103 protein-coding genes and 2 tRNA genes (2 of these 105 cut by a window edge) are annotated in these 115,343 nt (G+C 34.5%); 33 read left to right on the forward strand and 72 right to left on the reverse strand.

Features of this window, described 5'->3' with window-relative positions:
- Both hflX and BUB89_RS04450 read right to left on the reverse strand, forming a co-directional pair.
- Positions 1 to 1,139 carry the 5' portion of a GTPase HflX gene (hflX, locus tag BUB89_RS04445; RefSeq protein ID WP_073242371.1) on the reverse strand. 94 nt of this gene lie to the left of the window's left edge, so the window shows 1,139 of its 1,233 coding nt (coding positions 1-1,139); its start codon is at positions 1,137 to 1,139; its stop codon lies off the left edge, out of view.
- A gap of 94 nt (positions 1,140 to 1,233) precedes the next feature.
- Positions 1,234 to 1,710 carry an FKBP-type peptidyl-prolyl cis-trans isomerase gene (locus BUB89_RS04450; RefSeq protein WP_073242373.1) on the reverse strand — a complete coding sequence of 159 codons (477 nt, stop codon included), beginning with the start codon at positions 1,708 to 1,710 and terminating at the stop codon, positions 1,234 to 1,236.
- Positions 1,711 to 1,931: 221 nt separating this feature from the next.
- Here BUB89_RS04450 and BUB89_RS18070 point away from each other — a divergent pair, with 221 nt between their 5' ends.
- Complete coding sequence (locus BUB89_RS18070; RefSeq protein ID WP_073242375.1) at positions 1,932 to 6,782, forward strand: rhamnogalacturonan lyase family protein; 4,851 nt, start codon at positions 1,932 to 1,934, stop codon at positions 6,780 to 6,782.
- A gap of 59 nt (positions 6,783 to 6,841) precedes the next feature.
- Here the strand turns inward: BUB89_RS18070 and BUB89_RS04460 are convergent, their stop codons facing one another.
- From BUB89_RS04460 to BUB89_RS04480, 5 genes are all read right to left on the reverse strand, one after another.
- Positions 6,842 to 8,191, reverse strand: a complete 1,350-nt coding sequence (locus tag BUB89_RS04460; protein ID WP_073242378.1) for a DUF5689 domain-containing protein — start codon at positions 8,189 to 8,191, stop codon at positions 6,842 to 6,844.
- 17 nt (positions 8,192 to 8,208) lie between these two features.
- Positions 8,209 to 11,046, reverse strand: coding sequence for a TonB-dependent receptor (locus BUB89_RS04465; RefSeq protein ID WP_073242380.1), 2,838 nt, complete (start codon positions 11,044 to 11,046; stop codon positions 8,209 to 8,211).
- Positions 11,047 to 11,371: 325 nt separating this feature from the next.
- Positions 11,372 to 12,586, reverse strand: a complete 1,215-nt coding sequence (locus BUB89_RS04470) for an MFS transporter (RefSeq protein ID WP_073242382.1) — start codon at positions 12,584 to 12,586, stop codon at positions 11,372 to 11,374.
- Between the two features lie 320 nt (positions 12,587 to 12,906).
- On the reverse strand, positions 12,907 to 13,950 hold the full coding sequence (locus BUB89_RS04475; RefSeq protein ID WP_073242384.1) for a Gfo/Idh/MocA family protein: 1,044 nt from the start codon (positions 13,948 to 13,950) through the stop codon (positions 12,907 to 12,909).
- 209 nt (positions 13,951 to 14,159) lie between these two features.
- Positions 14,160 to 15,227 carry an NADH:flavin oxidoreductase/NADH oxidase gene (locus BUB89_RS04480; RefSeq protein WP_073242386.1) on the reverse strand — a complete coding sequence of 356 codons (1,068 nt, stop codon included), beginning with the start codon at positions 15,225 to 15,227 and terminating at the stop codon, positions 14,160 to 14,162.
- Positions 15,228 to 15,380: 153 nt separating this feature from the next.
- Here BUB89_RS04480 and rseP point away from each other — a divergent pair, with 153 nt between their 5' ends.
- Both rseP and BUB89_RS04490 read left to right on the forward strand, forming a co-directional pair.
- Entirely contained in the window at positions 15,381 to 16,724 is a 1,344-nt protein-coding gene (gene rseP, locus BUB89_RS04485) for an RIP metalloprotease RseP (protein WP_073242388.1), read from the forward strand.
- A 135-nt stretch (positions 16,725 to 16,859) separates the two neighbouring features.
- Positions 16,860 to 16,933 (forward strand) — tRNA-Asn (locus tag BUB89_RS04490).
- 172 nt (positions 16,934 to 17,105) lie between these two features.
- Here the strand turns inward: BUB89_RS04490 and BUB89_RS04495 are convergent.
- The 18 genes from BUB89_RS04495 to BUB89_RS04585 all read right to left on the reverse strand — a co-directional run bounded on the left by BUB89_RS04495 (position 17,106) and on the right by BUB89_RS04585 (position 44,301).
- The gene (locus BUB89_RS04495; protein ID WP_073242996.1) at positions 17,106 to 17,933 is read right to left on the reverse strand and encodes an SMP-30/gluconolactonase/LRE family protein; all 828 of its coding nucleotides are present in this window, start codon (positions 17,931 to 17,933) and stop codon (positions 17,106 to 17,108) included.
- A gap of 275 nt (positions 17,934 to 18,208) precedes the next feature.
- Entirely contained in the window at positions 18,209 to 19,810 is a 1,602-nt protein-coding gene (locus BUB89_RS04505) for a RagB/SusD family nutrient uptake outer membrane protein (protein ID WP_073242392.1), read from the reverse strand.
- A gap of 16 nt (positions 19,811 to 19,826) precedes the next feature.
- The gene (locus BUB89_RS04510) at positions 19,827 to 23,108 is read right to left on the reverse strand and encodes a SusC/RagA family TonB-linked outer membrane protein (protein WP_234982517.1); all 3,282 of its coding nucleotides are present in this window, start codon (positions 23,106 to 23,108) and stop codon (positions 19,827 to 19,829) included.
- Positions 23,109 to 23,293: 185 nt separating this feature from the next.
- Positions 23,294 to 24,466, reverse strand: coding sequence for a FecR family protein (locus BUB89_RS04515; protein WP_073242395.1), 1,173 nt, complete (start codon positions 24,464 to 24,466; stop codon positions 23,294 to 23,296).
- Positions 24,467 to 24,553: 87 nt separating this feature from the next.
- The gene (locus BUB89_RS04520) at positions 24,554 to 25,153 is read right to left on the reverse strand and encodes an RNA polymerase sigma factor (protein WP_073242397.1); all 600 of its coding nucleotides are present in this window, start codon (positions 25,151 to 25,153) and stop codon (positions 24,554 to 24,556) included.
- Between the two features lie 182 nt (positions 25,154 to 25,335).
- Complete coding sequence (locus BUB89_RS04525) at positions 25,336 to 27,231, reverse strand: glycoside hydrolase family 97 protein (protein WP_234982518.1); 1,896 nt, start codon at positions 27,229 to 27,231, stop codon at positions 25,336 to 25,338.
- Positions 27,232 to 27,684: 453 nt separating this feature from the next.
- A complete protein-coding gene (pelA, locus tag BUB89_RS04530) occupies positions 27,685 to 28,872 on the reverse strand; it encodes a pectate lyase (protein WP_073243000.1) in 1,188 nt (395 codons plus the stop codon).
- A gap of 31 nt (positions 28,873 to 28,903) precedes the next feature.
- Complete coding sequence (locus BUB89_RS04535) at positions 28,904 to 29,575, reverse strand: LamG-like jellyroll fold domain-containing protein (RefSeq protein WP_073242401.1); 672 nt, start codon at positions 29,573 to 29,575, stop codon at positions 28,904 to 28,906.
- A gap of 112 nt (positions 29,576 to 29,687) precedes the next feature.
- Positions 29,688 to 31,355: a glycoside hydrolase family 28 protein gene (locus tag BUB89_RS04540; protein ID WP_073242404.1), complete on the reverse strand. Its 1,668-nt coding sequence runs from the start codon at positions 31,353 to 31,355 to the stop codon at positions 29,688 to 29,690.
- A gap of 219 nt (positions 31,356 to 31,574) precedes the next feature.
- On the reverse strand, positions 31,575 to 34,001 hold the full coding sequence (locus BUB89_RS04545) for a DUF4982 domain-containing protein (protein ID WP_073242406.1): 2,427 nt from the start codon (positions 33,999 to 34,001) through the stop codon (positions 31,575 to 31,577).
- A 391-nt stretch (positions 34,002 to 34,392) separates the two neighbouring features.
- Positions 34,393 to 35,688, reverse strand: coding sequence for an L-fucose:H+ symporter permease (gene fucP, locus BUB89_RS04550; RefSeq protein WP_083552485.1), 1,296 nt, complete (start codon positions 35,686 to 35,688; stop codon positions 34,393 to 34,395).
- Positions 35,689 to 35,706: 18 nt separating this feature from the next.
- The gene (locus tag BUB89_RS04555) at positions 35,707 to 36,150 is read right to left on the reverse strand and encodes a MaoC/PaaZ C-terminal domain-containing protein (protein ID WP_073242409.1); all 444 of its coding nucleotides are present in this window, start codon (positions 36,148 to 36,150) and stop codon (positions 35,707 to 35,709) included.
- Positions 36,151 to 36,353: 203 nt separating this feature from the next.
- On the reverse strand, positions 36,354 to 37,424 hold the full coding sequence (locus BUB89_RS04560; protein WP_073242411.1) for a Gfo/Idh/MocA family protein: 1,071 nt from the start codon (positions 37,422 to 37,424) through the stop codon (positions 36,354 to 36,356).
- On the reverse strand, positions 37,424 to 38,653 hold the full coding sequence (locus BUB89_RS04565; RefSeq protein WP_073242413.1) for an extracellular solute-binding protein: 1,230 nt from the start codon (positions 38,651 to 38,653) through the stop codon (positions 37,424 to 37,426). Before BUB89_RS04565 ends, BUB89_RS04560 begins: the two co-directional genes overlap by 1 nt.
- Positions 38,654 to 39,793, reverse strand: a complete 1,140-nt coding sequence (locus BUB89_RS04570; protein ID WP_073242415.1) for a CaiB/BaiF CoA transferase family protein — start codon at positions 39,791 to 39,793, stop codon at positions 38,654 to 38,656.
- A 3-nt stretch (positions 39,794 to 39,796) separates the two neighbouring features.
- On the reverse strand, positions 39,797 to 40,933 hold the full coding sequence (locus BUB89_RS04575; protein ID WP_073242417.1) for a CaiB/BaiF CoA transferase family protein: 1,137 nt from the start codon (positions 40,931 to 40,933) through the stop codon (positions 39,797 to 39,799).
- Positions 40,930 to 42,078 carry an ABC transporter substrate-binding protein gene (locus BUB89_RS04580; RefSeq protein WP_073243004.1) on the reverse strand — a complete coding sequence of 383 codons (1,149 nt, stop codon included), beginning with the start codon at positions 42,076 to 42,078 and terminating at the stop codon, positions 40,930 to 40,932. Before BUB89_RS04580 ends, BUB89_RS04575 begins: the two co-directional genes overlap by 4 nt.
- 624 nt (positions 42,079 to 42,702) lie before the next feature.
- A complete protein-coding gene (locus BUB89_RS04585; protein ID WP_073242419.1) occupies positions 42,703 to 44,301 on the reverse strand; it encodes a fucose isomerase in 1,599 nt (532 codons plus the stop codon).
- Between the two features lie 262 nt (positions 44,302 to 44,563).
- Here BUB89_RS04585 and BUB89_RS04590 point away from each other — a divergent pair, with 262 nt between their 5' ends.
- Complete coding sequence (locus BUB89_RS04590) at positions 44,564 to 45,433, forward strand: AraC family transcriptional regulator (RefSeq protein WP_073242421.1); 870 nt, start codon at positions 44,564 to 44,566, stop codon at positions 45,431 to 45,433.
- 607 nt (positions 45,434 to 46,040) lie between these two features.
- On the opposite strand, the gene BUB89_RS04595 is transcribed toward BUB89_RS04590, so the two are convergent.
- Positions 46,041 to 46,961, reverse strand: coding sequence for a dihydrodipicolinate synthase family protein (locus BUB89_RS04595; RefSeq protein ID WP_073242423.1), 921 nt, complete (start codon positions 46,959 to 46,961; stop codon positions 46,041 to 46,043).
- A 234-nt stretch (positions 46,962 to 47,195) separates the two neighbouring features.
- On the reverse strand, positions 47,196 to 48,764 hold the full coding sequence (locus BUB89_RS04600) for a sodium:solute symporter family protein (protein WP_073242425.1): 1,569 nt from the start codon (positions 48,762 to 48,764) through the stop codon (positions 47,196 to 47,198).
- Between the two features lie 562 nt (positions 48,765 to 49,326).
- On the opposite strand from BUB89_RS04600, the gene BUB89_RS04605 reads away from it, so the two are divergent.
- On the forward strand, positions 49,327 to 49,563 hold the full coding sequence (locus BUB89_RS04605) for a hypothetical protein (protein ID WP_073242427.1): 237 nt from the start codon (positions 49,327 to 49,329) through the stop codon (positions 49,561 to 49,563).
- A gap of 8 nt (positions 49,564 to 49,571) precedes the next feature.
- On the opposite strand, the gene BUB89_RS04610 is transcribed toward BUB89_RS04605, so the two are convergent.
- From BUB89_RS04610 to BUB89_RS04620, 3 genes are all read right to left on the reverse strand, one after another.
- Entirely contained in the window at positions 49,572 to 50,936 is a 1,365-nt protein-coding gene (locus tag BUB89_RS04610) for an McrC family protein (protein WP_073242429.1), read from the reverse strand.
- The gene (locus BUB89_RS04615) at positions 50,933 to 52,321 is read right to left on the reverse strand and encodes an McrB family protein (protein WP_073243006.1); all 1,389 of its coding nucleotides are present in this window, start codon (positions 52,319 to 52,321) and stop codon (positions 50,933 to 50,935) included. The genes BUB89_RS04610 and BUB89_RS04615 overlap by 4 nt, the downstream gene beginning before the upstream one ends.
- Before the next feature lie 63 nt (positions 52,322 to 52,384).
- Positions 52,385 to 52,591 carry a helix-turn-helix domain-containing protein gene (locus BUB89_RS04620; RefSeq protein ID WP_073242431.1) on the reverse strand — a complete coding sequence of 69 codons (207 nt, stop codon included), beginning with the start codon at positions 52,589 to 52,591 and terminating at the stop codon, positions 52,385 to 52,387.
- A 216-nt stretch (positions 52,592 to 52,807) separates the two neighbouring features.
- On the opposite strand from BUB89_RS04620, the gene BUB89_RS04625 reads away from it, so the two are divergent.
- From BUB89_RS04625 to BUB89_RS04660, 8 genes are all read left to right on the forward strand, one after another.
- Positions 52,808 to 53,275, forward strand: coding sequence for a hypothetical protein (locus BUB89_RS04625; RefSeq protein ID WP_073242433.1), 468 nt, complete (start codon positions 52,808 to 52,810; stop codon positions 53,273 to 53,275).
- Positions 53,276 to 53,417: 142 nt separating this feature from the next.
- Complete coding sequence (locus tag BUB89_RS04630) at positions 53,418 to 54,536, forward strand: PQQ-dependent sugar dehydrogenase (RefSeq protein WP_073243008.1); 1,119 nt, start codon at positions 53,418 to 53,420, stop codon at positions 54,534 to 54,536.
- A 79-nt stretch (positions 54,537 to 54,615) separates the two neighbouring features.
- Complete coding sequence (locus tag BUB89_RS04635; RefSeq protein WP_073242435.1) at positions 54,616 to 55,074, forward strand: c-type cytochrome; 459 nt, start codon at positions 54,616 to 54,618, stop codon at positions 55,072 to 55,074.
- Between the two features lie 85 nt (positions 55,075 to 55,159).
- Positions 55,160 to 56,185, forward strand: coding sequence for a hypothetical protein (locus BUB89_RS04640; protein ID WP_073242437.1), 1,026 nt, complete (start codon positions 55,160 to 55,162; stop codon positions 56,183 to 56,185).
- A 9-nt stretch (positions 56,186 to 56,194) separates the two neighbouring features.
- A complete protein-coding gene (locus BUB89_RS04645; RefSeq protein ID WP_073242439.1) occupies positions 56,195 to 57,046 on the forward strand; it encodes a polysaccharide deacetylase family protein in 852 nt (283 codons plus the stop codon).
- Positions 57,047 to 57,263: 217 nt separating this feature from the next.
- On the forward strand, positions 57,264 to 58,700 hold the full coding sequence (locus tag BUB89_RS04650) for a circularly permuted type 2 ATP-grasp protein (RefSeq protein WP_073242441.1): 1,437 nt from the start codon (positions 57,264 to 57,266) through the stop codon (positions 58,698 to 58,700).
- A 39-nt stretch (positions 58,701 to 58,739) separates the two neighbouring features.
- Entirely contained in the window at positions 58,740 to 59,693 is a 954-nt protein-coding gene (locus tag BUB89_RS04655; RefSeq protein WP_083552492.1) for an alpha-E domain-containing protein, read from the forward strand.
- 6 nt (positions 59,694 to 59,699) lie between these two features.
- Complete coding sequence (locus tag BUB89_RS04660) at positions 59,700 to 60,632, forward strand: transglutaminase family protein (RefSeq protein WP_073242443.1); 933 nt, start codon at positions 59,700 to 59,702, stop codon at positions 60,630 to 60,632.
- Between the two features lie 106 nt (positions 60,633 to 60,738).
- Here the strand turns inward: BUB89_RS04660 and BUB89_RS04665 are convergent, their stop codons facing one another.
- From BUB89_RS04665 to BUB89_RS04750, 19 genes are all read right to left on the reverse strand, one after another.
- A complete protein-coding gene (locus BUB89_RS04665; protein WP_073242445.1) occupies positions 60,739 to 62,019 on the reverse strand; it encodes a murein hydrolase activator EnvC family protein in 1,281 nt (426 codons plus the stop codon).
- 24 nt (positions 62,020 to 62,043) lie between these two features.
- A complete protein-coding gene (locus BUB89_RS04670) occupies positions 62,044 to 62,820 on the reverse strand; it encodes a lipoprotein insertase outer membrane protein LolB1 (RefSeq protein ID WP_073242447.1) in 777 nt (258 codons plus the stop codon).
- 1 nt (position 62,821) lies between these two features.
- Complete coding sequence (locus BUB89_RS18190) at positions 62,822 to 63,067, reverse strand: tetratricopeptide repeat protein (protein WP_234982519.1); 246 nt, start codon at positions 63,065 to 63,067, stop codon at positions 62,822 to 62,824.
- 12 nt (positions 63,068 to 63,079) lie between these two features.
- The gene (locus BUB89_RS04675) at positions 63,080 to 64,171 is read right to left on the reverse strand and encodes a tetratricopeptide repeat protein (protein ID WP_234982521.1); all 1,092 of its coding nucleotides are present in this window, start codon (positions 64,169 to 64,171) and stop codon (positions 63,080 to 63,082) included.
- 105 nt (positions 64,172 to 64,276) lie between these two features.
- A complete protein-coding gene (locus BUB89_RS04680; protein ID WP_073242449.1) occupies positions 64,277 to 65,287 on the reverse strand; it encodes a sugar phosphate nucleotidyltransferase in 1,011 nt (336 codons plus the stop codon).
- A gap of 160 nt (positions 65,288 to 65,447) precedes the next feature.
- Positions 65,448 to 65,882, reverse strand: coding sequence for a dUTP diphosphatase (gene dut, locus BUB89_RS04685; RefSeq protein ID WP_073242451.1), 435 nt, complete (start codon positions 65,880 to 65,882; stop codon positions 65,448 to 65,450).
- A gap of 38 nt (positions 65,883 to 65,920) precedes the next feature.
- Positions 65,921 to 67,390 (reverse strand): lipopolysaccharide biosynthesis protein, encoded by a 1,470-nt coding sequence (locus tag BUB89_RS04690; protein ID WP_073242453.1) that lies wholly within the window; start codon positions 67,388 to 67,390, stop codon positions 65,921 to 65,923.
- 291 nt (positions 67,391 to 67,681) lie between these two features.
- Complete coding sequence (gene atpG / locus BUB89_RS04695) at positions 67,682 to 68,542, reverse strand: ATP synthase F1 subunit gamma (protein ID WP_073242455.1); 861 nt, start codon at positions 68,540 to 68,542, stop codon at positions 67,682 to 67,684.
- Positions 68,543 to 68,623: 81 nt separating this feature from the next.
- Positions 68,624 to 70,201: a F0F1 ATP synthase subunit alpha gene (atpA, locus tag BUB89_RS04700; protein ID WP_073242457.1), complete on the reverse strand. Its 1,578-nt coding sequence runs from the start codon at positions 70,199 to 70,201 to the stop codon at positions 68,624 to 68,626.
- A gap of 37 nt (positions 70,202 to 70,238) precedes the next feature.
- Positions 70,239 to 70,772, reverse strand: a complete 534-nt coding sequence (gene atpH, locus BUB89_RS04705) for an ATP synthase F1 subunit delta (protein ID WP_073242459.1) — start codon at positions 70,770 to 70,772, stop codon at positions 70,239 to 70,241.
- 4 nt (positions 70,773 to 70,776) lie between these two features.
- On the reverse strand, positions 70,777 to 71,277 hold the full coding sequence (locus tag BUB89_RS04710; protein WP_073242461.1) for a F0F1 ATP synthase subunit B: 501 nt from the start codon (positions 71,275 to 71,277) through the stop codon (positions 70,777 to 70,779).
- Between the two features lie 122 nt (positions 71,278 to 71,399).
- The gene (gene atpE / locus BUB89_RS04715) at positions 71,400 to 71,591 is read right to left on the reverse strand and encodes an ATP synthase F0 subunit C (protein WP_026712861.1); all 192 of its coding nucleotides are present in this window, start codon (positions 71,589 to 71,591) and stop codon (positions 71,400 to 71,402) included.
- A 104-nt stretch (positions 71,592 to 71,695) separates the two neighbouring features.
- Positions 71,696 to 72,856, reverse strand: coding sequence for a F0F1 ATP synthase subunit A (atpB, locus tag BUB89_RS04720; RefSeq protein ID WP_073242463.1), 1,161 nt, complete (start codon positions 72,854 to 72,856; stop codon positions 71,696 to 71,698).
- 117 nt (positions 72,857 to 72,973) lie between these two features.
- On the reverse strand, positions 72,974 to 73,366 hold the full coding sequence (locus tag BUB89_RS04725) for a hypothetical protein (RefSeq protein WP_073242465.1): 393 nt from the start codon (positions 73,364 to 73,366) through the stop codon (positions 72,974 to 72,976).
- A gap of 5 nt (positions 73,367 to 73,371) precedes the next feature.
- Entirely contained in the window at positions 73,372 to 73,602 is a 231-nt protein-coding gene (locus tag BUB89_RS04730) for an AtpZ/AtpI family protein (protein ID WP_073242468.1), read from the reverse strand.
- Positions 73,592 to 73,972, reverse strand: a complete 381-nt coding sequence (locus BUB89_RS04735) for a bactofilin family protein (RefSeq protein ID WP_073243011.1) — start codon at positions 73,970 to 73,972, stop codon at positions 73,592 to 73,594. Before BUB89_RS04735 ends, BUB89_RS04730 begins: the two co-directional genes overlap by 11 nt.
- Positions 73,973 to 73,974: 2 nt before the next feature.
- The gene (gene porW / locus BUB89_RS04740; RefSeq protein ID WP_073242470.1) at positions 73,975 to 76,593 is read right to left on the reverse strand and encodes a type IX secretion system periplasmic lipoprotein PorW/SprE; all 2,619 of its coding nucleotides are present in this window, start codon (positions 76,591 to 76,593) and stop codon (positions 73,975 to 73,977) included.
- Between the two features lie 160 nt (positions 76,594 to 76,753).
- Positions 76,754 to 77,425 (reverse strand): hypothetical protein, encoded by a 672-nt coding sequence (locus BUB89_RS04745; RefSeq protein ID WP_073242472.1) that lies wholly within the window; start codon positions 77,423 to 77,425, stop codon positions 76,754 to 76,756.
- An 11-nt stretch (positions 77,426 to 77,436) separates the two neighbouring features.
- Entirely contained in the window at positions 77,437 to 77,772 is a 336-nt protein-coding gene (locus BUB89_RS04750; protein ID WP_073242474.1) for a PadR family transcriptional regulator, read from the reverse strand.
- A gap of 127 nt (positions 77,773 to 77,899) precedes the next feature.
- Between BUB89_RS04750 and BUB89_RS04755 the strand changes: the two genes are divergently transcribed.
- The 6 genes from BUB89_RS04755 (at position 77,900) to BUB89_RS04780 (ending at position 80,822) form a co-directional block, all read left to right on the forward strand.
- A complete protein-coding gene (locus tag BUB89_RS04755; RefSeq protein WP_073242476.1) occupies positions 77,900 to 78,949 on the forward strand; it encodes a ferredoxin--NADP reductase in 1,050 nt (349 codons plus the stop codon).
- 121 nt (positions 78,950 to 79,070) lie between these two features.
- Complete coding sequence (locus BUB89_RS04760) at positions 79,071 to 79,463, forward strand: type II toxin-antitoxin system RelE/ParE family toxin (RefSeq protein ID WP_307723308.1); 393 nt, start codon at positions 79,071 to 79,073, stop codon at positions 79,461 to 79,463.
- Entirely contained in the window at positions 79,447 to 79,746 is a 300-nt protein-coding gene (locus tag BUB89_RS04765) for a helix-turn-helix domain-containing protein (protein ID WP_073242479.1), read from the forward strand. The genes BUB89_RS04760 and BUB89_RS04765 overlap by 17 nt, the downstream gene beginning before the upstream one ends.
- A gap of 199 nt (positions 79,747 to 79,945) precedes the next feature.
- Positions 79,946 to 80,167: a hypothetical protein gene (locus tag BUB89_RS04770; protein ID WP_073242481.1), complete on the forward strand. Its 222-nt coding sequence runs from the start codon at positions 79,946 to 79,948 to the stop codon at positions 80,165 to 80,167.
- A complete protein-coding gene (locus tag BUB89_RS04775) occupies positions 80,167 to 80,484 on the forward strand; it encodes a type II toxin-antitoxin system RelE/ParE family toxin (protein WP_073242484.1) in 318 nt (105 codons plus the stop codon). The genes BUB89_RS04770 and BUB89_RS04775 overlap by 1 nt, the downstream gene beginning before the upstream one ends.
- Before the next feature lie 29 nt (positions 80,485 to 80,513).
- Complete coding sequence (locus BUB89_RS04780) at positions 80,514 to 80,822, forward strand: hypothetical protein (protein WP_073242486.1); 309 nt, start codon at positions 80,514 to 80,516, stop codon at positions 80,820 to 80,822.
- A 92-nt stretch (positions 80,823 to 80,914) separates the two neighbouring features.
- On the opposite strand, the gene BUB89_RS04785 is transcribed toward BUB89_RS04780, so the two are convergent.
- The 4 genes from BUB89_RS04785 to BUB89_RS04800 form a co-directional block, all read right to left on the reverse strand.
- Positions 80,915 to 81,676: a GLPGLI family protein gene (locus BUB89_RS04785; protein WP_073242488.1), complete on the reverse strand. Its 762-nt coding sequence runs from the start codon at positions 81,674 to 81,676 to the stop codon at positions 80,915 to 80,917.
- 41 nt (positions 81,677 to 81,717) lie between these two features.
- Complete coding sequence (locus tag BUB89_RS04790; RefSeq protein ID WP_073242490.1) at positions 81,718 to 84,501, reverse strand: outer membrane beta-barrel protein; 2,784 nt, start codon at positions 84,499 to 84,501, stop codon at positions 81,718 to 81,720.
- A gap of 229 nt (positions 84,502 to 84,730) precedes the next feature.
- Positions 84,731 to 85,750 (reverse strand): glycosyltransferase family 9 protein, encoded by a 1,020-nt coding sequence (locus BUB89_RS04795; protein WP_073243013.1) that lies wholly within the window; start codon positions 85,748 to 85,750, stop codon positions 84,731 to 84,733.
- A gap of 42 nt (positions 85,751 to 85,792) precedes the next feature.
- Positions 85,793 to 86,398, reverse strand: a complete 606-nt coding sequence (locus BUB89_RS04800; protein ID WP_073242492.1) for a DUF4254 domain-containing protein — start codon at positions 86,396 to 86,398, stop codon at positions 85,793 to 85,795.
- Positions 86,399 to 86,497: 99 nt separating this feature from the next.
- On the opposite strand from BUB89_RS04800, the gene upp reads away from it, so the two are divergent.
- Complete coding sequence (gene upp, locus BUB89_RS04805) at positions 86,498 to 87,151, forward strand: uracil phosphoribosyltransferase (RefSeq protein ID WP_073242494.1); 654 nt, start codon at positions 86,498 to 86,500, stop codon at positions 87,149 to 87,151.
- On the opposite strand, the gene BUB89_RS04810 is transcribed toward upp, so the two are convergent.
- Positions 87,146 to 88,075 carry a DUF6427 family protein gene (locus BUB89_RS04810; RefSeq protein WP_073242496.1) on the reverse strand — a complete coding sequence of 310 codons (930 nt, stop codon included), beginning with the start codon at positions 88,073 to 88,075 and terminating at the stop codon, positions 87,146 to 87,148. The genes upp and BUB89_RS04810 overlap by 6 nt on opposite strands.
- Before the next feature lie 144 nt (positions 88,076 to 88,219).
- On the opposite strand from BUB89_RS04810, the gene BUB89_RS04815 reads away from it, so the two are divergent.
- Positions 88,220 to 88,450, forward strand: a complete 231-nt coding sequence (locus tag BUB89_RS04815; RefSeq protein WP_073242497.1) for a DUF6341 family protein — start codon at positions 88,220 to 88,222, stop codon at positions 88,448 to 88,450.
- Positions 88,451 to 88,532: 82 nt separating this feature from the next.
- On the opposite strand, the gene purD is transcribed toward BUB89_RS04815, so the two are convergent.
- The gene (gene purD, locus BUB89_RS04820; protein WP_073242498.1) at positions 88,533 to 89,807 is read right to left on the reverse strand and encodes a phosphoribosylamine--glycine ligase; all 1,275 of its coding nucleotides are present in this window, start codon (positions 89,805 to 89,807) and stop codon (positions 88,533 to 88,535) included.
- Between the two features lie 152 nt (positions 89,808 to 89,959).
- On the opposite strand from purD, the gene BUB89_RS04825 reads away from it, so the two are divergent.
- Both BUB89_RS04825 and BUB89_RS04830 read left to right on the forward strand, forming a co-directional pair.
- On the forward strand, positions 89,960 to 91,282 hold the full coding sequence (locus BUB89_RS04825; RefSeq protein WP_073242501.1) for a phenylacetate--CoA ligase family protein: 1,323 nt from the start codon (positions 89,960 to 89,962) through the stop codon (positions 91,280 to 91,282).
- Between the two features lie 41 nt (positions 91,283 to 91,323).
- A complete protein-coding gene (locus BUB89_RS04830; RefSeq protein WP_073242503.1) occupies positions 91,324 to 91,848 on the forward strand; it encodes an ORF6N domain-containing protein in 525 nt (174 codons plus the stop codon).
- Here the strand turns inward: BUB89_RS04830 and BUB89_RS04835 are convergent.
- The 5 genes from BUB89_RS04835 to BUB89_RS04855 form a co-directional block, all read right to left on the reverse strand.
- Positions 91,845 to 92,615, reverse strand: a complete 771-nt coding sequence (locus BUB89_RS04835) for a glycosyltransferase family 2 protein (protein ID WP_073242505.1) — start codon at positions 92,613 to 92,615, stop codon at positions 91,845 to 91,847. The genes BUB89_RS04830 and BUB89_RS04835 overlap by 4 nt on opposite strands.
- A gap of 114 nt (positions 92,616 to 92,729) precedes the next feature.
- Positions 92,730 to 93,713: a UDP-glucuronic acid decarboxylase family protein gene (locus BUB89_RS04840; protein ID WP_073242507.1), complete on the reverse strand. Its 984-nt coding sequence runs from the start codon at positions 93,711 to 93,713 to the stop codon at positions 92,730 to 92,732.
- Positions 93,714 to 93,719: 6 nt separating this feature from the next.
- Positions 93,720 to 95,417, reverse strand: a complete 1,698-nt coding sequence (locus BUB89_RS04845) for a DUF6909 family protein (protein WP_073242509.1) — start codon at positions 95,415 to 95,417, stop codon at positions 93,720 to 93,722.
- The gene (locus tag BUB89_RS04850) at positions 95,414 to 96,940 is read right to left on the reverse strand and encodes a GH3 auxin-responsive promoter family protein (protein ID WP_073242511.1); all 1,527 of its coding nucleotides are present in this window, start codon (positions 96,938 to 96,940) and stop codon (positions 95,414 to 95,416) included. Before BUB89_RS04850 ends, BUB89_RS04845 begins: the two co-directional genes overlap by 4 nt.
- 40 nt (positions 96,941 to 96,980) lie before the next feature.
- The gene (locus BUB89_RS04855) at positions 96,981 to 97,364 is read right to left on the reverse strand and encodes a peptidase (protein ID WP_373862907.1); all 384 of its coding nucleotides are present in this window, start codon (positions 97,362 to 97,364) and stop codon (positions 96,981 to 96,983) included.
- 331 nt (positions 97,365 to 97,695) lie between these two features.
- Here BUB89_RS04855 and BUB89_RS04860 point away from each other — a divergent pair, with 331 nt between their 5' ends.
- Positions 97,696 to 97,872 (forward strand): twin-arginine translocase TatA/TatE family subunit, encoded by a 177-nt coding sequence (locus BUB89_RS04860; protein WP_073242515.1) that lies wholly within the window; start codon positions 97,696 to 97,698, stop codon positions 97,870 to 97,872.
- Positions 97,873 to 98,016: 144 nt separating this feature from the next.
- Positions 98,017 to 98,622 (forward strand): porin family protein, encoded by a 606-nt coding sequence (locus BUB89_RS04865; protein WP_073242517.1) that lies wholly within the window; start codon positions 98,017 to 98,019, stop codon positions 98,620 to 98,622.
- A gap of 66 nt (positions 98,623 to 98,688) precedes the next feature.
- On the opposite strand, the gene BUB89_RS04870 is transcribed toward BUB89_RS04865, so the two are convergent.
- The 4 genes from BUB89_RS04870 to BUB89_RS04885 form a co-directional block, all read right to left on the reverse strand.
- Entirely contained in the window at positions 98,689 to 99,030 is a 342-nt protein-coding gene (locus BUB89_RS04870) for a DUF5615 family PIN-like protein (RefSeq protein ID WP_073242519.1), read from the reverse strand.
- On the reverse strand, positions 99,027 to 99,257 hold the full coding sequence (locus BUB89_RS04875; protein ID WP_073242521.1) for a DUF433 domain-containing protein: 231 nt from the start codon (positions 99,255 to 99,257) through the stop codon (positions 99,027 to 99,029). The genes BUB89_RS04870 and BUB89_RS04875 overlap by 4 nt, the downstream gene beginning before the upstream one ends.
- Positions 99,258 to 99,348: 91 nt before the next feature.
- Entirely contained in the window at positions 99,349 to 101,472 is a 2,124-nt protein-coding gene (locus tag BUB89_RS04880; protein ID WP_073242523.1) for a Tex family protein, read from the reverse strand.
- Between the two features lie 7 nt (positions 101,473 to 101,479).
- Positions 101,480 to 102,604 carry a Fic family protein gene (locus BUB89_RS04885; protein ID WP_073242525.1) on the reverse strand — a complete coding sequence of 375 codons (1,125 nt, stop codon included), beginning with the start codon at positions 102,602 to 102,604 and terminating at the stop codon, positions 101,480 to 101,482.
- 324 nt (positions 102,605 to 102,928) lie between these two features.
- Here BUB89_RS04885 and BUB89_RS04890 point away from each other — a divergent pair, with 324 nt between their 5' ends.
- Entirely contained in the window at positions 102,929 to 103,213 is a 285-nt protein-coding gene (locus tag BUB89_RS04890; protein WP_073242527.1) for a DUF1294 domain-containing protein, read from the forward strand.
- On the opposite strand, the gene BUB89_RS04895 is transcribed toward BUB89_RS04890, so the two are convergent.
- The 3 genes from BUB89_RS04895 to BUB89_RS04905 form a co-directional block, all read right to left on the reverse strand.
- Positions 103,196 to 104,335 carry an ATP-binding protein gene (locus BUB89_RS04895; protein ID WP_073242530.1) on the reverse strand — a complete coding sequence of 380 codons (1,140 nt, stop codon included), beginning with the start codon at positions 104,333 to 104,335 and terminating at the stop codon, positions 103,196 to 103,198. The two genes, BUB89_RS04890 and BUB89_RS04895, sit on opposite strands and share 18 nt — an antisense overlap.
- A gap of 193 nt (positions 104,336 to 104,528) precedes the next feature.
- A complete protein-coding gene (rpiB, locus tag BUB89_RS04900) occupies positions 104,529 to 104,960 on the reverse strand; it encodes a ribose 5-phosphate isomerase B (RefSeq protein ID WP_073242532.1) in 432 nt (143 codons plus the stop codon).
- A gap of 666 nt (positions 104,961 to 105,626) precedes the next feature.
- The gene (locus tag BUB89_RS04905; RefSeq protein ID WP_073242534.1) at positions 105,627 to 105,866 is read right to left on the reverse strand and encodes a DUF2007 domain-containing protein; all 240 of its coding nucleotides are present in this window, start codon (positions 105,864 to 105,866) and stop codon (positions 105,627 to 105,629) included.
- Between the two features lie 117 nt (positions 105,867 to 105,983).
- Between BUB89_RS04905 and rnr the strand changes: the two genes are divergently transcribed.
- Genes rnr through BUB89_RS04920 form a run of 3 tightly spaced genes read left to right on the forward strand, consistent with a single transcriptional unit; the run spans position 105,984 to position 109,572 of the window.
- Positions 105,984 to 108,164: a ribonuclease R gene (gene rnr / locus BUB89_RS04910; protein WP_073242536.1), complete on the forward strand. Its 2,181-nt coding sequence runs from the start codon at positions 105,984 to 105,986 to the stop codon at positions 108,162 to 108,164.
- An 18-nt stretch (positions 108,165 to 108,182) separates the two neighbouring features.
- Positions 108,183 to 108,851, forward strand: coding sequence for a head GIN domain-containing protein (locus BUB89_RS04915; protein ID WP_073243015.1), 669 nt, complete (start codon positions 108,183 to 108,185; stop codon positions 108,849 to 108,851).
- 37 nt (positions 108,852 to 108,888) lie between these two features.
- Complete coding sequence (locus BUB89_RS04920; protein WP_073242538.1) at positions 108,889 to 109,572, forward strand: LysE family translocator; 684 nt, start codon at positions 108,889 to 108,891, stop codon at positions 109,570 to 109,572.
- A gap of 555 nt (positions 109,573 to 110,127) precedes the next feature.
- Here the strand turns inward: BUB89_RS04920 and BUB89_RS18075 are convergent.
- The 4 genes from BUB89_RS18075 to BUB89_RS04935 form a co-directional block, all read right to left on the reverse strand.
- Positions 110,128 to 110,198 (reverse strand) — tRNA-Cys (locus tag BUB89_RS18075).
- A 116-nt stretch (positions 110,199 to 110,314) separates the two neighbouring features.
- The gene (gene folB / locus BUB89_RS04925; protein WP_073242540.1) at positions 110,315 to 110,674 is read right to left on the reverse strand and encodes a dihydroneopterin aldolase; all 360 of its coding nucleotides are present in this window, start codon (positions 110,672 to 110,674) and stop codon (positions 110,315 to 110,317) included.
- 80 nt (positions 110,675 to 110,754) lie between these two features.
- A complete protein-coding gene (locus tag BUB89_RS04930; protein WP_073242543.1) occupies positions 110,755 to 110,991 on the reverse strand; it encodes a hypothetical protein in 237 nt (78 codons plus the stop codon).
- The gene (locus tag BUB89_RS04935; RefSeq protein ID WP_073242545.1) at positions 110,972 to 111,187 is read right to left on the reverse strand and encodes a hypothetical protein; all 216 of its coding nucleotides are present in this window, start codon (positions 111,185 to 111,187) and stop codon (positions 110,972 to 110,974) included. Before BUB89_RS04935 ends, BUB89_RS04930 begins: the two co-directional genes overlap by 20 nt.
- A 111-nt stretch (positions 111,188 to 111,298) precedes the next feature.
- On the opposite strand from BUB89_RS04935, the gene BUB89_RS04940 reads away from it, so the two are divergent.
- The 4 genes from BUB89_RS04940 (at position 111,299) to BUB89_RS04955 (ending at position 114,657) form a co-directional block, all read left to right on the forward strand.
- On the forward strand, positions 111,299 to 113,422 hold the full coding sequence (locus BUB89_RS04940) for a glutamine--tRNA ligase/YqeY domain fusion protein (RefSeq protein ID WP_073242547.1): 2,124 nt from the start codon (positions 111,299 to 111,301) through the stop codon (positions 113,420 to 113,422).
- A gap of 296 nt (positions 113,423 to 113,718) precedes the next feature.
- The gene (locus tag BUB89_RS04945) at positions 113,719 to 114,018 is read left to right on the forward strand and encodes a YtxH domain-containing protein (RefSeq protein WP_073242549.1); all 300 of its coding nucleotides are present in this window, start codon (positions 113,719 to 113,721) and stop codon (positions 114,016 to 114,018) included.
- 28 nt (positions 114,019 to 114,046) lie between these two features.
- Complete coding sequence (locus tag BUB89_RS04950) at positions 114,047 to 114,397, forward strand: competence protein (protein WP_073242551.1); 351 nt, start codon at positions 114,047 to 114,049, stop codon at positions 114,395 to 114,397.
- A 2-nt stretch (positions 114,398 to 114,399) separates the two neighbouring features.
- A complete protein-coding gene (locus BUB89_RS04955) occupies positions 114,400 to 114,657 on the forward strand; it encodes a DUF6327 family protein (RefSeq protein ID WP_073242553.1) in 258 nt (85 codons plus the stop codon).
- A gap of 23 nt (positions 114,658 to 114,680) precedes the next feature.
- Here BUB89_RS04955 and BUB89_RS04960 read toward each other — a convergent pair whose 3' ends face one another.
- A protein-coding gene (locus BUB89_RS04960) for an SPFH domain-containing protein (protein WP_073242555.1) crosses the window boundary here: on the reverse strand, positions 114,681 to 115,343 show its 3' portion. It continues 327 nt past the right edge of the window; only the last 663 of its 990 coding nucleotides appear in the window; its start codon lies beyond the right edge, outside the window; its stop codon occupies positions 114,681 to 114,683.

The raw sequence follows: 115,343 nt of genomic DNA on the forward strand, positions 1-115,343 counted from the left end.
TCGTAAACTCTTTCTCTGAATTCTTCGAAATTTTCTTTGTTGGTTGCCGAGATAAACAATGCCTTTTCTTCCCCTACACGACTCATCCAGGTGGATTTCCACTCTTCCAGCGTATAGTGTTTAGTCGTTTTTTCGGTCATTAAATCGTCTTCGTCAATAGTCAAATGTCTATACGAATCTATTTTATTGAAAACCATAATTACTGGTTTGTCAGCTGCTTTGATGTCTAATAAAATTTGATTTACCGAAGCGATATGGTCTTCAAAATCAGGATGTGAAATATCAACCACATGCAATAATAAATCGGCTTCACGAACCTCATCAAGCGTACTCTTGAAGGAATCTACCAACTGTGTGGGTAATTTTCGAATAAAACCTACCGTATCCGAAAGCAGAAAAGGTAAATTCTTAATCACCACTTTCCGAACAGTAGTATCCAGTGTGGCAAACAATTTATTTTCGACAAAAACATCGCTTTTGCCTATGGCGTTCATCAAAGTCGATTTTCCCACATTGGTATAACCCACTAAAGCCACACGAACCATAGCGCCGCGATTGCTTCGTTGAGTACCCATTTGCTTGTCGATAGCCTTGATTTTTTCTTTCAATAACGAAATTCGGTCACGTACAATACGACGGTCGGTTTCAATTTCCGTTTCTCCCGGACCACGCATTCCGATTCCCCCTTTTTGACGCTCTAAGTGGGTCCACAATCCCGAAAGTCGCGGTAACAAATAGATACATTGTGCCAGTTCTACCTGGGTTCTTGCATAGGAAGTCTCCGCTCTTTGTGCAAAAATATCCAGAATCAGATTGGTTCTGTCCAAAATTTTACAATCGATAATTTTGGAGATATTTTTTTGCTGCGAAGGCGTTAATTCGTCATCAAAAATAATGGTGGAGATTCCGTTCTCTTTTACATAATGATGAATCTCGTCTATTTTTCCGGTTCCAAGAAAAGTCTTTGGATTGGGTTTGTCTACTTTTTGGAAAAAACGTTTTACCACTTGTCCGCCTGCAGTATAAGTCAAAAACTCTAATTCATCCAGATACTCATTGAGTTTCTCTTCACTCTGATTTTGAGTTACAATACCAACAATGGCCGTTTTTTCGAAATTTATTACTTCTTTTTCTAACATATCATATAATAAGCTGCAAATTTAATGATTTGCAGCTTAGGAATTGAATTTATAATTTCTTAAAAATATTCCTTTTGTCTGAAAAAAAGAAATTTTAATTCACTGAAATTAATTTAACTTCAAAAATAAGTACTGATGCACCCGGAATGCTTCCATAATCATTTCCGCCATATCCTAGTTTTGCAGGAATAACAAGCAATGCACTTCCGCCTTCTTTTAGGTATGAAATTCCTTCTGTCCAGCCTTTTACCACCTGATTCAGTCCAAAAGAAATTCCTTTTTCATCACTTTGATCAAATACTTTCCCATCCATAAAATAGCCTTTGTAAGCCACGGTTACATTAGACTCAGGAGTTGCCTGCTTACCGGTTCCTGGATCTTTGATTACATAATACAACCCGGATTCGCTTTTAGTTCCTTTTAATCCTTTTTCAGCAACATATTTTTCAATTTCCTTTTCATTTTTGGCTACATAAGGAATTTCACTTGGTGCTTCGCTGGTATTGTTACTTTCTTTTTTACAGGAAATAAAAAGAGTCAAAATCAATACTGCTGATAATAAATGTTTCATAGTAAAATATTTTTTTTAAAGGCCAAATATAGTAAAATTCGAACTATGACCTTTAAAAATTAAGCCCCCTCAATTTCGATCGGTCTTATAAAAAAGTGAGCTTTATTTATTTGGGAATAACTACCCTGTATGAATTTCAGGACACCACAAGATACCACAGGATACGAATTGATTTACAGCTAATTATATTTACTCACTATTAACCATTAACCAACTTATTTATGACTAGAAAAACTACTTTTTCTTACCGTCTGTTATGCCTTAAAATCAGCCTGACGGTATGTTTTTTGTTTAGTTGCTTTTCTTCCTTTGCACAACAATGGAATATATTAGGCAACGAACAAGCAATTTCTTCAGTTGCTTCAGCATACACCAGCATTGCTGTTGTAAAAAACGGAAGCATTTTTACACCTTACGTAGTATTTACAGAAAGTGGAGTGCCAAGAGTAAAAAGACGTTTAGCCGACGGAACTTGGGAGCAAGTTGGCGCAAACCTTAGTAATAATGCTTCTTACACCCGTATTTATGCTAATGCTATTGGTGATTTATATGCAACTTACATTGATCTTTCAGCCGGTTCTAAACTAGCCGTAAAGAAGTTTGACACTGCCACTGAAACCTGGAATCCATTAAATCCGGAAGACAGTAATTCGCTGTATGTTTCTACAGGAAATGCAAATGGCATGAGTGCGGTAGGTCAATACGGATCCACTCAACGCTGTTCTATGGCATTCGATTCATTTAATAGCCCTTACATTGCTTTTAGTGAAGCAGGTATGATTCCTTATGTTAAAAAATTCAACGAAACAGCATGGGAAACCGTAGGTACGGGAGCTGTTTCTGGAGATTTTGCTGCTGCTGTGGGTTTAGCAATTGATGCTAATGACAAACCTTGGTTAGTTTATTCCAAACTAACTGCAACTAATTCCAGTACAGGTAATATGACTTTGTATGGTTTTAATGGTGGTACATGGTCTTTAGTAACGAACAATCCCATTCCAACTGTTGGAGTACGACATACTAACATTGCTGTCAGAGACAATAACAGCATTTGTATTGCTTATTTTAATACTGGTTCTTCTAACAGAGCAACAGCAATTTTATATAACAAAACAACAAATACCTGGGGATCAGCCACAACACTTGCTTCAAGAGACTCCCCTAATATTAGTTTAATAAATGACAAATCCGGAAATCTCTATTGTTCGTTTATAGATTATACTTCTTCGACAAACGTGTTTCCAACCCGTGTTCGCTTTCTGGCAGCAGAAAGTACAACATGGACTGAATTGAAAGATCCTGCAGTAATAAGAGGTATTGATGAACCCACTGGATGGCCTTCTATTGCCATAGGAAATGCTACCTATCCTTATGTGGTTTACACCAAAGCGAATTCAAACAACATAACTACTCCTATTGTCAGAACGTATGTTCCACCTCCTCCGCCAGCGGAACTTACAACTAATGACATTACTAATATTACTACCACCACAGCAGTATCCGGAGGAAATATTACCTCTGATGGCGGACAAGCCATAACCGAAAGAGGCGTGGTTTACAGTAATTCGAATCCTAATCCGACTACAGCTAATGCTAAAGTAGCAGATGTTAGCGGAGGCATAGGCAATTTTTCAGTAACCCTTACCGGACTTACACCCGGAACGTTTTATTATACCAGAGCCTATGCTATCAATGGCGGTGCAGCTTCTTATGGAAACACTGTCAGATTAAACACCTTACAAGTTCCTGATGCCGTGGTTTCAACTCCTAAACAGGTAGAGTTTTTAACAAGAGGTCTTATAGCAGTTCAAAAAACGACTAACTCGGTATTTTTAAGCTGGAGATTACTGGGTAATGACCCTGCTACTATTGCATTTAATGTATATCGAAACGGAGTAAAAGTAAATGCTTCTCCTATAACCAATGCAACTAATTATACCGATGCGACTGATACTAATACTAACAGTTACAGTATCAAAGCTGTAATTGATGGTGTAGAAGGAACTGAAACCGCTGCTGTAACTGTATGGGCAAAAAATCAATTGAAAGTTCCTCTTCAAATACCTCCGGGAGGTACATTACCTGACGGACGCACTTATGGTTACACAGCAAATGATACTTCTGTAGGTGATGTTGATGGTGACGGTGTATATGAAATTATTTTAAAATGGGATCCTACTATTGTAAATGACAATGCAGGCGGTTATAGCGGGAAACAAATTTTTGACTGCTATAAATTAGACGGTACCCGATTATGGCGTATTGATTTAGGAATAAATGTAAATGCAGGTCCACATTATAATCCGTTTATGGTTTATGATTTTGACGGAGATGGCAAAGCCGAAATTATTTTAAAAACAGCCGATGGTACAATTGACGGTGCAGGTACTGTAATAGGTAATGCTACTGTTGATTATCGTAATACTGGAGGATGGGTTCAACAAGGACCTGAATTCCTAACTGTTTTTAACGGATTAACAGGTGCTGCAATGGCTACCACTACTTATCAGCCTGCCAGAGCAAATACTTCTGACTGGGGTGATAATTATGGAAATCGTCAGGATCGTTTTGTATCGGCTGTTGCTTATCTTGACGGAGCCCGCCCAAGTATTATTGTAGGACGCGGCTATTATAATAAACTAATGCGTGCAGCCTATGACTGGCGTAACGGACAATTAACATTACGCTGGATTTTTGACAGTAAAGATCCAACCCATCCGGAATATGATTCTTATTCAGGTCAAGGAAATCACCAAATGACAATAGGTGATGTAGATGGAGACGGAAAAGATGAAATCATCAATGGCTCCAGTGCTATTAATGATGACGGAAAACCGCTTTGGACTTATGGAATGGGTCACGGAGATGCCTTGCACATGACAGACATGGATTTAGACCGTCCGGGACAGGAAATCTGGATTTGTCTGGAATCGCCAGGAAATTATGACGGAATGGGACTGAGACAATATGATGCTAAAACAGGTCAAACTAATTGGGGAATCCCAACTACGGGTGATGTTGGTCGTGCCATGGCAGCCGATTTAGACCCCAACTACAAAGGTTATGAAATGTGGGGTTCTGCAGGCGGAAAGGTATATGATGCTAAAGGAAATGCGATAAGCAGCAGTGTTCCTTCTTATAATTCAGGAATTTGGTGGGATGGCGATCTTGGCCGTGAATTATTTGACAGAGGTTATATTGACAAATGGAATCCTGCTACTAAAAGTGCGGGTCGTTTATTTACAATCTATAATCAAACAGCTACAGGAGTATCCACCAATAATAGCACTAAAAGCAATCCTTGTTTACAAGCAGATCTTTTAGGGGATTGGAGAGAAGAAATTATTTTACGTGAATCTGATAATTCAGCTCTTGTAATTTTTACAACTAATATTGCCAGTGATTACCGTATTCCCACTTTGATGCATGATCCACAATATCGTACCGCAATTGCCTGGCAAAATTCAGGTTACAACCAGCCACCCTATACCAGTTATTACATAGGGTATGACATGGATGTAAACAATATTCAAACGGCAAAAATTGCGGTTGTAGATGCTATAGCTCCAACAGTTACAGCAATTAACAGACTTATACCTGACGCTGAAAAAAACAATGCGACAAGTGTTAGCTATCGCGTTACTTTTTCTGAAAATGTGAGTGGAGTTGACACCGCTGATTTTGCACTTTATACCACCGGAAATGTATCTGGAACTATTGCTGCTGTTACTTCTGTTACGGGTGCTTCATTTGATGTAACAATAAATAACATTACAGGTGACGGAACGCTTCGTTTAGACATCAACAACGCAAATACCGGAATAATTGATGAAGCTAATAATAGTTTTACAGAAGGTTTCATGAATGGTGAAATTTATACTTTCGACCATACAAGCCCGGTTATCACTACTCCGGCTGATCTTAACATTAACGCAGATAGCGGAAGTTGTGAAGCTACAAATGTAGTTTTAGGTACAGCATCAGCAAGCGATACAAATACAGTTGAACTAACAAATGACGCACCAGAGATTTTCCCTGTTGGAATCACAACTGTCACCTGGACAGCAATAGATGCCGTAGGCAACAGTCAGACAGCTACTCAAAAAGTAACTGTAACAGATGCGCAAAAACCGGAGATTACTGTAATTCCGCAAGCTGTAACACTGTGTTACAATGAAGGTGATTACACCATTCCTACTATAGCTGCTACAGATAATTGTGGTATTGATTCGATTAGCTACATCATAAACGGGGCTACTTCAAGAAGTGGTAATGGCAATGATGCCAGTGGTAACTTTAATGTAGGAATTTCTACAATCACATGGACTGTTACGGATATCCATACTAATGAGACAACAATTACCAGTACAATTACTGTTAATCCGGCTGTTAGTGTAACAATTAATGATGTTTATGCAATAAATCAGGCTACAGATAACAAAAACACCTTGTATATTGGTTATGGTCCTTCCTCATTTACAATTACAGCTACACCAAATGGTGGTACAGCTCCTTACACTTATAACTGGAGTAATGGGCAAACAACAGCATCTGTCAATGTTAATACAGCTGGAACTTATAATGTAACTATTACTGATGCTGAAGGATGTACGGCAACTACCTCAATAGTAATCAATGTAATAGACGTTCGCTGTGGCAACAACAACGATAAGGTAATGATGTGTCACAACGGAAACTCTGTTTGTGTAGCTTCATCAGCTGTTCAACAACATCTGGATCATGGGGATAACATTGGATCTTGTGGAACTAACAGAATGGTCGATAAATCTTTCGTTTCTGATGAAACCGGTACAACTGAATCTGGAATAAAAATCTATCCAAATCATACTTCGGGTGCATTCTCAATAGAAGTTAACAGTGTGAAAGCTATTAAATCGACCATCACTATTGCTACTGTAAACGGACAAATTGTCGAGCAACGCGATGTTTTGCTATCAGAAGGCACTCAATCTTTTTCATTTAATATTTCCGGTAAGGCATCAGGAATATATCTGATAAAAGTGAGTGGTATTGATGGTGTGAATACACAAAATTTAATACTGAAAAATTAATTATAAATTGTTTAATCTGGCGGCTCGTAATTTAAATTACGAGCCGTTTTTTTATATCTCTAATCTCCATAAATCTGAACATCATCCACTAAAAAAGCACCATCCAAAGCTAAATTCCTGCCGGAACCAATGTATTTAAAAGCAATATTGATTTTCCCTGTATAAGCTGACAAATCAATCGCCCCCGACCCAATAAATTCATTCCAGGTCGAAGCCTGAGTTGGAATCTTTGCCGAAATAGGAATCCATGTTGCTGTTTTAACATTTGCCCCATCATAGTTAGTTGAAACATATACTTCAAGTGTATTTAGAGGAGAATCTACATCTAAATGATGTTGTGCCGTTCTAAAAGAAAGCGTTTCATTAGTATGCACATCCATATCTATTTTAGGAGAAATTAACCAAACTATATTAGACACTACTTTAGTCCCTGAAATAACAAATTCAGCATAGCCGTTTGTAGCATTTATACCGCCTTTCCAGACTATTGCACCCGCCTGAATAATATTACTCCATCCCGGCAAACTCAAATTAGTTCCATGAGTAACAGTTTGAAAATCTTCAACAAAAAAAGGAATATTTCTGGTTCCTGCTATCTGAACATCAGCCTCTTTTCTGGCTACCAATTGATAATCAGTGGCGTATTTGGTCAAAACACCCCGAACTTTACCACTTCCCCCGGGAACAATACTCTTAGAAAAATCGGCATAACTGCTTGTTCTGAAAATTAGCTGATTGCCATTTTTGTCCACCAGATTCCAGTTAGTCGCTCCGCCCACATCATTTGTTTCTTCATAATAATGTCGTCCAATAGCTGGCTCTGTAAATTGTACCTCTGACAATTCGATAAGCGTGTTCAGCTGACTGTCATTAATTTCGCCTAAATCAATCAATCGAACCAATTGCTCTTCTTTTACATTAGTACAGGAAGCATGCAATACGTTTTTATAATCATTTTGCGAAAGCCTGCCCACCCCGCCCTGATTAAACGGGCTGACATACAAACTCCCAATACGTAAACCTCCGTAATACAAATCAGTATATTGATTTTTCAGTTTTACATATACCTTATTCCCAACCCGAAAATCAACATACAGATTAGTCGCATCTACGGGAACACTAAACCCCATAGCACGAGTTGTGGCTGTAGCCAAAGTTTGAAACGAAATGGTCTTAAAAAAATTACCATTTTCATCGCTGGAAACCACATAGCCTTCTATCACGTCATCATAAGTATATTGCGCTACTATTTCAGCCGAATTTCCCTTAATATCAGCAACTGTTTTATTGACTTCAAAATCAGGCTGATTGCAATTTAACTCCGGAATTTTCACATCATCATTAGCACAGGATGCTACAACAGTCAACAATAATAGCATTAACAAAAATTGAAAAGTATGATTTTTCATAATAGCTGAATTTTAAATTAGAAACTGAAATTGATATTCACAAAATACGTTCGGCCGTAGCCATAGAAATATTTATTGCCAAAAGATGGCGTCCCACTGGAAACATCCTGATTGAGTTGCCTGAAATTAGCATTCCGGGCTTGTTCATAACCGCCCGTTTTGTATTTGCTGTCCAGCACATTATTAACACTCGCAAACAACCCCAGATATTTTGTTTTAATTTTCCATGATTTCCCACCAATTAAATTCAGTAAAACCACAGCATCAAATTGTTCTTGTTTTAGCAATTGTGCTGCTCTTTCCTGAGTTGCTTCCGGAAAAGGAAAACTACTGGCTGGATTGGTATAAAACCGATTGGTTCTGGAAATTGGCGAAACATCAATGTAATTTTCAGTCAGATAATTAACATTCGTACCTATCCACCAATATTTAGGATCCCTATATTCTAATCCCACACTATAGGCCTGTTGCGGCATTCCCGGTTGTTTATAATTTTTTAAAAATGCTGTACCAAAATCAAAAGACGGATTAGTATTTTCTACCGTAGCTACCGCATCATTGTTGATACTCACATTCGGATTACTATCAAATGTGAATTTTCCGTAAGCTGCCGAAAAAGTTGCTTTTAAAGTCGCACTCATCTGATACTCCAAACTCAGTTCAGCGCCAATGTTTTTTTTGTCCAAATGTGTCAGCGTCTGACTCACAAAAGCATTCGTATTGGTGTAACCTGCTTCGTTATCAAATATTCCTTCGGCATAAAAAAAACTAATTTTAGTTGCATTTTTTATTGTCGAATAATACGCAGTAAGTCTCGTTTTTAGTTTCGGAGTTCTAAAAACATACGTCGCATCCACACTATTAATTGTTTCACTTTCTAAGCCATCCACAAGGGTATTATTCAGTCGCGCATTTGCAAAACTATTTCTCAAATTAGGCGCTTTGGTTAAATGAGCCGCATTAAGTTGCAACGATTGCTTACCGGAAATTTTAAACAGCATTCCGCCTTTGAAACCGAAATTTTCAAAGTCTTTTTTTGGGCTCTTGCCAAAGGAAATTGTCTCATAAATTCCGTTTTTGTACAAACCTTCCCGTTGGTAAGTAGTTTTAGAAAAAGATTGAGCCAGATAAAAATCAATGATGCTGTACGAAAATTTAAACTGACTAAAAGCCTCCAGAACAGTTGCCGAAAAGTTGTAATTATATCCATAAGTATCACCCACTTTTACCTGCCTGTTTGGTTTATTTAAATCAGACTGTGCCTGGGTTCCGCTGTAAAAACCGTCAATATCTTCAAAAAAAGCTCCTCCTAATAAGTCCAATACTTTTTGGTAATTATGCGATTTAAAATCCCGAAACGAAATTCCCGCATTGACAATCAGATTTTCGCTAAGCTGAGAATTAAAATTAGAATTTACTGCAATGGTTTTGTCATCATTCCGGTCTTCGTACAACACATAATGACTTTGTGCGGGTTCATAACCAATTATATTTGAATTAGCATCTGTCACCGGATTTTGGTTGGCCCGATACATCGCTTCCCAATCTATTTGCCTATTAGTTAAAAACGCCAGTCTGTTTTTCTCCGCATTATCATTATCCGGAATAAAATCTCCTGAGAATTCTCCGTTATCAGCTGCATAAAGAGCCGTATAATAGCTGGGCATTTTTCTAAAATAAGCAGGATCGGGACTATTGGCATTTTGATAATCAATATTGCTATTACCTACTTTCCCAATTTGATACATCACTGCCGAATTGAGATTTGTATGATCATTAATTTTAAAATAATGATTGAGCATCACAACAGGTTCTTCAATGGTTTTTACTCTGGCATTTCTGATTTTTCCGTTTTGATATCCCCAGTAGGAATTGTAATTTTCAGAAGTTAAACTATTAACTTCAGCTGTGTTTGGTGAATTTTTTCCGCGTTCATTGGGGGTGTAAAATCCTGTGATATTGAGTGAATGCTGCTCGTTTAATTTTTTTTCGATACTTAAAAATAAAGAATTGGCATCATACGTAGTTCCTTCAAAATGACCTTCCCGAGCATAGCGTTTTCCTGCCGAAATCACGTAAGCCCAACCTGAATTACTCATTCCCGAAGCATAAGTTCCGATAATTCTCCAACTGTAATTAGTATTAGTAGCCGACGCTGTAATCCTGCTTCCTGCCCGGTAAATGGAAGCCCGGGTATTGATTTCCTGAGTTCCCAGAATTCCTCCAAAAGTATAATCGGATGGAGTAGTTCCTATTGAAAACTCCTGATTTCGGGTAGCGTCATTGAGACCGCCCCAATTGTTCCACTGCGGTCTTCCATCATACATTTTGTTCATGGTTAGCCCGTTGATCATCGTAGTAGCATTTTCACTATCGAGACCACGAATTCTAAACCGTGCCTGTCCCCAGTTGAAAGCGGCAGCCTGCTGAAAAGCATCTCTGGAAGATTGCAATAATCCTGAAGTATTTTCGGAACTGCTGTTGTCATCGGTTAAATCATCTTCGAAAAGCTGAATAACGGCGGCTTGCTGATCAGTAACCTGATCTAATTCTAATAAAATGGTTCCTAAATCCAGTGCTAAGTTATTTTGTACTACAACCGGAAACAAGGCTTCTTTATAACCCTGACTGCGAAAAAGCACTAAATACTCACCTGCAGGAACGGCATCAAAGACAACAGTGCCTTCCTGATTAGTAAGCAACGTAAAATTAGTATTCTGAATAGCCACCACAACCGCCACTAGTGGTGTTTGTGTTTTTGCATCTAAAACTTTAACTGAAATTTGAGTTCCATTTTGTGCCAATGCACTACTAACACATCCAATGCCGAACAGTAAAACAAGAAAATATTTCATAACCCCAATAGAATTAGTTGTAAAAATCCTTCTGTTTGGCAAAAAGGTTTCACACAATCATACAACTTTGAAAAAGCTAACTCAGTAGCATAAAAAATATCCCAAAAAGGAATATTTCAACATCAATAGGGGAATTAATGAAGAATCAATTTAAGCTTTTTAAAAGGTGGGGAAATACATGACTTAACAAAGTCAGATAACACTTTCGATACTAAAAGTAAGAAAAAAATTATTTAGACGAAGTGTTTTTTAGATTTTTTTTACAAAAAATAGTACAAAATTATTTTATGAAAGAACCTATCTTTTCATCCGACGGAGTTAATTACTACTGAATCACTTTAATTCTTGGAACAAGGAAAGCGATAAGAATACCAAATACACCTATAAAAGCAAATGAAAATCGAAGGCCAAATAATTCAGCAATATATCCTATCACGGGCGGACCCATTAAAAAACCAAGGAAACTCACACTGGAAACAGCGGTTAAGGCTTCACCGGGAGGAATGGTAGGATGCTTTCCTGCTATACTGTAAAGTGTAGGCACAATGGTTGAAACTCCAAGCCCAACCAGCATAAAACCGATAGTTGAGGGAATTAAAAAAGGTAAAAATACCGATGTAAAAAGTCCGCCAGAAATTAAGAAACCGCCGGTTTGTATTACTTTTTTTCGTCCAAATTTATTAATCATTCCGTCACCCAGAAAACGCCCGGTAGCCATCATAATCATAAAAGAGGTATATCCCAAAACAATCAGCGGACCCGGTGCCTGAACAATGTCTTTAAAATAAATTCCGCTCCAGTCAAACATAATTCCTTCGCTTGCCATAGATCCAAAACCTATAATTCCAAGCCAGATTAAAGTCATATCCGGTTTAGAAAACAATTTTTTCTTTTCGACAACTTTTCGTCTTTCTTTGGCTTTAACCAAATATTTATAATTGAAAGCTATAAGTAATACCGTAATTATTCCAACAATAATAAAATGATAGTAAGGTGTTAATTTTAAAGCCAGCATTGCTAATCCCAGTAAAGCACCGGTAAAGCCGGCAAAACTCCACACCCCATGAAAAGATCCCATGATGGTTCTTTGAAAAAGCTGTTCCGTATAAACGCCCTGAGTATTAACAGCAATATTGTTCATATTCCCAAAAAGTCCGAAAGCATACAAGCCTAAAGCCAATTGCCAGGCGGAGGTAGCCAAACCTAAATTAGTCAGGCAAAAAGCATACATACTCAAAGACAAAACTACCAAACGATGACTTCCATAACGGGTGACTAATTTTCCTGAAAAGGGCATCATAGTCAATTGTCCCAAAGGAAGTGCAAACAAAATAGTACCTAAGTCGGCATCACTAAGATCGAGTGCCACTCTAATATCCGGAATCCGGCTTGCCCAGGTTGCAAAACACAATCCCATGCCAAAATAGAAAGAAGCAACAGCAACACGTACTCTCTTTAAATAAGAAAGTTTAGCATTTCTAAAACTCTTCTTGATTTTTCCCTGTGCTCTAAAGCTTCCTATAAAATTTAATCGTAACAAAGGCGCTGTGTTTTAGAATTTGAAACCACAAAAATACAAAAAGCAATCGGGACGATGTATTAATTAAGTGTTACATCAATTTATTACATCGTTATCGTTTATAAGTTTAACAGATCGTGTACTCAAATGGAACACCTACTTGTCTCCGACAGGCAGGTAAAACGTATTTTGACAGATTCACTAATACTAATTTGGCTAAAGCCAATAAATAATATCTACAAAAAACCTTTGGCTAAAGCCAAAGGCAATTCAAACCACAAATTTGCAGCAAATAATTTGAGAAAATTTGTGGTTAAAAAAAATTTATACGCAAAGAAAAACTACAAATCAATCACTCTTTTTTCGGCACTACTTTGAATTGCGGCTTCTATGATTTGCATGACTCGCGCACCGTCCTGAGCGGTAACAGGCTCATCAGTATTATTGATAATCGAATTGTAAACTCCATCAAAAAACTCATAATAATTCCCCTGAAGCGTTGGGATTTTTCCATGCATGACGGTACCGTTCATTTCAGTATGTAAAAAACCTTCTTTTTCTAAAGGTTCTGTTCCCCAAGTATTCAAATTAGGTTTTTTCATTACTTTCAAATCATCTTCCTGCACATCGCCTCTTGGTTTTAAAAACGAACCTTTTTTACCGTGAACTACATACGCCGGATTAGGTTCACGCACAAAGAAACTTGCTTTTAAACGCACTCTGAAATCAGCATAGTACAACAAAATATCCACCCAGTCATCCACCACCGAATTCTCACGGGTGATTCTGATATCAGCAAAAACAGCTTTTGGAAAACCAAACAAATACAAAGCCTGATCAATTAAATGCGGCCCTAAATCTTTCAGAATTCCAGAACCGGAATTCACCGTTTCTTTATGTAGTTTAGGACTCAACAATGGATTGTATCGGTCAAAATGGAATTCGGCTTCCACAATTTCGCCCAAAGCACCGTCTAATAAAATCTGGCGTACGGTTTTCAAATCACTGTCCCATCTTCTGTTTTGGAAAACAGCTAATTTTAATCCTTTTTCTTTGGCCAAAGCCGCTAATTCCTGAGCTTCGGCAACAGTAGTCGTAAATGCTTTTTCAACAATGGCGTGCTTTCCTGCTTCCAAAACTCTTTTGGCATATTCAAAATGGGTATCAATTGGGGTGTTTACAACAACTAAATCAATTGCGTCGTTTGCTAAAATTTCCTCCAGAGAAGCAAAACTTTTAACCTGCGGATAATCTTCCTGAATTAATTTCTTGCTTCTTTCCCAGGAACCTAATAATTCAAAACCGGGATGTAGTTCTAAAAAAGGTGCGTGAAATACTTTACCCGACATTCCATAAGAAAGCAAGGCTGTTTTTATTGTTTTCATAATTATTTATCTTGTATTTGTTATGCCACGAATGCACTAATTAATCTTTAAAAATCTTTGAGGTTAAATTCACCACAAATTACACAAATTATCACAGATTTTTTTAGCCCACGAATGCTCGAACTATTTTAAAATCTTGGTGGTCTTTGTGTGTCATCCTGTCCCGATACTTCGGGAGTCGAAGGACTTTGTGACCTTTGCGGTTAAACCTACTTTGCTCTTTCGTATTGCACAGGCCAGGGAACTTCGGTTTCCAATGCTTTCGCAAAATGTAAAGCTAAGTTAGGATCGCGCAAGGATGCTCTGGCAAATAAAACCAAATCGGCTTTTTCGCTCGCTACAATTTCTTCTGCCTGATGTGCTTCGGTTATTAATCCCACCGCTGCTGTTAAAATTCCGGTTTCTTTTTTAATTTTTTCAGCAAAAGGAACCTGATAACCCGGTTCTACCGGAATTTTTTGGTGCGAAACCAGTCCGCCCGAAGAAACATCAATTAAATCGACTCCTTTTTCTTTTAGGATTTTAGACAATTGTATGGATTCTTCAATATTCCAACCTCCTTCTGCCCAATCAGTGGCCGAAATTCGAACAAATAAAGGTAAATCAGCAGGCCATTCGGTTTGTACTGCTTCAACAACTTCCATCGTAAAACGGATTCGGTTTTCAAAACTTCCGCCGTATTCATCGGTTCTTTCATTCGATAATGGCGATAAAAACTGATGGTTTAAATAGCCGTGAGCTGCATGAATTTCGAGCACTTCATACCCAGCCTGCACGGCTCTTCTTGTTGCTGTTTTAAAATCGGAAATTAATTGTTGGATTCCGTTTTTGTCTAATGCAACAGGTTGAAACGGTTCAGTATCATGATAAGGAATTGCTGATGGCGCCACCGTTTGCCAGCCGCCGTCAGCAGCAGTCAGCTTTTTATTGCCATTCCAGGGTGAGGAAACACTGGCTTTACGACCGGCGTGCGCCAATTGAATTCCCGGAACTGCATTTTGACTTTTGATAAAAGCGGTAATGGTTTTTAGTTTTTCGATATGCTCGTCTTTCCAGATTCCTAAATCTTCGGGTGAAATTCGGCCTTCGGGAGCTACCGCAGTCGCTTCCTGAATAATTAATCCCGCTCCGCCACTGGCACGACTGCCTAAATGCACCAAATGCCAGTCGTTAGCAAATCCATCTAGGGATGAATATTGGCACATAGGAGAAATGGCGATTCGGTTTTTAAAGTTAATTTGTTTGATTGATATAGGAGAAAATAATTGGGATGCCATAGATTTTTTGTTTTTTGAGAAACGTAAAGTTACGCTTCAAAAAGCAAAATGAAAATTATTAACAAACATTTATTATCCAAGCTAATCCTAAAATCTTTGCAACTAAAACAGAAAATGTTACTTTAGCCGAATATAAAGAACAGAAAATTAAAAATGGAAATAATTATCAAGCTTTCTCAATTTTTATTGAGCTTATCATTACTGATTATACTACACGAATTAGGGCATTTTATCCCTGCTAAATTATTCAAAACCAGAGTCGAAAAATTCTATTTGTTTTTTGATGTTAAATATTCGCTGCTTAAAAAGAAAATAGGTGAAACTGAATACGGAATTGGGTGGCTGCCACTGGGCGGTTATGTGAAAATCTCCGGAATGATTGACGAAAGTATGGACAAGGAACAAATGGCTCTGCCTCCAAAACCTTGGGAATTTCGTTCTAAACCGGCCTGGCAACGTTTGATTATTATGCTTGGTGGAGTTACAGTCAACTTCATTTTAGCTTTTATTATTTACATTGGGATGGCATTTGCTTATGGCGATACTTATATTGCTATGGACGATTTGAAAGATGGGATTTGGGTAACCAATCCAGCAGTTGAAAAAGCAGGTATTAAGACCGGAGATAAAATTCTTGCTATAGATGGGGTAAAAGTGGGGAAATTTGATAATAGTATCAATTTAGAAGTCGCCATGGCTAAAGAAATACTTATTGAAAGAAATGGGATCAAGCAAACTATAAAAACACCTATAGACTTTATTGATCAATTGTCTAAACATGAAAAAGGACTTTTAATTACTCAAAGAATACCTTTTGTAGTTAATACTTTAACAGAAGATTCTCCTAACACAAATTTAAAGGCAAAAGATATTTTTGTTTCTTTAAATGGAGAAAAAGTGAAATATTTTGATCAAGTAGAAGGTATTTCAAATAAAAATAAAGGAAAAGAGATTCCTGCCGTAATATTACGTAATTTAAAAGAAATGAAAATTACAATTAAAGTTTCTAAAACTGGAATAATAGGCGTAAGACCAGCATTATTAGATAATAATTCTTTAGAAAAATTAGGATATTATAAGGTTAGTACTCAAAATTACAGTTTTTTTGAATCTATACCTGTTGGGATTGAAAAAGGAAAAGACCAATTAATCAGCTATGGAAAACAATTAAAAATGATGATTAACCCAAGTACGGGAGCTTACAAAGGTGTGGGTGGATTTGCCGCTATTTATAATATTTTTCCAGATACCTGGAGTTGGGAAGTATTCTGGGGAATCACTGCTTTATTATCAATTATGCTAGGTGTAATGAACTTATTGCCTATTCCTGCACTTGATGGAGGTCATGTCATGTTTTTATTATACGAAATTGTTTCCGGTAAAAAACCGAGTGATAAATTCCTAGAGAATGCACAAATGGTTGGTTTTGTTTTACTTATCACATTGTTAGTATTTGCTAACGGAAATGACATTTATAAAGCCATTGTAGGCAGGTAAAAAAAATCAAATTTTTTTTCATTTTTTGTTTGCTACATTGAAAAAACGTCTTATATTTGCAACCGCTAAGAACAAGATATCACATCTTAATTATAGCAAACAAAAACGTTCCTTACGCATATTAAATATACAGTTTCCTCCTTAGCTCAGTTGGTTAGAGCATCTGACTGTTAATCAGAGGGTCCTTGGTTCGAGCCCAAGAGGGGGAGCTTTTTTAGAAAGCCATTCAAGCAATTGAGTGGCTTTTTTTTTGGTTTAAACATTTTGGAATTGTCCGAGTTATTTAATAAAACGGGGATCAAAACAAAAACCTTATATCAAAAAAAAACCTTCACATCACTGCAAAGGCTTTTTACTATTTTACGTTTTAATAAACTATTTTTAATCCGCCAGCAATTTATACGCAATTACATTGTTGTGGTTAAAGGTAGGGATATACAACATGTTTTCTTTAGGGTTATAACCTAAATCAGCGGTGTTCATTTGTCCCTGTACATCCTGTAGTTTTTTGACTTCGCCATTGGCTTTTACATAATAAATTAAGCCCGCCCAGCAGCTCACTATAAAATCACCGTTTTTAAGCTGTTCCAGTCCGTCACCGGATTTTTCAAAACCTTTGGCAATGACCGTTCTGTTTTTATTTTTATCAATTTTTAATAGTTCTGTATTGGCTAAAACATACAGGTTTTTATTGATCCATTTTAAGCCATTGGCACCGCTCACGTTTTCTAAATACAGTTCGCTTTTGCCATTTTCTATACGATATATAGTATTGGTACGGGTATCAGATACATAGACAACGCCTTTATCATCAACTGTTACATCATTCAGGAAAACAGTATTCTCAATTTCCATTTTATTAATGATTTTTCCACTGGGAATATCAATACTGATAACAGCAGTGATATCAGCCACAAAAAGCGTGTTTTTAAAACGAGCCAGACCTTTTGGCGCATTCAAACCTTCTACCCATTTTTCGTTGCTTATCGAGCCATCTGTATTCAGAATGGCGACTCCTCCTTTTCCGTCTTTTACGTTGCCTGCTCCATCAATCAGACTCACATATAGTTTGTTGTCAGTTGCACTGTAAAGCACTGATTCGGGCACTGGCAGTTTATTGCTTTCCCAAATGGATTTTGAAAGTTGTTGGGCATTAGTCGTCAGATTCAACAGCAAAAAAGCGGATAGTGTTAAAAATTTATATTTCATATTATTCAAAATATTGCGTTATACATCATGTTTATAACAAAAGTAAAATTTATTAAACAATTAGAAAACATCCCACTCCGTTTATCTGATGCTAAAAGAGTCCTATTAACAATGAATAGAAAAATTCGTTGCTCAATTCTGGACAAAAACCTCAGATAAAAAAGAACAAAAGCTATTTTTAAACCAACTTTTCTTTCCAAAAAAATGCCCCCAAAAAGTATCTCACTTTTTGGGGGCATTTGCATTTTCAGACAGCCTGAATTATAAAAACAAGTTTATAGTTTTTTATATCCATCATTTTGCTCAAGATTTGAGTTTGTTAAAATTGCATCATTAGGTATTGGAAACAAATTAAAGTTCACATCATTTGTTGCTGTATGCGAAAACCATGATTTTGTGGAAAACACGCCAAACCTGATAAGATCCTGACGACGACGCCCTTCTTGCGTAAACTCCCAACCCAGTTCATCAAGAAATCTTCCCATAACAATATCAGCTCCACCCTCAAAAGTTTGAGAATTTTTATCACGTCTTCCATAATCATAATTACTACCTAGCATCAATTGTGCGTCCGTTACAACAGCTAATGCCGGATTAGTTGTAAATGCCCTTGCACGAACCTCAGTTACCAAAGCTCCTGCTCCAGCCTGACCAGATCTTAGTAAAGCTTCCGCTTTCATAAGTAATATATCTGCATAACGAAACATCGGCCAGTCATTACTCAAACGATTAGTAGCACCTATGGCATATTCAAATTTACCCCAACGAAGTCCATCATCTTTATCAGATTCATCTATTGAGGGTACAGAATTGGTATAATTAATAGATAAAGCCTCACCGGTAATAGCATATTGTTGACCTGTTATAAAATTTTCCTTTAAGCGAATATCCTCAGGATTATAAGAGTTTATAAACTGCGGTATTGCACAAACACCGCCCCATGGTGAATTAGTAAACTGATACGTTCTTTGATTATCACTTGCTAAAGTATACATATGAAAGTCAAATGCATTCCAATCTTTTACATATTTCTCATCAAAAGGAAGCGCAAAAATTATTTCGGTTGAATTTTGATTTTCAGTAATAAAAACATTTTTTTGATTGGCCTCTAAAGAATAATGACCTGATTCTATTACATTATCACATGCTGCAATACACTCTGCCCACATGGCCTGACCACGCCATACCTGAGCATTCAGATACATTTTAGCCAATAGCGTATTGGCAACCCATTTATTTATACGTCCATAATAAAGACCTCTTGGAGTTTCGGATAAAAGTTCAATATTATCTTTAATTTCTTTTACTATAAAATCAAATACTTCGCTTCTTTTAGCCTGTTTTGGCAAACTTGTATCACTAAAATCAACAACAATAGGTACATTTCCATATAAATCTACAAGTATGTAATAATAAGAAGCGCGGAGTACTTTTAGCTCAGCTATAAGCTCTGCTTTTCTTTCATCACTAACCACAATCTTACCCGTTTCAATTTGGTAAATTATCCTATTACAAGTATTAACCCCTTCAAAAGTACGACTCCAAGGCTGTAACACTCCATCATCACTTGAAGTCCAGGTATGCTCATGCATTCTTTTATAAACATAACCATCTACCCAACCAATACCGGTACGTGCAGGAAGTACATCCTGATCAGCAGGGAGTTCCTGAGCTCTTACAACTCCATTCCATAACAACATGGTTTTTCTCCAAGGGATATATGCTGCATTTACTAATGCACTAATATCTGTTTCTGTCTTTGGAGTATAATTTTCTGAAATAACAGATCCATAACTATCATCCACTAAATCAGTACAAGAAAATGTACTAAATAACATAGCAAAAGTTATTGCTAAAAATATATATTTTGTTTTCATTATATGTTTTTTGAAATTAGAATTGAGCTTGCACTCCAAAAGTAAATGAGGTTATAGTAGGATATCTGCTCCTGCTGTCTACACCCGGATTCAAACCTGATGTGTTAACTTCAGGATCAATACCTTTATATCCTGTAATTGTTAATACATTCATTACTGTACTGTAAAGTCTTATTGATTTAAAATAAGAAGATTTAATTTCTTTGAATGAGTAGCCAAGTGTAATGTTGTCAATTTTAACATAATCACCATCTTCAACATAATAGCTATTAAACTGTGGTGCTATTGTATTGTTTAATAATGCTTTTCCAAAAACTAAATCATTTACAGAAGAAAGGCGGTTATCTGCATAACCATTCTGAGTCCCTTCATAGTTCATACGAGCTTCATTAACTACCTGAAAACCAAAAGCTCCACGCACGTTAACATTTAAATCAAAATTTTTATATCGAATGTTATTAATCCAGCTGGCATACCATTTAGGAAGTCCGTTACCTATTACACGTCTGTCTGTAGGACTTTGAGCAAAATCATCGTAATTTACCCTTTCTCCGGCGGCATTTAAATACACCCATTTACCTTCTTCATCAACATCTACCACTTTAAAGCCATAAAAATTACCTACTGGCTGACCTACCTGTACTCGGTGAGATGAAGTGGTCATACCTTCGAAATTTACATTCCCAGTATCGAAATAATCAAATTGTGTCTTAAAAGAACCATCTAAACTTTTAAGTTTATTGCTGTTAATAGAGTAGGTTCCTGTAGTTGTCCACTCAAAATCAGTAGTTTGTACAGGTACACCTGAAACTAAAACTTCTAAACCTTTATTTTGCATAGTACCACCATTGGCCACTATTGTAGGATATAAATTAGGAGGTGTAGGAACATTATAAGAATATAATAATCCATCTACATTACGATTGTAAGCATCAACAGAACCTGAAAGGCGTCCGTCAAACATAGAAAAATCAACACCTATGTTAGTTTCTTTCTTTTCTTCCCATCTTAAGTCAGGATTAGGATTTGAAGCCGGTGTAATGGTTCTTACCCATTGTCCGTTTACCAAAGCAAAATCACCATATTGTAGTAATGCTACTCCCAGAAATGAGTTTGCAGGTTGCGATCCTGTAACTCCATATCCCACACGAAGCTTTATCTCATCAAACAAAGTCTGATTTTTCATGAAATTTTCATTGGTTATTTTCCATCCCAAAGAAACTGCCGGAAAGGTACCCCATGCATTATTGGTACCATAAAGCTGACTTGCTCCTTCATGACGTAAACTTGCCATTAAAAGGTATTTATCATCGTATGCATAAGTCATACGTCCAAAGAAACTAATAAGATTAGCATGGTTTTTAGAGCTTCCCATAGTTGCAAGACCTAATGGAAGTGCTGAACCCGCTCCTATGTTATGCCATCCGCCAAAATAGTCATCCTGAAAACCGTAGTTAGACATATTAGACCTTTCAATATCCGATTCAATATAGCTATAACCGCCTAATAAGCTAAATTTATTTTTATCAATCGTTTTGTCGTATTTAGCCGTAAGTTCTGCTTGTTTTTCCATACGATTGAATCCTGAAATAGAAGAATATCCCGGAAAACCGTATACAGTTGCAGAGGAATGCTGTAAAGTTTCTGAATATCCTGTTGCTCTGTTTTCTTTTACATAGGAAAAAAGGGCGTTCAGAGTTAAATCTTTGATGGGATTGTATGTCAATGTACTATTATATCTAATTTCAGATGTTTTAACATTTCCATCAGCCTCATTCAGTAAAGCTATAGGGTTGAGATAATCTAATTTATCTTTGTTTTGATAATAGGTTCCATCAGCATTATAAATAGGATCCGTAGGATTTCTACGTAATGCCTGCCAGTATGCTCCGCCGTTAAAACTACCTGCATCTGATGTAGAAGTAAATTTATTTTCTCTTCCTAAAACAGAAAACTTCACCAATAACTTATCATCAAACATGCGATGGTTAATTTCAATACGTCCCCTAAAAGTATTATTATCTGATTTCAGCATAATCCCTTGCTGACTATTGTAATTAAGATTAGCAGCATAGCTCGTTTTATAACTTCCTCCTCTCATAGAAAGGTTGTGTACATGAGTAATTGGAGTACGACTAATTTCTTCAAGCCAGTCTACATTACTTCCCTTATCATACTGTGGATACAGTTCTCTAAATTTTTGACTAGAAAGCATGTCTAATTTATTTGCAATAGTAGAGGTGCTTACATATCCTGTATATTGAACATCATCGATTTCTCCACTTTTAGCTCTTTTAGTAGTAATTAAGATTACACCATTAGTACCGCGTGTTCCATAAATTGCAGCAGCTGATCCGTCCTTAAGTACATCAATACTTTCTATATCCTCTGGAGCAACGGTATTAAGAGCACCGGGAATTCCATCTATAAGTACCAATGGATCTGTGTATGCCCCGGAAAGTGTATTATTACCCCTAAGTTTAATAGAGGTTACTGCTGTAGGATCACCACTATTATTGGTTATAGCAAGACCGGCAACTTTACCTTGTATAAGCTGACCTGCATCTTTTACCTGACCTTGATTAAAATCTTCAGCCTTGACACTCGCTACTGCACTGGTTACATCACCTTTTCTCTGAGTACCATAACCCACAACCACAACTTCATTTAGATTAGATACATCTTCTTTCAAGCTTACATCTATAGTCTTTTGATTTGAAACAGCCACTTCTTTTGTAGCATATCCAATGTAAGAAAATGATAAAACATCTGTTTCAGAAGCAGCAATGGTATAATTCCCGTCTATATCAGTTGTCGTGGTTTTGGTAGAATTTTTCACAAGTACAGTAGCTCCGGGTAACGGCATTCCCTGTTCATCAGTAATTTTACCTTTAACTATATTTTGTTGTAGAGACAAATTAGCTGATTGTTTTAACTTTTCCACTTTAGGAATGAATGAAATCGTTTTTCCTTCAATAATCCAGGTAACTGCTGTTTCTGCAAAAGCTTGTTCCAGTACTTTTTCAATTGGGACATCTACAACTTCAATAGAAACGGGCTTCACATTTTTTAAGATAGCCATGTCATAGAAAAAAACATAATCAGTTTGATTTTTTATGACCGATATTACTTTTTTAAACGGAACATTCCTTCCCGAGAAAGTAATTGTTTGTGAGGAAACTGCTGCTGAAACTTGAAAAGTTAAAGCAATAACCAGTATGGATGTTAATTTCATAACTTTCCAGGTGTTAGTAGTTTGCCAAGGGGTTTTTGGCTTGGTTTTTGGTAATAATTTCATACTTTTGGTAATAATTTTTGGTTAATAATAAATTCTCCTTGCTTGGTTTATCTATTTGTTTTCCATTAATTTAGTTCCTTATATTTTTTAGGAACAAGCCAGCAATGCTTCCATCATCTGCTGGCTTTTTTTATGGATCACAAATACATATTTTATATAAAAGGGTTTCCCCGTTTAAATCAAATTTATGGTTGTACTCTTAAAACATTTCCGTCTATTTTAAAATGAACTTTATTTTTTTCTAAAATTTTCAACACTTGTGATAATTTTAAATTCCTTTGTATTTCCCCCTCAAAAGTTCTGACAGGTATCCCTTTTTCAAATACAACATCTACATCATACCAGCGACTTATTTCACGCAGAACGGTTTGAATACCAGCATTTTCAAAGTAAAATACCCCGTTTTTCCACCCCATCACTTCATCTATATTTACCTTGTTATTTACAACAATAGTCCCCTTTTTTTGTTTTTGAGCCTGTTGCCCGGGTTTTAAAAGTACTTTTTGACTTTTCTCATTAAGTAACACACTTCCCTCTAAAAGAGTAGTATTTATAGTAGCTTCATCATCATAAGCATTTATATTAAAGTGAGTTCCCAATACATTTACCTGCATCTCGTTGACGGAAACCCTAAATGGTCTCTTTTTATCTTTGGCTACTTCAAAATAAGCTTCTCCTGTTAGGATTACTTTTCTTTCATTAGAAGCAAAAGAAGTTGGAAAAGTAAGTGACGAAGAAGCGTTAAGCCAAACTTTTGTACCGTCTGATAATTCTAAATTATATTGTCGGGCTCTGGGCGTGGTCATTGTATTGTATACCAGCTCAGAATTATTGCCTGATTTATATACTAATGCACCATTTTTTTTAGAAACAGTGGTATTGTTTTGATTGGCTACTAATCCATTTCCTAAACTATCCAATACTATTATAGAACCATCCGCAAGTGTTAATATTGCTCCGGTTTTCCCGGGTGCTTTATCATTTACTTGTTTGGATACTACCACTACAGGAGCTTCATCTCCCTTTTGAAGAGCAACAAAAGTTCCAATACCAACAGCTATTAAAATACTGGCAGCTACTGCTATTTTTTTCCAATTAAATAATTTTATAACAGCAGTTTTTTCTGTTTTTGAAGAAGCATTCATTTTACCTTTTAGTTCTTCGATAAACTTTTCAGTTACTTCTGAACTAACGGAAGGAATCTCAACAGAATCAAAATTGTCCCGAAGGATGCTATTTAGTTCTTCGGAATACTGAGGATTATCTAACATCTCAAGTAGCATCGTTTTCCCTTCAGGGGTAATTTCTCCTGAAATAAACTGCTCCATGAGTTCTTTAAATAGTTCGTTTTGATTCATAAATACAAGTTTTGGAACGACATTCAATATCGTTCAATTATAAAGACGTAGTTTAAGTTGTAAAGTGGCAATGAAAAATGAAAAAATTTATGTAAAAAAAAATAACCCTAATAAAATTAGGGTTATAAAACTGATAATATAATGGTTATGTAAATGGTTTCTTAAAAAATTTAAAGCTTGCAATAAATGCCAGCGGACTGTTCTTGTTGCTAAACCTAATTCCTTACTGATATATTCCGTATCCTTTCCTTCCATTCGGCTTAACAAAAAAATGGAACGTCTGGGTTCTTGTAAAAGTGCGGCTCCTTCGTTTAAAATTTTGACCAATTCCTGAAATTCATATTGCTCATCAGGTTTAAAAAACAGCTCTTGTAGTTTTTGATCTTTCAGCGAATCTGTTTCCGTCAGTTTTTTCCTGATATGACTAATAATTAAATTGCGGCTTACTATAAAAAGATAATTCTCAAAACTGTTTACTTCAGATAATTTATTGCGTTTTTCCCAAATCTGAATAAAAATATCTTGTGTTAATTCCTCTGCAACCGGATATGATTTCACAAAACTAAGAGCATGCTGTAACACCTTTTGCCAGTATTTCTCCACCAGTTTTGTATAAGACAATTCATCACCGGATGCAATACCCAACAAAAGAGCAGATTCATTTGAAGATTTCAAATTGGAGTTCATATTTTTAGGAGTCGGAAATTAGTTTTTAAATGCAACAAGATTTAAACAAACATAATTAAAAATAAACGATAAGAACAAATATTTCATAATCCTGAGCTTCTACACAATTTGCAATATGAGCTATTGTATCAAAAAAGACAGTAGTTCTAAAAATACTTGTAATAAAGTTCTTTAATAAACCATTAATTCACTAAAAGCACCGCTCCGTTACAAGGAATACTCACTTCTATTTCCTGATTCTTTTTTAGTTTTATGGTATTTACGCTTCCGTTTAATTGTGCATCATCAGCGTATTGCTTCAATGAAGAACCTCCGGCAATCATCGGTAATTTTACTTTGATTTTAAGAGTTTCTTTCTGAGCATTTATTCCCGCTACATACCATTTATTCCCTTGACGACGCGCTAATATGGCGTACTTTCCAGGATAACCATCAATAAATTTTACCTCATCCCATGTTGTTGGCACTGTTTTCATAAAATCGATTGCCCATTTTGGCGCATCGGTTAAATTGTTTGGTGCCAATGCAAAATGCTGCACCCCACTTTGAAATAATACGGCTGTCGCCAAAGCATAAACATCCGATGTCAGTCTTTTAGAACCTTTATTTGGTGTGTTTTTATCATTGTAAAACTTGTTCAAAGCGCTTCCGCCAAAATCCATGCTTCCCACAGTATTTCGAATAAAAGTATGCAGTGTAGCACTAAAAGCTTCTAAATTGTTGCTTTCCTGAGTAAAGAAAAGATTTTCACTTGCCAGAACGGCTTCACTGGAAGCATAGTTAGGATACATTCTTTCCCATCCACGCGGCAAAGTCGTTCCGTGAAAAATCACCATAATTCCGTAATCATTAGCATCGAATAAAATATCTTCATATAACTTCATGGTTTCTTGTTTGTCACCACCAAAAAAGTCTACTTTGATACCTTTGATACCAATACTTTTCATCCACGCCATTTCTTTACGTCGAACAATACTATTATCCATTTTTCCTCTTGGCGTTTGAGGAGCATCATTCCAATAGCCATTAGAATTGTACCATAAATACAAACCAACACCTTTACTGGCACCATATTTTGCTAAAGCCTCTACCTTATCACGCCCTACCTGAGTATCCCAAAGCGCATCAACCAGAAGGGTTTGATAGCCTAAATCAGCACTAAAATCGATATATCTTAGTTGCTCCTCATAATTCATGCTTTTCTCCATACCAATAATCCAGCTCCAGGTTCCCTTAGTGTATTGGTATTTCTGGGAAGCTTCGTAACGAGGCTTTACCAAATCAAAAGGAACTGTTGTAGTTACAATAGGCTCTAAAGTTTCGCCAACAGTAATCGTTCGCCAAGGTGTTTCGCCAGGAAGTCTAATTCCGGGAGTTGATGAACCAACGCCATTGTTTTCACCCTGCATAGGAAAACCAATAGTGTACAAACCTTTCTCGTGACCAATTAATCTACTGGCACAATAGTAGCTGTCCACACCGGTTTCGGAAATTAAAACCCAGCCATTATTTTTAAGTTTAAAAAGACAAGGAAAAGTATAGCCCTCTCCTTTTCCATTGTCGCCTACGGGTGCATCAACAACATACGGAATTTCATAACTAGGCATCGTTCGCTCCCATCCTACCATCGCTTGACTTTGTGCCGAAAGAAACGAAGTAGTTCCGGCCGGGAATAAAAACCCAGAGGCTTCTTCCTGAACCACTGCTGCAACCGTTGATTTTTGCGGATATACTTTATACTTAAAAGCCACATCATTATTACTCACTCTAAAAATAATATCAATAACGGATTCTTTATTTTTTGTGAATGAAAACACGGTTTCATTAGCTATATAACGAACCTTGCTTTGCTTGATGTTGGGCAATTCATACGTTTCATCAATTTTGTTTTCAATTTGCTTATCTTTTAATGCTAAGCCTGTACTAAAATCTCCAATATTGGTTTTTAATCCAATAGGTGAAGGTTCTAAAAACAATTTTCCGTTGTAAGAAACACTATAAGTAGGTGTTCCATTATCTACAGCCAGGTTTACAGTAAGTTTTCCGTCGGGGCTTGTTACAACAGTTTGTGCTTGCATATTGGTTACAAAAAAACTAACAAGCAAAAAATAATACATTGATTTAAGAGAAATAAATCGAGGAGATTTAAAAATTGAAAAGGTCATTTTTAGTTTATGATTAGGTTAGAAAACCAAAAATACCAAATATTTATTAGTTTCATAATAATAAAGTGTAAATTATACACTATTTGTTTAAAACCAATTGATTAATTAAAAACTTAAAACAGATCGCTCCTATGGAGCTTACTTTATGAATACTACTATTTCTACAAACAGAAAGTCCCGCTGGGACTTATAAAAACTCCGCTAGGAGTGAAATGTTTGTAGAAATAAATGTTCTGACTTTTTTAGCTCCATAGGAGCGAGCTATTTTACAAGCGTTCCTATCAAACAAAAAACGAAAGAATAGCTAACTAAAAAGCATAAAAAAAGACAGCTCTCACTGTCTTTTTTTTCGAAAAATTAAATTCTTTATTTCTTTAACACATTATTATCCGGTGCATATTTCTGTTGCCAATCCGGATATTTGTCCAATACTTTTTGAGGGCTGGAAGTGTACCAGGCATAGCCATTGCGACGTTCCACACTCACCTCAGCCAGGGAATACAACAACTCACTGTTTCTGTCTGAAAACAAAGATTTATTCGTACCCAACTCATAATAACGCGTCCAGATAGGTGCCGCAGCAGGATCGGCTACAGCCCTGACATCTCTTTTTACGGTTTTATATTTAGACTCGAATGCATCTATTTCAAAAGATTCTATTCTGGTATTATAAATTTTCGAATCTTCAAACCACTTTACCGCACTTTGGATCGATTGAATAATTCTTTCGTCTGGATTTTTGATTTTCATCAAAAACAAAACAACATCCACACTTTCGGCATTGCAAATACTTGGCGGTTCAAATTTTCGAGCCCATGCAGGAGCTAAAGTTACCTCATCATGTTGTTGACACCAGGCGGTGAGTCGTCCATTATCCTTAATTTGCATGTTTAAAATGCAATCCAGTCCTTTATTGTATGACTGTAGCACTTTCGACTTTAACGCTTCATCTAAGAAAGAAAAATTAGGATTGTTATGGACTATTTTGTCTAATAAATTCATAATTCCCATGTACGCTCCATCGTTGAAAGTAATATGACGGATGTAATTTTTTTCCAATGGGAAATATTGTGGCCAGCCACCATTAGCATATTGCGCATCAAGGATAAACTGAATTCCTTTTTGACAGGCTGCTTTGTATTTTTCAATTTTAGTCGCGGTATAAACCTGAGCCAAATAATACACATGAGTATAAGAGGTTTCATTGTCGAATGTAGTATGTAAAACAGCCTTTGTTGAGGCTACTTTCTCCACTTGTTCCGGTGTCAGAATCGCTTTCATATCATAATTCTTAGGCCAGCCGCCATTGGCACGCTGAAAAAGAATCATATTATCGGCAATTTTAGTGTAATCGGATTCGGGATATTTAGGCTGATTAGGAACCGGATCGACTAAATTAGTGGGATCTTTAATTCCGTACCAATGTCTTTCGCTGTCGCCAAATGGTTTTGTAGTAATAACATCAGCATCTTTTTTGGTTTGGGCATTTATAATACTATTCGATAACACAAATACAATCAGAAATACCAAATAATTTCTTTTTTTAGTGGTCATAGTTGCTAGCATTTTAAAGGTTGGTTATAACTTAGAGTTTTAAAAACTGATTTGGTTTAAGCACTTCGGGCGAAATTTGTATTTTATAAATAGCTCCTTTAAACCAGGTGACTTTATTCATTCGCACCCCGATTGAAGTTTGTCCTTGTTCAATAGGATTAAACACATATTCTTTATGCAATTCCTGTTTTCCATTGACATAAGTGGTCAGACTATTGGGGGTAACCACAAAAGCCACATGATACCATTTTCCTAAAGGATGCAATAATTCTTCGGTTGCCAAAGCCAATTTCACTCCTTTGGAAGCCACAAAACCATCAAAATACCAATTGTTATCCAATACACGAATTTCTAACAACATTCGGTCGCCTGTAATTTCGCCTATTTGCAAAATGCGTTGTTCAAAAACGCCATTGCTTTCGGGTTTAAAAATCATTTCGACAGTAAAAGAGTCTAAACCTTTTAATGGCATTTCTTTTAAAAACAAGGCATCGTCAATTCCATTAAAAGCAACTGCATCACCATAAAGAGATGGAACAATTGTTGGGTTTCCTAAAATTGTGGTTTCCTCAGTTTTGTTTTGAAGCAATGACGCAACCAGCCATTCGGTATTTTGATTCGATAAAGCATCTGTATTTTGAGCTTTCGAAACAAATGAAAAAACCATAAAAAGCAAAGGTGTAAATACCGAAGTTATTTTCATTTTTCAAGGTTTAAGAATGAATAGTAATGTGACTTTTTCTAAATGAAATCAGGGATAAAAAAATCTCCAGAATCAGCTGACTTTGGAGATTTCGGATATTTTAAATTTATGTTTAAAATTTTACTGCTTTTTTAGGAACTTTTGCTCCGATAAACGTTTTCTTAGACAAATCAGAAGTTGTTAAATCGATATTCTCAGAAGCTGCTCCATTGATAGTAACCGCTTTTGGAGAAGTCGAATTGAATTCCACATTTTTAAGCGACAAATTTTTAGCATTATAGATATCAAATACGGCGGTGTCTTTTAAATCTATAGCTGCATTTGTAATTTTAATTCCTTTGGCATCAATAATAGTAAACCCTTTGTCTGCCTTTACTTTCAAGTTAGTAATTTCAATATTTTCCAGATTCATTTCAGGCAAACCTTGTAAAAAAACGGCTTGATTAGCTCCTGCAATAGTGATGTTTTTCATCGAAATATTCTTAAACTGTGGCGTTTTTTCATCAACAGGAATCATTTTATTCTCTACTGGAGTTCCGCCTTCTTCCAGCGTTTCGGCAATTGATTTTCCGCCATAATACAAATTGAAAGAAATAGCCTGAGAAGGAATATTGGTCATGAAAATATCCGAAATAAAGATGTTTTCAACAACTCCTCCGCGACCACGATTACTTTTAAAACGCAATCCCACATCGGTTCCCATGAAAGTACAGTTAGAAACATGCATGTTTTTTACACCACCGGACATTTCGCTGCCTACCGTCACACCACCGTGTCCATGGTACACAATATTGTTTCTAATAATCAGATTTTCACATGGAATTCCTCTGTCGCGTCCGTCTTTGTCTTTTCCTGATTTGATACAAATAGCATCGTCACCCACATCAAAACTGGAGTTTTCTACCAATACATTTTTACAGGATTCTACATCAAGACCGTCTCCGTTTTGAGAAAACCAAGGATTACGAACCGATACATTTCGAACAATTAAATCTTCAATCATTAACGGGTGAATGTTCCATGCCGGAGAATTTTGGAACACCGGTCCGTCAAACAATACTCTTTTACTGTTTTGAATACTTACCAATACCGGACGAAGAAAATCATGAATTTTTTCGAAATCTTCTTTGGTTTTCAAGTCCAAACGTACATTTTGATCTGCACCTTCAGAAGCATTCATAAAAACTTCCGATGGATACCAGCTGGTTTTAGATGCATTAAGCACACCACCTGATGCAATAACTTTTTTCCATTGACTTTCTGTCATCTTGCTTTTTTTAACCTGTCTCCACACTTCGCCTGAACCATCCCAGACTCCTTTTCCGGTGAAAGCCACATTTTCCAGGTTTTTACCATAAAGAGGCGAAATACAACGCCAGGTATTTAATCCTTCAAAACTGGTTTCTACTAATGGATACAAACTTTTATCCGGTGAAAATTTAATTAATGCTCCTGCTTGTGCATGCAATTCCAGATTACTTTTTAAAATAATAGGTCCTGTTAACCAGATTCCCGGAGGAATAATTACTTTTCCACCGCCTTTTTTAGAAACAGCATCAATAGCTTTAGCAAAAGCTTCTGAATTTAAAACATCGCCACCACTTACAGCACCAAAATCTTTGATATTTACGGAATTATTGGGTATAACCGGTTCTTTGACTATTGCCATTTTAAATTCAATTCCTTCGTAATTTGCATTTTGTGCTACGCTGTTTTGTGAAAAGCCCGAAAGCATAATAACAAAAGCAGCAAAAAGTAAATTTCTTGATTTTTTTCTCATTCTTATTTTTTTAGGTGTTATTTTTTGAATTTAATGACGAATGTAATCGATTATCCTACAAATATATTTAAAATTAATTGATTTATGACCAATAAGCATACCACTCTTTTCGATACTTTATTGTTAAAACTTATAATCGAAAGTAAATAGCACTTCTAACAACAAAAAAAGCCCTCTTTCCATTTCTGAAAAGAGGGCTTTTTTTGTTATTAGCAATTCTTAATTAGTAGCGCTAATAATTAAAGTTGCTGTTTTTAAACCTTTTCCGGTAACGGTTAATTCCATAGTTCCGGCTTCTTTTTCAGACTGAACCAATACCACTAATTTTCCACTAAACAGTTTCATTGTTGGTAAATGAAATAGTTCTAACGAAGTTGCATCGCCATTACAAGCTGCTTTATACTTTCCTTTTCCTTTTACTTTAAATTGCAATTGGTTGGTAAGTGTAGGACATGGAACTCCATTTTTATCCACTACCGAAACAGTAACATAAGACAAATCTTTTCCATCGGCTTTTATGGTTTTTCTATCGGCATCAAGCACAATTTGGTATCCTTTTCCAGCGGTATGAATTTCCTCTTCGGCAACCGCTTTTCCATTTTTATCAAAAGCAACTACTTTTACAGTTCCTGGTTCGTATTTCACATCCATCCACATCAAACGGTATCTGTTTTGCGGCGTTGCATTGCTCTTTTTTTGAATTCCCATACTTTTACCATTTACAAAAAGCTCTGCGCTATCATAATTGGTATAAACAAATACCGGTGTTTGCTGACCTTCGCGTCCTTCCCAATTCCAATGTGGTAAAATATGCAAAGTTTCTTTTTCAGTGTTCCAACGGCTTCTGTACAAATAGAATCGATCTTTAGGTAAACCCGCTAAATCGCTGATGCCAAAATAAGAACTACGGGATGGCCATTTCTCATCATAAGGCGTAGGTTCGCCCAAATAATCAAAACCAGTCCAGACAAATTCGCCTATAACCCAAGGTTTATCATCTTGTAAAACAAAATCTTCATCAGGTACATTCGACCAGCTGCAAGCTTCTAAATCATAAGAAGAACTTTGAAAATCAGGATATTGTTTGTTTTTTTCCTGAACTACTGGAAATTTATAAATTCCTCTTGAACTTACGGTAGATGCCGTTTCAGAACCTAAAATAAATCCTTGCGGGAATTTCTTAAAAGCTTCTTCGTATAAATGCACACGATAATTCAATCCCGGAATATCTAACAAGGCTCCAAAACCAGATTCCATAGTTGCTTTTACCTGATCCATACCAACAGTAACCGGTCGCGTAGGATCTTCCCGGTGGAAAATTTCCTGTAGCCATTTGGCACGTTTTACTCCCGCTTCTCCCCATTGATCCGGAACTTCATTTCCAGAACTCCACATTACAATAGAAGGATGATTTCTGGTAGCATGAACCAAATTAACGATGTCTTTCTCAGCATAAGCTTCAAAAAATCGGTTGTATCCATTTTTCACTTTTGGCTTTGCCCATTCATCAAAACTTTCAGCTAAGAACATAAAACCCATTTCATCACACAATTCTAATTGTTCTAATGATGGCATGTTATGTGAACTACGAATAGCATTACAACCCATGTCTTTTAAAATAGTCAATTGACGACGCAAAGCAGCCACATTGATTGCTGTTCCCAAAGGACCTAAATCATGATGCAAACAAACTCCTTTAAATTTTCGAACCTCGCCATTTAAACTAAATCCTTTATTGGCTTCGTATTTTATATCTCGAATTCCAAAACGAGTCGTAACCTCATCTTTTAATTCGTCTCCTACAAACCATTGCGAAACGGCTTTATACAAATAAGGATTTTCCGGACTCCATAACTTAGGATTGTCAACTTTGATGTTTTGATCGAATTCATTTCCGAATTTTGTAGTCGCTTTGTCTGAACTTAATTTTTGTCCATTGGCATCAAAAACAGTCGTAACCAAATAGCCATTTTGGCCAGTAGCCTTTGTTTTTACATTTACTTTAGCTGCTTCCTTACTAATAAATGGTGTTGTAATGGAAGTTCCCCATTGGTCAATACTCTCCTTATTTTTTATAATCAAACTAACTTTTCGATACAAACCGGCACCCGGATACCAGCGTGAAGCAAAGTCTTTGTTGGTTAACTTTACAGCCAACGTATTCTCTCCTGCGTTGATGAAATCAGTTACATCAAAATAAAAATAGCTGTAGCCATAAGCCCATTCGCCCACCTTTTTTCCGTTTAAATAGATTTGTGGTTCGCTCATAGCTCCTTCAAAAAGCAGAATTACTTTCTTTCCTTTCTCGGCAGCCGAAATCGAAAACTTGTTTCTGTACCAAGCGGAACCAACATGAGGTAAAGCACCTGTTCTTCCTGTTTTTTCGGAAGCTACTTTTTCGCCATTCTGAACAATAGCAACTGTCTGTTTGTCTATTTCTTTATCAAAAGGACCATAGATTGCCCAATCGTGCGGAACTGTTACTTTTTCCCATTTCGAATCATTAAAATTAGATTGAAAAGCATTCTCAAAATCTCCTTTTTGAAACTTCCAGTTGCTATCCAATTCTCTTACTGTTCGCACCTGAGCAAGGGAAATTTGTGTTATAATAAAAAAACTGAGGAGGAAAACTCTAAATTGTGTCATCTTAGGTTTTATGATTGGTGATTGTTAAACTTATAAAGTTTATAAAAGTAGTTAGTTTCTAATTGTAAATCAAAATAATTTAAACTGTACTCCAGTCAAAAAGGGTTTCAATTGCCTCCTGCTTTAGCTGGAGGTCAACTAAGTTCAAAGATAAATTGGCTTTAGCCAAAAAAGAAACAACTTGCTTTGGCTAAAGCCTTGTATTCTATCTAAATTATAATCCTCCAGCTAAAGCTGGAGGCAACCCAACAATATCCATTTTCTCGCTCTCCTTTGCTCCGCCAGTTCGCTGTTGCTCGTGTGGAGAGGACTGGTGAGAGGAAACAAAAAACCCCTCTTTCCAATAATCAGAAAAGAGGGGTTTCCAAATTTTATAAAAAAAGCAATTAAGCTACTTTTTCACCTTGTGTCCAAAAACACCAAAGTAAAGAATAATCAAAAAGCACACTAACGGAATCAAATAACCTGACTGAATATCATCATGATTCATATCGATCAAAGTTCCCATTCCATAAGGTAAAATAGCTCCACCTATTATAGACATTACTAACCAGGAAGAACCTGTTTCAGTATTGTTTTTCAAACCTACTAAGCCTAAAGCAAAGATTGTTGGGAACATAATGGACATAAAAAACCCAATACCCCATAAAGCATAAATCACGTAAACACCTGTTCCGTAGATTGCCACTGCACAAAGAATTGTACTTAAAACGGCATAAATGGAAAGCAACACATAATCTTTTACAAACTTCAAAAAGAAAGTTCCTGTAAATCTCCCTATCATAAACAACAATCCATAAATACCATAATAATAAGCAGCCATTTTTTCATCTAATCCAGCTTCTTTTTGAGCAATTCTAATAAAGAAACTCGTTACACAAACCTGAGCTCCTACATAGAAAAACTGAGCAACTACAGCCCAACTCAAATGACGGTGTTTTAAAACCGAGAAAAATCCGGGCTTTACCTCTACTTCTGTATGCTCTGATTTCATAGATGGTAAGTGCATGAAATAAAACAAAATAGCTACTAAAACCAAAACGGTTCCTAAAACAATATAAGGCATTTTTACTGCTGCCGCTTCACTGGCTAAATAAGATAATCTTTCTGCTTCCGGCATCGCTGCCATTTGTTCTGGAGTATGATTAATCCCTGAAAGAATAAAAAAACCTCCCAAAAATCCGGCTACTGATACCGCTAATCCATTAAAAGAAGCGGCCAAATTCAATCGAAAAGAAGAAGACTCCGGTGGTCCTAAAATGGCGGCATAAGGGTTCGCACTGGTTTCTAAAATAGTTAATCCGCAACCAATGATAAATAAAGCTATTAAAAACATATCATAAGACCTAGTATTTGCTGATGGTACAAAAAGAAATGCTCCTGTAGCAAAAACTAATAAACCTGTAATGATACTATTTTTATATCCTATTTTTTTTATAATCATTCCCGCCGGAATTGCCATTAAAAAATAAGCCAAATAAATAGCAGTATCAATCAATGTAGATTGTCTATTATTAAGCTGACAGGCTTTTTTAAGGTGCGGAATTAAAATTCCGTCTAGACCGTGAGCCATTCCCCAAAGGAAAAACAGCGACGTGATTAATATAAAAGGCAACACATAATTAGGACCTTTTCCCTTTCCTGTTGGCGCGTTGTGCTGGTCACCCATTTGGTTTGTTACTTGCATAATTGATTTATTGGTTGGTTAATTTTTCCTCTTTACCAGTAACAAATGGTCGCAAACCATCACTACTTCACCTCTTTGGTTGATAATTTCTACATGTTCCGTCACCGTCCCCATCTCCGGTCTTTTGGCTTCTCCTTTTTCAGAAATCGTAATTTCCGAATGAATCGTGTCCCCAATATGCACCGGTTTTACAAAACGCATTCGGTCATAACCCTTAGAAAAAGCTTCCGGATTAATCTCTGATGCTGTTAGTCCAATTCCAATTGCAAATACCATTGTCCCGTGAGCAATACGTTGACCAAAAGGCTGTGTTTTGCACCATTCCTCATCCATGTGATGCGGAAAAAAATCGCCTGTATGTCCTGCATGCACTACAAAATCCGTTTCTGTAATGGTTCTTCCCAGCGTCACACGCTTTTCATTTAATTGGTACTCTTCAAAAAAAGTTGATTTGAAATACATATTTTTTAGTTTTTAGTCCTTAGTCCTTAGTGATTAGCCAAAATACTAAGGACTAATTGCTAAGGACTAGGGACTCTATTTATAATATTTTTTTGGGCGTTTTAACACGCTTTCCGCTGTATCTTTTTATTTTGTCCTTCGACAAGCTCAGGATGACAAAATAAAAAGGATGCCGCTTCAATCGTTAACGCAGCGACTCGTTTTTATAAATCGTTTTGTGGAATTCCTCCATTCTTGTTGCTCATATAACAGGCTTCCACCACTTTCATCGTTCCAAGAACGTTTTCAACACTGGCATGTAATACCGTATCCGAACCTTCTTTGTAACGCATCAGGTTAGCCATCGTTCCCACAAAAGCTTCCGGAAACCACGAACCTTCCAGCTGTACTTTTTTCCATTCGTATTTGCCGGATTCATTTTGCACCGAATATTCAAAAACATCTTCCAGACCCGCCGGATAGTTCATCAACAAGCCCATTTTAGCTTTGATGGCTCCTTTAGTTCCTTCCCATTTAATGTAACTTTCCTCATGTTCCGGACCAAAATGGTGATCGTGATTCGTATTAATCACCGCACGCATGGTATCGCCGTAATCCAGAATAATAGTCGAACGCGAAGACGATAAATCCTTCAACGGATGTCTCCAGGTTTTAGCTAAAACCGATTTGGGATCACCCACAAACGAACGAATACAATCTATATAATGCACACTGTGGAATAAAATCTCTAATCGCGGATGTACTTTGATTAAAGGGAACAACTCCCAGGGTGTATTTACAGTTACTTTGAATTCCATATCATACAATTCGCCAATGATTCCTTCGTTAATCAAATGACGGGCTGCTGCCACAAATGGCGCAAAACGCAACTGGAAATTAATAGCACCTACTAATTTTTTTCTTTTGCAAACTTCCAGAATTCCTTTGGCTTCAGCCAGATCATTTCCCATCGGTTTCTGAATCAAAACTGCAGCGCCATCAGGTAATTGTTCTAATATCTCAATATATTGTTCCGGTAAAACCGTGATATCATACACCGCATTGGCTGGAGCATGTCTAACCGCATCTGCAACGGTTTCAAAAGCGTGTGGAATGCCAAATTCATTCGCCATTGCCTGGGCTTTGGCAAAAGTCCTGTTTGTAATCCCGAAAACTTCAAATCCTGCCATTTTATAAGCAGGTAAATGGGCATCTTTTACAATTCCGCTTGCGCCAATAATTACTATAGGTTGCTTTGTTTTAGGTAATTCGGGTTTATAGGGAATAGTTGTCATTATAATATTTTTTCAATTTCAATTTGTGTATTTTTTAATAAATCTGCCGATGGAATGTCTGTTTTTAAAGCGGTCAAAACCATTTGGTCTATCAATATGGCAATGTCTGGCCAAACTGCGATTTGTGGCAAAGTCAGTGCATTTTCATGCAAACTTTCCAGTTTGTGGTAATACGGAATGGTTTCGTTAATCTCAGCATCTTTCCATGTTGATTTTCTACAGCCTATTCCGCCTTCATTTGTTAATAATTTATCACTTTCGGCAGTAGTGGCAAATCGTAAAAAATCATACGCTAATTTTTTGTTTGTACTTCCGGTTCCTATGGTGTACAACCAGTAGACATTCAACGAAGCAGTTTTTCCGCCTACCGCAAACGGTAAGGTAGTGACATCTACTTTTCCTTTAACTCTGGATTCGGCAATAACTTCACACATGGAAGCAAAACCAAACCAGTTGATTGTCATAGCAGCTTCTCCATTGGCAAAAGCCATACCGGCTTCAACCGAACCAAAATCGGCAGAGCCAGGGTGAACAGCAGCAGTGTTTTTAACAATATAACGGTAATAATCTAAGGTGTCAATTGCAGCTTGTGTGTTGATATTCATATTATTTTCGGCATTTAATAAAGAACCGCCACGGGTCCATAAATGCAGGCAAAAATCAAAAACCATATTGTGTCCATCAGGATAATTGGCAAAAACACAGCCGTATAATTTTTCGTTAGGACGATTAAAAAAAGTAGCGATTTGCTCAAATTCTGTCCAGGTTTTAGGCGGAGCTAATTCGTAACCAAACTGTTTTTTAAAATTCTCTTTTTCTGTCTGATTTTCGAATAAATCTTTTCTGTAAATCAAGCATTCGGGACCATCGTGAAAAGGCAATCCATAAATTCCTCCTTCAATTTCCTGCAAATGCAACAAAGAATTATGCCAGCCTTCGGGAAAATCCTGAGGTGCTTTTTTAGCAATAAAGGGTGTTAAATCCTCAACAGCATTAGCCTTGGCAGCATCAAAAATCCAGTCGGTATTCATGTGAGCAATATCCCAATTTCCTTTTTTTAAGCCGCCATCACTGATGGTTTGTTCATACAAATCATGCAATTCCATTGGCACCATTTCGACCCCAATACTGATATCGTATTTTAAACAAAACGCATCCCAAAGTTGCTGCATGGCCGTTTCAAAAGGCCCAAATTTTCGAACTGCTATTCTAAAGACTGGATTTTCCATTTAGCAAAGATTAAATTCGTTTATAATTGTTTCATTGTCCTGACCTAATTTTGGAGAACCTTTGCCTGATGTAAACAATTCCCCATCAATTCTAATTGGGCATCGGGTGGTTTTATACTTGTAGCCATCAAGCATTTCTACCTGCTGCACAAAGTCTAAAACTTTGAATCCTTCCTGAGCAAAAAGCTGCTCGTAATTCAACACATTGGCACACCAAATATCAGCCGGTTCTAAAATATTTAACCAATATTCAGAATCCTGAGTGCGCAAATGCGCTGCTAAAATAGATTTAATATCGTCTCGTAAAGTAAATTTATTTTCCGGGAATTGCTTTAAATCTTCACAAGACAACAATTCTGCCAGGACAGGAATCGATCCCATGGCCAGACTCATGTAGCCATTTTTAGTCTGGTAAATTCCGTAAGGCGCGCCCAGATACGCATTGGCATTATTGGTTTTTGTTCGAACAGGCAGTTCACCACCATCATTAAAGAAAGTCGTGATGGTTTCAAACTGAAAATCAAATGCCGATTCCAGCATACTTACTTCTACCAGAGCGCCTGTATTTTGAGTCACTTTTCGATACAAAGCAGCTAAAATTCCCTGAGCCAAATGGGCTCCGGCCAGCATATCCACAATAGACAATCCCATAGGAACCGGGCCATCGCCTTCATTTCCGGTTAGCCAGGTCAAAGCCGTTAAGGATTGCAACAGCAAGTCCTGTCCCGGTAAATCTTTATAAGCACCTTTTGAGCCGTAGCCACTTATCGAGGCATATACCACATTAGGATTTATCTTTTGTACATCTTCATATCTTAATCCAATGCGTTCCATAACTCCGGGTCTGAAATTATGCATCACTACATCGGCTTTCGCCAAAAGTTGCTTCAGTTTTGCTAATTCCTTCGGTTGTTTGAAATCAATCGCAAAGGATTCTTTATTTCGATTTATCGTATGAAAAACGGAAGATTCTCCGTTCATAATCAAATCCGAAGTATATAAAGTTCTGCAAATATCACCTGTTCCGGGTTTTTCAATTTTAATGACACGGGCACCCATATCGGCCAGGCGTAAACTTGCCGAAGGTCCCGAAAGAAACTGGCTGAAATCTATTATTAAATAATCTTCTAATGGTTTCATCTTTTAATTGATAATAGTTTCAAGAATTATTTTATTGTGCTCTCCTACTTTTGGTGCTGCTTTTCGACTCATCAAAATTTCGCCATCTAACTGAATCGGACTTCTGGTAGTAACGATTTTTTTATTATCTGAATTTTCGATGATTTGTTTCATTGGCATACCAAAATCAATCTGATCCAAATCCTGATAATTCAATACTTTCGCACACCAAACGCCTTTTTCCTGCAACAATTGCAACCAATGGTCTGTTGTTTTTTGTGCCAATCGATCACTCAACAGCGTTCTGATTTCGTCACGGAATTCAAACCACAAATGTTTTTCTTGGTACTTTTCAAGATTTACTTCCAGCAATGCACTAATGTACATTAAATCACCCATAGCCAGTGAAAGATAGCCATCCTGAGTTTTATACACTCCGTATGGCGCACTTAAAAAAGCATGAGCACTACCGGCAACATCGCCTCTTTCCTGCAATTTCCCACCATCATTCAAATAGGAAGTAATAGCTTCAAACTGAACGTCTAAAATCGATTCGATTAAAGAAACCTCAACCAAAACTCCTTTATTCGTTTTGGCTCTTTTTAATAGTGCAGCCAAAAGCCCTTGTACCAAATGATTGCCGCACATAATATCAGCCACGGATAAACCAAAAGGAACCGGTCCCTGACTTTTTTTACCGCTTAACCAGGCTAAACCGGATAACGATTGAACTAATAAATCCTGTCCTGGTTTTTTAGCCCACGGTCCTACATCTCCGTAACCGGAAACTACTCCGTAAATAATTTTTGGATTGATTGTAATAGCATCGGCGAAAGCCAGACCTATTTTATCCATTACACCTGGTCTGAAATTATGGGTCATAATATCGGCCTTGGCAATGAGTTTTTTAACCAATTCTAAATCCTCGGGATTTTTAAGATCGGCTGCAAAAGAATCTTTATTTCGATTAATAGTATGAAATAACAAACTGTTTTCGTCAACAAATAAATCTTTGATGCTCAATTGGCGACAAGCCTCTCCTTTTACAGGTCTTTCAATTTTGATGACTCTGGCACCTAAATCGGCGAGTTTTAATCCTGCTGAAGGTCCTGCCAAAAACTGGCAAAACTCTAAAACCACTACGCCTTCTAAAGGTCTCATACTGTTGCGGGATTAAGTGATTTTACATACAAAGCATCCATTGCTGCTAAAACTTCTTTTTCATCGCCACCGTTCATCAGATAATCACGCACGACATCGCCGGCATGATCCTGAAAATACATGTGACCGGAATATCTTGGACGCAAGAAAGCACGCTCTAAAGCTGGCAAAGTATTCTTGAAATAATCATGGGTAATTTCATTAATTCTATCGCTTTTCCAAGCTTGTAAATGTCCTGGTTGCCCGCCATTATCAGCAAAAATATTTTGTTGCACCTGAGAAGAACCTGTAAATTCAGCATATTTCAAAGCTTCGGGAAGATTTTCGCTAAAAGCAGAAACCGCTAATCCTGTTCCGCCAAGCGAACTAATCATTGGTTGATCGTTCAACTTTACCAAGTCATAGAAATGAAGTAAATTTTTGCTGTAGCCAATTCGGGAATAATTAGAATAACCGTAAGCAAATGGGCAATAGGCAATTTCATCGGTATTTACCATGGCTTCATACACCTGAATTGGGTTTCTGTTAAAATTAGCCGGGTCCATCAATTGCGCTAATTCGCGGTGCATTTGTAACGCTTTAATTCCTGTTTCTTCCGAAATTACTTTTTGCTGAGACTGAAATGGTGCTTCGCCTAAACTGCAACAAAACGAATAAAAAGTCATTAATGAATCTACCGGAATTCCTGCAAATGCAACCAATCCTTTTTTGGCTAAAGCCAATAAATCTTCAAAAGTTTCAGGCACTTTTAGACCGTTTTTTTCTAAAATATCCAAACGTGCTGCCGCTACCGGAGTAGCTGCATCAATAGGCAAAGCCCAAAGTTTGTTGTTAAAAACATAACTTTCGTAGGACTTCCCTACCGTATTCACTTCCTGATCTTTGATATACTCGCTTGAAAAATGATCGGATAAAGGAACAATCGTATTGGTTGCTGCACCAAAACCTGTCCATGGATGATCAATCACCAATAAATCAAATCTTTTAGCCAGATCCTCTATCGAGGCATCGGCAAATTCCTGTAAACTTCTTTTTTCCCAACTAATTTCTACATCTGGATACAGCTCTGTAAAACGCTGAGCAGTAGCAACCATTGGCAACAGCCCTCTTGTATGGTTCCATGTAATCCCTTTCAATTTCTTCATTTTTTGACTTTTCAATTTTTTATTAGAATACAGATTTCCAAAAATTAAAATTAAGAAAACTAATTAATTCTTTTTTATCCGTTATTATCTAAGTTTTATCTGTTTTTCATCTGCAAAAACAACCGTGAATACAGTTATTAAAATGGCAATTCGAGTGCTTTTTTGTAGCATAGCGAAACAAAAAACACTCGAATGTGCACATTGATTTTATATTATAAACCTGTAATGCGTTATATATCTTTATAACCACCCCGCCCGTTGGGCACCCCTCCAGAGGGGAATGGCACCCGAAACTCCCTTCTTTTAGAGAGGTGGTCGAAGACCGGGGTGTTTTATTAATTGTGTTTTTCTTGGGTTTAAGTTGTCCTTAGCTTCCGCAGTCGAGTGTCAAATGTTTGAAGAATGCGTAAAAAGAAAAGCTGTTTGAGCGATAGCGAGTTCTTTTCTTTTAGCATTCGAAAACTAATTTGACCGACGAGGAAGCGTAAGACTTGATTTTTTTGTTTCTTTTTTGATCAAGCAAAAAAGAAAATTAATAAACCATAATTTCACTTTTACTAAAAACGTTCCCGATATAAATTTTCTGAAAATTCACTCGAACTGATGTACAAATAAAACGTTTTATTATACTGCTACATCCCCACAAAAATGAACCTGAATTCCCAGTTCCTGTAAGGCTGCAGCTTTAATTCGACACAATTTGTTGGCTTCGGTTTCATTTTCAGCATATACTACCTGAATGTGATTGGCTTTATGACGCCCCATCATTTGGTCACGATTCACACCTTTTAAAACCGCATTCATAATAGGCCATTGTGGTGTAGTCATATTCCATCTTCGGTCTAATTCTTCTTTTGGTAAATCAACAGATTCTCCAATTCCCAAATCGCAATGCAAAGCATCATCCATCACATAAATACGGCTCCAGACAATAGCACCCGGTTTGCTGACACCTTTTACACTTCCGCCACCTAATCTGAAATACATTTCAGGCTGTCTTTCGCTGGAAGTTCCTTCATAGCCACCTACAAAATGTTCCGGTGGAGCTGCTCCGCTGATTAAGAAAACCCAAACAAATCCGTCGATAGTTTCATTTTTAAAATGCTCACCATAACGCAAATCATGCAAGGTATTTTCGCCTTTCAATCCCATAGAACGCCATAAATTGTACGTCACTAAAGCATCAATTCCGGCACATTCATCTACTTCGTTGAAATGTGGCAAAGCTTCTCCGGCAAACAATTCGTTTCCTTCTTCGTCAAAAACAGGAGGACGGTTTTGATTGTTCAATAAACCTTCGACCAAATCACTGGCCGGAACTAAATCCTTCAAACCTTGCTGGTACTGAATACCGATTGTATCGCAACCAAATTCAGCTGCAATTCTTACCGCTGCAATGTACATTTTGCACTGCAAAAGCGTTTGATTTCTGGTTAATTCCGTCACTTCATCAGTTCCCCAATTGAATTTCATTCCTTTATCCAGCAACCATTGTAACACCGTTTCTGCCTCTTCGTCTTTCACCGTCAGCATTTTTGCGTATAGCGAAGACTGCGATAATCTTTCTTTATAAATTCCTGTTGGATGCAACAAATGATCGGGAACAATCGCATTGAACATCCCCATACAACCTTCGTCAAAAACACCCATAATGGCTTTTTCATTTCTGAAAGCTTTCGCAAAAGCAACTCCCTTAGCCAGTTCATCCGAAGGAATAAGCGCTTTGTCAAATGCTTTTACATGACTCAAATCCGGTTGAACTGTAGCAGTTTGTAACCAATTTTTCAAATTAGTTTTGAAAAAATCATCACTGAAATCCACACTCCACAAAGTGCTGTATTCTACTCCTGCCTTAGTCAAAGAACCGTTTAAGTTTAACATTCCTACTAATCCCGGCCATTCACCGCTCCAGTTAGCCACTGTTAAAATTGGGCCTTTGTGTGTAATTAAACCCGCCAAAACGTGGTGTGAATATTGCCAGACACTTTCAGCCACAATTAGTGGTGCTGTTGGGTCAATGTTTTTAAAAACCTGCATTCCCATTTTCTGGCTATCAATAAAACCATGCTGTTTTTTCTCATCATAAGCATGGGCTCTGATGATTTTTCCGCCTGCTTGGGCAACAGCTTCTGATAATAATTGTTCCATTTGGGCTTGTGCTTCCCAACATACCTGATTTGCTGACAAACGCAAATCGCCACTGGCTACTAAATAAATGTTCATTTCTTAAAGTTATTTATAAGCAATAGAGCACAAAGACAATTTGAATTTTTAACCAAATTGCTTTGTGACATGCTGTTAATGATTCGTATTTTTTGTGACTGTCAAAAAGCTGTAAAAACTTTCAGTCTGTATTCAAATATGCTAAAAATCGGCACTTATTCATTATTAGTTATTTGCATGTGTTTATAGGATATTATCATAAAAACATTTGTAATTGTAAAAATTACACTAATTTAGCAAAATAAATCAAAACTCCTTGTTTATGAAGCCTTTATTTCACAAAGTCCCTACGAGCATCCAAAGTTCGTTTGAAGTGCGACACAACAAAGAACCTAATTTTGGTAAGATCTGGCATTACCATCCCGAGCTGGAATTGCATTATGTAATCAAAGGCGAAGGAGTACGCTTTATAGGCGATAACATCAGCAATTTCAGCTCAGGAGAGCTTATTCTGCTTGGTGAAAATTTGCCTCATACCTGGCGTTGTCATGAAGAATATTATCAGAATAAAAAGGATTTAGATGTAGAAGCCATTGTAATTCAGTTTCTACCCGATTGTTTAGGCAAAGATTTCATACACTTACCCGAATCTTTCCTGATTCCGAAACTATTCGAAAAGGCCAAAAAAGGCATGATTATTCATGGAAAAACCCGTGAAAAAGTAATGGAGCAAATGAAAAAAGCACCCAATGCCAATCATATTGACAAGTTGATTATTTTATTAAACATTTTGAAATATCTATCAGAAACGGAAGAATATACCGAAATTACAGCATCGCATGCATTTTATCAATCGAATGAATCGGATTCGATCAGACTCAACCGAATATGCAGTTATACCCTTTCGAATTATAAAAAAGAGATTACTTTAAAAGAAATTGCAGCTTTTAGCAATTTAAGTGTGACTTCTTTTTGCCGCTATTTTAAACTGATGACCAAGAAAACGTATTATGATTTTCTAATAGAAATCAGAATCAGCCATGCGTGTAGATTACTGATTGAAAACAAAGTTCCTACCGAAATGATTTGTTTTGAATGCGGTTTTAATAATGTATCTAATTTTTACCGGCATTTTAAAAAAGTAGCCGGGATTACTCCGATGGAATATAAGAAAAAGTATTTATCGAATTAAGAGATAGCTGTTTTTAAACGCAAAGCCACCAAAGGTTTTTCGCAAAGATTTACAAGAAATAAAGACCGCAAATTCGCAAATTATTTTTAAGTCTTTTGATCTAAATAAATTTGCGAATTTGCGGTAATTTTAATTACAGATAGCAAAAGGTTTTTCGCAAAGATTTGAAAAGAAATTAGTGCATTCGTGGCAAAATTTTAACCGCAAAGAAATCAAAGTTTTTCGCAAAGATTTACAAGAAATAAAGACCGCAAATTCGCAAATTATTTTTAAGTCTTTTGATCTAAATAAATTTGCGAATTTGCGGTAATTTTAATTACAGATAGCAAAAGGTTTTTCGCAAAGATTTTAAAAGAAATTAGTGCATTCGTGGCAACAGCAAACGGCAAGCGATTCAAAAATTATTAACCCATCTGTTCGAAAAATTTCCATTGGAAATTGTATTCAGAACCAAAATTATGGTCAAAAAAAAGTTCTTAACATTTTTATACAATGACCAAAATTGGGAGGAGCGGTCACGACACAAAAACAATCGAACAGACGACTTAATAATCACTAAAAACTAACACTAACCATACACTAACCAAAATGTATTTCTTTTTATAACTTAGAATGATAATTCACTCTGTAGCATATCATATTCTGTTTGCAGCTGATCTACTGCATATTTTACAATCGGAGTAAAATCACCTACTTCTCTGCGGGTAAAATTCGAAATAGGCAAACCTCTTTTTTGTAAAGCATATTTAGCCACTACAGGGTATACATCGTGCATAACACCCATATTAGACTCTAAAAATCTTTGTACTGCCGCTAATTCATCTGCCTTAGAAGCATCATTATAATTGTCACAAATCCAGACAATTAATTCCGGAAAAAAGTTCCCCTGAATACAGGACAATCCTGCCGAACCTGCTTTTAACGATTCGATAGCATGCACCATATACGCATCATACAAACCAAAATCAGGATTTTTTACCACGCTCAGTTTTGCTTTAATCTGATTGATATCTAAACTGGTGTCTTTATGGTAAATTACTCTACCTGTATTAACAAAATCTTCTAACTGAGCAGCAGTCAGCACTCTTTTATAAGGAACCGGACATTCGTAAAAACCCGTTGGAATTCCCGGTGTCAAATCTAATAATTGGTGTACATTGTCAACAAAAACAGCATCCGAATCCGTTTCTTTAGCCAGTAAACCTGAAATCAAAATCACAGCATCGATTCCGGTACCGTATATTTTTTTAGTGAAATCAGCCTGTTCTGCAATGGTTCCTTCAAAAGTTCCCGTAGCCACAATAGGCACCTGACCCGCCACCACATCAACCACATGTTTCGTCACCTGAAGACGTTCTGTTTCAGACAATTCAAACATTTCACTAGACAAACAATTGGCAAATAAACCAGTAACCCCTGACTTTAAATACAATTCTGTAAGATCTGTTAATGTTTTGTAATCAATGCTGCCATCATTATTAAATGGTGTTAACATCACCGGAATAAATCCTTTTTTTGAATTGTTCATCGTTCTTTATTTAGTAATTCGGTAAACATTAAACTGGCAATCAGTCCGTAATTACCGCTATAATCTTTTTCTTTTTTTAAACACAAAGCACACTAAGATTTTTTCTTTGATGCCGTTTATAAAACACAAAGTTCACAAAGCTTCTCCGCCTTCCAACTTCTTTATTCTATTTTCTTTATTCCAACTCCCAACTCCCAACTTCTGCCTTCTGCCTTCTAACCTCTAACTTCCTCTCTAAATACTGCTTTCCAGTTTTTTTCCTCTGATTCGGGTAATGATAATTCCTGTCAAAAAGATACTTAGCGTTCCTATTACAATAATCATATTGGTATCAAAAGGACTTTTTAAAGCCGGATAACTCACCGCAATTTTGTCTGAAAGAGACATCCATAAAATCACCACTAACCCAATGGCTGTTGCGATCATCGCTTCCAGGTTTTTAGACTGTCTGCTCAGAATTCCTAACAAGAACAATCCCAACATTCCGCCTGAGAATATTCCGCTCAGTTCCCACCAGATATCCAGAACACTCTTAGTTCCTATCAGCATAATTCCCACACCCATTCCGGCAATCCCAAAAACGGCTGTAGCAATATAAAGCAGTCTTAAAAATTGCTTTTCTCCTAAATCAGGATTGAAATATCTTTTATAAATATCAATGCAAAAAACTGTTGCCGTAGCATTCATCCCCGAACTGATTGTACTCATTGCCGCCGACATAATAGCCGAAATAATCAATCCTACTAATCCGGTTGGAATTTCTTTTACCATAAACATCGGCATTACTTTATCACCATAATCCGATGGTTTCAGGTTTTGTGCTGCAGCCTTAATCTGTTCGGCAGTGCTTCTTAAAGGAAGTCCCTCAGCAGCTGCTTTTAACTTTACACCTTCAATTAATTCAGGATTAATATTATAATAGGCATACAGACAAGAACCAATAATAAAAAACAGTAACGAAATAGGCACATACATCAAAACACAAATCCATAGAGATTTAGCCGCTTCTTTTTTAGTCGTAGCTGCGTGGTATCTTTGTACATAATTCTGGTCGATACCAAAGTTGTTCAGGTTGATAAAAAAACCATATAATAAAATAACCCAGAAAGTAGGCGAACTAAAATCGAGTGAAAAAGACCCCAGACTGAATTTATCATTGGCATTCCCTATTTCGATAATCTCACTCACACCGCCCGGCACTTTGTTAATAATGGTAAACAAAATCAATAAGGCTCCAAAAGTCAGTAAAACCGCCTGAATTACCTCAGTCCAGATCACCGCTTCAATTCCGCCCGAAACCGTATAAATTACAATACAAATACCCACAACCAGCATGATCGACTGCATGTCATAACCCGTAAGTGCCTGTAAACTCAACGCAATTCCAAAGAAAATCGAACCCATTCTGGCCAGCTGCGTAAAAATAAAGCACACCACCGCATACGTTCTTGCCCATAATCCAAAACGTTTTTCCAAATGCGAATAAGCCGAAACTTCCTGTACGCTTCTGTAAAACGGAATGAATAATTTGTACGCAATAATTGCCGCAAAAGGCATCGACAAACTAAACACAAAAGCACTCCAGTTGCTGCCAAAAGCTTTTCCGGGAACACCTAAAAAAGTATTACTACTCAGGAAAGTAGCGTACAATGACAACCCAATAGCCCAACCCGGAATCGCTCCCGAAGCCTTCGTATATTGCTCTGAACTCTTGTTTTTTCTGGAGAAATAAATTCCCACGCCTATCATAATCATCAAGTAAATGACAATAATAGCGATATCTAATAATGGTAAGTTTTTCATTTATTAAAGATGGGATTTTATATTTAATTTCTCACCACCAATAAACATATCCTACAACGTATTGATGATTTTACAAAAATATCCCAAAACTACAACGATTTCCTATGAAATTTTTTCAGGATATTATAGGATATTATCATAAAGCTTCTCGATACATTTTTGGCTTGTCAAGTTGCTGTTCAAAACAAATTCCTTCAAGCCAAAAATACTCGAAGTGACGTAACAGTAGTCAGTTCGAGTGAATTTTCGGAAAATGCGAATAGCTTTTTCCGAAAATTTGTATCGAGAACTATTTTTATAAGAAGCCAATTCCCGCCCTTCGCTCCACTCTTATTTATAGTCTTGTTTTTTCTAAGCGCCAAAAAGGAGCTCCTAAAGTCGCTCTTTTGGCACAAGAAAAAAATACAAGCCTAAAAAATAAGGAGTTCCTCTGCGGTCAGAGCTAGGGGAATATATTGAACAAACAACTTATGAACAATCACGAATTGTGACTCTTATGCCGTTGCACCAAAAGCAACATTCCGATAGATTTGTAAACATAAATTATATTTAATTACAAACTATGGATATTAAAAACATTACTCAACTCTTGATTGAAAATACAGAAATCGGATTTCAAATTACCAAAAGCAGTGGTCTTTTTACAAGTACATGGTTAATTTATACAAAAGAAAATTATTATTATTATTTTGATATTAGCGAAGAAATAATTTTTGATGAAAACCACAGATATTCATTAGAAGAAATTAGAAAAGAATTAAATAACAATTATTATCAAATAGATTGTGAAATCTTCTAAGAATGTAATTAAACAATTATACTTTTTTCAATCTTATTAAGCTCGATCATTAATACTTTTTTTACTTCAATAATAAATTCTTTTTTTAATGGAATTCCACATATAAAAACAGTATTTGAAGATTGGTTTATACTATTCATATAACTAATTTTCTTTATCTCAACCTCATCAGAAGGATAACAAAGAAATCCATATTTAGCATCCATTTTACTAAATGAAGAATAAGCCATAATTTGATGTAAATCATACCTATGAACATCTTTCAATTTTTCATTCTTATCAAATTTGTTATAAAGATTCGATTTATATTTTGCATCAATAAACACAAGAAGGTTATCTTTTTGATAGATAGCATCAGGCTCTAAATGTTTTAATTCCCAAGAATAATGATTTGAAGTTTTAGAATGTAATTTGAAATTTGAAAATAAACGACCTCCTGTTTCTTTTGAAACCTCTTTAAAAATATATTGAACAAATTTTTCAAAAACATCTGAAAAATCTACTCTCCATGCAGTACTAGAAATAAAATTGAAATTTAAAACCTTATTAGCTTGGATTTTACATTTTTCTACAATAGGATTATCATACGATTTTAATACAATATTATTGACAGAAGTAGGTTTATGCAAATAGAGTTTTTCATCAAGAAATAATAATCTTGCCCTAATTAGATTCTTTATTCTTTGAGGGGTATTTGAAGATAATAATTCGAATTTACACAAATCAAAAACATAGCGAATTTCAGAATACTCCTTATGAAACTCACTCAAAATATTTTTCTTTGTTGGAAATTTTAGTCTATTTTTATATTCTTGACTTACATATTTATTCCAATTTATTTGACCTATTGGTTCAAGAGTAGTTTTTTCAACACTATCAAATTTTCGCCAAGAAGTTTTTATTAACATTTCAAGAGAATCAATAAATTTTACAGCTTCTAAATATAAAGGTGGTCTAAAATTCTTTCCTGAAGCTAATGGCAAACTATCTATTACTTGTGGACTTATTTCAGTCCCTAAAAGATTCAGAATTTCAATATAATCCTCAAATCTATCCCGACCAGTAAATCTTGGCATAACAACAAAATCACCTATTTGTTTTCCCGTATCGGAAGCTCGTAATGGAATAGTTCCAATATATTGAGAAGTTTGAAAAGCTAAAGTTGTATTTTGATCAGTACCAACTATTAATGGATTAACTCCTAAAAATTTAAAATTGTCACAATTATAATCAATAAATTTTTGTAAATATTGACCAATAATTCTTTTATCGGCTGACTTAAACCACTTCTTTTGCAAAGCAAAACCATTTAACAAAACTGGCTTTTCTGTTAAACAAGGTATTTCACAAAAAACATCTAAAAGCGTACTCATTCGAAAAGTGATTGATTAATTCTAACTTGAAAATAATTATTAAATTCTTCTTTAGAACTTCTAACTAAACCTTCTTGTAAATACTCTTTAATTAATGGGAAAATTTCATGTTTAATTCGATAACTCATTTCTTGATCTGATGAAGCTAAGAAATATCCTTGCCCAGGTTGCAATGAAAGTTCATTACTTGTTGCGTACCAATCAAATATTTCTTGTATTCTACAAAAATCATCTTTATAAAAATCTTTCGATTCAATCAATTTTGGCTTTAAAGTATACCATGCAAATCTTCTTCTTAAAGCAAAATCGACAACTGCCAAACTTCTATCTGCAGTATTCATTGTAGCAATAACATTAAAATTTTCTGGTAATCTACTAATTTTAAAACCTGGATAAATTTCAATTTCAACATCGGAATCTTCCATTTTGTGTTCAAATAAATAAAATATCGGACCTAAGACATTTGATAAATTTGCTCTATTAATTTCATCAATAATTAAAACTATTTTCTCAGTTTCATGTTCTTTAGCATATTTTACAGCCTCAGTAAAAATTCCTAATAATTCAGTATAATTTAGTTCCTTATTATTAACATCAGGTCTAATTCCATATATAAAATCGGAAAAACTGGTTTCTGCATGAAATTGAGTGAAAAATATTTGAGCTCCTATATTTTTTGCAACCATTTTTGCAGTCCTCGTTTTACCAGTACCCGGAGGACCTTGAAGTACTATAAATTTTCTTTCATTAAGTAAATTTTCAATTTCTTTTACATCATCAATTTTTGCCTTTTTTAAAAAAGGGCTAAGGGCTTCTGAAATTGCTTTTCTATGGTCTTTATTTGAAGGCCATTCTCTTAATTTTGCGTAGCCAGCAACAAAAGCAGCTATAATTTTTTTTCCATCCTCACTTTCAGGATTATCAATTATTTGGCACACTGGCAATACTTTACTATATGTTCTGATAGTATTTTTAATGTGTTGTAAATCATCATTTCCTGTTATTTTTTTAGGCAAACTTGTATCGATATCTGAAAAATCAGATTTACAAAAACCTCTTTCGTTAATAAGTTTTGAAAACAGCCTCCTAAGTCCTGGATAAGTAGCTAATTCATAATCATTTTTAAATCCATTTGATCCAATACCTAAGCAAACTAACCATGCTTTATTTTGATCATTAGGAAAAATGGTTAATGAAAAATCATGAAATGGACCAGAAATCTCTTCTTCAGGATGAATAAAACCAAAAAATGCACCATTATCTTTTAGTGCCTCCTGACCAATGTTTCTGCGTTCAACATATGATTTATTATGTTCATTTTCAATTTTAGCTCCAAATTCTGCTGCTTTTTCTTTTATAAAATCTCTTATATTATCTATAATCATTTCCGTTTTAAATATTGTGTTATTTATTGTAATCAGACGATCTTTATAATTGAACATCAGCTTCTAGCCATCAAATAAGTCTTTAATTTTCACATCAAGAGCTTTCGCTAATCTTTCAACAACTTCGATTGAAACATTTCTTTCTCCTTTTTCTATTGTTGGTAAATATGTTCTGTCAATTTCAGCAAGATTAGCAAGTTTTTCCTGAGAAAGACCTTTAGACTTTCTCAATTCTTTTATTTTCAGTCCAAATTTTTGTTTAATATCCATGTTAACAAAAATTGCAAAATGTTGACTCTAAAACAACGGAGTATACTCCGGTTTTTTTATCTTTGAAAAGTATCTTGTCATTGAAATTAGAGTATAAGTAAAAGATAGAGAACATGTGAATCATGGAAAAATTAAATTTAGAAGCATATTTTAAAAATAGAAACTCTAAACTAAAACAATAGAGCTCTTTATTTTATTTATAAAAAACAACAACCAATGGGATATAGTGTAGAAATAATATTTGGAAAAAAACAAGTAAAAAAACATTTACTAAAAGAACCATTTACAGATTATGAAAATTTAATTAATCGGAAAAAATATGAATTCGAAACATATCTTGAAAAGGTTTATTTCTATAAAGGCCTAAGTGAAGGAATTCGAAGTAATGAATTTGAAATTATAAAAGATCTTAAGATAAATTCTAATAAAGAAATAGAAAATCAATCAGAATTTGATTACTGGGGCTTTATAGGCAAATATTATCCAAACTATTCTCATTGTGATAATGTTTTACTTAGTGATATTTTGACTAGAAAATTAGATGGTGAAGAAATTAGTGAAAGCGATGAAGAATACATAAAAGATTGGGATGTGAGAAAGGAGTTGATGGAACTTGATAAAGAACTTCTAAGCAAAGCGTTTGAAGCTTTTTTTAATATAGCTTATCCGATAGAACCTAAATAGTATCTCTTTTTATATTATTTAAACCTATTGTAATGTATCGCAGTCATTGAGCATGAAATTGCTCAATGAAAACCAAAAAACTGATAAACCTCTTCAATTCAACTTTTTTATTATCTTTAAAAAAAGTTTTAAGAAGCAAATTATGAAGCCATTAGCGATAGTATTATTTTCCTTTTTTATTGTGAATTGTGAAGCACAGTCAAAAAAAGAGAACGACATTCAATTACAGGAAGAAACCAAAAACTACACTTTAGAAACCGTAGTAGAGGGCATTAACAATCCTTGGGGAATGGTTTTTTTACCCGATGGCTCACTGTTAGTAACGGAGAAATCAGGGATTTTATACCATATTACTAACGGTACAAAAACCGAAGTAAAAAATGTTCCTGCGATTTACAACCGTGGACAAGGTGGTTTACTGGATGTTGTATTGCATCCTAAATATGCTCAAAACGGTTGGATTTACATTACCTATGCTTCCACCGAAGGTGAAGGCACAGGTGGAAACACCAAATTAATCCGGGCTAAACTGGAAAACGAAAGTCTGACACAAATAGAATCTTTATACAAATGCGAGCCCAATACTACCAAAGGGCAGCATTTTGGCTCCCGAATTGTATTTGACAATGCCGGTTATTTGTATTTTTCGGCTGGAGAACGCGGCAATCATTTTGTAAATCCGCAGGATATTAGCCGCGACAACGGGAAAATTTACCGCCTGAATGACGATGGCAGCATCCCGAAAGACAATCCGTTTGTGGGGAAAGAAAACGCCAAAGAAGCTATTTATTCGTACGGTCATCGCAATCCGCAAGGAATGGCAATACATCCTGAAACGGGTGTTCTGTGGGAACACGAACACGGTCCACAAGGCGGTGACGAAATCAATATTGTCAAAAAAGCGGCAAACTACGGTTGGCCTGTGGTTACTTACGGTATTGATTATGATAATTCGGTTATCAGTAACGAACAAACCAAAACAGGAATTGAAAACCCTTTGTATTACTGGCTGCCTTCTATCGCTCCCAGCGGAATGGTATTTGTAACCAGTGATAAATATCCGGACTGGAAAGGGCATTTATTAGTAGGTTCGCTTAAATTTCAATATTTGGAATTAGTAAAACTTAATGGTGAAAAAGTCACCGCCAGACAAAAAATTGCGACCGATGTGGGTCGTTTACGTAGCGTAACTCAGGGACCGGATGGCTTTATCTACATGGGTGTAGAAGGAAAAGGAATTGTAAAAATCATACCCAACTAATTACCGCGGATGGCGAAGCAATCTGTTATAAAAACGAAAGCAAACGCTTCGATAAATTAAAACCAGAAAATAAATTAAAATGCTGTTTACTAAAATAAATTTTGGCGTAAGCCTGACACTTTTAATGGGTTTGTATTTTTCAAATCCCACACATTTTACCCATTCCAATAATGATTATTTGCCTTTAAAAGAAGAGCAGCAAACTCCGTTGCAAAAAAGCATGGCACGCGGTAAAGAAGTCTATACTGATTTTTGTATGCAATGCCATCTGGCAACAGGAAAAGGAAATGGTACTACTTTTCCACCTTTGGACGGTTCCGACTGGCTGAAAAAGAAAAGAGCCGAAAGCATTCACGCCGTGAAATACGGTCAAAAAGGCGAAATCACAGTCAATCAGAAAAAATTCAATATGATGATGCCTCCCATGGGCTTAAGCAATGAAGAAATTGCTGATGTCATGAACTACATCATGAATTCCTGGAGTAACAAAACGACAAAAATGGTTACCGTTCAGGAAGTGGCTTCGATAAAACCTTAAAAAAGACCAATAAAAATTAAATTTCAAGATAGAAATTGATGGTATTAAATACGCTATATTTGCTATTTAATACCATTTCTTTTTTATGAAAAAATATGCTTTTGCAATTCTCACCCCTATTTTATTTTTACTTTTTACCAATTGCAAACAAAGCGAAACCCGCACCGACGAAAATTCTAAAAATGATACGATAGCGGTAAAAACAGATTCGGTTTCGCCGAAAGCAAATACTGTTATTGATACTGCGGACTTTAACCGAAGGATGCTTGCGTTAAGCAATCAGGATACCACCGGAAGATGGCCTGTAAAAGCACCGTATCCTTTACCGGGCGCTTTATTGCCTTATCACCGGATTATTGCTTTTTACGGTAATTTATATTCTAAAAGAATGGGCGTTTTAGGCGAATATCCTAAAGAAGAAATGCTGGCAAAACTTCAGGAAGAGGTTGCTAAATGGCAGGCTGCCGATTCGACTGTAACTACGATTCCGGCGTTGCATTATATTGCTGTTTCGGCACAGGCTGCTCCCGGAAAAGCAAACCGTCATAACATGCGAATGCCTTTTAAACAAATTGACACCTTACTAAACTGGGCAAAACCCATCAATGCTTTGGTTTTCTTAGACATTCAAATAGGTCACAGCACGGTAAAAGAAGAAGTCAGCCAACTGGAAGAATACCTTGCTTTACCCAATGTTCATTTAGGACTTGATCCTGAATTCTCAATGAAGGGCGGTCATATTCCAGGTAAAAAAATTGGAACCATGTCAGCCGATGATATTAATGATGCGATTGACATTTTGGCGAGAATTGTCCGTGAAAAAAAATTAGCACCAAAAGTATTGGTTGTTCATCGTTTTACTCAGGGAATGGTAACTAATTACAAAGCTATTAAAACGGTTCCCGAAGTTCAGATTGTCATGGACATGGACGGTTTTGGGAGTCAGGTTTTAAAGCGTTCTACCTATTTAAGATACATTTTCAGAGAGCCGGTTCAATTTACAGGTTTTAAATTGTTCTATAAAAATGACAATTGGAACGATTGGAAAATATACACTCCGGAGCAATTGTTGCAGTTTACTCCCAAACCAAGTTACATTCAGTTTCAATAATTTTTAGCCATGAAAAAAGTAATCAGCATCGCAATGGTGAGCCTTTTTTGGATGTTCAGTTGCCAGCAAACCGCAGTTCCAGTTACAACCAAAGCTGCTGTTACAGATACTATTAGTACTCCAAAAAAGGAAGCTAAATTAATAGCCAACGATGCCGCTGCCATACTGGCTCAAAAAGAAGTACCCATTTTATGCTATCATAATATCAAGGATTTTTCAGCTTCTGCCGGAGAAATGACTAAAACTTATACGGTAAAACCAGCCAATTTTGCTGAACAAATGAAAGCCTTAGCCGATGCCGGTTACCATAGTATTTTGCCTGATCAGTTGTATAATTATCTGGTTTATAACAAAGCATTACCTGAAAAGCCGGTGATGATCACCTTTGACGATACCCGAGGCGAGCAATACAGCATTGGCGCAGCCGAAATGAAAAAATATAATTTTAAAGGTGTTTTCTTTGTGATGACGGTTTCCATCAACCGCCCTAATTATTTAAGCACTGCCGAAATTAAAGACTTATCTGATTCCGGAAACTGTATTGCAGCTCACACCTGGGATCATCACATGGTGACGAAATATGGTGGCGAAGACTGGAATACCCAATTGGTTAAACCAAAAGCCAGACTGGAAGAAATCATTGGAAAACCAATCACTGATTTTGCTTATCCCTTTGGACTATGGAATGCAGCAGCCATTCCTGAGATTAAAAAAAGTGGGTATAAAATGGCGTATATTCTTTCTACCAAAAGGGATTCGATAGATCCGTTATTTACTGTTCGACGCATGATTGTTTCCGGAAACTGGTCTACTGACCGTATGATGAAAGCAATGGAAACTACTTTTTCCAATACTAAATAAACGGCTTATAACTTCCTCTGGTTGAGAAATCTAAAAAAAATGGGACTTAAAAACACTAATTCTCAATAAACATATCTACAAAAAAAGAATGCTGTATTAATTACATTATTCATAACAATATTGAAAATACGTATTAATAAATTTGTTAAATTAGCCTAAAGACTAATATTTTTTTAACCAAAATTAGTTTTTATTAATTTTTTAATAATTTATTAAAATGGTAAATCTGACACCTAAATTAAGCCCGAAAGGATGGGATGAAATGTTTTCTAAAGACGGCGTAAGGGATTCTTACAAGCAGGTCTTGCAAACATTAGAGAGTTTAAATATTGACAAGCTCAATTTAAAACTGAAACAGGCTTCGGATATTTTCATGAATCAGGGGATTACATTTACGGTTTACAGCGATGACAACCAGGGCATCGAAAGAATTTTTCCTTTTGACATTATTCCCAGAATCATTACCAAAAACGAATGGCTGGAAGTCGAAACCGGAATTGCCCAACGATTAAAAGCGTTAAACCTGTTTCTGGAAGACATTTACAACGAACAGCTGATTATAAAAGAAGGCATTATGCCTGCTTCGTTAATTGCTTCCTGTCCGCATTATATTCCGGAAGTACATGGAATTAAAGTACCGCATGACATTCATGTTCATATTGCCGGCATCGATTTAATCAGAGGCGAAAAAGGAGAATTCTATGTGCTGGAAGATAACTTAAGGTGTCCCAGTGGTGTGAGTTATATGCTCGAAAACAGGGAGATTACCAAACGTATTTTTCCGGAAATGTTTCGTGCCAATAATGTAAGCATGGTGGCTAATTACCCGATGATTTTCCATAACATTTTGATTTCGCTTTCGCCAAGGAGCATCTCTAATCCTAATGTGGTTTTACTGACTCCGGGTGTTTACAATTCGGCATATTATGAGCATACTTTTTTAGCCAGACAAATGGGTATTCCGCTGGTGGAAGGACGCGATCTTGTAGTAAACAATCATAAAGTCTACATGAAAACCACCTCCGGCCTGCAACAGGTAGATGTTATTTACAGACGTCTGGACGATGAATATCTTGATCCATTGGTTTTCAAACCCGATAGTGCTTTAGGTGTTCCCGGATTGATAAGCGCTTATAAAATGGGGAATGTTGCCTTAGTTAACGCTGTGGGAAATGGCGTTGCTGATGACAAAGCTATTTATGCTTATGTGCCACAAATGATTAAATATTATTTGAACGAAGAACCTATTCTGAAAAATGTTCCTACTTACCAAATGGAAAATAAGGAAGAACGTGAATTAGTTTTTGCCGACATGGGAAATATGGTAATTAAAGAAACCAATCAGAGTGGCGGTTACGGAATGGTAATGGGCAACAAGGCCACCGAAGAAGAACTGGAAGCGGCTAAAGTGGCTATTTTAAACAATCCGCGCAATTTTATTGCCCAGCCTATTATTCAGTTAAGTACTGTTCCCTGTTATATTGACGGCGAATTAAAGCTCCGTCATGTTGATTTAAGACCTTATGCTCTTTGTGGTCCTAACGGAGTACAAATTGTTCCCGGCGGACTTACCCGTGTGGCGCTGACCGAAGGTTCGCTGGTAGTGAATTCCTCTCAGGGCGGCGGAAGTAAGGATACCTGGATTATGAAATAAACGAAGTCGAAACTGTTTTTAAACTTTAAAAAAAAAATTATGGAAGTAAATATGCTCAGTCGTGTAGCCGACGGAATGTTTTGGCTTAACCGATACATGGAAAGAACCGATGGGATGTTGCTTACCCTCAACACCCTTTACATCATGTCTTTTGATCAGGAGACAAATGATTATCAGGGGTACAAACCTTTATTAAAATATTACACGGATTTATCTCCGGAATACATAGCCGAATTTCAGCACGACACTAATTTTGTATTGAAATATGTCATTTGCGACAGCAAAAACCTTAATTCGGTTCGGAATTTAATTACCAAAGCCAGAGAAAATGCAAGAGGTTCTCAGGATAAAATTACCAAGGAATTGTGGGAACACATCAATTCGATGTACCATTACATCAATTTACCTGACTTGCCTAAAAGACTGGAAACGCCTGAAGCGATTAATATTTTGGCAAAACTTAACAAGGATTTCCTGCTGTACAATGGGATTTTTCACGTGACGATGCCCAGAGGATTAGGCTGGTGTTTTTCAAGCATTGGTAAACATATTGAAAGATGTTTGCAAACCATTTCGATGACACAATCTTATTATGCCCCGATTGAATACAATCTGGAAGGAAAAGAAGATTTATTGTATTGGCGAAAATTATTATTGTCTTTATCCGGTTATGAATTGTATTTGAAAAGCTATAGCAATATTCCGCACAATCGAAAAGTCATCCAACATGTGATTTTCAATCCTGATTTTGCTCATTCGGTAATCTTTACGCTTGGTTTGATCGAAACCTATTTGGATTGTGTTTTTAAAAACAACAATCTGATGGAAGCCCGAACGATGCGCAATCAATTTGGACGATTAAAAAGCTACGTAGAATATACTGATTACCATCATCTGACCAATTATCAATTAGAACAAGTACTTAAAAATACCAAAGACCAGCTGAATGAATTTTCAATGGATTTCTCTAAATTATTCTTTTCATATACCTAAACCACAATGGCAGTTTTCAACATCATCCATATTACAAGATACAAATACAACCTACCTATCAAAGAAAGTATTAACGAGATTCGCTTGTTTCCGCATAACTTTGAAAATCAGGATGTGTTGCAATACCAGCTTTTAATTTCTCAAAATCCTAATGTGTCTATAACAAAAGATTATCACGGCAACAGAGTGGGAAATTTTAATACCTTAGAAGCTCACACCGAAATGACTATTGAATCCCGAATGCTCGTTCGTGTGAATCATTCGCTTAAAATTCCGGAAATTGATGCTACTACAGTAGCCGATTTAGATTTCCAAAATGATATTTACCTGTTGCGTCTTTGTTATCCGGAAACCATTACAAAACAAGATGAAATTAATGCTATTTTAAAAGAAATCAATCACGAAAACAAGTCGATTATAGACATTGCTTTTGATTGCAGCCAATACATTTACACGCATTTTACCTATACCAAAGGGATTACCAATATTGAAACTACAATAGATGAAATTTTAGGGCATAGAAAAGGCGTTTGCCAGGATTTTGCGCATGTGCTTTTACAACTTTTAAGAACTGCCGGCATCCCGTCCAGATATATAAGCGGCTATATTTGCCCTAACGAAAGCGGACTTAGAGGTGAAGGTGCCACACATGCCTGGGTAGAAATTTACACGCCCAAACAAGGCTGGCTGGGCATTGATCCTACAAACAATATTTGGACTATGGACAACCATGTCAAATTATCGGTAGGAATCAATTTTACCGATTGTACTCCGGTAAAAGGAACTTTCAAAGGCGTTTCCAAGCAAACACTTTCGGTTTTTGTTTCCATTGGTTATGAAGATGGCCGCCATTTTGAAGAAATTAATGATGTAGAACTTCAAAAAAATTCCATTGAATTTCAGCAACAATTAGTGTATGCGGAACAGCAGCAGCAATAGATTTTTATAGAAAAACAAACTACAGTCAACATCATTTTAGACATAAAAAAAGCGAATCAGAAAATCCGATTCGCTTTTTGCTTTTATTTAATAGTCCAATAGTCCGCTAATTAGCCAGCCAACCCTGTGGATTCATATAGGTTGTATTTTGAGAAATGATGAATTTCAGTACTGTCTTTCCGGTATCTCCACTGGTACGAATTCTACCCAGACTTTGTTTGATACTTACTTTCTCTCCCGAAGAAACGCTAACAGAGCTCAGGTTTTGATAAACCGTAAAATAATCTCCATGCTGAATCATTACCGCTTTATTTGCAGGTGTTATTAGCCAGATACGCGATACTACTCCTGCAAAAACAGCTCTTGCATTTGCTCCTTCATTAGTGGTAATTTCTACACCGCTGTTGTGTACTACTAATGTATTGTAAATAGGATGTGCCTGATCACCGTAACCTAATGAGATAAATCCTTTTTCAACCGGCCATGGTAATTTTCCGCGGTTTGCTTTAAAATTATCGGCAATGACCTTGTCTTCAGGAGTCATCTCGATTCTTGAAGAGGATACTGATCCTCTGGAAACTGTTGCCGATTTTCCTGTGTCTGATTTTGATTTGTCACCGCTGGCTGCCGCTTTAGCACGTTCTGCAGCTGCTTTTCTATTAGCTTCAGCAATGGCTTCGCGAATTAAACGGTTAATCTGAGCATCGATTGTTTTAGATTCTCTTTGTTTTTTTCGAATATCAGAAACAATTTTGTTTTTATCTTTTTTAATCGAATTTACCAGTTTTTCCTGTTCCTGCTTTTCTTTTACCAGCGCCAGTCGTTCCTTTTTATTTTCTTCCAGTAGTTTTTGTTTGGCAATTTTCTGAAGCTTTAATTTTTCATTAATGCTATGTAATTCTGTTGATTTCTTATTGATTTCCTCCCCTTGCGATTTTCTAAAACTGGTATATTGTTTTAAATATTGTGCCCTTTTATAAGCCTGAAGGAAATTCTCAGAAGAAAGAATAAACATCGCCCTGCTTTGCTCGGAACGGCTTTTGTATGAATTTACAATTTTCTTAGCGTAATCTTCTTTTAAAATATCCAGTTCCCTGTTTAGCTTATTAATTCTAAGTTGGTTGCGATACATATCATCCGCTAAAAGCCGGGTTTGCTTTTCGGTGGTATTGATCAAATTCTCTTTCAGTCTGATTTTGTTCTTTTGAATCAAAAAAACATTCATCGCCGATTTTTCCTTTGACTTGACGTTTTGCAACATCTTTTCATTGTCTCTGATTTCTCTTTGAATTTGAGCTTTTCGTTGTTCTAACTTTTCTTGCTGAGACTGGCTCCACATGGTAGCAGTCAGGCATACAAATAACAGACTAAGGAAATATTTTGGCATCTTAAGAAATATTTTTTTGCAAATTTACTTAATTATTATTCTTTTGTAACCATCCGGAACACTATATGGAAAAGAAAGTTCTTCATTAAATGAAACCGAGTTGTAATTTAAGTTAATTTCCGATTTTCCTTTAGGCTGCTCCGTTTTAATCTCAACACTGGCCGGCAAATTGGCTTCTTTATATGCCACTCTTTCCGGATAACTAATCTGAATGTTTCTGTTTTTATCCGTCTGGCTTACTTGCTGTTTGTTTACCGTAAAATCATTTGGATTAAAATAATAACTTTTTTGTGTATTTCCATTAGAAGCATCATCGAGACGATACATATTATCAAGCAAAATTTTAGTGTATTTTCCTTTATTCAAATCGTCCAGTGCTTCTCCGGTAAGCATATTCTGAATTTTATTATAATCTAAATCTGTTCCTAACCATTGGCTCAGGGCTGTAAAATCACCTTCAAAATAAGTTCCTTTTATTTTTTCGTAATAACTCACCGAAGTTGGAGTTATCGAAGCTTTAGCCATTGTAATCCCTAAAAAACGAATGCTAACAAGGATTTGCTGGTCTTTCTTTATTTTAATCTCAGCAGTAACATTTTGCGTTTGTTTTTCATCAGAAAATCGCGCATTCGCTTTAATATATAAGGTAGAAAAATCACTTTTATTGTTATAGTGATTGTCTATTATTCTTGCTGCTTTCATGTCATCAACTGCTTCTGTAACCGTTGTTGATGTCACAGCGGCTTTAGGTTTACAGGAAACCATCGCTATAATTACTAATACTACTATTATTCTGTCCATCTTACTTTTGTTTTTTTAATAATTCATTGGCTTTAGAGAAATAAAATTCTTTTTTAGTGGTATCGCCTAAACCATTGTAAGCTTCTCCTAACTGAATATTATAATTTATTTCTAATGTTGGATTTTCTACTACATAATCCATGCCTGTTTCAAACATTTCTTTTGCTTTTTTAAATTCTTTCAATTGATTATAGGCTAAACCGGCATAATAATAAAATTGCGGCTGGGCTGGATATAAATCCACCATATCAGAAGCAAATTAAGCCATTTGTCCAAAATTATTAGACTGTAAATACACATCAAGCAAAAGCAAAGCTGTTTCAACATCAGCGGGACTATTACTTTTAAGCGTTAATTCATAGTATTTTATTGCCTTATCCCATTGTTTTTTATTATGATAATATTTACCTACCTCCTGAGTTACGTTTACATTTTTATCATTATCGAAATAAGCAATGGCTTTATCTAAATCGGCAGTAAATTGTGGATTTGTATTGAGATAAATTAGAAATTCATTGAAAATACGGTGCTTTATTTTACTATCTATTTTAGCACTGGCTAATACAATGTTCATTGCTTTTATGGCTTTTTCACTTTCGTTATTGACTAAATGGCTTTTGAACAAACTTACCTGTGCCCACTCCGAATTCGGGATTTCCTTTTCTAATTTTCGGGCGGTTTCCAGAACCTTTTCCAGATCGTCTTTTTTAGAATAGTAATAAATCAGCGAAATGTAATTAGATTCTTCTTTGGGATATTTGTTTATTTGGTTGACCAGATTAACAATTTCAGCATCCTGATATTTCCCTTGGGACAAAATCTGAAGTTTGTAGTTTTCTCTTCTTTCTGATTTTCCGGCTGTTTCATTCAACTCATTAATTAATTCCAATGCTTTGTCAAATTCACCTGTATTCATATACAATGACGTTAAATCTTCCTTGAATGCAGGGTCGAAAAGAATGAGTTTGTTAATCACTTTAACCCCATCAACATAATCTTTCGTGGCATAATCAACATCATACATTCCTATTAAAAACCATTTGTTTGCAGGATCTAATGTACTGGCTTTTTCGAAAGAAGAATAGGCGTTTTTGTAGTCTTTTTGAGCGAAATAATTTTTACCTAATTCATGATAAATGGTCGCATTATTGGGTTCTATTTTCAGGCAACTTTCCAGTGAGACAATGGCTTTATCATAATTTTCAATCGCCTTTTGTTTTAAAGCTTCAAAAAAGTAATCTTTAAATTTATTGTCTTCCAGCTTAATTTCTTCGGGTTCTGTTTGAGCCCATGACAAAGCCGAATTGCATAGCAAAACCAACATTATCAGTAAAGAAACTACCTTTTTCATTTTGTCCAACAAACATTAAAATAATCAAATCACCATTAAGAAATTAAGATTCATTAAGCTTAATCAACTTAATTTCTTAATGGTAAATTTTTATTGTTATCGTCATTATTCTAACACCGAATAATCACCAATACTAATACTTGTAAAATTACCGTCAAAACTGGCATGATTTCCTATCATGGCGTTGTCTAAATTGGCATTTTTAATATGAGCATGGGTTTGAACCAAACTGTTTTTAATACTACTGTCCACAACGTGACATCCGTTTCCTAAAGAAACATTTGGACCAACGGTTGCATTAATCAAAACCACATCTTCACCAATAAAACATGGTTCGATAATGGTTGCATTTTCCATTTTTACGTTTTTAGAAATCAAACTTTCTTTGTCTTCAGCAAGGAAAGCCAGCATTCTGGAATTGGTTTCCACGGTTACATTTTTGTTTCCGCAATCCATCCACGCACTTACTTCTCCGGTTTTAAAGATTTTACCGTTAGCCATCATGTTTTTGATACCATCGTTAATCTGGTATTCACCTCCATTTTGGATATTATTGTCTAAAACGTTTTGCAATTCCTGTTTTAAAACAGCAATGTCTTTGAAATAGTAAATCCCGATAACAGCCAGATCACTTACAAATTCCTTTGGTTTTTCAACCAATTCAACAATTTCTTTTTTATCGTTTAGCTTAACGACACCAAAAGCTTCCGGATTCTCAATTTGTTTTACCCAAATTACCGAATCAGCTGTTGGATCCAGTTCAAAATCGGCTCTGATCAAAGTATCTGCATAAGCAATTACCGCCGGACCCGAAAGGGATTCTTTAGCACACATAATCGCATGACCTGTTCCTAAAGCTTCATTCTGGTAATAAATAGTTCCTTTAGCTCCTAATTTTTCAGCAATAGCAATTAAATCCTGCTCTACCTTTTCGCCAAAACTTTCGTGGATAATAAAAGCAACTTCTTCAATATCCTGGTTTAAAACTCCGGCTATATCTTCTACTAAACGGTGAACGATGGGTTTTCCTGCAACCGGAATTAATGGTTTAGGAATGGTTAACGTATGTGGTCTTAATCTGGAACCTCTTCCAGCCATTGGAACAATTATTTTCATATTTTATATTTAACCGCAAAATTGCGAAGTCCTTCGACTCCCGAAGTATCGGGACAGGATAACACGCAAAGTTCACGAAGTTTTTATTTTTGATTTTCTTTGTTTAATTACAGTCTTCTGCCTACTGCTTTCTAAAATTCTGATTACTGATTACTGCAATCTATTTCACCCCGGTACTTCCAAATCCGCCGGCACCTCTTGAAGTTTCTGATAATTCTTCCACTTCAAACCATTCGGCACGTTCGTGTTTAGCGATGATGAGTTGCGCAATGCGTTCTCCATTTTGAATTTCAAAAGCCTGATTGGACAAATTCACTAAAATCACGCCTATTTCTCCACGGTAATCGGCATCAACCGTTCCGGGACTATTTAGAACCGTAATTCCGTTTTTAAAAGCCAGTCCGCTTCTTGGTCGCACCTGAGCTTCGAAACCAATGGGCAATTCGATAAAAAGACCTGTTTTAACAACGGTTCTTTCTAAGGGTTGCAGTGTTATCGATTCCGTTAAATTAGCTCTTAAATCCATTCCAGCCGAAGCTATGGTTTCATAGTTAGGCAAAGCATGCTGTGATTTATTGATAATATTAATTTTCATTCTTTATTTTTTATTTACGAATAAGTCCAAAACTTATTCTACAGATTGTTTTTACGTTTAAGAATATTCATTAAAGTAGTTTTCTCATTGTGGTAGATGAAATAGAGAAACAAAAGTAACAAGGCGATTCCAACAAAATAATTTTCTCTAAAATAATAAAAAGAAATTATCGAAAATAAAACAGACAAACCCAGATAGCCGCCTATTTTTTTAAAATCATAAGGAATAGGATAATATTTATTGCCCAAATAATACGAAATCAACATCATGCTTCCATAAGCTGCCAGTGTTGCAATTGCCGAACCCAAATAACTATGAGACGGAATCAACAAAAAGTTAAGTACCAATGTGATAATTGCACCCACAATGGAGATATAGGCTCCAATATACGTCTTATCAATCAATTTGTACCAAACCGAAAGGTTCGTGTAAATTCCCAAACAAAAATTAGCCAGTATAATCAATGGAACTACTTTCATTGCTATCCAGTACGATTCGTCACGAATCATTAACATTTTAAAAAAATCGGCAAAGACAATAACGCTGAGCATAATAAACGACCCAAAAATGACAAAATATTTGGTGACCATGGCATAAGTCTGCGGCGCATTTTTATTCGAAGCATGACTAAAAAAGAAAGGTTCTATTCCCAGCGTATATGCTGTGCGGTACAAAACCATGAATAAACCCAGTTTATAACAAGCGGAATACTCACCTACTGCATCTTCAGCAATGTTTTTAGGTAATAATCGATCCAGCAGAATTTTATCAAATTGTTCGTTAATGGCAAAAGCGATTCCGGCAACCAAAATAGGTAAACCGTAAACCATCATTTTTTTCCATAAACTAAAATCGAATTTCCATTTCAGGAAAACATAATCAGGCGATAAAACCACAAAAGTCAATAAACTGGCAATAATATTTGCCAGAAAAATATAACCAATCTGGAAATTTTCTATATAAAAAGAACTGATTAAACCTGTTGGGTTTACTGCCGATAGTTTAGGCAAATAAATCAAAAATACAATACTCAGTAATAAGTTTACCAATACGTTTCCAATTTTAATTATAGCATACGTCATCGGTTTTTGAAAGGCTCTTAACTTAGAAAAAGGAATGATAACTAAGGCATCTAAAGCTAAAATCCAGATGGCATAGCTAATATACTGGGAGTCGATTCCTGACCAGTCAGCTAAACTAGTCCGGAATAAAAGTGCCAGAACTAAGAATACTATTGTGGTCCAGAAAATAGAAACCATCGAGGTTTCGACTACTGTTTGTTTATTTTCTTCTTTATTATAAAATCTAAAAAAAGCCGTTTCCATTCCGTAAGCCAGAATCACATTGAAAAAAATCATCCAGGCAAATATGATAGTTACTTTTCCGTACTCTGCTTTGGGAAGCAAATCGGTATAAAGTGGCACTAATAAGAAACTAAACATCCTGGGCAACACCGTAGCTAGTCCGTAAATGGCTGTTTGTTTGAAAAGATTTTTATATAATCCCAAAATGATATGTCTTATACTTTTAAAAAAACAAAAATAACTAAATCTTTGGTTTATTTAACGTAGCTATGGAATCATTTGTTGCTCTTTTAAACAAGTTCTTTTACAATAGTAACAAAACTTACTTATGCCGGAGAAACATTGCCGCAGTAAATAATAATAGCCCATTTGTTATATAAATATTTGGAAATCTATATTCCCAAAACCAGCAGATTAAAAGCTGTTGGTTTTAATTGGTACCAATAAAAAAGTCCCACAATTGCGGGACTTTTAAATGTTTTTCGAATAAATATATTATCCGTTCAAAGCTTCTGCTCCACCAACGATCTCTAAGATTTCGTTAGTAATAGCAGCCTGACGTGCTTTGTTATATGTTAATTTCAATTGATTTCTCAATTCAGTAGCGTTATCTGTAGCTTTGTGCATTGCTGTCATACGTGCACCATGCTCTGAAGCAAATGAATCACGGATTCCTTTGTACAATTGCATTTTTAATGATTTAGGAATCAAAGTCAATACAATTTCTTCTTTGGATGGTTCGAAGATATAATCTCCGGCAGTAACATTCAAGTCTGATTTTACTGGCGCTAATGGTAAAAATTGTTCTGTCTGAACGATTTGAGTAGCCGCATTTTTAAATTGGTTATAAATCAATTCAATTCTGTCATACTCTCCGCTAACAAATTTCTGAGTTAATGTTTCAGCAATAGCGGCAACATTATCAAAAGTCAAATCATCAAAAACAGCACTTTGATTTTCAACTACTGTATTTGTTTTGCTTAAAATATCATTTCCTTTTTTTCCTATAGCAAAAATATCTACTTTTTTCCCTGCATAATATGCTGCACGGTTTTTAGCTTCTTTGATTGCATTAGTATTAAATGCACCTGCCAAACCTCTGTTAGAAGTAACTACAACAAGCAAAACTTTGTTGATTTCACGTTGTGTAGTAAACTCTTCTCCTGTTCCTCCCTCAAGAGTAGCAGACAGACTTTGTAACAATTCCGTTAATTTTTCGGCATAAGGGCGCATGGCAGTAATTGCATCCTGGGCTTTTTTAAGCTTAGCTGCAGATACCATTTTCATCGCCGATGTAATTTGCATCGTAGATGAAACGGAAGTAATTCTATTACGGATTTCCTTTAAATTTGCCATTTTTTTGTAAAAGTTTGGAGTTGGAAGATGGAAGTAGGAAGTAAGATTTTAACTTCTCACTTCCAGCTTCTAACTTCTATCTTAATTATATTTTGCTGAAACTTCTTTCGCTACAGTTTCGATTACATCTGTAATTTCGTCTGTTAATTTACCAGCTTTTAAAGCATCAAGAGTAGCTCTGTGTTTTGCGTTAAGAAATTCTAAGAAATCTTTCTCAAATTCTTTTACTTTATTTACAGGAACATTTCTCAATAAGTTTTTAGAACCGGCATAGATAATTGCAACCTGATCTTCAACAGTATAAGGATCGTTCAAACCTTGTTTCAAGATTTCAACGTTTCTTTTTCCTTTTTCAATTACGTTTAAAGTAACGGCATCAAGGTCAGAACCAAATTTAGCAAACGCTTCCAATTCACGGAATTGAGCCTGATCTAATTTTAAAGTTCCGGAAACTTTTTTCATTGATTTAATTTGAGCATTACCTCCAACACGAGATACAGAAATACCTACGTTAATTGCCGGACGAACCCCTGAGTTAAACAAATCTCCGTCAAGGAAAATTTGACCATCAGTAATCGAAATTACGTTTGTTGGGATATATGCAGAAACGTCACCAGCCTGAGTTTCGATAATTGGTAAAGCTGTTAATGAACCACCACCTTTAACGATTCCTTTGATAGAATCCGGTAAATCATTCATGTTTTTAGCAATTCCGTCATCAGCGATAACTTTACAAGCACGCTCTAATAAACGGGAGTGTAAGTAGAAAACGTCTCCAGGATATGCCTCACGTCCCGGTGGTCTTCTTAATAAAAGAGAAACCTCACGGTAAGCTACAGCCTGTTTAGATAAATCATCATAAACAATTAAAGCCGGACGACCTGAATCTCTGAAATATTCTCCAATTGCAGCACCTGCGAAAGGAGCATAAACTTGCATTGGAGCAGGATCAGAAGCATTAGCAGCAACGATAACTGTATAAGCCATTGCTCCTTTTTCTTCTAACATTTTTGCAATTCCTGCTACAGTTGAAGCTTTTTGTCCAATTGCAACATAGATACAAAATACTGGTTTACCAGCATCGAAAAATTCTTTTTGATTTAAGATAGTGTCAATACAAACAGTTGATTTACCTGTTTGACGGTCACCAATAACCAACTCACGTTGCCCTCTACCCACCGGAATCATAGCATCTACTGCTTTCACACCTGTTTGTAACGGCTCAGTAACCGGTTGACGGAAAACTACTCCGGGAGCTTTTCTTTCCAAAGGCATTTCGTATAAGTCACCACCTATTGGTCCTTTTCCATCAATTGGAAAACCAAGAGTGTTTACTACACGTCCTACCATTTGTTCTCCTACTTTAAGAGAAGCGATACGTTGTGTTCTTTTAGCAACAGAACCTTCTTTGATTCCTGTAGATGGTCCTAAAAGTACCACACCCACATTGTCTTCTTCAAGATTCAATACAATAGCCTCAAGACCATTTTCAAATTCAACTAACTCACCGTATTGAACATTTGAAAGCCCGTAAATACGAGCAATACCATCTCCAACTTGAAGTACTGTTCCTACTTCCTCCAGCGTAGCGCCAGATTCAAAACCTTCTACTTGCTTTCTTAATATTGCTGAAATTTCAGCAGGTTTGATTTCCGCCATCTTAATTTATAATTTAGACACTTAATGTGCAATAAAACTAGTTACTTAATTCTTTTCTTAATACTTGTAATCGGTTAGCGATAGAAGCATTGTATTGCTTATCACCTATAGTTAAAATAAATCCTCCAATGATAGCAGGATCTACAATATTTTTAATAGTCACTTTTTTATCTGACAAAGATGCAATTTTAGCTAAAACTTTAGCTTCTAAATCGGCATCCATTGGGATAGCAGTAGTTACTTTAGCTACTTCAATACCATTAGCTTCATCAAATAAATTAGAATAGGCTACTACAATAGCTTCCAGGATTTCAAATCTTTTATTTTCAAATAATAAATGAAATAACCCTTTTGTTACACCATTGATAGTAGCAAAAACTTCTAATAATGCATTTTCTTTTACCTCAACACTAATGGTTGGACTTTGAATAAAAGCATTTAATTCAGAGTTTCCTTTGATTGTTGACGCAATTAAAATCATGTCGCTATTCACCTCATTAGCCACTCCTATTGAGTCTGCCATGCTAAGGATTGCTTTTGCGTAACGAATTGCTGCTCTTGTACCTGCCATAATATTAGTTTAGCTTTACGTCACCTAACATTTTCTCAACTAATTTAGTTTGAGCTTCAGTATTAGACAATTCTTCTTTCAATAATTTCTCTGCAATGTTTAATGATAATGAAGAAACTTGCAATTTCAACTCAGCCATAGCTGCATTTTTCTCGCTTTCAATGGCTGCTTTAGCCTGTTCAATCATTTTTGCTCCTTGAGCTTGTGCTTCAGTTTTTGCATCAGCTACCATTTTCTCTTTCATTTCACGGGCTTCTTTCAACATAGTATCACGCTCTGCTCTGGCCTCGTTTAAGATTCTTTGGTTATCAGCCTGAAGATCCTGCATTTCTTTTCTTGCATTTTCAGCAGATTCTAATGCATTTTTGATTCCTTCTTCTCTTTCATTAACTGCATCAAGAATAGGTTTCCAAGCGAATTTTTTCAATAATAATATTAATCCAACAAATATTAATACTTGCCAAAAAAACAAACCAAACTCAAACTGATTTATTAACTTTTCCATTATATATAATTCTAAGTTTTATATTCTAAATTTAATCTTCTTGCATTGCTGCAATGTAATGTTTTAATTTTAAAAACAATAGTTACAACCAACCGTTGCAACTATCGTTTTTTTAGTTTTAATTAAGCTGCGAATAAAGCCGCGAAACCAATACCTTCAATAAGTGCAGCAGCGATAAGCATAGCTGTTTGGATTTTTCCTGAAGCTTCTGGCTGACGAGCAATAGCGTCCATTGCTGAACTACCAATTTTACCAATACCTAAACCTGCTCCGATAACGATTAATCCTGCTCCAATGATTTGTGGAATTTCCATGATATATATATTAAAAATTAAACATTCAATTTGATATTAGATTTTTGAGTTCTGATTTTAGATTTACATTTGAAATCTAAATTCTGAAATCTTAAATCTTCCTTTTAGTGGTGCCCTTCTTCGTGGTGGTGTTCTTCAACAGCCGCACCAAAATAAAGCGCTGATAACATTGTAAAAATATATGCTTGTAGAAAAGCTACTAATATTTCAAGAATAGAAAGTACAAATGCTAATCCAAAAGATAAACTGCTTCCAATCCAGCTTTTAAAGATAAACATTAAACCAAGGATACTCATCAATACAATGTGTCCTGCAAAAATATTGGCATACAAACGAATCATTAATGAGAAAGGCTTGATAAATACACCTAATAATTCAATTGGCGCTAAAATAATACGCATTGGTTTTGGCACACCCGGCATCCAGAAAATGTGTCCCCAATAGTTTTTGTTAGCTGTTAAATTAGTAATAAGGAAAGTTAACAATGCTAAAGAAAAAGTTACTGTAAAGTTACCTGTAGCATTTATTCCAAGTGGAGTTAAACCAAAGATATTTAAGAACAATACAAAGAAAAAGATGGTCAATAAATAACTCATGTATCTTTTATAATGTTTTACACCAATGTTTGGGATCGCAATTTCGTCACGAATATAAATTACTATTGGTTCAAAAATACGTCCTGCACCTTTAGCAATTCCGCCATTTTTAGCATATGATTTTGCTAAACTTGTAAATAAGAAGAACATTAGTAAAGCAGCAGCAATAATTGAAACTACAGTTTTAGTAATCGAAAAATCAATAGGACGGAAATTTTCAGGGTGACCTGTTTCTTCATTCTCAGTAATTGTTCCTGAAGCATCAGTTTTGTAAATTTTACCATCATGATGATTGATAGCATAATAATTACCGTTAGATTCGGCAACTTCTTTTCCGTGGTGGAATTTTGCAGAAGAAAATACTTGCAAACCATTATCCCATAAAATTACCGGTAATGGAAATCCCCAAGACTCTCCTGTTTCATCATCCTGAGTTAATGAAAAGTCATGAGAATCTAAAACGTGGTGATTTATAAACGCTTTAATTTTAGATCTTACATCTGTTGGTTCAGCGTGAGCCCCTTCATGGTGGCCTTCTGCTACTACTTCGTGAGCGGCTGCTTCATTACCATGTGCAGCATCAACTTCTTGATTTGCAAAACTAATCAATGGAAGACACGCTAAAAATGTTGCTATTATCAATCTAAGTGGTCTCTTTAAAATCACCATAATTACAAAATATGTTATATTTACGTTTCTAAAATTTGGCGCAAAGGTACATTATTATTTAATATCTAAAAGGATATAAAAACATATTTTTTTTAAACCCTTAATAAAGCCCTGTTTTTATTGCTTTTCACTTAATATTCTTATAGTTACAACTGTTTCTATTGTCAAAAAAAGAATAAATAACGCAAAAAAATTCATTTTCTCCGTTGCGATATCATACTGCTTACTATTCAAAATAGGCTTTAAAATAAAATAATAAACTCCTAATTTGATACTAGTTAACAACAAAAACGACATTCCTACCTGATCAAAGTTGCGTTTTTTTATTTTTAACAGCATCAAAATGATTCCGAATGAAAGAATAAAAAAGAGGCCATACAATTGTTCCAGACTATAATAAAACACTTCCTGATTGATTTTGAAAAAATAAAAAACCAATTTGTGTACTACATAAGCCAGCAATACTAAAATTATTAAAAACAGAAAGGGCTTATAATTCTTTAAGATCATACGCTTTAATCTTTGTCTTTATTTATCTCATTAACTTGTCTTATTACGTTATATAACGCTAAGAACACGCCTACCATCACTAAAACCTTATTATAATATACTTTAGGATGGGGATGGTTTTCGTCCAGCCAGTCCCCTAAATAAGAGAACAAAAAAATAATCACTCCCATTTGAATAGGAATGTTTATCAAAGCCAGCCATTTACCAGATCTTTTATTGTTGGGTTTATTTTCCATCCGTTAAGAGCTTTACATTTTCTTTCATACTGCAGGAAGCGCTAAAATCAGCTCCGGGTTCTACTGCTAATTTACCCACGGTGGCATCGCCTTGAATGCTCGCTTTCGACTTTACATTTAATAATTCATTCACTTGAATGGTTCCGGTAAATTTACCTTCAATATCTGCATTATTGCAACTAATATCGCCTGTAACGCTACCTGTAGGACCTATAACCAATTTCCCTGCAGATTGAAAATTACCAATTAATTCGCCGTCTAATCTAAAATCAGCTTTTGAAATAATGTCTCCTTTTATCACAGTTCCCTCAACAATTCTGTTGGTTTTGCCTAAAAGTTCGGTATAGGGTTTCTCTTTTTTATTAAACATCATTATTCTTTTTTAGCTTCTAAATACGAATTGAGATTTTTCCTGATTTGGATTATTTTATAATTTTCATTAGAAATAATTACAGCCGGCGTTGCTATTTTATAACTTGGATTTTCTTTTAAAACCTGAGCTACACTGGTCGCATATTCCTTAGTTGTAATTCCCTGAATAATAACAAAACCTTCTTTGCTGTCATATGAATTGAACGTTAAACTTAATTTTTGAGCATTATCAGCGTTCATAAACTTAGTGATTTTCTCCTCAATTGCTTTTTTATCATCAACAGCATTTAAAGCGAGTGGATACAATATTTTCCAATGACCGGAGGTTTTGAAATCAAAATTCATATTTTCTAATAACGGAATCTGCTCTGCTAAAATACTAGTGGCTTTCTTCCCTTCTTCGGAATTAGGGTAGCTTGCAGCAACATTTTCTAATGCTGCTTTGTAATCTTTTAATCCGTGTACTTTACCAATAGTATTCGCTTTTAAAAGTTCTAATTTAGGCAGTATTTCTTCTCCCGAAAACTGATTAATTAAACCGTCTATTTTACTTAAAACAACATCAAATTCCTCATTAATATAGTGTTGATATAATTTTTTGTAAACCACATCAGGATTGCCTTCTTCAACAATTACATTTTCGTTTCCTAAAATTTGGGCGTAACGGGAACCCGGATATTGGGTTATGATCTTGTTTTTGAAGGATTCAGCTCGGTCTTTATCTGTAATCTGATAAATTTTGTACAAATTATATAAGGCAGGAAGCACTACTTTTTCTTCAGGCTGATACCCTAATAATTGTTCTAATTTACTGGCAGCTAAATCATATTCTTTAAACTTTTCTTTGTAAATGATACCTAACTGATAATAGGAATCATTACGTTCTTTTGCAATACTGTCAATTGCCGTTTTTGAAGTTGGAAGCTGGTTTAAATAAAAATCAGCCTCGTATTTTGGATTGACTTCTTTGTCTTTCAAAATATCCTCAGCAACTGCATTTTCCGGAGTTATTGCTGTAGAATCTGACGCCATAACCGGATTAGCAGCGGTTACAGAAGAAACTCTCCAATATCCGCCAGCAGTACGTTTGCCCCAGTTTTTCTTAAACGCCACTTTTCCAAAAGATACTGTGGTGGGATTATAAAAATAAAATGTATTATCAGCCTGAAGAGCGGTCATAGATGGTGGCGTAAATGCGGGTTTGGGAGCCGAATTTCCATTTGCCGAAACAGCTACATCGGCAGTTGTAGCCTGACTGTTTCGCTCTATATTTTTTTGTTTCTCAGCTTCTTTTTCTTCTAAAACTCTTTGCGCTTCATCTTCTTTTTTTATCTTTTCGATGTAAGCATCAAAATAAGCCACTTTTTCTGATTCCGGTAAAGAAACTACGTTTAAAATACTGTCATTTCTAACCGCAATGGATTCATAAAAAATAACTTCGTCCAGATTTTTACGTATTTTATCAATTCGAATGAATTCTCTGGTTTTAGGATCCAGTTTTACTAAAGTACTGTCGTAGTATTTTGCAGCCATGGGATAGCTGGCTTTTTTAAAATACATGTTTCCTATATTTCTGTAATTCGAAGCAATAAGATAAGTATCCGTTTTTGCGTTATCTAAAGACGCATTATAATATTCCAAAGCTTTTTCGTCCTTGCCTTGTTGATCATAAAAAATCCCCATCTGATGATTTAAAACATCCAGAAACGGACGGTTTTCACGGTTTTCTAAAAGTTTATGGTATTTTTCGTCAAAAGCAAATTTATCGCCATTTTGATAATCAAACATTTGAGCCAATCTTACCTGCGATTGCATCATGTATTTCCTGTCTGCTTTTCGGTTCATCTTAATCACGGCTTCATAATAATCTCTTGCCTGATCATTCTGACCCATTTCCTGATACAATTGTCCTAAGATAAAACGATATCTGGCTTTTTCGTTATTGCGTTTGCTGAAATTGACTGCTTTTTTTAGTCTGACAATGGCACTGTCTTTTTCTTCCAAATTTAAAAAAGCCGAAGCCAGAAGTGCATTGGCATCAGCCAAAACCTGTTTTTCCGGTTTGTGCTCTTTGAGCATCTGGCTAATGTTTTTTACGACTAAGGCATCATTGCCCAGACGCATATTGGTTTTTTCGCGCCAAATTTTAGCTTCGTCAATCCGGCTACTGTTGGGATATTTGTATAAAATATAATTGAAAGCGTCCAGCGCGGGAATGAATCTTTTATCGTAATAACGGGATTTTCCTAAAAGTAAATAGGCTTCGTCTATTTGAGAATTGCGTTCTCTGCCGCCAATATTCATGGAATGTTTCTGGATGGCTTTGGTGGCTTTGGTCTCCGCCAATGCAAAATCAGAATTTTTAGTGGTATCGGCCACAATATCTTCATCAATGTTCATGGCTTCGACAGGCAGAATTTCCCAAAAATCATCCTGATTACCGGCTTCAATTCCTTTAATTCCTTTGTCTAATGCTATTTGCCCGTTGTATAAAATATTGTATTTTGTACTCAAAGCATGTGAATTTCGAGCCAAAAAAGTATTATTCCTGGTAGAACAAGCTACCAAAATACACAAACACCCTAGTGGAATTGAATATTTAAATCTGTTGGTTTTCAATGATTCGCAGTTTTTATCATTAAACTTTTAAAAAGTTTTTTTAGTATAATGACTGGTAAAAATACGTTTCTTTTTGAAATATAGAAATTTAAACATCTATTCTTTTCTGTTGAATCATTTTAAGCCATTAACTTGTTGATTTTATTTATTTTACAAAAAATCAAACCAATTTATATTTTTTGACTATTGTAAAATGTTCTACTGCAATCATAATTAAATGGAAAGCCAGCAAAAAAAAGTAACAAGGCATAAACCATTCGATAAATTTTCCCAAAAACGGTTCATTATTATAATGCCGATACAAACGACTATAGCTACTTGAATATATGTAAATAGCGCAAAATTGTAAAACAAGAAACCACCAACTCTTTTGAATCAATTTTCCGGAAATTGTTTTTGATTTTGTTTTCGAAATAAAAAATAGACTAATTATTCCGCCTAAACACAATAAAAAATATACCGAATAAAAAACTAACTTTAAAATATTATAAACAAATTCTTCAGGATATAACGTTGTAATGATTGCTATTAAAAAACTAAAAATAGCAGCAACTGGAAACAAGAATTTATATTGACCTTTAAAAAATGTAGAAAATTTTTCCATAACTATTCTTGGAGCTGCAAATTTTCCCGAAGGATTAATTTCTTCCAACTCTCTTTCCCATTTATACATAGCTTTAGAAAAAGCAACATCAAAATTAGATTCTTCGGTTTCTAATTCAATATCCGTTACAATGTGATCCAGTAATTCCAGTTTAATATCATCATAAATCACACCTTTATCAATTAAAGTTTGATCAATTATTGCAATTTGTTGGTTGGTTAATTTCATAGTTCGAAAAGTTAAAATTCTAATTTTGGATTCACTAAACTCTGCATATTTCTGATAAAATCTTCTAATTCTGAAAGTCGATTCACTGTTTCTTTTTCTCCCGATTCTGTGAGTTTGTAATACTTTCGCATTCGATTATCTATTTTTTCAATTTCCACATCAAGAAAACCTTCGGCTTCCAGTTTATGCAAAGCAGGATACAAAGCGCCTTCAGTAATATTCAATTCTCCCTGCGTAATTGCTTTTACTTTTTGGGTAATTTCATAACCGTACATCTTACCATTTTCTTCTAATAATTTCATGATAATGGTATTCAAACTTCCTTTGTATAATTGTGAATTTTTCATAATCGCTTTCATTTTGAACAACAAACATACATAAGTTTCTTATACATAACAAATTTAGGTATGAAATTTTTATCTTTTGATTTTAAGAAGCTATTCCGTTTGCTATCTTTGTCAAAAATTATATCACATGCCAAATTTTCTTAAACTCCTTATAAAAGAGGTTAAAAGAGAAACTGCCGCTGCCGTTTCGATACTTTTTAATGTCCCTGCCGAATTAAAAGAGGATTATAAATTTATTGCAGGACAATACGTAAACATCCGGTTAACATTAGACGGAAAAGAAATTCGTCGTGCTTATTCTATTTGTTCTTCACCGGAAAGTGGTGAATTGCGTATTGCGGTAAAAGCGGTAAAAGACGGGGCTTTTTCTCAATTTGCCAACACTAAACTCAAAGCGGGTGATGTCCTTGAAGTAGGAAAACCAGAAGGGAAATTCACTTTTGAACCCGATGCACATAAACAAAAAAATTACGTTGCTTTTGTTTCCGGAAGCGGAATTACACCTGTTTTATCCATCTTAAAATCGGTTTTAAAAAGCGAACCTATGAGTTCTTTTGTGCTTGTTTACGGGAATAAATCACCGGAAGAAACTATTTTTCATCAGGAATTACATGACTTGCATCTGCAATATGTAAACCGATTGTTTGTACATTATGTATACAGCCAGGCTAAAGCCGATGAAGCTTTATTTGGTCGAATTGACAAATCAGTGGTGAATTATGTTTTGAACAATAAACACGCTGCTGTAGAATTTGAAAAATTCTATTTGTGCGGTCCTGAACAAATGATTGATACAGTTTCAGGAATTTTGAAAGAGAAAAACGTAAAAGATTCGGCTATTAAGTTTGAGCTTTTTACGGCTTCCGTTCATGAAAATGAAATCAAAGATTTAGCTGGGCATTCGAAAATTACCATTATGGTGGACGATGAAGAAACGACTTTCGAAATGTCTCAAAAACAAACCATTCTGGAAGCAGCCTTAAAACAAGGTATTGATGCGCCTTATTCCTGCCAGGGCGGAATTTGCAGCAGCTGTCTTTGCCGCGTAACCGAAGGTAGCGCCGAAATGAAGAAAAACTCGATCCTTACCGATAAAGAAATTGCCGATGGATTAATCCTGAGCTGTCAGGCACATCCAACATCAGACACGATTTATGTGGATTTTGATGATGTATAGTCTTTAAATTCCAATATTTAAATTTACAAATTCTAATAATTGAAAACTTCTCTGAAAAGGGAAGTTTTTTGTTTTATGGATGCTAAGTTTTTTCTTATATTGGTAATAAAAAACGAAATAATTGTTTTTTAATGTTCCATTATTAGTTAACTTTGCTATGGAGAAAATTCGAAAAATCATATTTTATAAAGATTACTTTTTGGATTTTTATAATCTTCAAAATGAGAAAGTTCAAAATAAAATTGATGAAGTTCTTTTTATGATTACTGTTTTAGAAAGAGTTCCTAAAAAATTCTTTGATCATTTGAGTGGAACAAATGGTTTGTATGAAATTAGAATAGAACTTGGCGGAAATATATTTAGAGTATTTTGTTGTTTTGACGAAGGAAAATTGATTGTTCTTTTTAATGGTTTCCAAAAAAAATCTCAAAAGACTCCAAAAAATGAACTAATGAAAGCGGAAAAACTTAAAGAAGAATATTTTAAGATAAAAGATAATGAAAAAGGAAAATAACATTACCAATTTTGATGAACTTTTAGAATCCAAATATGGAAAACCTGGAACTCCGGAAAGAATCAATTTTGAAATAAAAGCTAAAGCATTTGCAATTGGCGAACTTATTAAAGAAGAACGCAAGCTAGCTCGTTTGACCCAACAAGAATTAGCAGACAAAACCGGAACTAAAAAAAGTTTTATTTCAAGGATTGAAAACGGCCATACTGATATTCAGCTTTCCACTTTATACCGATTGTTAGAAATTGGATTAGGGAAAAAAATTTCTATTTCGATAGCATAACGCAGTAACTAATACAACATCTCATTTGTGAACAGTTAACTCATTCCAATTAAATTTCATACCATGAAATCCAATCCTTCGCTTCTTGAAGAACCGGAAGTAATTATTATCATAGTAAGCGTCTCACTAGTAAACACAATCTTAAAATTTACACTAAGCAAACAATAATTTTGTATTTTTGAATAAAATAGTAGTTATCATGGATTTACAAACTAGAAAAATTGAATTTATACAAGAGTTTCTTAAACTTCAAAGTGAAGAGTTAATTGCTCAGTTTGAAAATTTATTAAAAGTGGAAACTCAAAAAAAACTAAAACCGATGTCGGTTCATGAATTAAATTCAAGAATTGACCAATCAGAAGAAGATTTTAAAAATGGTAAATTTAAAACGACTGCTGAACTTTTATCTAAATACAAATAATGGCTTTTAAAATAATTTGGTCTGATTTTGCAGAAATGCAATTGGATCAAATTTTTGAATATTATATTGAAAAAGCAGGTGTTCGAGTTGCTAAAAATATAATTGAAAAAATTATTTTAGAACCAAATAAGTTACTTTCTCATCCTGAAATTTCACAAGTCGAAGAATTTTTATTAGACAGAGAAAAAGAATACAGGTATCTGATTTGTGATAATTATAAAATCATTTATTCTATAGACTCAAAACAAAAATATATAATGATTGCTGATGTTTTTGACACCAGACAAAATCCTTCAAAAATCAAAAGAACTAAATAAAGCCATAAACAGGTACGAACTTATTGATTATGAAATCCATTAGGGAAATATTCAAAAACAATCCTTCGCTTCTTGACGAACCGGAAGTAATGCGACTTATCGCCTATTGCGAGCAATTGCAGGACGAAATTGTGGAGTTTAAATTTCAAAAAACGGACAATAAAGAACTCCCTATGCTTGATATGCTTAAAGAAGTTATCAAAGGTTGCAATGCCATCGAAAAACAGCAAATGGAACACGAACGCTTCGGGTTTGAAGCTCCTGATTATCAGGAAACCATTTCGAACCTAAAAAGATATATTTACGGCAGATGTAAAGACGAAAAGATTTATTTGTGATTTGTTTTTACACCAATTGGACGAATTAAGACAAGCTCAATGTGACAGAAAGATTAGATAAATAATATATTGGATTCCATTTAATCAGCGTTTTACAAAAACGCACTCCACAAGAACATATTCTTTTGTCTTTCGTTTTCTTCTTTGTTATCTCCATAACTAAACCACTCTTTTGTTCTCTCTTCTATCAGGGATTTCAAACCCGCAAAATCATAGGTTTTTTTGTCAGTAATGGTTTTTATCTCCGCTGCATTGGTAAAAGTCACATCAACCTTAGTGGCAATATAGGAAGTATATAATCGAGGGATGGTAAGTCCTAAAATCATGCCCGGCAAACCATTTACAGAACATGGACCACCGGAAATGGTAATATCATCCGTGTAAAAAGCAAAAACATACACGTCATCCATTATTTTGCCCACGGCTTTTCGGCAATTATAACCGGCAATTTCTCTGTTTTCATTGGTAATTTTCCATTCAATTTTTGGAATGCTGTCAATTATAACAAAATTAGTTCCTACTATTTGTTTTTTCATATTCATCATTCCTGTATTAAAATCAAAATACCAGCTGTTTTCTTCATCGGCATCTTTCAGGTATTTTGGAATCCTTGTTTTGGGACTCCACCTGTCAAATTTAAAAATGCTTTTATTGTCGGCAAAAGTATAATTGAAATACGAAATTTTAAGATCAGAAAGGTTGTCTTTCATCATTTCGTCCCAACTGTCATTACTCATTGTTTTTTTGAGATTTGTACTTACTTCATATTCAATAACAGCTTTGTTTACAAATTGCTGTGCACTTGTTGTTATTGTAAAAAAAAGCACGGTAATAAAAAAAAGTATTGTTTTCATATAGCTATTTTGTTTTTTTTATTTCAAAAACTGATATTATTTTATTTATTTTTTGTTCCGCCACCATTTTTAAAATTCCAGGTAAAACCTATCATAGCATATCGTTTTAATCTGTCGTTTTGTTCCTGACTAATCGTATTTTCATATACATTTCTTTGTATACCAATATTTTGATTTAAAATATCACGCATCATAAAATAAGCGGTAAACTCATCATTTTTAAAGGTGCGTTGCAATCTTGCATTCCACAATTGATTGGTTAAATTGTCTTGAAAATCGACTGTTTTTTGTCGGGTATTCAGGTTATAATCAGTAGATACTTTCCAATTTTTAGCAAAATAAACTCCTATGTCTAAATTTAAGTTATTCGTGTTAAAGGATTTAACTTCGTCATTTTGAGAAGTACTGCTTCTGTTAAATGAGAAGCGGTTACTTAAACTAATATCGTATTGCTTTTGCTTGGATTTATTTAAATAAACCGAAAGTCCTGTGTTTAAATTCTTAGCACTACCCATTTTATCATTAATGCTAAGTACTGATTTATTATAGCCAAATGAAGGACTAAAATCAGCTCTCATATCTAATTTCTTTATTTTAAATCCATATCCCAAATAAAAATTTCCTGAAAAATTTCCATTCGTATTTATGGGTTTGGAAACTGTTTTAGCCGTTTCCGGGTCAATTACTCTACTATAGATAATGGCATTACTTGTGGTGCTGAAATTTAATCCCTGATAAATTTGCGTTTCCGTCAGCATATCATAACTGCCCTGATTGATGTTAATATTATTAGTAAAAGATTGCTTCAAATCCGGATTTCCCACCGTTTGATTAAAAAAGTCCTGATTGTTTCTCAACGGTTGTAATTGGTCCAGTGTAGGCTGTCTGGTTGATCCCTGATAATTGACCCTTAAACTGCTGTTGCTTTTATACCTGTAAGAGAAATTTGCCGAAGGAAAAAAGTTAGTATAACTACGCTTGTATTGTTTATCCATCGTTTTATCTAACAAATCAAAAGAAGTAAATCCAAAACCACTTCCAATACTATAATTAATTTTTTTAGCATTGTAACTCAGTTTTAAATTGGGTCTGTGTGTAATTAACGTTTGTTCAAACTCATTGGACAAGGAAGACACTAATTGGTCATATTTCCCTGTGTCTTCTGAATAATCATAAGTGAAATAGTTGTTTTTGCCTTTGTCATAAGCAATTTGGTAAGCAAACTGAAGTGATATTTGTTTAGCAATAGGTTCAGAATAACTAAAACTGGCGGAAAAATTCTGACTGGTTCTGTCGCCTATTTTATTTTGATCAATATCGTCTTTTGTTGCAAGAACACCCTCTACATAACTTTCGTTAGACGATTTTAAAAAATTATCCGAAGTGGTATTCAACATACTCCAACTGCTATTTACCGAAAAAGTACGTCGCGCTTTCGCAAATTTATGTTTGAATAAAAAACCGGCTGACAAGGCAGATTTATCGGAATTAGTGGTAAAGGAACGCTGTTGTTTGTTTTTTACTATTCCGTCATTTCCTGTTGTGATTCCATCGGTAAATTCATCACTGTCTGTATTATAAAAATTAGTTCTGGCTGAGAATTTTATGGAATTCACCGAATCTAATTTCACATCATAAACCGCATTAAGTTTAAAATTACTCCTGTCAACATTCGTTACCGTAGAGCGGTTTTCATTTAATTGGGTATCTCCTACCTGCGTTTGGGAAATTCTGCTACTGTTATTGGTGTAAATCTGATTATTGAATTTGGGAGAAACATTCAGGTTTTGTTTATCATTCCACTTGTTAGTGTACTGCAATCCTGCATTGGTATTTTTGATGAATCCATTTTGAGTATTGATACGTGGTTCTCCATCATTGTTATCACCTACCCATTCATAGCTTACATTTCCATCATCATCCATATTCATACTGATGTTGTTGTCACGGGCTCCAAATTTCTCGCTGTCTTCCCAGCCTAGTCCGTCCTGACCGGTATTTCCATTTAATAAAAAGGCAGATAATTTCCTTTTTCCTTTAAAACTGCTAAACATTAAATTAGTATTGTATCTGGAATCAGCATCCGTAAAGGGCTGATTAGCTCCGTCTATTTTACCAAAATATCCCTTCTTCTTATCTTCTTTTAATTTCAGATTAATTGTTTTTTGGGTTTTTCCATCGTCAATTCCTGTAAATTCGGCCAGTTCACTTTTCTTATCAAATACCTGAACTTCTTTTACGGCATCGGCTCTTAAGTTTTTTACCGCCATACCAGGATCGTCGCCAAAAAATTCTTCACCATCTACCAATACTTTTTGTACCGTTTCTCCCATGGCTTTTATGGCTCCGTTTTTATCTACCTGAATTCCGGGAAGCTTTTTAAGTAATTCTTCCACATTTGCATTAGCATCTACTTTAAAATCACTGGCTCGGTAACTGGTCGTATCGCCTTTAATTCTTATGGAACCTGTTTTAATAATTACTTCTCTTAAAAGCTCTATTTTGCTCATCAAAGGGATAGTTCCTAACTTTTTGTCATTTTGATCCATCGTAATTCCATCCACATAATCGGCATATTGATTGTGGGAAGTCATCAGAATGTATTCTCCTTCTTTTACATTTTTGAGATTGAATTTACCGTCCTTACCAGAACGGGTAAATTGGTACAAAATAGAATCTATAGGGGTTAACAAAGCTACAACTGAATTGTAAACTGGTGTTTTTTCATTACCATCAATTATAACACCTGAAATAGTCGCTTTTTGGGAAAAGACTGAAAATGAAAATAAAAAGAAAATGGTAACTAGTCCTATAGTTTTTTTCATAAATAGCTATGTTTTAAATATTAAACATTTAAGATTTAAAGCTACTTTATGAAAAGTTTCTCTATTTCTCCATTATAACTTCTGACTTACAAGATCAGGTTACGGTGAGCCAAAGTAGTATTTTTAATACTAATACTTTAAAGGCGGTTTGTTAAATAATTTATAAAATTATTCTTTCATTAAAAAACTCAGGAAACATGAGGGTTTGTAAGAATGTAACTTAATTCACTTAGTTACAATTATTTAAAATTTCCACAATGGAGTCTGGTGGAATGGTTCTCATAGCCTCTTCATAACCTGCTACTTTTTTGTTTCCATAAACCGAAGTGGGTAATAAAGGAAACATTTCTCTATTAGAAACAAAGGCGTTTTCGATAGCTTGATTAAAAGGTGAAAAACCAGCAAAAGGATGGGTTGCTCCCCAAAGTGTAATCACTTTTACACCTAACATGGCTGCAATATGTGCATTTCCGGAATCCATAGAAAGCATCACATCCAGATTACTAATGAGCTGTAATTCCTGCTGAAACCGGATTTTTCCCGCCATATTAATGACGTTTTCATAAGGTTTTGAAATAGCATCTAAGAGGGCAATTTCTTTCTCACCACCACCAAAAAGCAAAATTTTATTTTCCTTCCCGAAACTTCGGGATTCTGCCAATTGTGCTATAACTTCCTGCATTAAATCCAAAGGATAGACTTTAGAATCATATTGAGCAAAAGGAGCAATTCCGATTAATTTTTGGTGATTTTCTCCAATTATTGCTAGAATATCAGGACTCAAGACTGCTTTTTCAGGAAATGTCGGATTGGATAAATCTACCGGGAAACCTAATTTTTCAAAGACTTTTACGTGCCTTTCAAACATGGTAGGCAGTTGTTTAAAAATTTTATTTTCTGCCCGCGTTAATGCTTTTTTAGCTTTTCTTCCTTTGTCAACGGCTGCCGTTTTTTTTCCGCTTAAAGCAAAAAGTATTCTGACTACTTTAGAACGAAGTACATTATGCAAATCGGCAAATGCGTCAATTTTTAATTTTTTTAGATCATTAAACAATCGCAGCAAACCTAAAAATCCTTTATGACGTTCTTTTTCGTCGAAAGCAAAAAAAGAAAGATTTGGAATTCCATCAAAAAAAGGCTTGAAAAACGGTCGGGAAATGACCGTTATCTGAATGTTGGGATACTGTTTTACAAAAGCGCGTAAAACAGGAACCGTCATGGCGACATCTCCCATTGCGGAAAGTCTCATGACGGCGATATGTTTAATTTTTGGAGGCAACTGAATGTTCAATTATTTCTTCCCCTGATACAAAACAGGATTCAATTCATCGTCGTTGTACATTTTCATTTGCTTGTACACTTTCATGAATTTATCTCCGTTTTCAATATCAGTTATTAAGTCATCAATGGCGGTAGACAAATCGGTTCTTTGTTCTAATAAAATGTTTAATTTTTCCTGACATTTATCTCTGTGTTCCTGCGAAGCCTCTGCACGGGTAGCTTCTTCGGTCATGTGGTAAATTTTCAATGCTAAAATAGACAATCTGTCAAATGCCCATGCTGGACTTTCAGAGTTGATTTTTGCATCGTCTTTTACAACTACTTTGCTGTATTTTTGCAGAAAATAACTATCAATATATTCCACCATATCGGTGCGTTCCTGATTAGAAGCATCAATTCTTCTTTTTAATGTCAAAGCTGCAACCGGATCAATTTGCGGGTCACGAATAATGTCTTCAAAATGCCATTGCACTGTATCAATCCAATTCTTTAAATACAATAAATGTTCAAACTGTTCCTTTGGGTAAGGATTATTTATTGGTTGATCCACATTATCAAATTGATGATAATCTTTTATACTTTGTTCAAAAACGGAATAAGCTAATTTTGAAAACATATTTATCTTTTTATTTAGACAAAGATACTTTTTATACTTTTATAAAAAAATTACATTTCGACTTTCTGTTTTCTCATCCATAACCCATAATTCTTCTCTATGCAAATTCATTATTTATCAGAAAAAAACAGCGTTTTAAATCACTTTTTAGCAGAAATAAGAGATGTAAACAGGCATAAGGATGCTATGAGATTTCGACGAAATATTGAACGCATTGGCGAAATAATGTCCTATGAACTAAGTCAGGAATTAAAATATGAATCCATCGAAATTCAAACGCCGCTGGGGATTAAAAACACCACTAAAATTGCTGATAAAATTGTCCTCTGCTCTATTCTAAGAGCCGGTTTAGCGATGCATCTGGGTTTTCTAAATTATTTTGATCAGGCCGAAAACGGGTTCATATCGGCTTACAGACACCATCCTGATAATGATGATAATTTTGAAATAAGAGTCGAATATCAGGCTATAGCTGATATTAATGATAAGTGCTTATTAGTAGTAGATCCTATGCTTGCTACTGGTCAGTCTATAGTTGCGGTGTACAACAGATTAATGGAACGTGGCCATCCTGAAACCATACATATCGCAGTAATAATTGCCGCTCCGGAAGGTATTGCTTATCTGGAAAAACATTTGCCTGAAAATTGTCATTTATGGATAGGCGCTTTAGACAAAAAACTCAATGAACAAAGTTATATAGTTCCCGGTCTGGGAGATGCAGGTGATTTAGCTTACGGAATCAAATTATAACTGAGAGAAAAAAGCAAATAAACTACATAAAATCAATATTCCCAGAGCCAGTTCCTGATTTAATTTAAGTTGCGGCATTTCAATATGGCAAGTAGTCATTATTGCTAAAGGGGCAATTGTAAAAATTAATACATCATTACTTTTATTAGCCGAAATTATAAAAATCACTATTCCGATAAAAAAAGCAATTATCATTTTCCTGAACGAAGCATGCAACAACTGGGATCTCGAAGACAATGTCATTAGCATCGAAATAACAAAAAACAACGCTACAGTAGCATAAATTGAAAGTGCCGCATTTTGATAATTATTAGTAAAATAATCAATACTAAAATCAGTTTCAATCCCACTGGTGATATATCCTATTGCATCTCCATCAAATAATAAAGAATACAATGCAAAAATGATAGCTGCTGCAAAAAAAGCAATAAAAGGTAAAAGCCAGTTTCTATAATCGCCGGCAACATGCGAAATAATAGAAATAAATACTAAAATGAGATACAAAATACTCCAAAAATGGAACAAAGCAGCTACAAGAACCCATAAAGAAGCATCAAATATTTTCTCTTTGGATGATTTTTGAGATTGTAAAGAAATCAGTCTGCGAATCGCTAATAAAATAAAAAAATTAGCAAAAACAAGATTGATATTTTCAAAAAGAGAAGGGAAAAAAATCAGATATAAAAGAAAGAATAAAATGCTGTAAGCACTGTCTTTACTGAGATTGTTTCTTTTTGCTACAAAATTAGTAATCAACGCCGAACCTAAAATAACCAATCCAATCGCTATTGTTTTTAAAACCAAAATCGTCGAATGTGACCAAGCTAAATCCTGAATTTGATAAACAAAATCAAAAAACAATATCAAAAATACTACTAAAGAAAAATTTAATGGTGTAGATTTTTTAAAAACACTTGTAATCATAAGGATATTTTATACTTTTGTGACTGTAAATATAATACTTGTTTAAAAAGGAAACGAGATATAGTAAAATTTTATTAGTCTAATAAAATTTTAAATTATTTACCCATTTTATCACAACGCTTAATAAAATTTAAATTCTATATCATGAAAGCATTTTTCGAAGGAATACAATCACTTTTTGTAGATTTTCTTTTCAAACCATTAGATTGGTTACGTTCATTAGAACTGGTAAGCTGGTTTGGTGCTAATACAATAAACTGGATTTTTATGATTATTTGTACTGCAGCAATTGTTTACTGGATTAAACAATTACGTATTTTTGACGATGCAGGAACTGAAAATCAGGATACTACTGCACATTCATTCTTGAAATAAGAATAGAATAAAAGAATTATAAAAAAACCGAATTGCACTTTAAAAATGCAATTCGGTTTTTTTATGCTTAAAACTTCGGTTTTTAAACCAAATCAAAACCAATATCTTTTCTGAAATTTATTTTTTCAAACGATATTTTCTCCACATTCTGATACGATTGTGCTAATGCTTCCTGGAAAGAATCACCATAAGAAGTAATTGCCATCACACGTCCGCCGTTAGTTACCACATTTCCGTTATCTAATTTAGTTCCTGCGTGAAAAACAATGGAGTTTTCTACCTTTTCTAAACCGGAAATTACTTTCCCTTTTTCAAAATCCTCAGGATAACCACCAGAAACAAGCATTACCGTTGTAGCACTTCTTGGATCTATTTTTAATTCAAATTCGTCCAGTTTTTCATTGGCTACAGCCAGGAATAACTCCACTAAATCCGATTCCAGTCTTGGAACCACCACTTCTGTTTCAGGATCGCCCATTCGAACATTGTATTCAATTACAATCGGTTCATTTTTTACATTGATTAAACCAATGAAAACAAATCCTTTATACGGAATTCCATCTTTCTGGAAACCTTCAATCGTAGGTTTTACAATGCGAGTTTCAATTTTTTCCATCAACACAGCATCTACATAAGGAACCGGAGAAACCGCTCCCATTCCGCCTGTATTCAAGCCTGTGTCGCCTTCACCAATACGTTTGTAATCCTTAGCTGTTGGTAAAATTTTATAGCTTTTTCCGTCTGTTAAAACAAAACAGCTCAATTCAATTCCGTCCAAGAACTCTTCGATAACCACTTTTGAACTCGCAGCACCAAATTTTTGTCCTACTAACATGTTTCTTAATTCTTCTTTGGCTTCCGCCAAATCATGAATAATCAAAACTCCTTTTCCGGCTGCTAATCCGTCTGCTTTCAATACGTAAGGTGGTTGCAAAGTCGCTAAGAAATCGCATCCTTTCTCCACCGTTTCTGCTGTAAAACTATCATAAGCAGCTGTTGGGATTTTATGTTTTACCAGAAATTCTTTGGCAAACTCTTTACTTCCCTCTAATGTAGCTCCTAATTTAGAGGGTCCAATTACAGGAATGTTTTTTAAACTTTCATCATTCAAAAAGAAATCATAAATACCTTTTACCAATGGATCTTCAGGACCTACCACAACCATTTCAATATTTTCCTTGATAACCAAAGCTTTTATTGCTTCAAAATCGGTTACCGCTATATTTACATTTGTTGCTATAGCATCAGTTCCAGCATTTCCAGGTGCCATAAAAAGGGTATCACAAAGTGGACTTTGAACCATTTTCCATGCAAATGCATGTTCTCTTCCGCCTGAACCCAATAGTAATATATTCATGTCTTTAAATTTTAGTTGCAAAAACTCCTTTTTAGAGTGCTGCAAAAATAATTGCTTTTGAACGTAAAAAATAATTATTTCTTAAAAAGTTACAGATTCGCCACCTTTAGTTTTACTTATTAATATTATTTTTGAGGAAATAAACCCTTTTCATGTTTTCTATTTTTGACCTTTCGCTGCAATTAAACGGTTTTCCAATCCGGAAAGCCAAATCTGATTTGGACAAAATAGTCGCTCTTTCACCGTCTGAAAAAAAGCAATTTATTGAAAAGCAGAAACAGTCTATTGTTGAATTTCATTTAGAAAACAATGCTTTTTATCAAAAATTAGTTGGTTCTAAAGAGTATAAAAACTGGGAAGATTTACCTGTTTTAAGCAAAAGCAATCTTCAAAGTCCTTTAGAAACCAGGCTTTCAAAAGGTTTTACAACCAAAAACTGTTACCTCAATAAAACTTCAGGTTCGAGCGGTATCCCTTTTATTTTTGCCAAAGACAAATACACTCATGCACTAACCTGGGCGTCTAATATGTATCGCTTTGGTTTACATGGAATTGATTTTAATCGTTCCTTGCAAGCCCGGTTTTATGGGATTCCGCTGGATTTTGTGGGTTATAAAAAAGAACGCATTAAGGATTTTCTGGGACACCGCTATCGTTTTCCTGTTTTTGATCTTTCGGATGCTGTTTTAGAAAAAATGCTAAAAAAATTCGAAACAATTCCATTTGAATACCTCAACGGTTACACCAGTTCGATTGTGTTATTTGCTAAATTTTTGCGAAAGCGAAACCTCATCTTGGCAACTATTTGTCCTACTTTGAAAGTATGTATGGTGACTTCCGAAATGCTTTTTGAAGAGGATAGAAAATTATTAGAAACGCAATTTGGAATCCCAATTATCAATGAATACGGCGCTTCGGAACTGGATTTGATTGCTTTCGAATCCCAAAACGTCGGAACCGAAGTAGAGTGGCTAGTCAATTCAGAAACTCTTTTTGTCGAAATTTTAGATGAAAATAATAATTCTGTCCCAAATGGAACTAAAGGTAAAATTGTGATTACTTCGCTGTTCAATAAAGCAAATCCTTTTATCAGATATGAAATTGGCGATATTGGAATTTTGGATGAAAAAAGTACTTTAGAAAAACCCATTTTAAAACAACTTATTGGACGAACTAATGATGTTGCGATACTCCCCAGTGGTAAAAAATCCCCAGGATTGACATTTTATTATGTAACCAAATCTATTATTGAAGACGATGGAAACGTCAAAGAATTTGTTATCAAACAAACCAAAATAGATCGTTTTGAGATTGAATATGTAAGCGAAACGGAATTAAATTTGGCACAAATTCAAAAAATAGAACAAGCAATTGCTTTGTATTTAGAACCCCATTTACATTTTACATTTATTAGAAAAAATACTTTAGAAAGAACGGCAAGAGGAAAATTAAAACAGTTTACATCGTTTTTATAATGTAAATAAAATCGTATATTGGTGTTCTAAATCATAAAGCGATGGATTCCAAACTTATTCTTTCGGAAGAAACTATTTCTAATACCATTTATTACATTAGAAATCAAAAAGTAATGCTGGATCGGGATTTGGCTGTACTTTATGGAATCGAGACTAGAGTTTTGAAACAAGCCGTAAGAAGAAATATTACACGGTTTCCTGAAGATTTTATGTTTGAATTATCTAAAGAAGAGTTTCAAAACTTGACATCACAAATTGTGACATCAAGTTGGGGCGGAACAAGAAAATTACCTTTTGTTTTCACAGAACACGGTATTCTCATGCTTTCCAGCGTTTTAAATAGTGAAAAAGCAATTCAGACCAACATTCAAATTATGCGAATTTTTACCAAAGTACGCCAAATGCTTCTCGATACCACCGAAATGAAATTAGATATTGTCCAAATTCAGAAAAAGTTAGAAAATCAAGGTAAAAATATTGAATTGGTTTTCTCTTATTTAGATGAATTAACCGAGAAAAAAGAGGAACAAAAACCAAGGACAAAGATTGGATATAAAAATAATTAAACTGATTTTGAATAAAGCGGTTTTATAACTAATTGAGTAAACAAAAACCCAGTCATGCATAACAAAGAAACTACTAAGTTATAGCCGTGAAATTGCCTGTAAACTGCAAAATTATATCGGATTAAAGCGGTTTTAGAAGTAGATAAGGAATTATCCCGTATGCGGTAAAAAGCCAAACTTTCGGGAACTGGTTTTGCTTTTTTTATTTTCTTTAAAATGGTTAACCAGTGCATCCAGTCCTGTCTTTTTCGAATGCTGGAAATAGTGATTTTACCAAAAAATTCCACATCATAAACTCCCGTCAAATTACCCACATAATTGCAAAAAAACAGTTGCCGATATGATAAATTTCGTGGTGCTTTTACTCTTCTGTTTAATGAATTTCCCTGCTCATCAATGCAATCATAGAATGAAAAAGTAAATGGTAAATCATTCATTTGCATGAAAAGGATTTGTTTTTCCAATTTCTCTGGTTTCCACAAATCATCGGCGTCAAGAAAAGCAATATATTTTCCTTTGGCTTTCGCCAAAGCAGTATTTCTGGCTACACCCGTTCCGGAATTCCTTTCTAAAACTTGCAATTGAATGCGAACATCCATTTCCCTGATTTTTGAAATCAAGGCCACCGTTCCATCTGTTGAAACATCATCCACTACAATTATTTCCCAATTTTCGTACGTTTGCTGCTGTACAGAAGCAATCGTTTCAGCAATAAACTGAGCAGAATTGAACGTTGGAATTAGAATAGATACGAGTGGTTTTGTCATGTTGTAAAGCAATATAAACTTTCTAAAACATTTATAAAGTAATGCTTATCATTTTAACCACAGATTAAAAAATCCGTTTAATCTGTTTAATCTGTGGGCTAATTTTTTACTGCTCTACTTAATATAATCGGTAAAATCCTTATGTTCCTCTTTAGAAAGCTCTTCCGGAGACAAGGATTTAAAATATTCATAAGTAATTTTCATTCCTTCGGCACGATCCACTTTAGCTTCCCAACCTAAAATTTCTTTGGCTTTAGTGGTATCCGGTTGGCGTTGTAACGGATCGTTTATTGGCAATGGATGATATACCACTTTTTGATTGGTTCCGGTTAATTTGATGATTTCTTCGGCAAAATCTTTAATGGTAATTTCGTCCGGATTACCAATGTTTACGGGATATACATAATCAGAATGCAGCAATCTGAAAATCCCCTCTACCTGATCATCCACGTAGCAAAAAGAACGCGTTTGCATTCCATCTCCAAAAATGGTTAAATCCTCACCACGCAAAGCCTGACCTATAAATGCCGGAATTACACGTCCGTCATTGAGGCGCATTCTTGGCCCATAAGTATTAAAAATTCTAACAATTCTGGTTTCTACACCATGAAAAGTATGGTAAGCCATGGTTATGGATTCCTGGAAACGCTTCGCTTCGTCATAAACGCCTCTTGGCCCTATTGTATTTACGTTTCCGTAATATTCCTCTGTTTGCGGATGAACTAATGGATCTCCATAAACTTCAGAAGTAGAAGCTATCAAAATTCTGGCATTTTTTACTCTGGCTAATCCTAATAAATTATGTGTTCCAAGTGAACCCACTTTAAGAGTCTGAATTGGGATTTTTAGATAATCTATGGGGCTTGCCGGTGAAGCAAAATGCAAAATATAATCTAACTGGCCCGGAACATGAACAAACTTAGTAATATCGTGATGATAAAATTCAAAATTTTCCAACTTGAACAAATGTTCTATATTTTTTAAATCTCCGGTTATGAGATTGTCCATACCTATAACAAAATAACCTTCTTTGATAAAGCGATCGCATAAATGGGAGCCTAAAAATCCCGCTGCACCTGTAATCAATATTCTTTTCATAACTATCTATTTATCAAATGTTTTGTAATTTGTATTTAAAATTTGTTCTAGTATTTTAATGGTAATTAAATAAGTAGGCTTTACTCCGGTAGTTCCTAGACCTCCCGAAGCCAGTGTGCTTCCTGTTTCCAGCGGGTTATCCGAAGCGTAATAAGCATAACGCACTTTTACATCTTTTGGGATACTTTTTCTGATTTTAGAAGCCGATTGTATGGCTTTTTGATAATGCGAGCCTTCCATTTCCAATCCAATAACGCCCCAGGTAGACTCATGGAAAAACTTTAATAATTCTCTGTTTTGGAGCGAAGTTCCTAAAACGGTAACCATTGAACCCGAAAAAACAGCAATATTATTGCCCTGAAACATTTCAGGAGTTAATTCATTTTCAAAGTAATAATTATCAGCTGTACCTTCGTTAATATGAGCATTAGGGATCATAATATCTCCTTTTCTTCCTTCCAGAATTCCTGCTTTTCCCATAATAGAAACCGACTGAACATTCAGGAAAGTATTTTTTTTGTACGGTTTTAACAGCTCATCCACCGTTTCATAAGCCTGTTCGCCAAAAGCATAATCCATTACAATCAACACTGGTTTTTGTTCGCCAAAAGCGACTTCCGAAAAGGAAGTTACTGACCAGTCAATCTTAGCGGTATCAAAAATCTGAACATCAATATTTGTTCCTACGCTTTCAGGTAAAAAAATCATTCCGTTTTGAAAAGCAACCTCTTTTACAGTATTCCTGATTTCATTTGCCGAAGATTTACTTAATTCTTCAAAAACATCAAAATCTAACTTGTCTTTAAAGGTGTTTTTTAATGCATTTTTAGCAAAAATAGAATTCATTACCGAATGCATATTGGCACTAATAATGTGAATAGGACGGTCTAAAAGCTGATTTATCTTTAAAACTTCCTTGATATTTGTAGCCCAGATTTCGCCATGAATATGATGCCCTAAACGCTCTCTGAGAATGGGACTAAAAGTAATAGTACGTTTTGTACTGCTTACTACTTCTTCCATGGCTAGTTTTCCTAACCAAAAAATAATGTGTAAAAAACGATCCGGAGCTTCTTCTGAACCAAAATCATCATAAATATCTAACACATCTTCAAAAGTTCTTGCTAAGATGTTTGCCGCATGCGAAATAGCAATTTCTTTTTCGACCAGCGTTAATGGTTCTTTTTTTAAGACTGCCTGCTCTAATTTTACCCAGTCGCGTGAAACTTCGCCTCCTTCATCAATCAATACCCTGTTTTTTATCTTATGCGATTCAATAAATATAAACGTAAGATGCGTCAGAATATCATAAATATCCGAACGTCCACGGGTTATTTCAACATTCATCTGTTCGGCATCTATTCGATAACAGTTGCGTCTCCTTTTTGGGGGAACTATAGCTTCAAAATGTGATTTAGAATAGCCCTCATCTGAAGTCAGATTAATAAAACGACATTCTTCAATACCTAACGGCAATCGTTCAATAACGTACAAAAGTCCTTTTAATTCTACTTTTTCATCAGCAATATTTCCATATATTTCAGGACGTAAAGTCATCAATGCTTCTCGCAAAGTATCTCCCGAAATGCCCATTGGTTTGTAAAACCCTCTATTAAATAAATGACGCATGGTAATGTACATTTTTTCAATAGCCGCCGATGATTCCTGAGCTCTTGTTCTCGATATGTTTTTACCTTCTTTCATAGATTTTTAGATAAAAATTCAGCAATTTTCCTGTCATTGGAAAGTCTTGGAATCTTATTTTGACCCCCAAGTTTTCCTATGGATTTCATATATTCCCGGAAACCATTTTCAGGTACTTTAGTAATGACTACTTTTTGCAAAATATTGCCCGAAATCAAATCGTCATAATAAATATTTTGCTTACGCATGGCGTTGTCTATCGCTTCCGCAAAAGCGCCTATATCTTCCGGTTCTCCCGAAGCTTCGGAATCAAATTCAATAAACCATTCATGATATGGCAAACCCTTTTCAGGATTGATTTGTGGCGCCACGGTAAACTCATTTACTCGAATAGTTGTTCCTGCAACAGCTTCCTGCAACGCACTTTCTACTTCTTTGCCAATAACGTGTTCGCCAAAAGCAGAAATATAATGTTTGATTCGTCCCGAAACAATTACTCTGTACGGTTTTAGACTGGTAAACTGAACGGTATCGCCAATATTATAGCCCCAAAGTCCAGCATTAGTAGAAATAATCATCACATAATTTACGCCTAATTCAACTTCTCCAATGGTATAACGTTTCGGTCCCGTCCCGAAACTTTGGGATTCGGGAGCTGTATAAAATTCATCTGCCTTTATGAATTCGTAGAAAATTCCAGAGTTTAACAACAGCAACATTCCTTTCTCTTTTTGAGAATCCTGATACGCAAAAAACCCTTCTGAAGCAGGAAACAATTCGATGCTGTCAACTTTTCGACCAATAAGATTTTCAAACTTGGCTCTGTACGGTTCATAATTAACGCCACCGTAAATGAACAAATTGAAGTTTTTGAAAATATCACCTACCGGCTTCCCTGCTTTTTGATGCAAACGCTCAAAATACATTTGAACCCAGGATGGAATTCCCGAAATCACCGTCATGTTTTCTGAGTAGGTTTCTTCGACAATTGCATCAATTTTAGTTTCCCAATCTTCGATACAATTGATTTCCCAGGAAGGCATTCGGTTTTTTTGTAAATATTTCGGAACAAAATGCGCGACAATTCCTGAAAGTCGTCCAAATTGAATTCCGTGTTTTTTTTCTAAAATGGGACTTCCCTGCAGGAAAATCATTTTGCCATCTACAAAATCAGCATTTCCTGTTTCATGAATATAATGCAAAATGGCATTTCGGGCTGCTTCAATATGATACGGCATCGACTCCTTAGTCAACGGAATATATTTAGCCCCGGAAGTGGTTCCTGATGTTTTAGCAAAGTACAACGGTTTGCCTTTCCACAATACATTTTCCTCCCCTTTTACTACCTTTTCTACATAGCATTTTAAATCTTCATAATCCCGAACAGGAACTTGATTAGCAAAATCTTCGGTAGTTTTTATCCGGTCAAAATGGTGGTCTTTACCAAATTGGGTTTGTTGTGCCTCTTTGATTAAACTTTCAAAAACGGCTTGTTGGGTAGCTACAGGATTACGTGCCCAAAGTTGTGTTTTTTTATAAATATTTTTAGCAAATAGTTTTGCCGCTATTGATTTTATTGACATTTCGTTTTGCTGATTATTATTTCTGAAGAAAAAATTAGATTTATTTCTTCTTTTTCACAGCGGTTTGCTGTGCTTTTTTCTGTTCTTTCTCCACTTCTGCTCTCAATTCTAATTCTTCTTCGGAAGCAGATAAATCTATTTTCTGAATGGTATCGGTAGATGCTGCTAATATCGAATCTTTATTAAATTTAGCATAATCTAATTTACCTGTTAACACTTTTTGTATGGATGAAATATACGCCTGATTTTGCTTTAATAAATTAGTTATAGAATCTGATTTTAAAGCCAGCTCAGTAGCATCTTTTTTTAATTTAGTAGAAGAATAACCCGGAATAAATTCACGCAATGGTGTAAAAGCAATGATAAAAGTAGTGACTGCAATTAAAAAAATTGCACCCAGTGAAGCTACTACAAAGACATTCATAAGAGTCAGTTTTAAAGAAAAAGTTTCTTCAAAAGTATCCTCATTCAATATAACCAATCGGTTTTTTGTGAACAGTTTTTTGTGAAGTTTCTTTCTTTTTAATCTTTTCCCTGACATGATTTTTCTTTATTTCACAAATATAATAATTAATGTCAATCAATGCACGGAGTTGATATTAGCTTATCATTATAAATTATTGAAAAAAAATTAAATAATTTTTAACGTGATATAAATTAAATAATTGACAGAAATTGAATCCTCATTAAGTTATTCTAATTATCTTTGTAGCCAGTTTTTAATACAAATTTGCTTCGGCATAAATTATTCAATCATGGGAAGATTTGGAGTTACAGAAATCCTGGTTATTTTAGCAGTTGTTTTATTACTTTTTGGAGGTAAAAAAATTCCGGAATTAATGAAAGGTTTGGGTAGTGGAATTAAGGAATTCAAAAACGCCGCTAAAGACGAACAACAGCCAGCTGATAAAAAAGAAGACGAAACGAAATAAGAAATTTATTTTTTTATTAAAAATCCCAAAATCCATTAGTACATAATTGGATTTTGGGATTTTTTGTTTTTTTGAATTAAATACTATTTTTTTATAAGTTTTTACTTAATACATTTACGCGATAAATAGTAAACTTATATAAAAATGAAGAAAACACTACTCACATTAGTTACGCTGATAACTATTGGATTAACTAATGCACAAGTAAAAGAAAAAGGAGTAATTGAAATTACACCTAAAATTGGAATTTCTAGCTTTTCAGAATTCAATGAAGATGACAATACTAATTCTAATTCTGGTGTAGAATTAGGAGCAACTGTTGATTATTACTTTAACGACAGATGGAGTTTGCGTTCGGGATTAATTGCTAATAAAATGGGTGGAAAATATGATTTTGAAGGTGAATCTTTTGAAGATAAATTAAATTACGTCACTATTCCTATTAATGCAAACTGGCACTTTGGGAGCACTAGAAAATGGAATTTAAATTTCGGCTTAAGCCCTTCTTTTCTATCAAGTGCCAAGGTTAAGGTAAATGGATACACAGAAAATCTACCTGATGATATTGTTGAATCTTTTCAACTGGGATTAACATTTGGTATTGGTTATAAAATTGAAGTTACCGAAAGATTTGGAATTCTAATTGATGCTCAGTTATTTAGTGGTTTAACTAATATTAATAAAGCCTCTAGTGAAAAAATCTTAAATAGTGGAAATAGCTTTAACGTAGGTGGCGTATTTCAACTATAATTAAATCTCAATAAAAAATCCAAAATCTAATTATAATGGATTTTGGATTTTTTTGAATTTTATAAACTAATTAGAATAAATTTCGAAAATATCGTTTTCATCAGAATCAATAAATTCCGTTATTTTATCTTTATTTTCTATAATTAAATCAACTAATTTTTTAGTGTCTAAATTATACGTTTTGAGATAAATCAGCTTAGGCGGAGCTTTTTTTAAAAGTACTATTTTCTCAAAATCATCATCTTTACTCAGGATTGTAAATCCGTTTTTCTTTGCATAATTCCAAATAGAAATGTCATTTGCGGGTTGAATTATTTTCAATTCTGAAGCGTGAACAACTTCTGTAAAATAAGGTGTGAGCTTCTTTATCATTCGCCAGGATAAATTTTCGTCTAATAATAACTTCACGATGCAAAAGCAATTTTAGTTATATTATCTCTATATGCTGCAAATGAAAGTGTTGCTATAATTTTTTCTTTATCTAAAGTTGGAAAATCTTCTATAATTTCCTCTATAGACATTCCAGATGCTAAATAAGACAACACATCAGAAACCGTGATTCTTGTACCAGAAATACAAGGTTTACCACTTCTAATTTCTGGATTTATGCTGATATATTTTTGCCAATTTTCCATAATAGATTATTTAGTAATCAAATTTAATCAATTTTTTCCATTTTTAGTCATCTAACAATTGTTCGGACTATTAATGCCTTTGAACTGAATTCTAAAGCACCATCGTCAACTGAATACGCTTTCTATCCTCGTCTACTTCCGTCACTTTTACCTGTACTTGCTGGTGTAACTTCACTACTTCGTTAACATCGCTTACAAAGCCTGCTTTAAGCTGTGAAATGTGTACCAAACCACTTTCTTTGATTCCTAAATCAACAAAACAGCCAAAATTGGTAATGTTATTAACAATTCCGTTTAAAATCATGCCCGTTTTCAAGTCTTTTATTGTTTTTACATTAGGGTCAAATTCGAATATTTTAGCCGCTTTTCTTGGATCTAATCCTGGTTTTTCTAATTCTTTGATAATATCCTTAACACCTAAAATTCCAATGGTTTCATTCGTATAATTTTCGGGTTTTATCAAGGCTGTTTTTTCCTTATTGGCAATCAAATCAGTCACTTTTAGCTTTAAATCTTTGGCCATTTTTTCCACAATAGGATACGCTTCGGGATGCACTGCCGAATTATCTAATGGATTCTTTCCTTCTTTTATTCGAATAAAAGCCACACCTTGCTGATAGGCTTTTTCGCCTAAACGAGGCACTTTTTTCAATTGTTTTCTATCTTCAAAAGGGCCGTTTTCAGAACGATAATTCACAATGTTTTCGGCTAGCTTCTCTCCTATTCCGCTCACATAACTCAACAAATGTTTACTCGCCGTATTGATATTGATCCCAACCGAATTCACACAACGAATTACAGTGGAATCCAGTTCTTCTTTCAACTTATTTTGATCCACATCATGCTGATACTGGCCTACGCCAATGGCTTTCGGGTCAATTTTAACCAATTCGGCCAATGGATCACTCAATCTGCGACCGATAGAAACCGAACCACGAACCGTCACATCATAATTGGGAAATTCTTCCCTGGCAATTTTAGATGCGGAATACACCGAAGCTCCAGCCTCAGAAACCACAAAAACCTGTACTTCTCTGTCAAAAGCAATTTTTTTGATGAAAAATTCTGTTTCACGAGAAGCCGTTCCGTTTCCAATAGAAATGGCATCAATGTTATAGGCATTTACCATGGAACGGATTTTTTTCATTGCCATAGCCGATTCATTTTGAGGAGCATGCGGATAAATGGTTTCGTTGTATAACAAATCGCCTTTTTCATCCAGGCAAACTACTTTACAACCACTTCTAAAACCGGGATCAATGGCTAGAATTCGTTTTTCTCCTAAAGGCGGAGCCAATAATAACTGCCCTAAATTATTAGCAAAAACCTGAATCGAATTCGCATCTGCTTTGGCTTTGGCTTCCTGCAAAGTTTCGTTAGAAATTGCGGGTTGTAATAATCGTTTATAGGAATCTTCAATAGCTAATTGCACATGTGGCGTAGTTGTATTTTGCCCTTTTAAAACCAATTCGTCTATAATATCATAAGCTTCGTCTACATCCACTTCGACTTTAAACTTGATAAATCCTTCGTTTTCGGCACGAAGCATCGCCAGCAATCGGTGAGAAGGTGCTTTAGAAATGGGTTCTGACCAATCAAAATATTGATTGAATTTTTGAGCTCCCTCCTCCTCTTTTTTGCTTTTAACGACTTTAGTTGTAATCGTAGCTTTTCGTTGGTACAATCGTCGTAATTGTTTTCTAACAAAAATATTTTCGTTAATCCACTCCGCAATAATGTCTCTTGCACCTTGCAAAGCGGCGTCTTCATTTATAACATTTTCATTCAAATATTTTGTAGCCAGGAAATCAACATCCTCTTTTCCTTGCGCCATGATGATTTTAGCCAATGGTTCTAATCCATTTTCACGAGCCACATCGGCCTTTGTTTTTTTCTTCTTTTTGAATGGCAGATAAATATCCTCCAATTCTTGCGTATCAAAGCTTTGTTCTATTTTTTTCTCTAATTCCGGAGTTAATTGTTTTTGCTCTTCAATCGATTTTAGAATCGCTTCTTTACGTTTTACAATTACTTCGTATTCTTTTTGGAGTTTGGCAATTTGCTCAATTTGAACTTCATCCAGATTTCCTGTAGTGTCTTTTCGATAACGGGAAATAAAAGGAATGGTGCAATCTTCTTGTAAAAGTTCAACTGTTTTTTGAATGTTTATAGCTGCTGTTGAAACAGACTTGGCGATGAATTGTATATTGGTCATTAAAATATTAATTAAATAATTGTATGTAATTGTGAAATACGTAAACTTTGCCTCTTTTGCCTCCTGTAATTTCTTTTAAAATTTCCATTACCATCAGTTCTTCTAAAATTTTATAGGCTGTTGCTTGCGAAACCCCTGTGATTTCAACTACTTTAAATGCATTAATAGTTGGTTTTTGATATAAAAACTCCATTATACTTAACAAATGGTGGCTTCTGTTTCCGGTAATTTTAATTTTATCTTCTATTTCTTTCTTTAATTTTAAAATAGCATCAAAGGTCTCTATTCCATTTTTAGCAGTTTCAATAATCCCTACTAAAAAAAATTTAAACCATTGTTTTAAATCATTTTTAGTTCTCACATTCATCAAATTATCATAGTAAAATTGCCTGTTCCTTTCAAAAAAATCGGATAAATATAAAACGGGTTTCTTAAGAATAGTTTTGTCAACTAAATAAAGTGTTATTAACAGTCTCCCTACTCTTCCGTTACCATCTAAAAAAGGGTGAATAGTTTCAAATTGATAGTGAATTAAGGCAATTTTTAATAAATCCGGGAAATAAAATTCTTCATTATGAGCAAATTTTTCTAAATCACTCATCAATTCTGCTAATGAATTATGTACTGGCGGAATAAAAGTAGCATCATTAATAGAGGCGCCTCCTATCCAGTTTTGACTTGTTCTAAATTCTCCAGGCTGCTTATTTTGACCTCTAACTCCTTGTAGTAAAACTCGATGTGTTTCTTTTATTAATCGAGTAGAAAAAGGCAAAGTGTCAAGCTGTTTAATAGCAGTATCCATTGCTTCTATATAATTTTGAACTTCTTCCCAATCCTCTCTTTTATCTAAAACAATATCCTCTTTGTCTAATAATGCTTCTTCAATATTGGTTTGTGTTCCTTCTATTTTACTGCTTTGAGTAGCTTCTTTCAAAACGTGCATACTTATGAATAAATCAATATTTGGAATATATTCAGAATACATATCCAATCTACCCAGTTGTCTGTCAGCTTTTGAAAGTAATTGTTGAATTTCCATATCATCAAGTAGCCAATGCTTATTTATCAAAGTGGGTTGAAAACTTTTGTAATAGCCTTGATTTTCAAAATTACCTGATTTATAGTTTTTCATTTCTCTAAATTTTTAAAACAAATATAGTTCTTATTTTAATTTATATAGTTTTTTTAAATTAAGAACCAGTTTTAATTTAAAAAAATCACTTTATTTAAATTAAGAGCCTTTATTAATTAAATTTTTAATGTTTTTTAAAATACTATACGACTGAAATTTTTGAATATTTAAATACTGTTTTCATTGAATTTATCATCAAGTTTTAAAAAATTCAATTCCTTAAACTTAATTTTATCAATATAACCAGATTCTCAAAATATTCGATTATTTACTTATTTTTTTACTTTCTAAAAAGAATATCTTTGAAACGTAATTTTAAGTTAAATGGATATTTTATTCTACTATTTTTTGATTTTAAATATATTGGCTTTTGTAGAAGTAGCTTACGACAAACATTTGGCAAAAACCCAAAAACAAAGAATTTCGGAGCGAACTTTATTAGCTTTTGTTTTATTTGGAGGAACATTTGGCTCAGGATTAGCTATGCTTATTTTTAAACATAAAACTTCTAAAATATCCTATTTATGGAAGTTTTGGAGTATTCTTTTTATACAAATTGCAGTACTTTATCTTGGTTTTCATTTAGAAATTTTAAACTATAAAATCTAAATAATTCCCCTTATTAATCACTTCAAAACTGGCTTCCGGATACGCTTTGGCGAAAGCCGTAGGAATCTTAGCTTTTCTGTTTTCATTCCATTTGAATTCATAACCGTGTAAAACGCCATTTTCTTCTTCTAACCAATCCAATTCTTGTTGGTCATACGTACGCCAAAAATAATTAGTAATCGTTTTTTGAGTATAATTTTGAAATTTAATTCGTTCTGAAGCCAGGTAATTTTCCCATAACGCACCCACATCTGTTCTGGAATCCAAACGACTAAAATTAGCAATAATTGCATTCCGGATACCGTTGTCATAAAAATACCATCGGTTTGATTTAGTGATTTCTTTACGCAAATTTCTACTAAAACCTGGCACTTTATAAACAACAAAAACTTTAGAAAGTAAGTCCAAATAACTTTCGACCGTATTTTTAGAAATTCCCAATTGTCTGGCTAATTCTTGCAATGACACTTCCTGTCCTAGCTGAAAAGCAATCAATTTTAACAAATCCAGAATTTTATTGGATTGCTTAATTCCTTCATAAACCAAAATATCTTTCAATAAATAAGAGTTTACTATCTCTTTTAAATAATTGATTTTATCGTTCCAATCCGGATATTGTTCAAGTTCAGGATAACTGCCAAAAAGCAATCGTTCTTCTAGTTTTTGAGTGGTTTCCTTAAAATTTTCATATTTATTGAATTCAATTTGAGCCAATGGAAATAAATAGATCGTATTTTTTCTTCCCACTAAAGGTTCGCCCAACTTATTCGATAAATCAAAAACCGATGATCCTGTAGCAATAATTTTTATATCTTCAATAGAATCCACAATCAATTTCAAAATCAACCCAATTTCAGGAATATTTTGTGCTTCATCAATAACTAATACTTTTACATTAGCCAGAAGACGCTTATAATTAGCAACCGAGCGTTCTTTTAATAAATCGGCATCGTGGATATCTTCTCCGTTTAATTGCAAGTAATCTTCTTTAGGAATTGCAGAAAGATAGTTTTTGATGAAAGCCGTTTTGCCCACACGTCTTGCACCCAATAAAATCAACACTTTATTAGGCAGAACTTTTTTATCAAATATGGTATCTATTCCTCTTTCTAAAAAATTCATTATCTTGAATTTTAATAATTTAGATACAAATATAATCAAAAAACGTTAATTCAGTCAGTACGTTGACTGAATTAATGTAAATTCAGTCAGTTGATTGACCGAATTTATATAAATTTAGTCAATAGCGTACAAAAAAAAGCCCAGTGAAATTACCGGGCTTTCTATATTTTTGGTGCACAGCACCTCGCAAAATTTATTTACAAGCGATTTTATCTACTCTGTTTTGGTGTCTTCCACCTTCAAAAGCAGTATCTAAAAAAGTTTCAACAATTTCAATAGCTTGTTGAATTGAAGTATAACGAGCCGGAATACTTACAATATTAGCGTCATTATGCAAACGTGTTAAATAAGCAATTTCTTTTGTCCAGCACAAACCAGCTCTAACTCCGGCATGTTTATTAACCGTCATTGCAATTCCGTTTCCTGAACCACAAATAACAATTCCAAAATCAGCTTTTCCTTCTTCAACATCAGTAGCAACAGGATGTCCAAAATCAGGATAATCAACAGAAGCTTCAGAATCTGTTCCATAATTAGTTACTTCATATCCTTTAGCTTCTAACCATTTAACAATAGCTATTTTATATTCCGGACCTGCGTGATCGTTTCCTATTGAAATTTTCATTTTATATCTGTTTAATTTTGTGCAAATTTACCAAAACTATTTGTCTTTTTATTATTTTTTAAAAAAGGAAAGCAATGTTGGTTTAATCATTTTATAAGAATCAGATTTTGAATAGGATAGGAGCTTATTAATATTTCTTATAATTTATAAAACATTGGGAATCAATTGGTAAAATATAATTTATTTGTTAAAATTTTGCATTGTTAATAGTGAATGCTAATTCATTGATTTTCAGTTAACCTTAATTTAACATTAATTGTTAATAAGTTGAGAAAGAAAATTAGAAGTTTTTTTTGCTTGTATCGAAAAAAAATCTAATCCAAAATTGGAATTTATAAACCTAAAAAAGTTTGAACGATTTTTAGAAAAGTTATAAACACAAAAAACAAGTTTATCAATATAATTTCAAAAATTACTTATTTACATTTTAAAATGATTTTTGGTTATCAACCATTGTTAACTAAAAAACAAAAACGCTTTAAAATTAAATATTTAGCTTCCTGTAACTATGTTAATAACTCATAATAACAAACTGAAACTTCATTTTTAAACAATTTCTAAAAAAATTATTGCAGCTATTAACACGCTATAATAACAAACAATAATTTAATTAATTTAAAATTTTCTTTTTTATTATATTAATATATGTTGACAACTTTGAAAAAATTAAACGATTTTTAAATTGTTATCGTATTTCATTTCCTGAAGAATTGTTTTTACGGTTTCAAAATCGTTTGGATGAATTTTAAGTTTGATTCCGCCCAAAGCTATGGAATACATCGGAGCGAAAGAAGACATGATTTCGTTTTCAAAATAATATTGGAAACCTTCATGATCCAGTCGGTGTTTTAAAATTTCGATTTCATGGATGTAATCAAAAGTAGCAATGGTAATAAATACTTCCATATTGAATTGTTTATAATGTTGAAACGATTGTTAATGCGTTATATTTTCTTTAAAACTGGTCTCATATTCTTTTAAGTCTTAACTATTTTGTAATTTTCGACTTTTAAGAAAAGACGTATGGGAAAAAGATTAAGAAAGCCTGCTAAGAAAGAGAAAAGTTTCTCAGATAAAATTATAAAAATATTATCGAATAGTGCTAATAAAGCCTTCAATTATAAGCTAATAGCAGCAAAATTAGAAGTTGATGATACACAAAGCAGAAATCAAATTATAAAAGATTTAAAAATTCTTGCTGCCGAAAAAAAAATCATAGAATCCGAACCGGGTAAATATTTAATCAAAGCGATAAGCCAGGATTATTATGAAGGTACGATTGATATGACCAGTAGAAAAACGGCGTATTTTATTTGTGAAGATTTTGAAGAAGATGTTTTTATCCCAACCAATAATTTAAATCGGGCATTGGATAAAGATAAAGTAAGCGTTTATGTTTATAATCGAAGAAAAGGAAGACGCGCTGAAGGTGAAGTAATTAAAGTGTTAGAAAGACATAAAACCGATTTTGTAGGTGTTATTGATGTCCAAAAAAACTTTGCTTTTGTATCGACTGCAAATCCTAAAATGTATACGGATATTTTTATTCCAAAAGATAATTTAGGCGAAGCTGAAAATGGAGATGTGGTTTTAGTTCATATCGAAGACTGGCCTAAAAGAGCCGATAGTCCTTTTGGGAAAGTAATTAAAGTGCTAGGAAAACCTGGGGAACATGATACGGAGATTCATGCTATTTTAGCCGAATATGGTTTACCTGCTGAATTTCCTATTGAAGTAGAAACCTATGCTCAAAAAATAGATACTTCAATATCTGAAGCTGAAATTGCCAAGCGACGTGATATGCGTGATACCTTGACTTTTACGATAGATCCAAAAGATGCCAAGGATTTTGATGATGCTTTATCTTTTAAAAAATTAGAAAATGGAAACTACGAAATAGGGATTCATATTGCTGATGTGTCGCATTATTTAGAAGAAGGAACCATACTGGATGATGAAGCTTATCAACGTGCAACTTCGGTTTATTTGGTCGATAGAGTAGTGCCAATGCTTCCTGAAGTTTTATCTAATTTTGCTTGTTCATTACGACCGCAAGAAGAAAAATATACGTTTTCGGCAGTATTTGAAATTACCGAAAAGTGTCAAGTAGTGAATCAATGGTTTGGTCGAACAGTAATTTATTCTGATCAACGATTTGCTTATGAAGAAGCACAATATATCATAGAAACGAAAGATGATACTATTCCGGAAGAAATTTCGATAACTGGTAGTTCTTATCAAGTTTCTCCGGAAATTGTCTCAGCAACGCTTAAATTAGATGAATTAGCTAAAATTTTCCGTAAAAAGAGAATGGCTGATGGTGCTATTTCATTTGATAAAGTTGAAGTAAAATTTAATTTGGATGCCGAAGGAGAACCGGAAGGCGTTTATTTTAAAATTTCAAAAGATGCCAATCATCTGATTGAAGAATTCATGCTTTTAGCCAATAGGAAAGTAGCAGAATACATTGGAAAACAAAAGAAAACCTTTATTTACAGAATTCACGACGAACCAAATGAAGATAAATTAATTGCGATGCAAAATGTAATTGCAAAGTTTGGTTATAAAATTGATTTTAGAAATCCGGGCGATATTTCGAAATCGTTGAACCAGTTAATGGCTGATGTAAATGGTAAAAAAGAGCAGAATTTAATTGATACACTGGCTATCAGAAGTATGAGTAAAGCCAAATATTCTACGGATAATATTGGTCATTACGGATTAGCTTTTGATTATTATTCACATTTTACTTCGCCTATTCGTCGTTATCCTGACGTTATGGTACACCGTTTGTTACAGTTTTATCTGGACGGAGGAAAATCAGCTGACGAAGAATTGTATGAAACCAAGTGTGTACATTGTTCTACCATGGAAGGTTTAGCTACTAATGCCGAGAGAGACTCTATTAAATACATGCAGGTTAAATACATGCAGGATCATCAGGATCAGGAATTTTTGGGTGTTATTTCAGGTGTTACCGAATGGGGAATTTATGTTGAAATTGTCGAAAATAAATGCGAAGGTATGGTTCGAATTAGAGACATAAAAGAGGATTATTACACATTCGATGAAAAACAATATGCCTTAGTTGGAGCAACTTCAGACAAATTATTACAATTAGGAGACGAAATTTACGTTAAAGTAAAAAATGCCGATTTAGTTAAAAAACAATTGGATTTTAATTTTTTAAGAAGAGCAGAATAAACAATTAAATGAATGAAAATGAGAAAGATATTTATAGTAACACTAGCAATTGTATCACAAGTAAGTTTTGCACAGCTAACTAAAACATTAGGTGATTTTAGTAGCTTAAAAGTGTATGATAAACTGACAGTTAAGTTAATAGCTTCGACTGAAAACAAAGTTGTCATTAGCGGAAACAGAGAAAAAGAAGTAGAAGTTGTTACTAATAATGGTGAGTTGAAGTTAAGAATGCCTTTCCCTCAATTATTATCCGGAGATGATATTGCTATCAAATTGTATTATAAAAATATTGATGATATAACAGCTAATGAAGGTTCTTCGGTTTCAGGAGACGCTATTTTTAAACAAACAATTTTTAATTTAAATGCAAAAGAAGGAGCACAAATTAAGTTAAAAGTAGATGCTCAAAAAGTTAATGTAAAAGCAGTTACCGGAGGTATTATAGAATTGAGCGGAGCTGCAATTAATCAGGATATAGTAATTATGTCAGGTGGTGTATTGAAAGCTAAAAATTTAAATACTTCACAAACTACGGTAAATGTTTCAGCAGGTGGAAATGCTGAGATAAATGCAAGTACATTAGTCGATGCAAAAGTGAAAGCAGGAGGAAGTATTTTTATCTATGGTAAACCAAAACAAATTAATCAACAAACGATTTTAGGAGGAAAAATTGAAGAAAAAGAATAAAAAAAATGTATTTTTATTCTAATAAATTCTGAAATTAATGATTAACGATATTTTATCAGGGATTCCATGGGGAATTTTCCTGAGTTTTATGATTGGTCCTGTTTTTTTTATTTTACTGGAAACCAGTATTTTAAAAGGATTCAGGGCCGCTCTTGTTTTTGATTTAGGAGTAGTTTTAGGTGATATAATTTTTATTTCAATTGCTTATTTAGGTAGTTTTAGATTAATTCAGAGTTTAAAAGATAAGCCGGCACTTTTTATTTTCGGAGGTATTGTAATGTTTGCTTATGGAATAATCTCGTTACTAAGTTTAAGAAAAGAAAAAAGAATTAATACTAAGGAAATCGACAGGGAAATCATAAAAAAAGATTACTTCAGTTTGTTTTTAAAAGGGCTTTTTTTAAATGTTATTAATATCGGAGTTTTAGGATTTTGGCTGGCTGTAATTATTTCTGTCGGACCTAAATTAGACATGCAAACTTCCCGAATGATGACATTTTTTACTACTGTTATTATTACTTATTTAATAGTAGATTGTTTTAAAATACTACTGGCTAAGCAATTAAAATCTAAAATGACACCTTCTAATATTTTAAAAATAAAAAAAGGAATTAGTATTGTTTTAATGGTTTTTGGGGTTGTTTTAATGATCCAGGGCTGGTTCCCAAAGGAAAAAGAAATGGTTAAAAAAGCTTTTCAAAATATAGAACAACAAAAATAAAATAGATGATTAAGCCGCTTAGAATGAGCGGTTTTTTTATGCTTAGTCATTGCGAGCGTTAGCGTGGCAATCACATTAAAATATTCCGAACAGAATTTATCAAGTTTTAAATTAAGAAACTTTGTAGAGTTACTAAATGAGATGGCTTCGTTCCTCGCAATGACATAAAAAAACTCCAAGTTTCCTTTAAGGTTTTAGAGGCATCGTCCGGATTCGAACCTAACTTTATTTAATTTTTCTTAAAAATCAGACATAAAAAAACTCCAAGTTTCCTTGAAGATTTAGATTCATCGTTCGGATTCGAACCTAAATTTTACTTCATTTTTAGAAAAAATGATATATAAAAAAACCTCCAAGTTTCCTTGAAGGTTTTAGAGGCATTGTCCGGATTCGAACCTAAACTTTACTTAATTTTTCTTAAAAATTAGACATAAAAAAACCTCTAAATTACTTTAGAGGTTCTTGAGGCATCGTCCGGATTCGAACCTAAATTTTACTTCATTTTTTCTAAAAATGATATATAAAAAAACCTCCAAGTTTCCTTGAAGGTTCTAGAGGCATCGTCCGGATTCGAACCGGAGTAGGAGCTTTTGCAGAGCCCAGCCTAGCCGCTCGGCCACGACGCCATTTATTTAATGGACTGCAAAGGTAGTATAAAAAATAGAATAAGCAAATCCCAAATTCCAAAATAATACAATTATGTATTTTATTTAGAATTTGGGATTTATTTAAAATTTAGAATTTAATTTCTACTTTCTTTTAATACGATGGTAACTGATTCAACATCACCACCAATAGGTGGATTTAGTTTAGAAACCGAAACAATTGTTTTCATTACCATCGGAATTTCAGCAAGCACTCTGGTATTAATTCTTTTAGCAACATGTTCTAATAATTCAGATCTGATAGCCATTTCTTGGACTACAATTCTATTTAAATGAACATAATCTACAGTATCTGCTAAATTATCTGATTGTGTAGATTGTTGTAAATCGGCCTTAATTTCTAAGTCAACAGCATAGTCTGAACCTATTTTTCCTTCTTCAACCAGACATCCGTGATAGGAAAAAGTTCTAATATTTTTTAATTTGATAGTTTCCATGTTATAATTTTAATCTTGTATTTTCAGGATTTTGGTAGTCACAAGTTACAGCTTGGATGGATACAATTTTGTCAAATTCATTAATTGTAAAAATGAATAGTATATGGAAACTTTTTTAAAGGTAGTTTTCGAATTTCTTCATATTTTATTTCAAAAAAAGGTATTCTTTTTAAAGTATTTACATGATTTCTGTATTCAGTATAGAATTTTACTCCTAATCCTGTTGTAATAGACTCATAATATTCAGATATTTCATCAACTTCTAATTCAGCACGTTTAAATACAATAATTCTGAAATTATTTAAGCCATTTTGCATCTAATCTTTTTTTAGATTCTTCCCAACTTATATAATCTTCAGGTTTAGCATTTTTAATTCGTTCCAAAACCATTTTTTCTATTGATTTATTGTATTCTTCTTGGCTGTTATCAATAATTGTATCAGGAATTGGTTTTAAAAATTGAATTAAATTTTCATAATATTCATCTGGAATTGTAACTGTAACTTGTCTCATAACTTTCAATATTTATACAAAAATACTAATAAATATAATTCGAAGTCTATTATCGTTAAGGCTATTAACTATCATCTATTTTTTTACCTTTGTGATTCAATAAAGAAAATTATGTCAACTGAAGAAAAATCACTGCATTTTATAGAACAAATTATCGAAGAAAACTTAGCTAATGGTTTTCCGCAAAATAAATTAAGATTCCGTTTCCCGCCTGAACCTAATGGATATTTGCATATTGGACATGCTAAATCTATTTGTCTGAATTTTGGTTTGGGACTAAAATATAATGCTCCGGTAAATCTTCGTTTTGATGATACAAATCCTGCAAAAGAAGAGCAGGAATATGTAGATGCTATCAAAGAAGATTTGCAATGGCTGGGTTTTCAATGGGATAAGGAATTATATGCTTCTGATTATTTCCAACAGTTGTATGATTGGGCTATTCTTTTAATTAATAATGGGAAAGCGTATGTTGACAGTCAATCGTCTGAAGCGATGGCGGAACAAAAAGGTACACCAAGTCAGGCAGGTGTTGATAGTCCGTACAGAAATCGTTCTGTAGAAGAAAATTTAGCTTTATTCGAAGGAATGAAAAACGGTGATTTTGAAGAAGGAACTCATGTTTTGCGTGCTAAAATTGATATGGCTTCTTCTAATATGCTAATGCGTGACCCAATTATGTATCGTGTTTTGCATAAAGAACACCATAGAACAGGAAACGATTGGTGTATTTATCCAATGTATGATTATACCCATGGTGAAAGTGATTATTTAGAGCAAATTTCACATTCTATCTGTACTTTAGAATTTGTCATGCACCGTGAATTATACGATTGGTTTTTAGACCAGATTTATGATACTAATAAAGTAAGACCCCATCAGTATGAATTTGCGCGTTTAAACCTGAATTATACGGTTATGAGCAAAAGAAAACTGTTACAATTAGTTCAGGAAAATATAGTAAATGGTTGGGATGATCCCAGAATGCCTACTATTTCAGGTTTGAGAAGAAGAGGATATACATCAGCTTCTATTCGAAAATTTTGTGAAAATATTGGAGTTGCTAAGCGGGAAAATATCATTGATTATTCTCTTTTAGAGTTCTGTTTACGTGATGATTTAAATAAAACAGCACCTCGTGTTATGGCTGTTTTAGATCCTGTAAAAGTGGTTATTACTAATTATCCTGACGGAAAAGTAGAACTATTAGATGCCGAAAATAATCAGGAAGATGAAAGTGCCGGTTTTAGAAAAGTACCTTTTTCTAAAGAATTTTATATAGAAAGAGAAGACTTTTTAGAAGTAGCTCCGGCAAAATTTTTCCGATTAAGTATAGGGAATGAAGTGCGTCTTAAAAATGCTTATATTATTAAAGCAGAATCAGTTAGTAAAGATGAAAATGGTACGATTACCGAAATTCAGGTAACTTATGATACTGATTCATTGAGCGGAAGCGGGAGCGAAGCCTCTAAACGTAAAGTAGCGGGAACCTTGCATTGGGTTTCGGTACAGCATGCCGTTGAAGCCGAAGTGCGTCTATACGACAGATTGTTTATTGATGAAGCACCAGACAGTCATAAAGAGAAAAATTTTCTTGATTTTATGAATCCAAATTCACTTTCTATTATAAAAGGATTTGTAGAGCCAAGTCTGGAAACAGCAGCTCCGGGAGATAAATTTCAGTTTCAGCGTTTGGGTTATTTTAATGTTGATAAAGATTCAACTGCTTCTAAATTAGTCTTTAATAAAACCGTAGGATTGAAAGACGCCTGGGAAGAAAAAGGAAAAAAAGACAGTAATAGTATCAATAATGCTTTAAAAGACATTAATAAATATTTTAAAGTGGGTACAAGAGAAGAGCGAAATGCTATTAGAAATGCAATAGGAGAGACCTTATCCGGAATTTCTAATTATAGTTTATTGCAAAATTCATTCAAGAAAAACATCAATAATAATAAAAGCTCTTTGTTGTTTGCCAATTTGATTTTGAAATATGCTCCTTTAAAAGTGTCTGATTATGATAATGAAGATTTGCATAAATTATTTACAATGTCATTGAGAAGTGAATCTACTTTTGTTCGTTCGAGAACAATTTTAAATTTATACCATTTAGAATTGGATTCCGAATTTAAAAATACTTTTAGAGAAGAAATTTTAAAATTAGAAGCTAATCCTCCTAAAAATTCTACCGAAAGAGAAAAAGAATTTATCGAACAATTTTTAAATAAGTTATAACTATAGAAAGCGCCTTAATCAGCGCTTTTTTTTATTATTGTAAAAAACTATTATTTATTATAAAACGATAATATTTATAAATTAAAAACGACTTCTGTATTTTGTTTTTAAGCGATTTTAAAAAATACTGCTACATTAAATACCTTTTTCTATTTTTTATCCATTTTAGAAGCTTATTTTAATTCAATTAATTTAAAAAGCTATTAAAAGATCTAAATCCAAATTTTTATAACTATCCCTTAAGAATAAATTTGAAAATTAATTAGTATCTTTAAGGAAACTTAAAAAAAACAATTATGGCAAGTAGTACAGGAAAAACGTTAATAGCTCTTGCAAGTGGTGCTGCAATAGGAGCTGTATTGGGAATTTTGTTTGCTCCGGATAAAGGAGACAAAACCAGAAAAAAAATAAAAGACGGATATAAAGATCTTGAGAAAGAAATGAAATCTAAATTAGCTAATGCAAAAGTTGATTTAGAAGGAACTTATGAAGATTTACTTTCTAATATGAGTTACAAAACAGAAGATGTAATTACATTTTTAGAAAAAAAATTAGCCGATTTAAAACAACAAAATGCTAAACTTCATAAAAACTAATTTCTTTATAAAATCGAAATAAACAATTATGGCTTTTGATGAATTAAAAGAACATTCAGAGAATATTCAGGAACAGGCTAAGGATTATATTGAGAAGAATCTTTCTTATTATAAATTAGTAGCATTTAAGATGGCTATGAAATCAACAACAATGATTTTTAAGTTTACCTTAATTTTGCTTTGTTTTTGTATGGTTTTATTATTTTGTTCCGTAGCATTGGCATTTGCTTTTAGTACTTATTTAGGTAGTTTTGCCTATGGTTTTCTGAGTGTTGGTTTAATTTATCTGCTAATAACAGGATTATTGTTTCTTGTGAAAGATAAAATTGTGGAAGGACCAATTTTAGAGAAATTTTCAGAAATCTTTTTTAATGACTAATTATGCAGCAAACTAAAAAATATTCCTCTTATGCTCAAATTGATAGCGAATTAGAAATTTTGAAAGTTGAAAAAGAAATCAGTTATCAAAAGTTAGTTTTAAGCGTTCAAAAAATAAAAGAAAGCTTTTCCGTTTTAAACATAGCTTCTAATGTTTTAGATACTGTAAAAAGCACTTTTTTTAGCTCCTCAGCAACGATATTTAGATTATTGATACCAATTGTTATAAATTGGTTTATCAATAAAAAAAGAGGCAATTAGGCCTCTTTTTTGTTTATGTATTTTTATATTTCATTGTTTTCATCATTTTCATCTGATGTATCTTCAGGTTCTTTTAATTTATCTTGTTCTTTTTTAGGTGAAATCTTGTTCTTTTTCTTCATCATTTCGCCCACCTGATTAGATGCTGAGAATGAAGCCACCATATTATTAAGCATTTCGCTTCCTGCTTGTGGAGAATTGGGTAATAAAATCAAATTAGAATTAGTATCAGCACCAATGGCCTGTAAAGTATCATAATGCTGTGTTACCACAATCAGGGCAGAAGCTTCCTGCGAATTGATTCCAACTCTGTTCAATACATCTACACTTTCTACTAATCCACGGGCAATTTCACGTCTTTGATCAGCAATTCCCTGACCTTGCAATCTTTTGCTTTCAGCCTCAGCTTTAGCTTTAGCAACAATTCTGATTCTGGATGCTTCCGCTTCAAATTCGGCTACAGTTTTTTCTCTGTCAGCAGCATTAATTCTGTTCATCGCATTTTTTACCTGAATATCCGGATCAATATCAGTCACTAAGGTATTGATAATAGTATAACCATAAGTAGTCATTGCTTCATTCAATTCTCTTTTTACAGCAACAGCAATATCGTCTTTTCGTTCAAAAACATCATCCAATTTTAATTTTGGAACTTCAGCACGAACTACATCAAATACATAAGAAGT

It is taken from the genome of Flavobacterium flevense (genome assembly GCF_900142775.1).
Lineage (GTDB): Bacteria > Bacteroidota > Bacteroidia > Flavobacteriales > Flavobacteriaceae > Flavobacterium > Flavobacterium flevense.

What these genes read in the sequence shown, in the direction of transcription:
- BUB89_RS04450 (WP_073242373.1), bottom strand. Translation starts at nt 1,710, where the DNA reads ATGAAACATTTATTATCAGCAGTATTGATTTTGACTCTTTTTATTTCC.
- BUB89_RS18070 (WP_073242375.1), top strand. Translation starts at nt 1,932, where the DNA reads ATGACTAGAAAAACTACTTTTTCTTACCGTCTGTTATGCCTTAAAATC.
- BUB89_RS04460 (WP_073242378.1), bottom strand. Translation starts at nt 8,191, where the DNA reads ATGAAAAATCATACTTTTCAATTTTTGTTAATGCTATTATTGTTGACT.
- BUB89_RS04465 (WP_073242380.1), bottom strand. Translation starts at nt 11,046, where the DNA reads ATGAAATATTTTCTTGTTTTACTGTTCGGCATTGGATGTGTTAGTAGT.
- BUB89_RS04475 (WP_073242384.1), bottom strand. Translation starts at nt 13,950, where the DNA reads ATGAAAACAATAAAAACAGCCTTGCTTTCTTATGGAATGTCGGGTAAA.
- BUB89_RS04480 (WP_073242386.1), bottom strand. Translation starts at nt 15,227, where the DNA reads ATGGCATCCCAATTATTTTCTCCTATATCAATCAAACAAATTAACTTT.
- rseP (WP_073242388.1), top strand. Translation starts at nt 15,381, where the DNA reads ATGGAAATAATTATCAAGCTTTCTCAATTTTTATTGAGCTTATCATTA.
- BUB89_RS04495 (WP_073242996.1), bottom strand. Translation starts at nt 17,933, where the DNA reads ATGAAATATAAATTTTTAACACTATCCGCTTTTTTGCTGTTGAATCTG.
- BUB89_RS04505 (WP_073242392.1), bottom strand. Translation starts at nt 19,810, where the DNA reads ATGAAAACAAAATATATATTTTTAGCAATAACTTTTGCTATGTTATTT.
- BUB89_RS04510 (WP_234982517.1), bottom strand. Translation starts at nt 23,108, where the DNA reads ATGAAATTATTACCAAAAACCAAGCCAAAAACCCCTTGGCAAACTACT.
- BUB89_RS04515 (WP_073242395.1), bottom strand. Translation starts at nt 24,466, where the DNA reads ATGAATCAAAACGAACTATTTAAAGAACTCATGGAGCAGTTTATTTCA.
- BUB89_RS04520 (WP_073242397.1), bottom strand. Translation starts at nt 25,153, where the DNA reads ATGAACTCCAATTTGAAATCTTCAAATGAATCTGCTCTTTTGTTGGGT.
- BUB89_RS04525 (WP_234982518.1), bottom strand. Translation starts at nt 27,231, where the DNA reads ATGCAAGCACAAACTGTTGTAACAAGCCCCGACGGAAAACTTACTGTA.
- pelA (WP_073243000.1), bottom strand. Translation starts at nt 28,872, where the DNA reads ATGACCACTAAAAAAAGAAATTATTTGGTATTTCTGATTGTATTTGTG.
- BUB89_RS04535 (WP_073242401.1), bottom strand. Translation starts at nt 29,575, where the DNA reads ATGAAAATAACTTCGGTATTTACACCTTTGCTTTTTATGGTTTTTTCA.
- BUB89_RS04540 (WP_073242404.1), bottom strand. Translation starts at nt 31,355, where the DNA reads ATGAGAAAAAAATCAAGAAATTTACTTTTTGCTGCTTTTGTTATTATG.
- BUB89_RS04545 (WP_073242406.1), bottom strand. Translation starts at nt 34,001, where the DNA reads ATGACACAATTTAGAGTTTTCCTCCTCAGTTTTTTTATTATAACACAA.
- fucP (WP_083552485.1), bottom strand. Translation starts at nt 35,688, where the DNA reads ATGCAAGTAACAAACCAAATGGGTGACCAGCACAACGCGCCAACAGGA.
- BUB89_RS04555 (WP_073242409.1), bottom strand. Translation starts at nt 36,150, where the DNA reads ATGTATTTCAAATCAACTTTTTTTGAAGAGTACCAATTAAATGAAAAG.
- BUB89_RS04560 (WP_073242411.1), bottom strand. Translation starts at nt 37,424, where the DNA reads ATGACAACTATTCCCTATAAACCCGAATTACCTAAAACAAAGCAACCT.
- BUB89_RS04565 (WP_073242413.1), bottom strand. Translation starts at nt 38,653, where the DNA reads ATGGAAAATCCAGTCTTTAGAATAGCAGTTCGAAAATTTGGGCCTTTT.
- BUB89_RS04570 (WP_073242415.1), bottom strand. Translation starts at nt 39,793, where the DNA reads ATGAAACCATTAGAAGATTATTTAATAATAGATTTCAGCCAGTTTCTT.
- BUB89_RS04575 (WP_073242417.1), bottom strand. Translation starts at nt 40,933, where the DNA reads ATGAGACCTTTAGAAGGCGTAGTGGTTTTAGAGTTTTGCCAGTTTTTG.
- BUB89_RS04580 (WP_073243004.1), bottom strand. Translation starts at nt 42,078, where the DNA reads ATGAAGAAATTGAAAGGGATTACATGGAACCATACAAGAGGGCTGTTG.
- BUB89_RS04585 (WP_073242419.1), bottom strand. Translation starts at nt 44,301, where the DNA reads ATGAACATTTATTTAGTAGCCAGTGGCGATTTGCGTTTGTCAGCAAAT.
- BUB89_RS04590 (WP_073242421.1), top strand. Translation starts at nt 44,564, where the DNA reads ATGAAGCCTTTATTTCACAAAGTCCCTACGAGCATCCAAAGTTCGTTT.
- BUB89_RS04595 (WP_073242423.1), bottom strand. Translation starts at nt 46,961, where the DNA reads ATGAACAATTCAAAAAAAGGATTTATTCCGGTGATGTTAACACCATTT.
- BUB89_RS04600 (WP_073242425.1), bottom strand. Translation starts at nt 48,764, where the DNA reads ATGAAAAACTTACCATTATTAGATATCGCTATTATTGTCATTTACTTG.
- BUB89_RS04605 (WP_073242427.1), top strand. Translation starts at nt 49,327, where the DNA reads ATGGATATTAAAAACATTACTCAACTCTTGATTGAAAATACAGAAATC.
- BUB89_RS04610 (WP_073242429.1), bottom strand. Translation starts at nt 50,936, where the DNA reads ATGAGTACGCTTTTAGATGTTTTTTGTGAAATACCTTGTTTAACAGAA.
- BUB89_RS04615 (WP_073243006.1), bottom strand. Translation starts at nt 52,321, where the DNA reads ATGATTATAGATAATATAAGAGATTTTATAAAAGAAAAAGCAGCAGAA.
- BUB89_RS04620 (WP_073242431.1), bottom strand. Translation starts at nt 52,591, where the DNA reads ATGGATATTAAACAAAAATTTGGACTGAAAATAAAAGAATTGAGAAAG.
- BUB89_RS04625 (WP_073242433.1), top strand. Translation starts at nt 52,808, where the DNA reads ATGGGATATAGTGTAGAAATAATATTTGGAAAAAAACAAGTAAAAAAA.
- BUB89_RS04630 (WP_073243008.1), top strand. Translation starts at nt 53,418, where the DNA reads ATGAAGCCATTAGCGATAGTATTATTTTCCTTTTTTATTGTGAATTGT.
- BUB89_RS04635 (WP_073242435.1), top strand. Translation starts at nt 54,616, where the DNA reads ATGCTGTTTACTAAAATAAATTTTGGCGTAAGCCTGACACTTTTAATG.
- BUB89_RS04640 (WP_073242437.1), top strand. Translation starts at nt 55,160, where the DNA reads ATGAAAAAATATGCTTTTGCAATTCTCACCCCTATTTTATTTTTACTT.
- BUB89_RS04645 (WP_073242439.1), top strand. Translation starts at nt 56,195, where the DNA reads ATGAAAAAAGTAATCAGCATCGCAATGGTGAGCCTTTTTTGGATGTTC.
- BUB89_RS04650 (WP_073242441.1), top strand. Translation starts at nt 57,264, where the DNA reads ATGGTAAATCTGACACCTAAATTAAGCCCGAAAGGATGGGATGAAATG.
- BUB89_RS04655 (WP_083552492.1), top strand. Translation starts at nt 58,740, where the DNA reads ATGGAAGTAAATATGCTCAGTCGTGTAGCCGACGGAATGTTTTGGCTT.
- BUB89_RS04660 (WP_073242443.1), top strand. Translation starts at nt 59,700, where the DNA reads ATGGCAGTTTTCAACATCATCCATATTACAAGATACAAATACAACCTA.
- BUB89_RS04665 (WP_073242445.1), bottom strand. Translation starts at nt 62,019, where the DNA reads ATGCCAAAATATTTCCTTAGTCTGTTATTTGTATGCCTGACTGCTACC.
- BUB89_RS04670 (WP_073242447.1), bottom strand. Translation starts at nt 62,820, where the DNA reads ATGGACAGAATAATAGTAGTATTAGTAATTATAGCGATGGTTTCCTGT.
- BUB89_RS18190 (WP_234982519.1), bottom strand. Translation starts at nt 63,067, where the DNA reads ATGGTGGATTTATATCCAGCCCAGCCGCAATTTTATTATTATGCCGGT.
- BUB89_RS04675 (WP_234982521.1), bottom strand. Translation starts at nt 64,171, where the DNA reads ATGAAAAAGGTAGTTTCTTTACTGATAATGTTGGTTTTGCTATGCAAT.
- BUB89_RS04680 (WP_073242449.1), bottom strand. Translation starts at nt 65,287, where the DNA reads ATGAAAATAATTGTTCCAATGGCTGGAAGAGGTTCCAGATTAAGACCA.
- dut (WP_073242451.1), bottom strand. Translation starts at nt 65,882, where the DNA reads ATGAAAATTAATATTATCAATAAATCACAGCATGCTTTGCCTAACTAT.
- atpG (WP_073242455.1), bottom strand. Translation starts at nt 68,542, where the DNA reads ATGGCAAATTTAAAGGAAATCCGTAATAGAATTACTTCCGTTTCATCT.
- atpA (WP_073242457.1), bottom strand. Translation starts at nt 70,201, where the DNA reads ATGGCGGAAATCAAACCTGCTGAAATTTCAGCAATATTAAGAAAGCAA.
- atpH (WP_073242459.1), bottom strand. Translation starts at nt 70,772, where the DNA reads ATGGCAGGTACAAGAGCAGCAATTCGTTACGCAAAAGCAATCCTTAGC.
- BUB89_RS04710 (WP_073242461.1), bottom strand. Translation starts at nt 71,277, where the DNA reads ATGGAAAAGTTAATAAATCAGTTTGAGTTTGGTTTGTTTTTTTGGCAA.
- atpE (WP_026712861.1), bottom strand. Translation starts at nt 71,591, where the DNA reads ATGGAAATTCCACAAATCATTGGAGCAGGATTAATCGTTATCGGAGCA.
- atpB (WP_073242463.1), bottom strand. Translation starts at nt 72,856, where the DNA reads ATGGTGATTTTAAAGAGACCACTTAGATTGATAATAGCAACATTTTTA.
- BUB89_RS04725 (WP_073242465.1), bottom strand. Translation starts at nt 73,366, where the DNA reads ATGATCTTAAAGAATTATAAGCCCTTTCTGTTTTTAATAATTTTAGTA.
- BUB89_RS04730 (WP_073242468.1), bottom strand. Translation starts at nt 73,602, where the DNA reads ATGGAAAATAAACCCAACAATAAAAGATCTGGTAAATGGCTGGCTTTG.
- BUB89_RS04735 (WP_073243011.1), bottom strand. Translation starts at nt 73,972, where the DNA reads ATGTTTAATAAAAAAGAGAAACCCTATACCGAACTTTTAGGCAAAACC.
- BUB89_RS04745 (WP_073242472.1), bottom strand. Translation starts at nt 77,425, where the DNA reads ATGAAATTAACCAACCAACAAATTGCAATAATTGATCAAACTTTAATT.
- BUB89_RS04750 (WP_073242474.1), bottom strand. Translation starts at nt 77,772, where the DNA reads ATGAAAAATTCACAATTATACAAAGGAAGTTTGAATACCATTATCATG.
- BUB89_RS04755 (WP_073242476.1), top strand. Translation starts at nt 77,900, where the DNA reads ATGCCAAATTTTCTTAAACTCCTTATAAAAGAGGTTAAAAGAGAAACT.
- BUB89_RS04765 (WP_073242479.1), top strand. Translation starts at nt 79,447, where the DNA reads ATGAAAAAGGAAAATAACATTACCAATTTTGATGAACTTTTAGAATCC.
- BUB89_RS04770 (WP_073242481.1), top strand. Translation starts at nt 79,946, where the DNA reads ATGGATTTACAAACTAGAAAAATTGAATTTATACAAGAGTTTCTTAAA.
- BUB89_RS04775 (WP_073242484.1), top strand. Translation starts at nt 80,167, where the DNA reads ATGGCTTTTAAAATAATTTGGTCTGATTTTGCAGAAATGCAATTGGAT.
- BUB89_RS04780 (WP_073242486.1), top strand. Translation starts at nt 80,514, where the DNA reads ATGAAATCCATTAGGGAAATATTCAAAAACAATCCTTCGCTTCTTGAC.
- BUB89_RS04785 (WP_073242488.1), bottom strand. Translation starts at nt 81,676, where the DNA reads ATGAAAACAATACTTTTTTTTATTACCGTGCTTTTTTTTACAATAACA.
- BUB89_RS04790 (WP_073242490.1), bottom strand. Translation starts at nt 84,501, where the DNA reads ATGAAAAAAACTATAGGACTAGTTACCATTTTCTTTTTATTTTCATTT.
- BUB89_RS04795 (WP_073243013.1), bottom strand. Translation starts at nt 85,750, where the DNA reads ATGAGACTTTCCGCAATGGGAGATGTCGCCATGACGGTTCCTGTTTTA.
- BUB89_RS04800 (WP_073242492.1), bottom strand. Translation starts at nt 86,398, where the DNA reads ATGTTTTCAAAATTAGCTTATTCCGTTTTTGAACAAAGTATAAAAGAT.
- upp (WP_073242494.1), top strand. Translation starts at nt 86,498, where the DNA reads ATGCAAATTCATTATTTATCAGAAAAAAACAGCGTTTTAAATCACTTT.
- BUB89_RS04810 (WP_073242496.1), bottom strand. Translation starts at nt 88,075, where the DNA reads ATGATTACAAGTGTTTTTAAAAAATCTACACCATTAAATTTTTCTTTA.
- BUB89_RS04815 (WP_073242497.1), top strand. Translation starts at nt 88,220, where the DNA reads ATGAAAGCATTTTTCGAAGGAATACAATCACTTTTTGTAGATTTTCTT.
- purD (WP_073242498.1), bottom strand. Translation starts at nt 89,807, where the DNA reads ATGAATATATTACTATTGGGTTCAGGCGGAAGAGAACATGCATTTGCA.
- BUB89_RS04825 (WP_073242501.1), top strand. Translation starts at nt 89,960, where the DNA reads ATGTTTTCTATTTTTGACCTTTCGCTGCAATTAAACGGTTTTCCAATC.
- BUB89_RS04830 (WP_073242503.1), top strand. Translation starts at nt 91,324, where the DNA reads ATGGATTCCAAACTTATTCTTTCGGAAGAAACTATTTCTAATACCATT.
- BUB89_RS04835 (WP_073242505.1), bottom strand. Translation starts at nt 92,615, where the DNA reads ATGACAAAACCACTCGTATCTATTCTAATTCCAACGTTCAATTCTGCT.
- BUB89_RS04840 (WP_073242507.1), bottom strand. Translation starts at nt 93,713, where the DNA reads ATGAAAAGAATATTGATTACAGGTGCAGCGGGATTTTTAGGCTCCCAT.
- BUB89_RS04845 (WP_073242509.1), bottom strand. Translation starts at nt 95,417, where the DNA reads ATGAAAGAAGGTAAAAACATATCGAGAACAAGAGCTCAGGAATCATCG.
- BUB89_RS04850 (WP_073242511.1), bottom strand. Translation starts at nt 96,940, where the DNA reads ATGTCAATAAAATCAATAGCGGCAAAACTATTTGCTAAAAATATTTAT.
- BUB89_RS04855 (WP_373862907.1), bottom strand. Translation starts at nt 97,364, where the DNA reads ATGAATGTCTTTGTAGTAGCTTCACTGGGTGCAATTTTTTTAATTGCA.
- BUB89_RS04860 (WP_073242515.1), top strand. Translation starts at nt 97,696, where the DNA reads ATGGGAAGATTTGGAGTTACAGAAATCCTGGTTATTTTAGCAGTTGTT.
- BUB89_RS04865 (WP_073242517.1), top strand. Translation starts at nt 98,017, where the DNA reads ATGAAGAAAACACTACTCACATTAGTTACGCTGATAACTATTGGATTA.
- BUB89_RS04875 (WP_073242521.1), bottom strand. Translation starts at nt 99,257, where the DNA reads ATGGAAAATTGGCAAAAATATATCAGCATAAATCCAGAAATTAGAAGT.
- BUB89_RS04880 (WP_073242523.1), bottom strand. Translation starts at nt 101,472, where the DNA reads ATGACCAATATACAATTCATCGCCAAGTCTGTTTCAACAGCAGCTATA.
- BUB89_RS04885 (WP_073242525.1), bottom strand. Translation starts at nt 102,604, where the DNA reads ATGAAAAACTATAAATCAGGTAATTTTGAAAATCAAGGCTATTACAAA.
- BUB89_RS04890 (WP_073242527.1), top strand. Translation starts at nt 102,929, where the DNA reads ATGGATATTTTATTCTACTATTTTTTGATTTTAAATATATTGGCTTTT.
- BUB89_RS04895 (WP_073242530.1), bottom strand. Translation starts at nt 104,335, where the DNA reads ATGAATTTTTTAGAAAGAGGAATAGATACCATATTTGATAAAAAAGTT.
- rpiB (WP_073242532.1), bottom strand. Translation starts at nt 104,960, where the DNA reads ATGAAAATTTCAATAGGAAACGATCACGCAGGTCCGGAATATAAAATA.
- BUB89_RS04905 (WP_073242534.1), bottom strand. Translation starts at nt 105,866, where the DNA reads ATGGAAGTATTTATTACCATTGCTACTTTTGATTACATCCATGAAATC.
- rnr (WP_073242536.1), top strand. Translation starts at nt 105,984, where the DNA reads ATGGGAAAAAGATTAAGAAAGCCTGCTAAGAAAGAGAAAAGTTTCTCA.
- BUB89_RS04915 (WP_073243015.1), top strand. Translation starts at nt 108,183, where the DNA reads ATGAGAAAGATATTTATAGTAACACTAGCAATTGTATCACAAGTAAGT.
- BUB89_RS04920 (WP_073242538.1), top strand. Translation starts at nt 108,889, where the DNA reads ATGATTAACGATATTTTATCAGGGATTCCATGGGGAATTTTCCTGAGT.
- folB (WP_073242540.1), bottom strand. Translation starts at nt 110,674, where the DNA reads ATGGAAACTATCAAATTAAAAAATATTAGAACTTTTTCCTATCACGGA.
- BUB89_RS04930 (WP_073242543.1), bottom strand. Translation starts at nt 110,991, where the DNA reads ATGCAAAATGGCTTAAATAATTTCAGAATTATTGTATTTAAACGTGCT.
- BUB89_RS04935 (WP_073242545.1), bottom strand. Translation starts at nt 111,187, where the DNA reads ATGAGACAAGTTACAGTTACAATTCCAGATGAATATTATGAAAATTTA.
- BUB89_RS04940 (WP_073242547.1), top strand. Translation starts at nt 111,299, where the DNA reads ATGTCAACTGAAGAAAAATCACTGCATTTTATAGAACAAATTATCGAA.
- BUB89_RS04945 (WP_073242549.1), top strand. Translation starts at nt 113,719, where the DNA reads ATGGCAAGTAGTACAGGAAAAACGTTAATAGCTCTTGCAAGTGGTGCT.
- BUB89_RS04950 (WP_073242551.1), top strand. Translation starts at nt 114,047, where the DNA reads ATGGCTTTTGATGAATTAAAAGAACATTCAGAGAATATTCAGGAACAG.
- BUB89_RS04955 (WP_073242553.1), top strand. Translation starts at nt 114,400, where the DNA reads ATGCAGCAAACTAAAAAATATTCCTCTTATGCTCAAATTGATAGCGAA.